The sequence below is a fragment of the Bifidobacterium sp. ESL1118 genome (assembly GCF_058505595.1).
In genome coordinates, this window is record NZ_CP196371.1 from 1,728,631 (window position 1) to 1,843,973 (window position 115,343).

General features: G+C 54.0%; 96 protein-coding genes, 1 tRNA gene and 4 pseudogenes (1 of these 101 running past the window's edge). 38 read left to right on the top strand and 63 right to left on the bottom strand.

Annotated features, from left to right (window positions below; translation table 11 throughout):
- Both rimM and ACSYSS_RS07010 read left to right on the top strand, forming a co-directional pair.
- A protein-coding gene (gene rimM / locus ACSYSS_RS07005; protein ID WP_491703307.1) for a ribosome maturation factor RimM crosses the window boundary here: on the top strand, nt 1-523 show its 3' portion. Its footprint begins 158 nt before the window's first position; only the last 523 of its 681 coding nucleotides appear in the window; the start codon falls outside the window, past its left edge; its stop codon occupies nt 521-523.
- A gap of 6 nt (nt 524-529) precedes the next feature.
- Nucleotides 530-1,567, top strand: coding sequence for a tRNA (guanine(37)-N(1))-methyltransferase (locus tag ACSYSS_RS07010; protein ID WP_491703308.1), 1,038 nt, complete (start codon nt 530-532; stop codon nt 1,565-1,567).
- A gap of 231 nt (nt 1,568-1,798) precedes the next feature.
- On the opposite strand, the gene ACSYSS_RS07015 is transcribed toward ACSYSS_RS07010, so the two are convergent.
- Together ACSYSS_RS07015 and ACSYSS_RS07020 are read right to left on the bottom strand one after the other, a co-directional pair.
- A complete protein-coding gene (locus ACSYSS_RS07015; protein WP_491703309.1) occupies nt 1,799-2,371 on the bottom strand; it encodes an RsmD family RNA methyltransferase in 573 nt (190 codons plus the stop codon).
- 511 nt (nt 2,372-2,882) lie between these two features.
- On the bottom strand, nt 2,883-5,729 hold the full coding sequence (locus tag ACSYSS_RS07020; protein ID WP_491703310.1) for an ATP-dependent DNA helicase RecG: 2,847 nt from the start codon (nt 5,727-5,729) through the stop codon (nt 2,883-2,885).
- A gap of 487 nt (nt 5,730-6,216) precedes the next feature.
- Between ACSYSS_RS07020 and ACSYSS_RS07025 the strand changes: the two genes are divergently transcribed.
- Nucleotides 6,217-7,161: an AEC family transporter gene (locus tag ACSYSS_RS07025; protein ID WP_491703311.1), complete on the top strand. Its 945-nt coding sequence runs from the start codon at nt 6,217-6,219 to the stop codon at nt 7,159-7,161.
- A 292-nt stretch (nt 7,162-7,453) separates the two neighbouring features.
- On the opposite strand, the gene ACSYSS_RS07030 is transcribed toward ACSYSS_RS07025, so the two are convergent.
- The 6 genes from ACSYSS_RS07030 to topA all read right to left on the bottom strand — a co-directional run bounded on the left by ACSYSS_RS07030 (nt 7,454) and on the right by topA (nt 18,675).
- Complete coding sequence (locus ACSYSS_RS07030) at nt 7,454-9,022, bottom strand: Maf family protein (RefSeq protein WP_491703312.1); 1,569 nt, start codon at nt 9,020-9,022, stop codon at nt 7,454-7,456.
- Between the two features lie 280 nt (nt 9,023-9,302).
- Entirely contained in the window at nt 9,303-10,406 is a 1,104-nt protein-coding gene (locus tag ACSYSS_RS07035) for a homoserine kinase (protein WP_491703313.1), read from the bottom strand.
- Entirely contained in the window at nt 10,403-11,755 is a 1,353-nt protein-coding gene (locus tag ACSYSS_RS07040) for a homoserine dehydrogenase (protein ID WP_491703314.1), read from the bottom strand. Before ACSYSS_RS07040 ends, ACSYSS_RS07035 begins: the two co-directional genes overlap by 4 nt.
- A gap of 77 nt (nt 11,756-11,832) precedes the next feature.
- Nucleotides 11,833-13,554, bottom strand: coding sequence for a diaminopimelate decarboxylase family protein (locus ACSYSS_RS07045; RefSeq protein ID WP_491703315.1), 1,722 nt, complete (start codon nt 13,552-13,554; stop codon nt 11,833-11,835).
- A gap of 190 nt (nt 13,555-13,744) precedes the next feature.
- A complete protein-coding gene (gene argS, locus ACSYSS_RS07050; RefSeq protein WP_491703316.1) occupies nt 13,745-15,598 on the bottom strand; it encodes an arginine--tRNA ligase in 1,854 nt (617 codons plus the stop codon).
- Nucleotides 15,599-15,705: 107 nt separating this feature from the next.
- Nucleotides 15,706-18,675 carry a type I DNA topoisomerase gene (topA, locus tag ACSYSS_RS07055; RefSeq protein ID WP_491703317.1) on the bottom strand — a complete coding sequence of 990 codons (2,970 nt, stop codon included), beginning with the start codon at nt 18,673-18,675 and terminating at the stop codon, nt 15,706-15,708.
- A gap of 78 nt (nt 18,676-18,753) precedes the next feature.
- Here topA and ACSYSS_RS07060 point away from each other — a divergent pair, with 78 nt between their 5' ends.
- Entirely contained in the window at nt 18,754-19,119 is a 366-nt protein-coding gene (locus ACSYSS_RS07060; protein ID WP_491703318.1) for a hypothetical protein, read from the top strand.
- A gap of 62 nt (nt 19,120-19,181) precedes the next feature.
- Entirely contained in the window at nt 19,182-19,706 is a 525-nt protein-coding gene (locus ACSYSS_RS07065) for a gluconokinase (RefSeq protein WP_491703319.1), read from the top strand.
- Here the strand turns inward: ACSYSS_RS07065 and ACSYSS_RS07070 are convergent.
- From ACSYSS_RS07070 to ACSYSS_RS07090, 5 genes are all read right to left on the bottom strand, one after another.
- Nucleotides 19,703-20,734 (bottom strand): alpha/beta hydrolase, encoded by a 1,032-nt coding sequence (locus tag ACSYSS_RS07070; protein WP_491703320.1) that lies wholly within the window; start codon nt 20,732-20,734, stop codon nt 19,703-19,705. The two genes, ACSYSS_RS07065 and ACSYSS_RS07070, sit on opposite strands and share 4 nt — an antisense overlap.
- 322 nt (nt 20,735-21,056) lie before the next feature.
- On the bottom strand, nt 21,057-22,844 hold the full coding sequence (gene spxB, locus ACSYSS_RS07075; RefSeq protein WP_491703321.1) for a pyruvate oxidase: 1,788 nt from the start codon (nt 22,842-22,844) through the stop codon (nt 21,057-21,059).
- 258 nt (nt 22,845-23,102) lie between these two features.
- The gene (locus ACSYSS_RS07080; protein WP_491703322.1) at nt 23,103-23,624 is read right to left on the bottom strand and encodes a YbaK/EbsC family protein; all 522 of its coding nucleotides are present in this window, start codon (nt 23,622-23,624) and stop codon (nt 23,103-23,105) included.
- Nucleotides 23,617-23,943 (bottom strand): carboxymuconolactone decarboxylase family protein, encoded by a 327-nt coding sequence (locus ACSYSS_RS07085; protein ID WP_491703323.1) that lies wholly within the window; start codon nt 23,941-23,943, stop codon nt 23,617-23,619. The genes ACSYSS_RS07080 and ACSYSS_RS07085 overlap by 8 nt, the downstream gene beginning before the upstream one ends.
- A 384-nt stretch (nt 23,944-24,327) precedes the next feature.
- Nucleotides 24,328-25,824 carry an MFS transporter gene (locus ACSYSS_RS07090; protein ID WP_491703324.1) on the bottom strand — a complete coding sequence of 499 codons (1,497 nt, stop codon included), beginning with the start codon at nt 25,822-25,824 and terminating at the stop codon, nt 24,328-24,330.
- 390 nt (nt 25,825-26,214) lie between these two features.
- Here ACSYSS_RS07090 and amaP point away from each other — a divergent pair, with 390 nt between their 5' ends.
- From amaP to ACSYSS_RS07105, 3 genes are all read left to right on the top strand, one after another.
- Nucleotides 26,215-26,766: an alkaline shock response membrane anchor protein AmaP gene (gene amaP / locus ACSYSS_RS07095; RefSeq protein ID WP_491703325.1), complete on the top strand. Its 552-nt coding sequence runs from the start codon at nt 26,215-26,217 to the stop codon at nt 26,764-26,766.
- Nucleotides 26,767-26,850: 84 nt separating this feature from the next.
- On the top strand, nt 26,851-27,045 hold the full coding sequence (locus ACSYSS_RS07100; RefSeq protein ID WP_491703326.1) for a DUF2273 domain-containing protein: 195 nt from the start codon (nt 26,851-26,853) through the stop codon (nt 27,043-27,045).
- 12 nt (nt 27,046-27,057) lie between these two features.
- The gene (locus tag ACSYSS_RS07105) at nt 27,058-27,468 is read left to right on the top strand and encodes an Asp23/Gls24 family envelope stress response protein (protein WP_491703327.1); all 411 of its coding nucleotides are present in this window, start codon (nt 27,058-27,060) and stop codon (nt 27,466-27,468) included.
- Nucleotides 27,469-27,696: 228 nt separating this feature from the next.
- On the opposite strand, the pseudogene ACSYSS_RS07110 reads toward ACSYSS_RS07105, so the two are convergent.
- Together ACSYSS_RS07110 and rpsR (ACSYSS_RS07115) are read right to left on the bottom strand one after the other, a co-directional pair.
- A pseudogene (locus ACSYSS_RS07110) lies at nt 27,697-27,877 on the bottom strand (50S ribosomal L9 C-terminal domain-containing protein); the annotation flags it as partial.
- Nucleotides 27,875-28,105, bottom strand: a pseudogene (rpsR, locus tag ACSYSS_RS07115) (30S ribosomal protein S18); the annotation flags it as partial. The pseudogenes ACSYSS_RS07110 and rpsR (ACSYSS_RS07115), both read right to left, overlap by 3 nt.
- Nucleotides 28,106-28,516: 411 nt before the next feature.
- Between rpsR (ACSYSS_RS07115) and ACSYSS_RS07120 the strand changes: the two are divergent.
- Complete coding sequence (locus ACSYSS_RS07120; protein WP_491703328.1) at nt 28,517-29,260, top strand: glucose 1-dehydrogenase; 744 nt, start codon at nt 28,517-28,519, stop codon at nt 29,258-29,260.
- A gap of 315 nt (nt 29,261-29,575) precedes the next feature.
- Here the strand turns inward: ACSYSS_RS07120 and rplI are convergent, their stop codons facing one another.
- From rplI to rpsF, 4 genes are all read right to left on the bottom strand, one after another.
- A complete protein-coding gene (gene rplI / locus ACSYSS_RS07125; RefSeq protein ID WP_491703329.1) occupies nt 29,576-30,022 on the bottom strand; it encodes a 50S ribosomal protein L9 in 447 nt (148 codons plus the stop codon).
- Between the two features lie 10 nt (nt 30,023-30,032).
- On the bottom strand, nt 30,033-30,281 hold the full coding sequence (rpsR, locus tag ACSYSS_RS07130; protein WP_491703330.1) for a 30S ribosomal protein S18: 249 nt from the start codon (nt 30,279-30,281) through the stop codon (nt 30,033-30,035).
- An 85-nt stretch (nt 30,282-30,366) separates the two neighbouring features.
- Nucleotides 30,367-31,005, bottom strand: coding sequence for a single-stranded DNA-binding protein (locus tag ACSYSS_RS07135; protein ID WP_491703331.1), 639 nt, complete (start codon nt 31,003-31,005; stop codon nt 30,367-30,369).
- A 40-nt stretch (nt 31,006-31,045) separates the two neighbouring features.
- Nucleotides 31,046-31,342: a 30S ribosomal protein S6 gene (gene rpsF / locus ACSYSS_RS07140; protein ID WP_491703332.1), complete on the bottom strand. Its 297-nt coding sequence runs from the start codon at nt 31,340-31,342 to the stop codon at nt 31,046-31,048.
- Nucleotides 31,343-31,627: 285 nt separating this feature from the next.
- Between rpsF and ACSYSS_RS07145 the strand changes: the two genes are divergently transcribed.
- On the top strand, nt 31,628-32,644 hold the full coding sequence (locus ACSYSS_RS07145; protein WP_491703333.1) for a ribose-phosphate diphosphokinase: 1,017 nt from the start codon (nt 31,628-31,630) through the stop codon (nt 32,642-32,644).
- 433 nt (nt 32,645-33,077) lie between these two features.
- Here the strand turns inward: ACSYSS_RS07145 and ACSYSS_RS07150 are convergent, their stop codons facing one another.
- From ACSYSS_RS07150 to ACSYSS_RS07160, 3 genes are all read right to left on the bottom strand, one after another.
- Nucleotides 33,078-33,431: a hypothetical protein gene (locus tag ACSYSS_RS07150; protein ID WP_491703334.1), complete on the bottom strand. Its 354-nt coding sequence runs from the start codon at nt 33,429-33,431 to the stop codon at nt 33,078-33,080.
- Nucleotides 33,432-33,562: 131 nt separating this feature from the next.
- Nucleotides 33,563-34,972: an MFS transporter gene (locus ACSYSS_RS07155; protein ID WP_491703335.1), complete on the bottom strand. Its 1,410-nt coding sequence runs from the start codon at nt 34,970-34,972 to the stop codon at nt 33,563-33,565.
- Nucleotides 34,973-35,027: 55 nt separating this feature from the next.
- Entirely contained in the window at nt 35,028-35,984 is a 957-nt protein-coding gene (locus ACSYSS_RS07160; RefSeq protein ID WP_491703336.1) for a nucleoside hydrolase, read from the bottom strand.
- Nucleotides 35,985-36,039: 55 nt separating this feature from the next.
- On the opposite strand from ACSYSS_RS07160, the gene ACSYSS_RS07165 reads away from it, so the two are divergent.
- The 3 genes from ACSYSS_RS07165 to ACSYSS_RS07175 all read left to right on the top strand — a co-directional run bounded on the left by ACSYSS_RS07165 (nt 36,040) and on the right by ACSYSS_RS07175 (nt 38,749).
- A complete protein-coding gene (locus ACSYSS_RS07165) occupies nt 36,040-36,234 on the top strand; it encodes a hypothetical protein (RefSeq protein ID WP_491703337.1) in 195 nt (64 codons plus the stop codon).
- A 69-nt stretch (nt 36,235-36,303) separates the two neighbouring features.
- Nucleotides 36,304-37,272, top strand: coding sequence for a ribokinase (locus tag ACSYSS_RS07170; RefSeq protein WP_491703338.1), 969 nt, complete (start codon nt 36,304-36,306; stop codon nt 37,270-37,272).
- Nucleotides 37,273-37,630: 358 nt separating this feature from the next.
- A complete protein-coding gene (locus ACSYSS_RS07175; RefSeq protein WP_491703339.1) occupies nt 37,631-38,749 on the top strand; it encodes a LacI family DNA-binding transcriptional regulator in 1,119 nt (372 codons plus the stop codon).
- A gap of 211 nt (nt 38,750-38,960) precedes the next feature.
- On the opposite strand, the gene rpmB is transcribed toward ACSYSS_RS07175, so the two are convergent.
- The gene (gene rpmB, locus ACSYSS_RS07180) at nt 38,961-39,155 is read right to left on the bottom strand and encodes a 50S ribosomal protein L28 (protein WP_491704271.1); all 195 of its coding nucleotides are present in this window, start codon (nt 39,153-39,155) and stop codon (nt 38,961-38,963) included.
- A 502-nt stretch (nt 39,156-39,657) separates the two neighbouring features.
- On the opposite strand from rpmB, the gene ACSYSS_RS07185 reads away from it, so the two are divergent.
- Nucleotides 39,658-40,584, top strand: coding sequence for a TetR/AcrR family transcriptional regulator (locus ACSYSS_RS07185; RefSeq protein WP_491703340.1), 927 nt, complete (start codon nt 39,658-39,660; stop codon nt 40,582-40,584).
- A 148-nt stretch (nt 40,585-40,732) separates the two neighbouring features.
- Here ACSYSS_RS07185 and ACSYSS_RS07190 read toward each other — a convergent pair whose 3' ends face one another.
- The 5 genes from ACSYSS_RS07190 to metG form a co-directional block, all read right to left on the bottom strand.
- Complete coding sequence (locus ACSYSS_RS07190; RefSeq protein ID WP_491703341.1) at nt 40,733-42,334, bottom strand: CPBP family intramembrane glutamic endopeptidase; 1,602 nt, start codon at nt 42,332-42,334, stop codon at nt 40,733-40,735.
- An 80-nt stretch (nt 42,335-42,414) separates the two neighbouring features.
- A complete protein-coding gene (locus tag ACSYSS_RS07195; protein ID WP_491703342.1) occupies nt 42,415-43,608 on the bottom strand; it encodes a D-alanine--D-alanine ligase family protein in 1,194 nt (397 codons plus the stop codon).
- Nucleotides 43,609-43,815: 207 nt separating this feature from the next.
- Nucleotides 43,816-44,817: an NAD(P)H-dependent glycerol-3-phosphate dehydrogenase gene (locus ACSYSS_RS07200; protein WP_491704272.1), complete on the bottom strand. Its 1,002-nt coding sequence runs from the start codon at nt 44,815-44,817 to the stop codon at nt 43,816-43,818.
- A gap of 103 nt (nt 44,818-44,920) precedes the next feature.
- Nucleotides 44,921-45,937: a lysophospholipid acyltransferase family protein gene (locus ACSYSS_RS07205; protein ID WP_491703343.1), complete on the bottom strand. Its 1,017-nt coding sequence runs from the start codon at nt 45,935-45,937 to the stop codon at nt 44,921-44,923.
- 142 nt (nt 45,938-46,079) lie between these two features.
- Nucleotides 46,080-47,942, bottom strand: coding sequence for a methionine--tRNA ligase (gene metG, locus ACSYSS_RS07210; protein WP_491703344.1), 1,863 nt, complete (start codon nt 47,940-47,942; stop codon nt 46,080-46,082).
- Nucleotides 47,943-48,535: 593 nt separating this feature from the next.
- Between metG and ACSYSS_RS07215 the strand changes: the two genes are divergently transcribed.
- On the top strand, nt 48,536-49,129 hold the full coding sequence (locus tag ACSYSS_RS07215; protein ID WP_491703345.1) for a hypothetical protein: 594 nt from the start codon (nt 48,536-48,538) through the stop codon (nt 49,127-49,129).
- Nucleotides 49,130-49,209: 80 nt separating this feature from the next.
- Here ACSYSS_RS07215 and rsmI read toward each other — a convergent pair whose 3' ends face one another.
- Together rsmI and ACSYSS_RS07225 are read right to left on the bottom strand one after the other, a co-directional pair.
- Nucleotides 49,210-50,187: a 16S rRNA (cytidine(1402)-2'-O)-methyltransferase gene (gene rsmI / locus ACSYSS_RS07220; protein WP_491703346.1), complete on the bottom strand. Its 978-nt coding sequence runs from the start codon at nt 50,185-50,187 to the stop codon at nt 49,210-49,212.
- Nucleotides 50,188-50,229: 42 nt separating this feature from the next.
- On the bottom strand, nt 50,230-51,438 hold the full coding sequence (locus tag ACSYSS_RS07225) for a glycoside hydrolase family 172 protein (protein ID WP_491703347.1): 1,209 nt from the start codon (nt 51,436-51,438) through the stop codon (nt 50,230-50,232).
- Between the two features lie 374 nt (nt 51,439-51,812).
- On the opposite strand from ACSYSS_RS07225, the gene ACSYSS_RS07230 reads away from it, so the two are divergent.
- The 4 genes from ACSYSS_RS07230 (at nt 51,813) to ACSYSS_RS07245 (ending at nt 56,124) form a co-directional block, all read left to right on the top strand.
- Complete coding sequence (locus tag ACSYSS_RS07230; protein ID WP_491703348.1) at nt 51,813-52,490, top strand: DedA family protein; 678 nt, start codon at nt 51,813-51,815, stop codon at nt 52,488-52,490.
- A gap of 270 nt (nt 52,491-52,760) precedes the next feature.
- Complete coding sequence (locus ACSYSS_RS07235; protein ID WP_491703349.1) at nt 52,761-53,579, top strand: (Fe-S)-binding protein; 819 nt, start codon at nt 52,761-52,763, stop codon at nt 53,577-53,579.
- Nucleotides 53,576-55,426, top strand: coding sequence for a LutB/LldF family L-lactate oxidation iron-sulfur protein (locus ACSYSS_RS07240; RefSeq protein ID WP_491703350.1), 1,851 nt, complete (start codon nt 53,576-53,578; stop codon nt 55,424-55,426). The genes ACSYSS_RS07235 and ACSYSS_RS07240 overlap by 4 nt, the downstream gene beginning before the upstream one ends.
- Complete coding sequence (locus tag ACSYSS_RS07245; RefSeq protein ID WP_491703351.1) at nt 55,423-56,124, top strand: LutC/YkgG family protein; 702 nt, start codon at nt 55,423-55,425, stop codon at nt 56,122-56,124. The genes ACSYSS_RS07240 and ACSYSS_RS07245 overlap by 4 nt, the downstream gene beginning before the upstream one ends.
- Before the next feature lie 156 nt (nt 56,125-56,280).
- Here ACSYSS_RS07245 and ACSYSS_RS07250 read toward each other — a convergent pair whose 3' ends face one another.
- The 3 genes from ACSYSS_RS07250 to ACSYSS_RS07260 all read right to left on the bottom strand — a co-directional run bounded on the left by ACSYSS_RS07250 (nt 56,281) and on the right by ACSYSS_RS07260 (nt 57,215).
- Nucleotides 56,281-56,553: a type II toxin-antitoxin system YafQ family toxin gene (locus ACSYSS_RS07250; protein ID WP_491703352.1), complete on the bottom strand. Its 273-nt coding sequence runs from the start codon at nt 56,551-56,553 to the stop codon at nt 56,281-56,283.
- Nucleotides 56,546-56,800, bottom strand: a complete 255-nt coding sequence (locus ACSYSS_RS07255) for a type II toxin-antitoxin system RelB/DinJ family antitoxin (protein WP_491703353.1) — start codon at nt 56,798-56,800, stop codon at nt 56,546-56,548. The genes ACSYSS_RS07250 and ACSYSS_RS07255 overlap by 8 nt, the downstream gene beginning before the upstream one ends.
- Before the next feature lie 76 nt (nt 56,801-56,876).
- A complete protein-coding gene (locus ACSYSS_RS07260; RefSeq protein ID WP_491703354.1) occupies nt 56,877-57,215 on the bottom strand; it encodes a winged helix-turn-helix transcriptional regulator in 339 nt (112 codons plus the stop codon).
- A gap of 198 nt (nt 57,216-57,413) precedes the next feature.
- Between ACSYSS_RS07260 and ACSYSS_RS07265 the strand changes: the two genes are divergently transcribed.
- Nucleotides 57,414-57,992, top strand: coding sequence for an NADPH-dependent F420 reductase (locus ACSYSS_RS07265; protein ID WP_491703355.1), 579 nt, complete (start codon nt 57,414-57,416; stop codon nt 57,990-57,992).
- 335 nt (nt 57,993-58,327) lie between these two features.
- Here ACSYSS_RS07265 and ACSYSS_RS07270 read toward each other — a convergent pair whose 3' ends face one another.
- A complete protein-coding gene (locus tag ACSYSS_RS07270; protein WP_491703356.1) occupies nt 58,328-59,020 on the bottom strand; it encodes an L-ribulose-5-phosphate 4-epimerase in 693 nt (230 codons plus the stop codon).
- Nucleotides 59,021-59,170: 150 nt separating this feature from the next.
- Between ACSYSS_RS07270 and ACSYSS_RS07275 the strand changes: the two genes are divergently transcribed.
- From ACSYSS_RS07275 to ACSYSS_RS07285, 3 genes are all read left to right on the top strand, one after another.
- Nucleotides 59,171-59,243, top strand: a tRNA-Ala gene (locus ACSYSS_RS07275).
- A 158-nt stretch (nt 59,244-59,401) separates the two neighbouring features.
- Entirely contained in the window at nt 59,402-59,635 is a 234-nt protein-coding gene (locus tag ACSYSS_RS07280; protein WP_491703357.1) for a hypothetical protein, read from the top strand.
- Between the two features lie 69 nt (nt 59,636-59,704).
- Nucleotides 59,705-60,007: a BrnT family toxin gene (locus ACSYSS_RS07285; RefSeq protein ID WP_491703358.1), complete on the top strand. Its 303-nt coding sequence runs from the start codon at nt 59,705-59,707 to the stop codon at nt 60,005-60,007.
- Nucleotides 60,008-60,756: 749 nt separating this feature from the next.
- Here the strand turns inward: ACSYSS_RS07285 and ACSYSS_RS07290 are convergent.
- The 9 genes from ACSYSS_RS07290 to ACSYSS_RS07330 form a co-directional block, all read right to left on the bottom strand.
- On the bottom strand, nt 60,757-61,095 hold the full coding sequence (locus tag ACSYSS_RS07290) for a hypothetical protein (protein ID WP_491703359.1): 339 nt from the start codon (nt 61,093-61,095) through the stop codon (nt 60,757-60,759).
- A 27-nt stretch (nt 61,096-61,122) separates the two neighbouring features.
- Nucleotides 61,123-61,392, bottom strand: coding sequence for a type II toxin-antitoxin system RelE family toxin (locus ACSYSS_RS07295; protein ID WP_491703360.1), 270 nt, complete (start codon nt 61,390-61,392; stop codon nt 61,123-61,125).
- Nucleotides 61,376-61,612, bottom strand: coding sequence for a type II toxin-antitoxin system RelB family antitoxin (relB, locus tag ACSYSS_RS07300; RefSeq protein ID WP_491703361.1), 237 nt, complete (start codon nt 61,610-61,612; stop codon nt 61,376-61,378). Before relB ends, ACSYSS_RS07295 begins: the two co-directional genes overlap by 17 nt.
- 268 nt (nt 61,613-61,880) lie before the next feature.
- Nucleotides 61,881-62,531 carry a hypothetical protein gene (locus tag ACSYSS_RS07305; RefSeq protein ID WP_491703362.1) on the bottom strand — a complete coding sequence of 217 codons (651 nt, stop codon included), beginning with the start codon at nt 62,529-62,531 and terminating at the stop codon, nt 61,881-61,883.
- Nucleotides 62,532-62,657: 126 nt separating this feature from the next.
- Nucleotides 62,658-63,506, bottom strand: a complete 849-nt coding sequence (locus ACSYSS_RS07310) for an MBL fold metallo-hydrolase (RefSeq protein ID WP_491703363.1) — start codon at nt 63,504-63,506, stop codon at nt 62,658-62,660.
- A gap of 201 nt (nt 63,507-63,707) precedes the next feature.
- Nucleotides 63,708-64,100, bottom strand: a complete 393-nt coding sequence (locus ACSYSS_RS07315; RefSeq protein WP_491703364.1) for a thiamine-binding protein — start codon at nt 64,098-64,100, stop codon at nt 63,708-63,710.
- A gap of 316 nt (nt 64,101-64,416) precedes the next feature.
- On the bottom strand, nt 64,417-65,451 hold the full coding sequence (locus ACSYSS_RS07320) for a zinc-dependent alcohol dehydrogenase family protein (protein ID WP_491704273.1): 1,035 nt from the start codon (nt 65,449-65,451) through the stop codon (nt 64,417-64,419).
- A 121-nt stretch (nt 65,452-65,572) separates the two neighbouring features.
- Nucleotides 65,573-66,451 carry an SDR family oxidoreductase gene (locus tag ACSYSS_RS07325; RefSeq protein ID WP_491703365.1) on the bottom strand — a complete coding sequence of 293 codons (879 nt, stop codon included), beginning with the start codon at nt 66,449-66,451 and terminating at the stop codon, nt 65,573-65,575.
- 131 nt (nt 66,452-66,582) lie between these two features.
- Complete coding sequence (locus ACSYSS_RS07330; RefSeq protein WP_491703366.1) at nt 66,583-67,203, bottom strand: MerR family transcriptional regulator; 621 nt, start codon at nt 67,201-67,203, stop codon at nt 66,583-66,585.
- Between the two features lie 93 nt (nt 67,204-67,296).
- Between ACSYSS_RS07330 and ACSYSS_RS07335 the strand changes: the two genes are divergently transcribed.
- Nucleotides 67,297-67,899, top strand: a complete 603-nt coding sequence (locus ACSYSS_RS07335; protein ID WP_491703367.1) for an NAD(P)H-binding protein — start codon at nt 67,297-67,299, stop codon at nt 67,897-67,899.
- Nucleotides 67,900-68,009: 110 nt separating this feature from the next.
- Here the strand turns inward: ACSYSS_RS07335 and ACSYSS_RS07340 are convergent, their stop codons facing one another.
- From ACSYSS_RS07340 to ACSYSS_RS07360, 5 genes are all read right to left on the bottom strand, one after another.
- Nucleotides 68,010-68,909: an aldo/keto reductase gene (locus tag ACSYSS_RS07340; protein ID WP_491703368.1), complete on the bottom strand. Its 900-nt coding sequence runs from the start codon at nt 68,907-68,909 to the stop codon at nt 68,010-68,012.
- 147 nt (nt 68,910-69,056) lie between these two features.
- A complete protein-coding gene (locus ACSYSS_RS07345) occupies nt 69,057-69,542 on the bottom strand; it encodes a hypothetical protein (protein ID WP_491703369.1) in 486 nt (161 codons plus the stop codon).
- A gap of 248 nt (nt 69,543-69,790) precedes the next feature.
- A complete protein-coding gene (locus tag ACSYSS_RS07350) occupies nt 69,791-72,862 on the bottom strand; it encodes a beta-phosphoglucomutase family hydrolase (RefSeq protein WP_491703370.1) in 3,072 nt (1,023 codons plus the stop codon).
- 224 nt (nt 72,863-73,086) lie between these two features.
- A complete protein-coding gene (locus ACSYSS_RS07355) occupies nt 73,087-73,938 on the bottom strand; it encodes an MBL fold metallo-hydrolase (protein ID WP_491703371.1) in 852 nt (283 codons plus the stop codon).
- A gap of 151 nt (nt 73,939-74,089) precedes the next feature.
- Nucleotides 74,090-75,415 carry an MFS transporter gene (locus tag ACSYSS_RS07360; RefSeq protein ID WP_491703372.1) on the bottom strand — a complete coding sequence of 442 codons (1,326 nt, stop codon included), beginning with the start codon at nt 75,413-75,415 and terminating at the stop codon, nt 74,090-74,092.
- A gap of 359 nt (nt 75,416-75,774) precedes the next feature.
- On the opposite strand from ACSYSS_RS07360, the gene ACSYSS_RS07365 reads away from it, so the two are divergent.
- Together ACSYSS_RS07365 and eutH are read left to right on the top strand one after the other, a co-directional pair.
- Nucleotides 75,775-77,643 carry an NTP transferase domain-containing protein gene (locus ACSYSS_RS07365; protein WP_491703373.1) on the top strand — a complete coding sequence of 623 codons (1,869 nt, stop codon included), beginning with the start codon at nt 75,775-75,777 and terminating at the stop codon, nt 77,641-77,643.
- 5 nt (nt 77,644-77,648) lie between these two features.
- On the top strand, nt 77,649-78,872 hold the full coding sequence (gene eutH / locus ACSYSS_RS07370) for an ethanolamine utilization protein EutH (RefSeq protein WP_491703374.1): 1,224 nt from the start codon (nt 77,649-77,651) through the stop codon (nt 78,870-78,872).
- 168 nt (nt 78,873-79,040) lie between these two features.
- On the opposite strand, the gene ACSYSS_RS07375 is transcribed toward eutH, so the two are convergent.
- The 6 genes from ACSYSS_RS07375 to ACSYSS_RS07400 form a co-directional block, all read right to left on the bottom strand.
- Nucleotides 79,041-79,439, bottom strand: a complete 399-nt coding sequence (locus ACSYSS_RS07375; RefSeq protein WP_491704274.1) for a very short patch repair endonuclease — start codon at nt 79,437-79,439, stop codon at nt 79,041-79,043.
- Nucleotides 79,440-79,556: 117 nt separating this feature from the next.
- Entirely contained in the window at nt 79,557-80,450 is an 894-nt protein-coding gene (locus ACSYSS_RS07380) for a siderophore-interacting protein (RefSeq protein ID WP_491703375.1), read from the bottom strand.
- 102 nt (nt 80,451-80,552) lie between these two features.
- On the bottom strand, nt 80,553-81,461 hold the full coding sequence (locus ACSYSS_RS07385; RefSeq protein ID WP_491703376.1) for an ABC transporter ATP-binding protein: 909 nt from the start codon (nt 81,459-81,461) through the stop codon (nt 80,553-80,555).
- Nucleotides 81,462-81,614: 153 nt separating this feature from the next.
- A complete protein-coding gene (locus ACSYSS_RS07390) occupies nt 81,615-82,820 on the bottom strand; it encodes a FecCD family ABC transporter permease (protein ID WP_491703377.1) in 1,206 nt (401 codons plus the stop codon).
- 1 nt (nt 82,821) lies between these two features.
- A complete protein-coding gene (locus ACSYSS_RS07395) occupies nt 82,822-83,922 on the bottom strand; it encodes a FecCD family ABC transporter permease (RefSeq protein WP_491703378.1) in 1,101 nt (366 codons plus the stop codon).
- A gap of 240 nt (nt 83,923-84,162) precedes the next feature.
- On the bottom strand, nt 84,163-85,266 hold the full coding sequence (locus ACSYSS_RS07400; RefSeq protein ID WP_491703379.1) for an iron-siderophore ABC transporter substrate-binding protein: 1,104 nt from the start codon (nt 85,264-85,266) through the stop codon (nt 84,163-84,165).
- Between the two features lie 252 nt (nt 85,267-85,518).
- On the opposite strand from ACSYSS_RS07400, the pseudogene ACSYSS_RS07405 reads away from it, so the two are divergent.
- Nucleotides 85,519-90,198 (top strand): annotated as a pseudogene (locus tag ACSYSS_RS07405) (DEAD/DEAH box helicase); the annotation flags it as partial.
- A gap of 869 nt (nt 90,199-91,067) precedes the next feature.
- On the opposite strand, the gene ACSYSS_RS07410 reads toward ACSYSS_RS07405, so the two are convergent.
- The 5 genes from ACSYSS_RS07410 to ACSYSS_RS07430 all read right to left on the bottom strand — a co-directional run bounded on the left by ACSYSS_RS07410 (nt 91,068) and on the right by ACSYSS_RS07430 (nt 93,863).
- Complete coding sequence (locus ACSYSS_RS07410; protein ID WP_491703380.1) at nt 91,068-92,006, bottom strand: lactate/malate family dehydrogenase; 939 nt, start codon at nt 92,004-92,006, stop codon at nt 91,068-91,070.
- 229 nt (nt 92,007-92,235) lie between these two features.
- Nucleotides 92,236-92,541 (bottom strand): DUF2442 domain-containing protein, encoded by a 306-nt coding sequence (locus ACSYSS_RS07415; protein WP_491703381.1) that lies wholly within the window; start codon nt 92,539-92,541, stop codon nt 92,236-92,238.
- Nucleotides 92,542-92,643: 102 nt separating this feature from the next.
- Entirely contained in the window at nt 92,644-92,982 is a 339-nt protein-coding gene (locus ACSYSS_RS07420; protein ID WP_491703382.1) for a nucleotide pyrophosphohydrolase, read from the bottom strand.
- Nucleotides 92,983-93,246: 264 nt separating this feature from the next.
- Nucleotides 93,247-93,570 carry an addiction module antidote protein gene (locus ACSYSS_RS07425; protein WP_491703383.1) on the bottom strand — a complete coding sequence of 108 codons (324 nt, stop codon included), beginning with the start codon at nt 93,568-93,570 and terminating at the stop codon, nt 93,247-93,249.
- On the bottom strand, nt 93,567-93,863 hold the full coding sequence (locus ACSYSS_RS07430) for a type II toxin-antitoxin system RelE/ParE family toxin (RefSeq protein WP_491703384.1): 297 nt from the start codon (nt 93,861-93,863) through the stop codon (nt 93,567-93,569). The genes ACSYSS_RS07425 and ACSYSS_RS07430 overlap by 4 nt, the downstream gene beginning before the upstream one ends.
- Before the next feature lie 119 nt (nt 93,864-93,982).
- Between ACSYSS_RS07430 and ACSYSS_RS07435 the strand changes: the two genes are divergently transcribed.
- From ACSYSS_RS07435 to ACSYSS_RS07465, 7 genes are all read left to right on the top strand, one after another.
- Nucleotides 93,983-94,612 carry a GrpB family protein gene (locus ACSYSS_RS07435; protein ID WP_491703385.1) on the top strand — a complete coding sequence of 210 codons (630 nt, stop codon included), beginning with the start codon at nt 93,983-93,985 and terminating at the stop codon, nt 94,610-94,612.
- Between the two features lie 248 nt (nt 94,613-94,860).
- Entirely contained in the window at nt 94,861-98,370 is a 3,510-nt protein-coding gene (locus ACSYSS_RS07440) for an SIR2 family protein (protein WP_491703386.1), read from the top strand.
- An 80-nt stretch (nt 98,371-98,450) separates the two neighbouring features.
- Entirely contained in the window at nt 98,451-98,831 is a 381-nt protein-coding gene (locus ACSYSS_RS07445) for a hypothetical protein (protein WP_491703387.1), read from the top strand.
- A complete protein-coding gene (locus tag ACSYSS_RS07450) occupies nt 98,740-99,582 on the top strand; it encodes an ATP-binding protein (protein WP_491703388.1) in 843 nt (280 codons plus the stop codon). The genes ACSYSS_RS07445 and ACSYSS_RS07450 overlap by 92 nt, the downstream gene beginning before the upstream one ends.
- A gap of 438 nt (nt 99,583-100,020) precedes the next feature.
- The gene (locus tag ACSYSS_RS07455) at nt 100,021-100,860 is read left to right on the top strand and encodes a DUF2130 domain-containing protein (protein ID WP_491703389.1); all 840 of its coding nucleotides are present in this window, start codon (nt 100,021-100,023) and stop codon (nt 100,858-100,860) included.
- A 61-nt stretch (nt 100,861-100,921) separates the two neighbouring features.
- A complete protein-coding gene (locus ACSYSS_RS07460; RefSeq protein WP_491703390.1) occupies nt 100,922-101,899 on the top strand; it encodes a 5'-nucleotidase in 978 nt (325 codons plus the stop codon).
- A gap of 732 nt (nt 101,900-102,631) precedes the next feature.
- Complete coding sequence (locus ACSYSS_RS07465) at nt 102,632-103,915, top strand: hypothetical protein (RefSeq protein WP_491703391.1); 1,284 nt, start codon at nt 102,632-102,634, stop codon at nt 103,913-103,915.
- Nucleotides 103,916-104,017: 102 nt separating this feature from the next.
- Here the strand turns inward: ACSYSS_RS07465 and ACSYSS_RS07470 are convergent, their stop codons facing one another.
- A complete protein-coding gene (locus ACSYSS_RS07470) occupies nt 104,018-105,127 on the bottom strand; it encodes a hypothetical protein (RefSeq protein WP_491703392.1) in 1,110 nt (369 codons plus the stop codon).
- A gap of 82 nt (nt 105,128-105,209) precedes the next feature.
- Here ACSYSS_RS07470 and ACSYSS_RS07475 point away from each other — a divergent pair, with 82 nt between their 5' ends.
- The 4 genes and pseudogenes from ACSYSS_RS07475 to ACSYSS_RS07490 form a co-directional block, all read left to right on the top strand.
- The gene (locus tag ACSYSS_RS07475) at nt 105,210-110,126 is read left to right on the top strand and encodes a type ISP restriction/modification enzyme (protein ID WP_491703393.1); all 4,917 of its coding nucleotides are present in this window, start codon (nt 105,210-105,212) and stop codon (nt 110,124-110,126) included.
- Between the two features lie 67 nt (nt 110,127-110,193).
- On the top strand, nt 110,194-111,510 hold the full coding sequence (locus tag ACSYSS_RS07480) for an AbiH family protein (RefSeq protein WP_491703394.1): 1,317 nt from the start codon (nt 110,194-110,196) through the stop codon (nt 111,508-111,510).
- Between the two features lie 21 nt (nt 111,511-111,531).
- Nucleotides 111,532-112,728 carry a hypothetical protein gene (locus tag ACSYSS_RS07485; RefSeq protein WP_491703395.1) on the top strand — a complete coding sequence of 399 codons (1,197 nt, stop codon included), beginning with the start codon at nt 111,532-111,534 and terminating at the stop codon, nt 112,726-112,728.
- Nucleotides 112,729-112,767: 39 nt separating this feature from the next.
- Nucleotides 112,768-113,067 (top strand): annotated as a pseudogene (locus ACSYSS_RS07490) (DNA/RNA helicase domain-containing protein); the annotation flags it as partial.
- A 63-nt stretch (nt 113,068-113,130) separates the two neighbouring features.
- Here the strand turns inward: ACSYSS_RS07490 and ACSYSS_RS07495 are convergent.
- From ACSYSS_RS07495 to ACSYSS_RS07505, 3 genes are all read right to left on the bottom strand, one after another.
- The gene (locus tag ACSYSS_RS07495; RefSeq protein ID WP_491703396.1) at nt 113,131-113,796 is read right to left on the bottom strand and encodes a hypothetical protein; all 666 of its coding nucleotides are present in this window, start codon (nt 113,794-113,796) and stop codon (nt 113,131-113,133) included.
- A 77-nt stretch (nt 113,797-113,873) separates the two neighbouring features.
- Nucleotides 113,874-114,662 (bottom strand): hypothetical protein, encoded by a 789-nt coding sequence (locus ACSYSS_RS07500; protein ID WP_491703397.1) that lies wholly within the window; start codon nt 114,660-114,662, stop codon nt 113,874-113,876.
- Nucleotides 114,631-115,329, bottom strand: a complete 699-nt coding sequence (locus ACSYSS_RS07505; protein WP_491703398.1) for an SIR2 family protein — start codon at nt 115,327-115,329, stop codon at nt 114,631-114,633. The genes ACSYSS_RS07500 and ACSYSS_RS07505 overlap by 32 nt, the downstream gene beginning before the upstream one ends.
- Nucleotides 115,330-115,343 lie beyond the last annotated feature (14 nt).

Below are 115,343 nucleotides of genomic sequence, written 5' to 3' on the forward strand. Positions count from 1 at the left end.
GGTGGCGCAGGCGGCCACCGCAGGTGGAACCGGCAACATCGATACTAGCAATTTTGCCAACACTACCCGCACCACACATACGTCCAACTCGGACGCCGTTCCCGTTCAATACACTGTGCAGTCGGCCAGGTTCCAGAAGAACCGCTGGGTCTTGAAACTGCGGGGCGTGGACGACCGAACCGCGGCAGAGGCACTGAACGGCACCGACCTGTATGTGCAGGCCGATGACGCCGAGGAAATGGCCGAAGAGAATGCCTGGTATCCCAAGGACCTCATAGGGCTCACGGCAGTGCTGGACGATCAAAACGAGTTGGGTGGGCCGGCAGGTCAAGCAGTGGGAACAGTCGTCGATGTCACTGATACAGGCGCTCAGTGGCTTCTCAAGATCCGCCTTTCCAATCCGCCTGCCGATGCAGAGCCAACAGCGCTGGTGCCATTTGTGGACGCCATTGTGCCAACAGTCGATTTGGATGCCGGAACGCTGACGCTCAACCCACCTGGTGGGCTTATACCAGGACTGTGAGAATCGATGAAAACAGACATTGTAACCGTATTCCCTGAGTATTTCGGGGCACTGAACGTCGGGTTGTTCGGCAAGGCGCAGGAACACGGGCTCATTGAGATCGCCACGCACAATCTGCGCGACTGGACCCACGACGTGCACCATTCCGTGGACGATACGCCGGTGGGCGGCGGCGCTGGAATGGTGATGAAACCCGAAATCTGGGCCGCATGCCTGGATGATTTGTTGGGACTGAAACCTACGGAAGTCCTGTCAAGCCGTAATGGCGACTCCGGCAGTGATGCCAATGAAGGCGCCGATTCCCTCAGCACCAACATTTCCCACAAGTTCGGCAGTTCTGACATATCCGTGGCCTTCAGCGAGTCCGGCAATGACAGCCACGGAGCAGGCGCTTCTGACATTCGCACTGCAAGCCTTACCACAGCCGATGACACGAGCGGCAATGTTGAAGTAGGCGCATCGACGACTCCAGCAGCACCAAGCGAGGACTCCCCCGTGCTCATTTTCCCGAATCCCTCCGCTCCACTGTTTACGCAGCATAACGCTACCGAACTTTCACACGCCGGGCATCTTATCTTCGGATGCGGCCGATACGAGGGCTACGATGCGAGGATCCCTCGGTATTACGAAGCGCAAGGTGTAGATGTGCGTGAGTATTCCATCGGCGACTATGTGCTCAATGGCGGAGAGGTTGCGGTTTTGGTGATGCTGGAGGCCATCACGAGGCTCATCCCCGGGTTCATGGGCAACCCCGACTCCATCGTGGAGGAATCGTACACCGGAGCGAACGCGCTGCTCGAGTACCACCAGTACACCCGCCCCACCACGTGGCGTGGCATGGCGGTACCTGCAATCCTTACGAGCGGCGACCATGGCAAAGTCGACCGATTCCGCAGGGACGAAGCGCTAAAGCGCACCAGTACGATTCGCCCTGACCTCATTGAAGCACTCGACTGCTCACTGCTCGACAAATCCGATCGCAAGACGCTGATGGCCTTGGGTTGGGAGGTCTCGGGGATGCACCCCAGGCGGTTTGCGGTCTGAATCCGTCCCAAATCTGTGCCCTGCAGATGTCTTTACGTTCAGAGGGGACTTTTTTGGAGAACATAATCAAAGACAGAACATACAAACGTTGGAATTCCGCCGATAAAGATTTCCGCCTCTGCAGCAATCCGGGTAAAAATCCCCTCTGAAGAATTTCAATGGCGATTTTGGGTGGATTTGGCCTGAAACATCACGTCGAGAACCCGGGTGAAAAACAGAATTAGTCGAAGTTCACTCGGCAGAGAAGGTGAACACCGCGGTCTCGCCGTAGTCGCGCTGATCGGCCAGCTGCCAGCCTTTCGGCGCGATGAGCGAATCGGAGCGCACAGAACGCTCGATAAGTATAGTGGTTTCAACGTTCGTAGTCGCACTGGCAGCCAACGAGGCAAGCAGAGCGTTGCATTCTTCGGTGGAGTAGGCATATGGCGGATCGGCAAAAACCACACCAAATGCGGGACCATGATAGCCGGAAACCATGCGTTCGGCTGGTTTACGGAGTGCACGAGCATGCATAGACGGGTTCCAGGAACGCTGACGCTGCAACGACCTGAGCGTGCCAGCAAGCACCGCCTCAGCTGGGCCTGCGGATTCCACCGCTACGAGCTCATCGGCACCGCGCGAGAGGGCCTCGATGCCAAGAGCACCGGTACCGGCGAACAAATCGAGCACACGCGCGCCAGCCAGGATGCCAAGCGAATCGAGCCGTGAGAAAATGGCCTCCTTCGTGCGGTCGGTGGTAGGCCGTGTGCCTGACTTGGCCTGCGGAAGCTGGAAGCCTTTGAATCTGCCGGAAATAACACGCATACTGCCATGGTAGCGGGCAGTCCCGTCGAATTGGCGGCACAATGCATTGCGCGATACGAGCCACCACACGAGACGAGCCACCGCTACCCATAGTATGGCACTATTTACCGCGTAAATGCTCAATGCCGACATATCGTGCCATAGCATGACACTAAGTGTCACACAATTATTCAATGACTACAGATTGTGACGCCTTACGGCACTATTTACCACACGAATATCTGACACCGACATATAGTGCCATAATCCGGCACTATTTACCGCGGAATCATCCAACCACTACACATAGTGCCGTCTAACGGCAATACTTACCGCATAAATATATGACACCGACACATTGTGACGTTTAAAGGCACTATATGCTACACGAACATCCATTGCCGACACATCGTGCCATAGAATGACACTATAAGTCACATCATTATTCAATGACTACGGATTATGACGCTTAACGGCACTATTTACCGCGGAGTTTACCATCTATGACACATTGTGCCAGCAATTGGTTGAGTCAGCTACTGAAAATTTGGGTTTCACTGCCACGGGTGAAGTCAAGCACGGCACCGGCGAGTTCAGGCTCTCCATCCAACGTAGGATTTGCTGCCAGCAACGACTCGGCACTTTCGCGTGCCTGAGCAATGAGCTTCTTGTCTTTGACCACGCGCAGGAGCTTCAGGCCAGACTTACCGCCCGACTGGGCGTCACCCGTCACGTCTCCTGCCCCGCGCAGCTCAAGGTCTGCCTCCGCAATCTCGGCGCCGTCAGTGGACCGACGAATCACATCAAGCCGCTGCTCGGCAATGCTGCCAGGCTCTGCACGCGAGACGAGGAACGCCCACGCATCGGTCCCACCACGCCCCACACGGCCACGCAACTGATGCAACTGCGAAAGGCCAAACCGGTCAGCATCAAAGATGACGATGCAACTGGCTTCAGGCACGTCCACACCTACTTCGATGACGGTGGTGGCCACAAGCACAGGCGTTTTGCCGGACTGGAAATCGGCCATCACCCGCTGTTTGGTCTCATCGTCGTCGCGACCGGTGAGCGTGGCGAAAGCGATACCACGGAACTGTGGCAAGGAGGAGAGGCGCGCCGCTATCTCGCTGACTGCATGTAACGGCGGCTTCTCAGCAGTCTCGCCACCGCTGGTCTCATCCTCGTTCAGACCTTCATCGGTGAACTCCACGAAACCGGATTCCGCATCATCCGCGGCCGAACCACCATGCCTGCCACGAACCAATCGGCCTCCGGAGACGCTACTGCGTACCGCAGCGTTTCCAACACGTACCGCGCTCATGCGCCCAGCACCGCCCAAGCCGCGCATAGAATCGGCGATGGCATCAGTTGCCTTCCCGGACACCTTGCCGACGGCGCCGGCACCACTCTCGACATCGGCAGCGTCAAGTGCCGCTTCCTCATCGGTTTCAATTCGAGGGCAGACGATGTAGGCCCGCTCCCCTGCGTCGACGCGACGACGCAAGTGGACGAACATCTGCGCCATAGTGCGGCTATCGGCCTCCGGCACCACCACGGTCTTGATCGGTTTGCGCCCACCCGGAAGCTCGGTGAGCTCGGAAATCTCCAGATCGCCAAACCACGTCATCGCCGCCGAACGCGGAATGGGCGTGGCGGTCATGACCAGCAGGTGCGGAGTCTTTCCACCCTCAATCGGCTTGCCATCGGCGTTCAGCGTGTTCATGTTCTTCAACACCTGACGCTGTTCCACGCCGAACCGATGCTGCTCGTCGATGACGGCGAGCGCCAGGTTCGGCATCTGCACCTTTTTGGAAAACGCGGCGTGTGTGGCGATGACAATGCCAGGTTCGCCGCTGGCCAGCTGTGCCAGGGCACGACGACGTTCGGCCAGCTTCATACCACCCGTCAGCAGCGTGACCGGAATGGGTGCGGATTTAGACCTGGCGTTGGCATTGCCATTCTTAGCACCATCACCACGTTCGACATCGCCGACACGACCATTCGCCTCGTCCAGCTTGCCCGCCATGCCGGTGATGGTGTGGAGATGCTGCTCGGCAAGCACCTGCGTCGGCGCCACAAGCACAGCCTGCCCGCCTGAACCGACCGCCTGGAGCATGGCCGCCAGCGCCACCACTGTCTTGCCGCTGCCCACCTCGCCCTGCAGCAGCCGTTGCATGGGGTAGTCGCGCTGCATGTCTTCGCCGATGGTGTTCACCACGGCGCGTTGGCCAGCGGTCAAGCTGAATGGCAGTGAATCGATGAAGCGGTCCCTCAACCCCGTTTTCCCACACACTATGGAATCAGCCTTGCGTGAGGTTTGTCGAGCCTGCAACACCGCGGTTTGCGAAACGTACGCCTCCTCGTAGCGCAGCGCCTGCAGGCCGCGCTTGAACTGCTCGACGGACTGCGGATTGTGGATGGCGGCGAACGCCTCGGCGCGGTGCGGCAAATGAAGCCGTTCAATCTCGGATGCCGGCAGAATATCGGGGATGGCACTTGAAACGGAAGGTGCCACGCCGCCTGCAGGATCTTCTCCATTGACTGTATTGGAATCACGTTCAACGCCGCTGCTTGGGCTGTTCGTCGCAGTTCCTACGCCATTCGCAGCTTCGCCATAGTTCGTCAGCGGCACGCCAAGGGCTGCGAGCACAGTCAATATGCTCTCATGAATGTGATCGCTTGAAATGCGCGAATTGGCATGGTAGACGGGGCGCGGGCGGCATACATGCCGGAGTGCCTCGGCCTCACTGTTGGCATCGAATCTCAACCCACGCATTGCCACAGATGATTGATACGCTGGGAACACCCTGCCAGCAGAACCAGCGGCTTGCACACCACTAGGGGCATTGGCACCGTCAACTCCCGCCTCCTGAGCGGAGGTGCCGCTCCCATTCGAACGCCCACTGGAAGCACCTTCTTGGTTCGGCGCAACCGTCAGCACCTCAGGGTGGGTGAACTGCAGCTGGCCGTTGAACGTATCGAGCACGCCGGCCACCACGACCTGCGCCCCGGACCTCAACCGATTGCCCATCCAGTCCATATATGGCTTTTTATGCGAGAAGAACGTGAGCCTTATATCGGAAGGTGCCACATGCCGGCCTGCCGCAAAAGCGCTGTCATCCACACTGGCCTCAAGCCTGAAACCAGCGCTGCGACCCATGGGAATCACGCGTGAGACGCGCACCACACCGGCGAATGCCATCGGCTCTCCAATCCTCGCCTCCCGCACCGAGCGCACTGGAACCGGCTCGGTGACGCGGAACGGGTAATAGGTCAACGCGTCGCCTACGCTCACCACACCGAGCTTCTTCAGCGCGCTGACCCGCCGTTTGTTGGCGATCAGCGAGGAAATCGGGGTGAGAAGCGTTACGTTGTTCATATCTCCATTGTATAAATTTGCGCTAACCTCGACGGTGAGGGCTCAGTGGCCCAGCCTCTGCTGAATCGGCATCGGCGCATGCCCCACATATCAGTCGCCACGCATCACTTGTCCCATAACCGAAACATACCCACTTCCAACGCCAAACATCGAAGCGTGTACAATCCAGTCGCGAATCAGCCGTTGACCGACCGAAATGTACCCGATTCTCCCGCAGCCCATCAAAATCGGGTACGATTCGGTCGCAAACCCGCGCCTTCATATCCGAACTGTACTCGGTTCGCAAACCACTGTGCCCCAGCGCGCACGATTCCGACTCACATCTCGGCTGAACACGACAGCTCCGACCACATGATGGCGTATCGCGCACCAATCTCTATGGGGCGAGAGAGTATGGGTTGGTTCAATACATTCAACCGATAAAACGGAATACGTCACTTGTCAATGGCACGTACAACGCGGCCACCAACAAGGGAAGAGGAGGAGCATGACCGGGTTGCTCAGCGCGATGCAGGGGTTCTTCGTCATCGCTGTCATCATCATCGTGGGCTACGTGGCGGCCCGTATGCGCATCGGGGGACCAAGCGCACAGATGGTGCTGAACAAGGTGAGCTTCTTCGTCACCAACCCTTGCCTCATGTTCGCCATCCTCTCCAAGGAGCCGCTCACCGAGATCTTCCATTCGTCCATCTTCGTGGCGTTCTTCTCGGCGTTGGCAGTGGGCGTGGTCTTCCTCATCCTCAACCAGCTGTTCTTCCACATGGGTCCGGCGGATGCCACGGTGGGCGCGCTCAACTCGCTGTACCTCAACTCCAACAACATCGGCCTGCCCATCGCCACATACATCCTTGGCAACGGCGCGCTCGTGGCACCAATCCTCGTCATGCAGCAGGCCATCTTCACGCCCATCGCCCTGACGGCGCTCGACATCACCACCACCGGTAAGGTCTCAGCGAAGAAGATTCTGGCCCAGCCGCTGCACCAACCACTCCTCATCGGCTCTCTCGGCGGCATCCTCGTCTCGGCCATCGCCATCAAGGTGGGCTACTACCCCATCCCCAAGTTCATCTACGACCCCATCAACATCATCGGCCAGGCGGCGGTGCCCATGATATTGATGGCCTTTGGCATGTCCATCTACGGCACCAAGCCGCTGCAGAACAAGTCCGCGCGCCCAGCTGTCTACACCGTCACCGTCTTGAAGAACATTGTGATGCCGATCATCGCGTTCCTGCTGGCAAAGTACGTCATGGGATTTTCGGGCAAAGTGCTTTACGCCTGCGTGGTGCTGGCGGCATTGCCCGCCGGTCAGAACGTCTACAACTACGCCGCCCGATACAACGTCGGCATGACCTTCGCACGCGATGGCATCCTGCTCTCCACCGTCACCAGTCCCATCTTCATCGCCATCATCGCCGCACTGCTGAGCTAGCGCTGCAAGGCGAAACGGTATCAAATCGCCAACGTCAGCCGCAACTCAACAGCCGAAATAGTCTCATCCACCAGCCTCGCCACAACAACACGGACAGCAACCGTAACTCAGCGAACGTTCCGCACGAGTTCGAGGTTGCAGCCGCACGAAACACTCGATGAAGACGCACCAGCGGACGTTTCATCCGAATGAAACGAACAACCCGCACCAAACATCCGGTGAGCGTCAATCCCAGTGCGTCTGGTACGGCTGCCGTAACGATGTTTCGACGTTGTCGGCTAGCTCCGACTCACTATCGACCGATATGACTGGCTGCGAGCGCGTCGAGCCGCTTTACGAAACCAGGCCAGTCGGCGCGGAAGGCGGTGAGCAGATTCCGATCCGCCACCTCACTCACCGGCACCCAGCCAATCGTAAGGCTTTCATCATCATTAGGATGCGGGTCGACACTGTGCCCCGGCTTCTCGAAGGCGATCACCGTGGTATAGGCCCACGGGCCGTGCTCTTCGCGATGAGTGCCAACGACTTCAATGTCTTCCGGGGTGATATTGGCCTCTTCGTATGACTCCCGCAGAGCACCTTCGATTGGAGTCTCCACCGCGGTGATGGCCCCACCAGGCACACCCCACGTGCCGCCTTCCGCGCTCCACACGGCGCGATGCTGCATCACGATGTCAGTGACCTTGCCCGTTGTTTCGTCACGCCGCGCAAGTAACACGCCAGCCGCACCGCACCGCCCCCAGTGGCGCCGGCCGCAGGCACAATCAACCCAACCGTCCCCCGGCTGACGGATGCGACCCTGCGGCGAAGTCACCGCAGCCAGCCGAGACTCAAGGCTCGATGCATCCTCCGGGGGTTTGAGTCCAAAATCGGCGCCTCTCCTGGCCGCACTCGAGGCGGCACCCGTCGTTGCGTTCACCTTCGATTCGCCTGTTTGCGGCACGTCAACGCCATCAATGCCTGCAGCGCCCTTCCAATTCCAAAGCTCAGTCCAGTCAACGCCCAAGCTCCCCACCATACGCCGCAACAATGGCAGACTGATGCCGAGCACGCCGCTCGGGTCTCCCTCGACGCTCTCGATAAAGGCGCCTCCCAAGCCTTCCAGCGTGAAGCATCCAGCCACCTCCAGCGGCTCTCCAGTGGCGACATATGCTTCAATCTGTCTATCCGTATAATCGGCAAACTTTACCTTGGCATGGCTGGTGGCCGTGCTTTCGCGGCCTGTGGCAAAGTCGACGACGCAATGGCCAGTCCAAAGCTCGCCGAACTTGCCACACATTGCCTTGAGCCGCTCCAGCGCCACCTGCGGCGTATGCGGCTTGCCGAGCGCCTCGCCGTCGAAGAGAAACATGGAGTCACACCCCACAATCAACGGACCCTTCGCCAAGCGTTCAAACCCCTGGAACCCAGCCATGGCCTTCTGCAGAGGTTCGGTCTCCATGGGTACGTCCACGCCTGAAAAATCTCGTGTCAGCGTCGAATCAAAGTTACTGACGACGGCATTGCCTGTTTCAGTTCCTTCGTCATGCCCTTGCGGCCCCTTGATTCCTGATTCTCCGGAGCCCTCTTCGCCAGCAACGCGCAACGGGTAAGCAGTGACCTGATCACCTTGTGCGTCCGAGACCAGCGACGCCACAGCGCGGTAGCTCCTGGCCACCGTTCGGGCCTTGGCCTTGGCCAGGATCTCAACGCGCTGTTTGACGCTGAGATCAGCCATGCTGGCCCCATGCCTCCGGGCGGTGTCATCAAGTGCCACAGACTCATCCACATGCGAAACGCTGACATTGGGATTGATGCCGGCCTGCAGCAGCACACGCCGGCGCGACGGAGAACTGGAAGCAAGAATCAAAGGAACGGTCATAACACTCCAAACTCTGTAATCATGCGGCCTGTGCAAGCCGCATGCTCAATCCATACATACCTTGTTTCCTCATGATATATCACTAAACAGGCCATATATAGGCGCATTTATTTTATTTAGGGAGATTCCTGAAGTATCACAGGGATGCAGAACATCAAGAATGTTGGAATTCCGCCATTTCTTATGTTCGGTTACAGCGTCGTGCAGCAACAATCTCCCTGAACAAACGAAATTCGTGGAAATTCCGAACACCATAAGACCAAAATGGACGAAAATGAACTCACTGTGCCTCAACTTGGATGCCGGAAGCGTTGATGGCTAGATGGAGCACCTTCCAATGGCCGCTCTGCAGCCAATCAGCGGCGAGCGTATCGAGCTGCTCGGCAACGTCGCCATAGTGCAACACCAATATGCACGGGCCGGCCCCAGAGACCGCAGCCGCAAAGCCCTGCGAGCGTAGACGCTCGATCAACGCCCAAGCCGAGGCCATCAAAGACCTACGGTAAGGCTGATGCAGCGAATCCTGTGTGGCGGCGAACAGAAGCTGATTGCCTCGGGCCCGATTGCCACAATTCATGGCAGCCGGGAGCAATGCCGCCCGTGAGACGTTGTACACAGCGGAATCGTAGGGCACCTTGGACGGCAAGGCACGACGCGCCCGTTCGGTTGAGAGTTCGAAGTCAGGCACGAACACGGTGGCACGCACAGCGCCACTGACCGGGTATTGCACCGAGTGGAAGCCGGTCTGCAAGGGTTGCGCATCGGCAACCTTGAACGAGCCGACGCCTTCCACGGCCTCCTGCCTCCAAGAAGCGGTGAGGCCGCCATACACGGCAGGCGCCACATTATCGGGATGCCCCTCGGCCTGAGCCGCCAACGCAAATATGGAGTCCCTATCTAAGGAAACGGGCTGCGAGCCAGTGGCGCCTCTACCCGCGTCTGCAGTGGCGAATGCAGCAGCGGCGGCGATACCGGCAACAATGGCTTCTGCGGAGGAACCCATGCCACGTGCCTGAGGAATGCGGTTATTGGCCTCCAGCGTGAACCCGAACAGAGGCAAGCCAAACGTACGGCAGGCCCTGCGGAATGTGGAGACCACCAGATGGGTTTCGTCTCGGGGAAGCGTATCCTCGCCTTCGCCATGAATGATGACGTGTGCGGACATGTCTTCAGCTCCGGCAGCGCCTGCAACATCCCTCACCTTGCCACCGGCAAAGCCGCCATCCTCATCCGCGCCCATCGTGGCGGTGCCGGTGCAACCGTCATCACCGTTGCGCGTAAACACCAACTCGTCGCAATAATCCAAAGCCAGGCCAACGGCATCAAAACCGGAGCCAAGATTCGCCGTGGTGGCTGGGACCAGTATGCGCACCTGGCGAATCATCGTTCCATCACCCGCAGAATCGAGGGCTCGCCCACCACAAAACTGAAATCGCAAATATCCTTGATGCACTGCCTCAGCGTGACCTCATTGCAACGATGGGTCACCAAACGCAGTGTCTGAATCTCACCGGAATACCCCGGGTCGTGCGGCGTGGGTGTGATGTCTTGGTTGATGCCATTGATGGAAAGACCATAGTCGCCGAACTTCTGCGAAATCTTCGCCAGGATGCCGGGCCTGTCGCAAATCTGGAAGCGCACGGCAAACACGCCTTCCGAAGCATTCAGCGTGGCTTTGGGCAGATCTTGGTATAGATCGATGGCCTGACCTGTGGAACCTTGCGCAATGTGGCGCGCCACAGTCACCACGTCTCCGACCACCGCCGAGGCCGTAGGGGCGCCTCCCGCCCCGCGCCCGTAGAACATGAGGTCGTCGGCGGCCTCAGCGTGCACGAACGCCGCATTGAAACTGCCGTGCACCGAAGCCAGAGGATGGTCCTGCGGAATCAACGCGGGGTAGACGCGAGCCGATACGCCATCCTCACCATTGCCCACCACGGCAAGCAACTTGATCACCCTACCTTCGGCAGTGGCGGCGGCAATATCGTCCGCAGTGATTGTTGTGATGCCTTCAACCGACACATCGTCTATGCCGATCGGCGTGTGAAACGCAAGGGAAGCCACGATGGCGGCTTTGTTGGCGGCATCGACACCTTCGATGTCACCGGTCGGGTCCGCCTCGGCATATCCTTTCGCCTGTGCATCCTTCAGTGCCACATCGAAATCGAGGCCTTTGGTGGTCATCTCGTCAAGAATGTAATTCGTGGTGCCGTTCAAAATGCCCAGCACGCTGTCGACCGTATCTCCGGAAAGTGACTCGCGCAGCGGCCGGATGAGGGGAATCGCCCCTCCCACCGCGGCTTCGAAATAGATGTCGGCATGGTGCTTGGCGGCGGCATGGTAGAGTTCGGGGCCGAATTTCGCAAGCAACGCCTTGTTGGCAGTCACCACCGACGTGCCCACATTGAGCGCCTGCAACACCAGCGTTCGCGCCGGCTCCAAGCCGCCGATGAGCTCGACGACAATGTCCGCTCCACGCACGACGGACTGCGTGTCTGCGGTCAGCAGAGCCTTGTCGATCCATGGAACATCGACTGTTTCGGGATGTCTGCAGGCCACGCCGCTCAATGTGATCGGCGAGCCAATGCGGTTTTCCAGCTCAACGCGCTGCTCCACCAATAACCGTGCCGTTTGGGAGCCCACAGTGCCGGCCCCCAGCAACCCTATGCGGATGGGGTCCGCATCCGCACGTCCACCCACAGCGCCGACCTTGGACGCATCCTGATTCGCCATACTCTTCCCCCACAGTCAGAAATCATGAATATGGCTTTATCTTACGGAACGAAACCGACAGGCTCCCGCTCCAGGAATCAGCGGCTCACGTCAAGGCCGAGCAAGTCGTCGATGGTCTGACGGCGAATCATCACATGGACATCGTTCTCGCTGACCGACACCACTGCTGGAATCAAAGCCTGGTTGTAGTTGCTTGCCATCGTACGGCCGTAGGCTCCGGTGACGGGAACGGCGAGGATGTCGCCCCGACTGAGATCTGCAGGCAAGCGACACTCATGTACAATGATGTCGCCGGACTCGCAATGCATGCCGACCACACGTGCAAGCATTGTTGCACCGCCGGCGTGAGACGCTTGGCCTGCAGCCCTTCCGGCCACGACTGCCGTGTAATCTGCACCATAGAGCGCCGGACGAATGTTGTCGCTCATACCACCGTCGACCGATACATAGGTGCGCTCATGGATTTCGTTGCCAGCACTGTCTTTCGTCCCAGCGGGCAAAGCGATCCGCTTGATGGTGCCCACCGTATAGAGCGTCACACCGCAGGGGCCGGCAATCGAGCGGCCCGGTTCAAAGGAGATGGTGGGCGCCGGCATGCCGAGTGCCTTGTTGACCCGGCTTACGGCCTCGGAGAGCCTGCCGAGCTCATGTGGCACGTCCATGGCATCTTCACTGTCGGTGTAGGCCACGGAATAGCCGCCGCCAAGGTCAACTTCGGGCAGGAAATAGGCATCGGTTGCGTAGAAGGTGCGGCGTAGGAGCATCATGCGCTCGCCCGCCTCGATGAAGGCGTTGGCATTGTGGATCTGCGAACCGATGTGGGAATGGATGCCCACCAATTCAAGGTCGTCACTGTGGGACTCGATGTCTTTCAAGACAGCGATGGCAGGCCCTTCGGCTATTGCATCCATGGCGCGTGCCAAAGCTAGGTCATTGTCGGAAAGTGCCGTATGCTGACCGGTGTCGTACGGGTAGCGGATGCTGTAGTCCAGTTTGTCGGCGTTGGCCAGATTGGCATGAATCGGGCTCTCAGAACTCTGACCATTCCCGGAATCCACAGCTTCGGCACCATTTTGCACCGCCTGCACCTGTGATGCGTTGCCGGCCGCACCGCCGTATGTCTGTGTGGGCGTGCCTGACATATCAGCATAGGATTTGCCGCCACGCCCATCCGGCTGGTCCACACCGAGCTTATCGAGTACATCAAAGATTTCCGGACCCACTCCTGCCGGTAGTAAGGCAACCCCGAACTTCTGATCCTCGTGGGCAGTTGAGATATATTCATGGCCGCCGGCGTGGATGCCGCAGGTGACGCGCAACATGACACGCGCCCGCTTGCCGAGTCTGTGGGCAATGGCGGCGATGCGAGCCGGTTCGTCGGGCGAATCCACCACGATCTTGCTGAAATTCTGAGCGATCGCCAGCTCCAGCTCGGCATCCGACTTGTTGTTGCCATGCAGCACCAGGCGGCGCCCAGGCACGCCGGCCGCAAGGGCAATGCGCATCTCGCCCATCGAGCAGGTGTCCACGGACATGCCTTCCTCGGTGACGATGCGGCAGACTTCCTTGGAAAGAAACGTCTTGCCGGCGTAGCTGACATGGGTGGTTGAGGTGGGGAATGCAGCCTCGGCGGCACGCACGAATCCGCGGGCACGTGCCCTCAGTTCGTCGATGTCCATGACGTAGAGCGGAGAACCAAAATCATCTAGCAATGAGGCAGCCGAATGCCCATGAAACGTCAGCTCGCCGCAGTCATCCCATGCCGCGGTTACCGGCCAAATCTTGCTGATGCCTGCCATATGACCCTCCTGTGTACCTTTTGAGACAACTTTATTCATCATATTTCCTTCAGTGGGTACTTTTCGTGGGCAAATCGCCGGATGAGCACATTGTATAACTAAGAAAATGGCGGAAAATAGCCATTCTTAATAACTCAGTTCCATGCCTCTCACAAGAAAAATACCCACTGAACGAAAACAACCGGATATTTCACATCTTGCTGGGCGCGCTGACACCGAGCAGGTCGAGGCCGGAGGCAATGACCAAGCGCACAGCGTCGTTGAGCTTCAGGCGTGCCGCAGCGCGGGCGGGTTCCGGATCTTTGGCGATGCGCAACGCTTCGCGCTCGACCTCATCCTTGCGCTCCTCGGGCTCAGTGAGTGCCATAGGCACCACGCGCTCCAGGTTGTACCACTTGTGGTATGCACCAGCGAGCGTCTCCAAATAGTGAGCCACCTTGTGTGGAGCGCGCAGATTGCCAGCCTCAGACACGATGGACGGCCATTGGGCCAACGCCGCCAGCACTTCGCCGTCGGCGGCCGTGTCCAGTAGGCCCAGCTCGGCCTGGGCTGCGTCGATTCCCGCATCGGCGGCATTGCGGTCCACGTTGCAGCTGCGGGCGTGGGCGTACTGCACGTAGTAGACCGGGTTCTCGTTGGTGTGCGAGGCCAGCACATTGAGGTCGATGTCGACGCTCGTGTTGTAGTCGGTGCGGGCCAGCGAGTAGCGCGAGGCATCCACGCCGATGGCATCCACCAGGTCGTCGATGGTGACGACGTTGCCGGCTCGCTTCGACATGCGCACGGCCTTGCCGTCCTTCATCACGTTGACCATCTGCCCGATGAGAATCTGCATGTTCTCGCCCGGCTTGTCACCAAACGCAGCGCACATGGCTATCATACGGCCAATGTACCCGTGATGATCCGCGCCGAGCATGTAGATGGCCACGTCAGCAGGATCGACCGACCGGTGGCGCTTGTCCCAGTAATAGGCGATGTCGGCGGCGAAGTAGGCGTACTCACCGTTGGACTTGATGATGACGCGGTCCTTGTCGTCGCCGTGCTTGGTGGAGGCGAACCAGGTGGCGCCGTCCTTCTCGTAGATGTCGCCCTTGCCCCGCAGGTAGTCGATGGCCTTGTCGGCGGCACCGGACTCATAGAGGCTGTTCTCATGGAACCACACGTCATAGTCCACGCGGAAGTCCTTCATGGACTGCTGAATTTCGGCAAACATCATCGGCACGGCGCGGGCGCGGAACTCCTCACGCTGGGGCGAGTCACCCTCACCCAAGGCCTTGCCATCCTTATCCACACCGCCGTCGACGCGAGGCAGCGAAAGGATATCGACGCCATCCGCTTTGGCCTGGGCAATCACACGATCGACTATCTCCTTGATATACGCACCCTTGTAGCCATCGGCGGGCGTCTGTTCGCCATGGGCAGCAGCCACCAACGATTTGGCGAAGCGATTGATCTGCTCGCCGTGGTCGTTGAAGTAATATTCACGCACCACCTTGGCACCGTTGGCCTCTAGCACGCGCGCCATCGAGTCGCCCGTGGCCGCCCAACGCACGCCGCCAATGTGAATCGGACCAGTGGGGTTGGCGGAGACGAACTCCAGATTGAGCGTTCTGCCGCTCAGACTCTCATTGCGGCCGAAGGACGTGCCCTCTTCATTCAGCGCCTCACCGCCCTCAGACTTGTACACGTCGCCAATCGGCTCACGGCCCGCCAGCACAGCATCGACCACTGCGGCAGCAGAGGCGGAGTCAAGCGTGATGTTGATGAATCCGGGGCCAGCCACCTCCACGGATGCAATCCCATCGGCATCCCTCAACTCCGCGGCAAACAGCTCCGCCAAATCCCGTGGCTTCATTCCGGCTTTCTTAGCCAGCTGCATGGCAACATTGCTCGCCCAGTCGCCATGCGAACGATCCTTTGGGCGCATCACGGCAAACTTGCCCACCGGCGGCACGAGCTCATCGGTCAGTTGCCCGGCTTTGCCACCAGATGCCAAACCGTGCGCAATGTTGGAAATCAGTTCACTTAAGGATTCAGGACTCATTCCATCAATATTACTGTGTTTGCCTGACGTGTGCGGTGCCGATGCCCAATATGTTCGGTGCGATGCGAAGACGCACTAGGAACCAATTTGCAGTGCGTTGGCTGAATTCACTGCTGAGTAGACGCACGCTTTGTGACCGTTTTTTTGGCTGTGGCCTTTTTCGCTGGCGTGCGCTTGGTTGAACCCGCAGTCTTCTTGACCGACTTCTTACGAGTGGCGGTGCGACGGCGGCGCTTGGTAGGGCCAGCCGCACGCTTCTCGGCAAGCAACCGGAACGCATCGACGGGGTCGATGGACTCAGGAGTGTACTGCTTGGGCAGCGTACGGTTGGTTTCGCCATCGGTGATGTAGGCTCCATAGAACCCGTCCTTGATGGTGACGTTCTTACCGTTCTCCGGATCGGCACCGAGCTCGCGCAGCGGCGGCTTTGCAGCGCCACGTCCGCGGCCCCGGCCATACTTTGGCTGTGCAAACAGTTCCTTGGCGTGCTCGATGGTGACGCTGAAAATCTCATCCTCACCCGAAAGCGAGCGCGTCTCCGACTTGCCGTCGGCACTGGTCTTGGTCAGATACGGACCATACCGCCCGTTGTTGGCCACCACCGTGGCCTCGGAGACCTCACCGGTTTCGGCGTTCGTCTCCTCCACCTTGCCCACCTCACGCGGCAGACTGAGCAGCTTCAATGCGTCTTCAAGCGTGACGGTCTCAGGAGTCATGGTCTTGAAGAGCGAGGCCATCTTGGGCTTGGGTGCCGCAACTTTCTTTGACTTCGAACGCGACGAGGACTTGGCAGTCGACTTCGACGCTGCAGACGCGCCAGAACCCTTCGTTGCAGTGCCCTTGGCGCCCCTGGCATTACGCGTCTTCACACCTTCGGTTGTTGCCTCGCCCGTCGCAGGTTGGTCTGCCACACTGGGAGCCACCAGTGCTACATACGGGCCGAACCTGCCGGTGCGCACCTCTACTGTGCCGCCGGTCACGGGGTCCTTGCCCAACTCGCGCGGGCCGCCGGCATTGGTGCGAATCAGCTCATGACCGGCCTGGACGGTGAGCTCATCAGGAGCCATGGTCTCGGGAATCGAGGCATGCTTGGGATTGCCCTCGGCATCCAGGTTCTTGGTGTCCTCCAGATACGGGCCATACCGGCCCACGCGCACCTGCAGGCCATCGCCGATCTCGATGGTGTTGATGGCGCGGGCATCAATGTCACCCAGCTGCGCCACTTGCTGCGCCAAGCCCTCGTGCGCCTCATCACTGGATTTCGCCGCTCCGTCGCCAGACCCGAAATAGAACCGTGTGAGCCATTCCTTGCTTGTCTCATCGCCACGGGCTATCTTGTCGAGGCCGTTTTCCATATCCGCAGTGAACCGGTAGTCCACGTACTTCGGGAAGTTCTGCTCCAACAGCTTGGTGACGGCAAAGGCCAACCAAGAGGGGATCAAGGCACGGCCACGCTCGTAGACATAGCCGCGATCGATGATGGTGGAGATGATGCTGGCGTACGTGGACGGGCGGCCAATCTCCTTGGCCTCCAACGTCTTGACCAGCGAGGCTTCCGTGTAGCGAGCGGGTGGCTGCGTCTCATGGCCATCGGCACCCACCGCCGAGGCGGTCAGCGCGTCGCCTGTTTTCATCGGCGGCAACGCCACATCGGATTCGCCGCCATCGCGACGCGGCCACCCAGATACCTTGAGGAATCCTGGGAACTCGATGACCGTACCCGAAGCCTGAAACTCGGTCTCGCCCGAACCACTACCGGCAGCAGGGACATCCACCCCTTCAACGGGAGCCGTAAGACGCACCGTCGCAGTGACCCCGGTGGCATCGGCCATCTGGGAAGCGAGCGTACGTTGCCAAATCAAGGTATACAACTTCAACTGATCGGGTGGAACCTTGGTGGCGAGTTCATCAGGATCGCGGAACTTCGAACCGGCAGGACGAATACATTCGTGCGCCTCCTGGGCTCCCGCGGTCTTCGTGACGTACTGCTTGGACTTCTCCGACAGATATTCCTTGCCAAAATGCTTCGTCACCGACTGCCGTGCGGCCTGGATGGCTTCCTGGGAAAGCGTGACCGAATCGGTACGCATATAGGTAATGTAACCGTTCTCGTACAGCCCCTGGGCTGCCCGCATGGTCTGGCGCGAACTCATGGAAAGCCTATTGCCGGCAGCCTGCTGCATGGTGGAGGTGGTGAATGGCGGAACCGGCCGGCGACGATACGGCTTGGTCTCCATGGAGCTCACGGTGAACGTGGAGTGTTCCAGGGCCTTGGCAAGCTTTTGCGCCAAGTCCTCGTCGATACGCGTTACACCATCCTTTTGGCTGGAGGCAGTCAGCGTTCCATCGCTGTTGAAGTCCTTGGAACCTGCAAGGCGACTGCCGTTCATCGCGATCATGCGCGCCTCGAAGCTTGAGCCGCCTTCGCCAGCGCTCTCGCCAGACTTGGCCAACGTGGCCGTGACGTCCCAATACGGAGCCCGTACGAACGCCATGCGCTCACGCTCGCGCTCTACAATGAGCTTGGTGGCCACCGACTGCACGCGGCCGGCGGAAAGACCAGGGCCGACCTTGCGCCAAAGCACCGGTGAAAGTTCATAGCCGTAAAGGCGGTCGAGCACACGGCGGGTCTCCTGCGCATCCACCATATTGGCATCCACCTGGCGCGTATGATTGAGGGAATCCTTGATGGCCTCGGGCGTGATCTCGTGGAACACCATGCGCTTGACGGGCACCTTCGGTTTCAGCGTCTGCACCAAGTGCCAGGCGATGGCCTCGCCCTCGCGATCCTCATCAGTGGCGAGGTAGAGTTCATCGGCGTTCTTGAGCGCGCTTTTGAGCTCGGCCACCGTTTTCTTTTTCTGCGGCCCGACGATGTAGTACGGCTCGAAACCATCGTTCACGTCCACACCGAAGCGCCCGAACTTCTCTTTCTTGGACGCAGGCACCTCACTGGGCTGCGCCAGATCGCGGATGTGACCCACCGATGCCCTGACCGTGTAGTCTTTGCCCAAATAGCCTCCGATTTTCTTGGCTTTGGTGGGAGATTCCACGATGACAAGCTTCGTACCAGCCATAACCGCTCCTTTTAACTTGAGATGCTGCCGTTGTGCGCTATGCAACGAACCTCTATGTACAATGACATCATAACTCGCATGTTTATCAAACTTTGCGGAGAAATACAGCATCAACCACAAAACCTGCCATATACCGCCATTTTGTGGCACCCGTTTCGCCGTTCCGCTCGTCAGTATTGCACAATAGCCCTACCTAACCTTCAGGAATCGCACGGACATGCATTCAGCATCACATTGAGTAGGCACAACAAAACATATCAGGCGAAACGGATTTCCGGTTACCTTTGGGTTTGGGCAAACCCCAGATCTGAACAAACCTATAACTCTCAAATCGACGCGGAATCATCAAGAGTCACCAAGAATCGCCAAGGCAAGGCTCAACGTTGGCAAAAAATGACAACTCGCATCATCCCAATCCTTTCTTGTGCAAATAATGTAGCATAAGACTCGGGCGCGATGCTATTGGCACTCCCGATGCGAGGTTCGAACGTGGAGGCAACAAGAACATGAATGTACACATAATAGTGATGGGCGTTTCCGGCTGTGGGAAAACGACGGTTGCACAGGCCATCAGCAACCAGTTTGGCTATGAGATGGCCGAAGGCGACGATCTGCATCCGCAAGCCAATATCGACAAGATGAGCGCCGGAATCCCACTCACCGATGACGACCGCCGGCCTTGGCTCGCGCGAATCGCACAATGGATCCAGCGGAAAGACAGCGAAGGCATTCCCACCGTCGTCTCCTGCTCGGCGCTCAAACGCTCGTATAGGGATGCGCTGCGGAAGACGTGCCCCGTCTACCTCGTCCATCTCAAAGGCTCGTTCGATGTCATCGCTTCACGCATGAGCTCACGAAAAGGCCATTTCATGCCCACCTCTCTGCTTGAAAGCCAATTCGAAACGTTGGAGGACCTGCATGACGACGAGGACGGCTACACCATCTGCGTGGACGGGGACATTGAAGAAGTGGAATCGGAAGCACTGGACGCGGTTCGCGCGTACGCCGGGCAAGTGCAGCCCAACCATTAAATCCGACTGTAGGAAAACTCACGAATCTGCTCGAACACGGTCTGGCTTTCAGGCAGCCAGCTCATGCCGACGGGGTAGACATGCCCCAGCGCCTGACCCTTCGGCGCGTACACATCGTGCAACTCGAAGTCGCGCCCATTGCGGCTCAACGCTGCAGCGAGACGTAGCGTATGGAACTCGATGAAGTCGTCGTTGCTTGTGTTGAGAAAAAGGGAGGGCAGGTTCACTTCATGAGTCATTGCATTCAAGTCAACGTAACGCTCAGGAGCTCCTGCCAATCCGGTGAACATGGCGGGGGCGAGCAAATCCCAGCCCTGGATGATGTCCTCACCGTCACGCGGCGATCTTCCTACCGCAACATCCACATAGGAGGTCAAGTCAAAGAGCCCTGAAATCAGAGCCGCACCTTTCCATTTGATTCCAGACCGTTCAATACCGAAAGTCCGAGCCACAGCCTCCGAACCATCAATCGCCAAAGAATACAGTCCAAGCGTTCCTCCAGCCGAGTCACCGGTGATGAACAACGAATTTGGACCCACTGGATAGTCCTGCAAATGTTGCCTTATCCATGCAAAAGCATGAAAAACATCGTGCAATTGCCCTAAGAAATCAGTCTGTGGCACTGGCCTGTAACTCAGTGAAAACACCGCAAACCCTTGCGCTGCAAGATTGACGTTGAAATTACGATTCAGCTCCTTGTATCCGTACGTAAAACCACCGCCATGAATGTCAACGTAAGCTGGCAATACGGCACCACCACGCTCGCGCGCCTCATGCGGCAAGTAGACATCCAGCTTGTGGCCGCGCAAACCATCGTCCATATAGGGAATATCGTTGAAGCAATCGATGCCTTCCGGCACTTTCCAATGCTCAGACCGCAACCTGTCGCTTCGAGCCGTCACTATACGACTGGTACGTATGTACTGTGCCAGTTGCGACTCCACGCCGTCCAAATCACCGTCAATCTCGGTCCACCGTTCGAACAGATTTCGCTCTTCATCGCTCAACTCACCATCAGCCGAACCCATCCCGGGTCTCTCCTTCCAAAGCATCGCTGCCAATCATTGTCACCGCATCATATACACGGCTCCATAATGAGTCAGTATAGAACGACTCTATGCATATCGCCGTTACGGGAAGAGGGACCGGCCTAAAGAGACGAAATGTACAGATCCGACACTAGCGGATACATTTCGTCCGTTGAACAGACATAAGTAGACGAGATGCCGCCTCACCTCGCCAGGCTGGAGACAAAACGCTCATGACAGGCAGTCAACGGGCGAAATGTCACCAACCCTCCGATATGCGGCAAAGCGCCTCCCAACAATACAAACCTCTCCCCAGCAGGCTCTATGCTTCAAACTTCGCAAGAATCCGGCTAATCGGAATCAACCCGTCGGTGCGATAGGTGGCCGTAAACTGATTCACATACTCTTGCGGGAACCTGTCACTGGCCTCCAGCGCAAGCTGCTCGACGGGCAACGGGCGGTCGTTGGCAATCTTCACGTCGATCACCACCGGGCCGCGGCCCTGAGCCGTGTAATCCGCGGCTTCGCTGAACGCCTGCCGAAGCTCGGCGAGCGTACGTACCTCGTAGCCCTTGGCCCCCAGACCCGCTGCAGCCTCACCGAAGTTGCCATCGATTAGGTCCACCCCGGAGTGCGGCTGGCGGTTGTCATCCTGCTCCGCCTCGATGAATCCAAGCGATTTGTTCGTCAGCACCACGTTGATAATCGGTTCGCGGTACTTGACTTGGGTCATGATGTCCTGCATGTTCATGGCAAATCCACCGTCGCCGCTGATGGAGAACACCTGACGGCCCGGATAGCTCTCCTGCGCGCCGATGGCTGCGGGAACGGCAAAGCCCATGGTGGCGTACCAAGCGGAGGTGGCGAACTTCTGCGTCGGCACCATGTTCAGCAACCGCACTGAATCTATGGTCACGTTGCCCACATCCACAGAGAATATGGCATCGGGCTTGGCAATCCGGTTGATCTGGGTGAAGACGGCATCCACGTCGAGCGGGGTCTTGTCAATCTCCGAGCGGCCAGCAAGCCACTCGTTCCAATTCTTCTTGTCGGCAATCATCGCGTCGTAGAACGGCCGCGATTCCACAGGCTTCGCCACTTTGAGCATGGCTTCAAGCGTGGCCTTGGCATCGGCGATGATGCCCAAATCGACCCTATGGCGCTTGCCGATGTCGCTGGGCTTCGTGTTGACTTGGATGAATTTGGCATCCGGCTTGATAAAGAGACCGGCAAACGGCATATTGGTGCCGATGAAGAGCACCACATCAGCACTCGAGGCAGCATCCACGCCCGGCTTGGAGGCCACGCGGCCAGCCGAAAGCATATATGCCGGATCGCTGTCGGGAATCAGACCTTTGCACAGTGCGCTCGACATCAGCGGGGCCTTGATTCGCTCGGAGAGCTCCTTGAGCTCCTTCACCGCGCCCTTAGCGCCAACGCCAAAATAAATCAGCGGACGTTTGGCGTTCGTCAGCATATCCACGGCCCGGCGCACCAAGTCAGAGTCGGGAAGCGGATGGTTTTGCGTGAACGTGAAATCATTCACGGTGGCGTGGAAGTCGTCATCGATCTTGGTCCAGCCCAAGTCCTTGGGAATGATTACCACAGCCACACCTGAATGCTCATAGGCCTGGCGGATGGCCTGGTCCACCACCGCCGGCAGCTGCTCGGCGGTCATCACCGTACGGTCGTAGGAGGCCACATCCGCGAAGATCGGTTCCTCGGGCAACTCCTGGAAGTAGTCGGTGTTGATGGTGTCCGTGGGCACCTGGGCCACCAGCGCCAGCACCGGCACATGGTCGTGTTTGGCATCGTAGAGCCCGTTGAGCAGATGGACCGCACCGGGCCCTGCCGAGCCGAAGCACACACCGATCCTGCTGGTGAACTTGGCCTCGCCCGCTGCGGCGAGCGCACCTGCCTCCTCGTGACGCACCTGGATGTATTTCATGGTGCTGGATCGGGCGTGCAGGGCATCCATTGTCGAATCGAATGAGCCACCCGGCAACCCGAAGATGTGCCTCACTCCCCACGCCTCAAGAACCTTAATCATCGCCTGAGAAGCCGGAATCTTACCCCGCGCACCTTGTTTCTCATCTGGTTGCTCACTCATCATTCGCTCCTTTCGCGGATGGAACCGACAAAAATATTATCCGCCGGCTTGCGCATGAAGCGTCTCTGCTTTGCCTGAGCCGGCCACATGCGTCTACCTGAGTCCAAGTATATGGAAATTTCACCGGTGAACAAAGTTTTACAGCTTGCAGCGCAGAAACGCGAAAGCTAAGCTACCGATGCTAGCCGACGCTGACATACACCACATGGAGCCAACCGGTACAATGAACCGGCCCCCTTAAGAATTGCCTGAAATACCTTAGGCTTTGGCGACTTGAGCGATGCCGGCTACTTGCGCTTCATGACCGGTCGCCTGAATTGTTCGAAGCAAATCGTCAAACGCCATCAGCACTGTAGACGTGTTGACATTCGGATGAACGCCGACTTTATCCAGCTCCTGCAACCTGACATCAAGCAGAACCCGAATGCGGCAATCCGCATTGTGCGGCAACGCCAGCGGAGTCACCGTACCGGGCGCAACTCCGAGCAGTCTTGACAAGTCGTTGGCCTGTGCAAACGATACCTTGCTTTTGCTCACGCCCAGCAACCCGGCCACGGCATGAATGTCAAGACTGTCAGCACCAAGAAGCACACACATGCAGTAGCTCCCTGTCCTTTTGATGTGCAGCAGCAACGTTTTGACCACTGGAAAATCCAGGTTTGCATCTGAGACATCTCCGACATGGAACACAGCGCCGTGATGCACCTCCCGATAGGAAACCCCTGCCCTTTCCAGTAGTTGCAGTGCCTGCGAATGAGTGGCAGGGTCCGCTTCACTCACCGTCGGTCCACACCTGCTTGGCTCGGTTGAAGGCGGACCACGCCTTGGGCCAACCGACGTAGAAGGCGAGATGGGTGATCATCTCACTGATTTCCTGCTTGGTGATGCCATTTTGCTTGCCAATGTTCAGATGCGCGTCGAGCTGCTCGGTGGCGCCCATGGCGATGATGGCGGAGATGGTAATCATGGAGCGGTCATGAGCGGAAAGCTTGTCTTCCCGGCTCCATACCTCTCCGAAGAGCACATCGTCGTTCAGATGTGCAAACTCCGGCGCGAACTCACCCAACTGCTTATGCCCTGCCGTCTGCTTGATAGCCATAATTGTACCTTTCTTCCAATGCTCCAGCATCCGTAAACGCAAGCGAACACCTCATGCCGTCCATAGGCCACATGACGCCCATGTTCGCAGGCGTCCACAAACAGCCGCAAGCACACTCAAATGCCTGACGCGCCTCTGCAAAGGGCACGTTCGAGCTAATCCAACTTCACTAGGTTAACTCTTCAAGCCATCTTGAAGTCAAATTCGGCCCAAAATCAGCCTCATAACCATTCAGTGCGTACTTTCGCCACGAAAATAATCAAGATTGAATCCTAAAATGTTGAGGTTCCAACGGTTTGATTCCCAAGCCGTTCAAAAAAATTCAGAAAAAGCACCCACTGAACGGAAACCCGGCGAAGTCAGCACACATCAGCTGCAAAACCACTACTTCCCTGCGGCGAATTTGGAAGCAGAACGAACTTTGATGGATACGAGAGTCAGGGCGAGCGCCACCACGCCGATGGCCATAACCAACAGGAAGGCGTTACGCGCGCCGACCAGATTGGCCAACGCCACCTTGCCGGGCATGCGGATCGTGCTGACGGAAAGGAACATGGAGAACACCGTGGTGCCGAGCGACCCGGCATATTGCTGGAGCACATTGAACAACGGGTTGAAGTCGGTCTGGCGGGCCGGTTCCACAAACTTGCTCGCGTCCGACATGGTGTTGCCATAACCCATGTTGAAGCCCAACCGCAAAAAGGCATAGAGGAAACCGACGAACACCACCCCCATATTGCCCAGCAGGAAGTACATGGCCACCGCACCCGCCAGTACGCAGGCGTTCGAAAACGAAAGCACCCATGAAGGTCCGTGCCTGTCGTAAAGATGGCCGGCAATCGGCGCCACCACCGCTCCAAGCAGGGAGCCAGGCAGCAGCATGAGGCCGGCGGCCATGGAGCTGGCATGAAGGAAGTTCTCAGCAAACACTGGCAACATGAACGAACAGCCGATGTTGACGAACTGAAGAATGAAATAATTGCAGCCGCGCAGTGTAATGATTGGTTTCCTGAGAATACGCAAATCAAGCAATGGCGAGCTGGAAGTCAGGCAGCGCCAGATAAAGAGTGCCAGAGCCACCAACGCCGCCATGACGGCAAGACCGACGCGGACCGACCAGCCGCCTGCCACACTGATCTGGTCGAAGATCTGCGTGATGCCAAGCATGACAAAGCACAGAAGCACCAGCCCCAGACCGTCGAACGACTTGGAATCGGCATTGTCGCCGCCGCCTGCCGCCTCAAGGCGCACGTTGAACTCGCCGATGACCCAGGCGATGATGATGAGCGGGATAAGACCGGCGAAGATGACACGCCATGAGAAGTAGTTGTTCACCGTGCCGCCGTACGTGGGTCCGAGGGCCGGCGCAAACGAGGTGATCATGTTGGCGATGCCCATGTAGGCGCCACGACGGCTGATGGGCACCAACGCAATGATGATTCGAATCAACAGCGGCGTGGAGATGCCGGTGGCCATGGCCTGCAGCAAACGGCCCGCAAACAACACCCAGAAATTCCCTGGCACAAGGCACAGCAGGATGCCCGAAAGGCTCAGCACCGCAGCCGTGCGAAACAGCGTGCGGGCGCTGAAGCGCTTCATAAGGTAGGCCGAAGCGCTCATCATGAGCGTAACCATCAGCAAATAGCCGGAAGTGAGCAGCTGCACCGTGGAAAGCGGCTCGCCAAACTCCTTCTGCAGCCGAGGAAACGTGACATTGAGTGACGTCTCCGTAAGGATGCCGATAAACGAAAGCATCCCCACCCCGGCGATGGAAAGTTTGGTGTCCAATGGCACGTGATTGTCAGAGCAATGCAAAACATCGCCAACGCCGCTCTTTTCAACGTTTGCCGCCGTACCCTGCTCATTGTGAATATTGCTCAATTCGTGCCTCAATGACCTCGGCCGAACCGAAGCCGCTAGAAGATCAGAAGCGCCCAAAACAGGCGTAGGAATCCAGTATATAACTGCATTCATCCAAAACCTAAGAGAGCCGAACCATTCTGCCACACGTGGAAAACCATCGACGAAGCCGTTCGGATGCTACACTGCATCGCGATACAGTACATTACATCAAACGGAATATTCCTTCACAGCACGCGAAGAGAAACAAACGATACATCTATTATAAATTTATAGATATCCATTTTATCTAAGAAATATCAGAAAACACACATACCATTGCTGAGAGCTGACAAATCCTCCTCGCGCCATTGATCAACGCTATGGTTAGGAAGTGAGCAATGAAGTGTTCATTCATGGAAGAAGGCGCATATGTCTCGCATTGGCAAGCGTACTATCGGATGGCTATCGGTGATTCAGCTAGTGCTGTCCTTGGTCATGCTTGACTCACTGTTTCTGAGTCACATATGGCCGGGAAACATCATCCTGCCGTGGCTCTCCACCAACGCCGGATTCTGGTTCGTCGCCGGAACATTTATCTTCACTGGAGTGCTGGCGCTAGTCTGCGGCTTCATCATTCTGTTCCTGCCAACCACCACCAAGACGCTGACCTTAAGTCGGGAAGGCAGCTATAGGCTCACCATCAGCAAGGCCGGAGTCGAACACAGCCTCGACGGCATGGTCTCGCGCGAATACCCTCAACTGGCCAACGCCGAATCACGGGTGCACATCAACCGACGCACGAACAAGGCCAAGGCCTTGGTGGAGGCCACGGTGGTGGAGCCCAATGACGTCAAGGAACTTGAACGGCAGGTTAGCCAGGATGCCGAACGAAATCTGACCAGCATCCTAGGCATCGACGTGGCACATATCACCGTGCGGCTCAACCCCTATCAGCCCGGTGAATCCATTGAGGTGATCTGACATGTTGCAACCCAGGAGCACTATGCGCCCTTATGAACATCCTGAACGTACCACCGAGCTCGGAGAGCCCAAGGAGGCAATCGCATGAACACAACCATGGTCGGAGCGGTGATCGGTTTTCTCATTTCCACGGTATGGATCGCTTTCGGATTCATACCCATGCTCATCGTCCTTGCGTCGACACTCATCGGAGCCGCCGTGGGTCATTGGCTCACTGGCAGGGGGCTTGGCTCCCCACGTAAGGTGGCCACCGCGATTTTGAACAAAATATCAGATTAGGAGGTACCTATCATGGCAACAGCAAACAGCGAACAAGGGACCGGCGAGGTTCAGGGCAAGCTGACATTCGACGATGACGTGATTCGCAAGATAGTTGGCATCACCGCCCAACAGGTGGACGGCATCGTCTCGTTGAACGGGAGCGCACTGGGCGAACTGGCCGACTCCGTGACCAGCGGCACCGATCCGAAGAAGGGCATCAGCGCCAATGTCGGCGAGGAACAGGTTTCGCTGCAAATCAACGCGACCATCCGCTACGGCACCGATGCCAATGCCCTCTTCAAAGAGGTCACCAAGAAGTGCGCCCAGGCCCTCAAACAGATGACAGGCCTCAACCTGGTTCAGTTGGAAATGAACATCGACGACGTGAAGACCAAAGAGGAACTGGAGAAGGCCAATTCCGGCAAGAAGAGCGAGAATTGACGCACATGGCATTGGCATAACGTTACCAGATGCAGAAGTCCCGCAGTTACCGAACTATTTCGTCGGTCACTGCGGGACTTCGCACACTTAACCCATTACTCCCGCACTAACCGACACAATACGCCCATAACAGCGGGGCTTTCACTTAACCCATACCGTAAAACGCAACAAGGGTGTTTCCCACTGCTCATTACAGCAGGAAATACCCTCTTGTTAACTTAAAGCACCTTACTCAGGCACAACCTTCACGGTGAAGGATGCGGAAATCTCCGGATGTAGGGCCACGGTGACGGCGAAGTCGCCGGCGGCCTTGATTGGGGCGACCGTGATGGTCTTGGGATCCACCGCAGCCTTCGATGCCAGAGCCCCGGCGATATCGGCAGGAAACACCACCGAACAGCTTGCCGGAATAGGGCAGCAGAGCCATCTCACGTGCGTTCTTAATGGCACGGGAGATCTCACGCTGCTGCTGGATGTTCACGCCGGTAATGCGACGGGAACGAATCTTGCCGCGATCGGAGACGAACTTGCGAAGCAACGCAACGTCCTTATAATCAATCTCATGGACCTTCGCCGCACTCAGCGGAAACACGACATTGAGCGACGTCTCCGTGAGGATGCCGATAAACGAAAGCATCCCCACCCCGGCGCTGGAGAGCTTGGTCGAAGTGGGGATGCGATTATCCTGAAACTGCGCAAATTCTCCATTCATAGCTGAACCCTGATCATTCTGGCGACGTATTTCGTTCAGTTCTTCCCTTCATGACTTCGGACTGGCCTACGCTGAACTCAGCAACAATAAAAAATTACCCTGAAAATACGCACAGATACCACGTATAAGCCGCACTCGTCCAATGAAATCATATTCTGCACACAACTGAACAGATTATTCAATGGTCCAATCGACGAGGAAGCCGGCAGTCTTTTTCATCCTTTAACTTCTGGCACATTTAGTATAATTGACACCGGTAAGCGTCTCATATTCATTGGAATATGAGACTCATTATCAGAAACGTCAAAATTTGACATTGCCAATCAAGGAGGAATTATGACAGGTCGTTTGGACGGCAAAGTTGCACTCATCACGGGAGCTTCTTCAGGTATTGGGCTTGCTATCGCCAAGCGTTTTGCACAAGAAGGCGCAAAGGTGGCGTTGGCTGATATCAACGAGACCGATGGCGAGAAGGCAGCACAGGAGATCGGCGGCAACGCCATCTTCATCAAGCTCAACGTCACAGAAGAGGATCAGTGGGAAGCGGCCTACAAGCAGGTCATCGAACACTTTGGCAAGGTCAACGTAGCGGTCAACAACGCTGGCATCGGTGACGGCTACAGCGTGGAAGACCTGCCGCTTGACGTTTGGAACAAGGTCATTGGCATCAACGGCACCGGCGTGTTCCTCGGCATCAAGCATGCCGTACGCAACATAAAGAATTATGGAGGCGGCTCCATCATCAACATGAGCTCAATTGAAGGCTTTGTGGGAGCGCCTATGGGCCCGGCCTACAACTTCACCAAGGGCGGCGTGCGCATCCTCACCAAGTCTTCCGCACTCTACTGCGCCGACAACAAGCTGAACATCAGGGTCAACTCCATCCACCCTGGATTCATCCACACTCCGCTGGTTGATGTTTCGCCTGAACTTGTGGCTCAAGAGCAGAAGAAGACCCCACTCGGCCGTCTCGGCCAGCCTGAGGAGATTGCGAACATGGCCGTGTTCCTGGCTTCCGATGAGTCAAGCTACTGCACGGGTGCCGAGTACCTTGTTGATGGCGGCTACACCGCTCAGTGAGCGAAATAGGAAGCGGGATTCCGCACCCCGCGCTTCATGTTGAAGAATCCTGTGGCTTTTGCGATGGACAAGCACAAGCCACAGGATTCTTCCGCTGTGCAGCAGTGTTGAGCAGAATCGTTCGGCATTGCGTAGAAAACCATAGTCAGTTGAACCGTTTCAACCGTGGACGTGGGCATGCCAAATCGACGATGACAGCACTGACATACTCCCACACACACAAAGCGGGAATCCACAAACCAAGGGCGAAAATAAGAAGGTGCCTTCCACCCAGGCAAATGGGTGGAAGGCACCTTACCGAAAGCCCTCGTGAGCTTACTCGGCCACAACCTTCACGGTGAAGGATGCGGAAATCTCCGGATGCAGAGCCACGGTGGCAGCAAAGTCACCGGTGGTCTTGATTGGATCGACCGTGATGGTCTTGGGATCCACGGCAGCCTTCGATGCCAAAGCCTTGGCAATATCGACAGTGGAGACACCGCCGAACAGCTTGCCGGACTCAGAAACCTTGGCACTGATCTCAACGGTGGTACCCTCGATGGCAGCCTTGGCAGCCACGGCGTCTTCACGAGTGGCCACAGCCTTGGCCAGATGTGCACGCTTGATGGCGTCGATCTGAGCTGCCGCACCCTTGCTGTAGGCAAAGCCCAAGCCCTGCGGAATCAGGAAGTTACGGGCGTAGCCAGCCTTGACGTCTACGACATCGCCGGGTTCTCCGAGGTTCGATACGCTTTTGGTGAGAATGATCTTGGTGTTAGCCATGCTTCCCCCCTCAGCGGCCGTTGCCGGAATAGGGCAGCAGAGCCATCTCACGTGCGTTCTTGATGGCACGGGAGATCTCACGCTGCTGCTGGATGTTCACGCCGGTAATGCGACGGGAACGAATCTTGCCGCGATCGGAGACGAACTTGCGAAGCAACGCAACGTCCTTATAATCGATTTCGTGGACCTTTGCCGCACTCAGCGGATTCGGCTTTTTCTTGAATGGTTTGACCGGTGGTTGCGGCCTTTTACGTGACATTTCTTATGTACTCCTTAATAAAACTGATACAACCTGCAGCTATTGAGGCTGCCTGACATCGAGAACCCTAGAATTCACAAATCACCTAGAACTCAGGCTCGTCACTGTCTCCGCCGAATTCAGAGCTTGACCCAAACGAGCCAAAGCCCTCTCCAGACGAAGTGGAAGAGCCCCAAGGATCACTGGCGGGAGCGGCACTCTGACCGCCACCCTGAGCACCTTGTGTAGCTGCTGAAGCGCCTCCCTGGTAGCCGGCTCCTCCTTGGTAGCCGCCGCCGGCGGCGGCTCCGCCCTGGTAGCCTCCGCCCGCATTGCCGTTCTGGAAGCCGCCCCGCGAACCGCCCGAAAAGCCGTTCGACGAGGGCTGGCGCTGCACCTGCGCCGTGGCATACCGCAGACTCGGGCCGATCTCGTCGACCGTCATCTCCACCACCGTCCGGTTCGTGCCGTCGTTCGCCTGGTAGGAGCGCTGCTGCAGCCGCCCGCTGGCGATCACACGCATGCCCTTCGACAGGCTGGACGCGCAGTGGTCCGCCAGATCGCGCCAGGCCGAGCAGCGCATGAACAGCGCGTTGCCGTCCTCCCACTGGCCCGAATTGCGGTTGTACGTCCTCGGGGTCGAGGCGATCGTGAAACTCGCCACGCTCGCCCCGCTGCCGATGGTACGCAACTCCGGATCCGCAGTCAGATTACCGATGATCGTAACCGTCGTCTCACCTGCCATGACCGGCCTCCTTAACAACTTGGAATTCTAAGTAATTTAATTACTTCGCGTCCTTGCGCAGAATCTTGGTGCGCATCACGGAATCATTGAGATTGAGCAAGCGATCAAGCTCGGCGCTGGCAGCCGGCTCACAGCTGTAGTTGACCACGACGTAATTGCCCTCGCTCTTATGATCAATCTCATAGGCGAGCTTGCGACGACCCCAGATATCGGGTTCCTCTACTTTGCCCCCGTCTTTAGTGACGGTTTCCATATACTGATCGGTCAGCTTCTTCAGTGCTCGTTCGTCAAGCTCCGGATCGGCAATGAACATCAGTTCATATTTGTGTGCAGACATCACCCACCTCCTTTGGACTCAAGTCGGCCACGGCATTTCCGCGGCAGGAGTGTGTATGCATGCCACTCAATGCTCCACGTAGTTGCGCGGGCACAAAATGACTTATTAAGTATACCCCGACCTCTGACTGAAGTAGCATACTATTATGCACGCCGGGAAGGATTGCAAATGCGTGTGTTGCCTGCCCGACACGTTGTGAACGGCCTCGAGTATCCTTGAAGACAGAGATATTGGTCAGTATCTTTCCGAATGCGACTGACCTCATGATGTGGAGGAAGGCAGGATATGTCGGCGATTTTGGACGGGACACCTAAAAAACGCATGGCCGTGGTAACTGGTAGGGCCTACCCAGAGCTGGCTGAAGCCACTGCCGAATACCTGGGTTGCGACTTGCTGAAGACCACTGCCTACGACTTCGCCAACGGTGAGATGTACGTTCGGTTCACCCAACCAGTGCGTGGCGCGGATGTGTTCGTGCTGCAAAGCCACACCGACCCCATCAACAAATGGATCATGGAGCAGCTGCTCATGATCGACGCCCTGAAGCGCGCCTCAGCTCGTTCCATCACCGTCGTCGCGCCGTTCCTCGGCTATTCCCGCCAAGACAAGAAGGGCCAGGGCCGAGAACCCATTACCGCACGATTGATATTCGACCTCTTCTACACAGCCGGCGCCGACCGCATCATGACGGTAGACCTGCACGCCTCCCAGGAGCAGGGTTTCTTCAACGGGCCGGTGGACCACCTCACGGCCATGCCTATATTGCTCGATTACGTCCGCGGCTCAATGCCGCTGGACAACACAACCATCGTCTCCCCCGACGCCGGCCGTATCAAGGTCTCTGAACGCTGGGCGGCCAAGCTCGGCGGGCTGCCATTGGCCTTCATCCACAAGACCCGTGATGTGACGCGCCCCAACCACGCCGAGGCCCATGGCATCATCGGTGATGTCGACGGCCGTGACTGCGTGGTTGTAGACGACATGATCGACACTGCCGGAACCATCTGCGAGGCGGTACGCACGCTCAATGAGGCCGGGGCAAAATCCGTCACCCTCGTAGCCACCCACGGCCTGCTTTCCGGCCCAGCCGTCGAACGGCTCAAAGGCTGCGGGGCCCGCGAGATCGTACTCATGGACACCGTGCCGGTACCTGAATCCAAGCGACTTCCGAACATGACTGTGCTTTCCTGCGCACCGCTGCTGGCGGCGGGCATACGCTCGGTCTTCGAATCCGGCTCGGTAAGCGGGCTCATGGACGGTCTGCCCGAAGACATGAAACCGCGCAGCATGTACGCACGGTAAACATACCTTCATAGCATATTTCACGATTTAGGCATGCCGCTTTATCCAAGTATACTTTTTCTAAACAGCATTATGCACTTTGCTTGATGTTTTGCAATTTATAAAAGTTATCCTGTGAAAATGGCCCTATCTGATATAAGTATGCCCAGATATCCCTTATTAACAGAGCCATATCTAATATGTACGCGGGAACGGGATAAAGCGCAGAAGCGAGTACGTTTCGGACACAAATCTTCGCGCTGGCGACCAAAACATACATAGTTTAATGAATCGTCATCCATACTGTGTACAATCCTGCCACAACGTCCATCCTGCTCAGAAAGTACATATAACGAGAGCGGAGAACGGTGCCATCATCTCAACGAAAAATCGGATCTTCGACGATAATGAAGCCGTCTAAGATCCGATTGCTTTTGTCAATCCTCTACGAGATTCACGCACCCATAAGCAGGAAGATGACCATGGAGAGGATGAAGGTAACAACCACACCTGCGAGCATAGGCACGCCGGTACAACGCACGAGATAGAGAGGAGCATTTTTGGTGGTGCCCAAGACAATCACGATGACCGCCGAAACCGAGGAGACAGCGCACAACAGATTTCCACACAGACCCATCGGAATCAAAACAGCAAGCATGTTGATGCCAGCAGCTGCAGCCAACAGCTCGACAGCACCGTACGCCACCCGCACATCTTCGCCCAAATAGGTCAGAGGCTCCAATGCCTTCGCTGTGGCCACCTCGATGCCCACGTTGCCTGAAACAGGGTCGCGCCTGGCTCTGTACACAGAGAACTGAGGAAAACATAAAAGTGTGTACGCTTTCGGACGCAAATCACATCGATTCCGTTCGAAAGCGTACACACTTCATGGAAATCAAGCCTCAAGTACGCACATCGTGAGGCCCAATGGACCTTACATCACTCGGAAACCTCTTGCACGCTCTGCTTGGAATTGAAGTTCTTGCGCAGCAGAATGAACAACACGAATGAAACCAGAGCAGCAGCGGCCATGATCCAGAACATGTTCGAAGTCGTTGCCTCGATGCCCTTCTTGGCACCGAACAGACCGGCCTTGCCCATGGAAGGGTTGACCATCAACGCCGAATAAACGGCCATACCGATGGAAGCCGAGGTGTTCATGACCAGGTCGAGGATGCCGATTCCACGGCCGTTCTCCTCAACAGGGAGCACATTGGCGGCTGCGTCGTAGATTGGCGTATATACAGCGGTGATGCCAGCGATGAAGATGCATGCGAGCACCGTGAGCAGCCAGAAGCCGGACTTGATGAAGATGGCGGAACCAGCGAAGCCGATGATCATCATCAGTGAGGCGATGGTCATGGTGGCCTTATGACCAATCTTGTTGATGACCGGACCGGAGAATATGCCGACGCAGGTGGCGACAATGTAGACCACCGTCAGGCACAACGAAACCGTGGTAAGCGAAACATGGTAGATCTGATCGCCGATGACGTTGTAGATCGGCACACAGGCGAAGTTGAAGAGGTAGTACACCAACTGCAGCAGAACCATGCCCATGAACTTGCCATTCATGATGAACTTCTTGCTTAGGAACGGATGGCTGGAGAACATGACCCACAGCGCGAAGACGATGACCGCCACGACGATGCCGACGATGAACCAGACGTTCGGGAAGGAGAAGTAGATGGCAATCAGAGCGGCGAAGATGGCGAAGATGGCAATGCCTATATAGTCCATCTTCTCACCCTTGGAGCTGATATCAGGAGTGTTCTTGACAATCAGCGGGATGAAGAAGATAGAAAGGGCAGGGACGAGGAAGAGGTACTTCCAGTCGAAGGACGTGATGAAGCCGCCGGCGAAGACGCCGATTGCCGCGGCAAGGTAATAGACCGCATTGAACAGGCCAAGATACACGGCCTTCTCGCTGTCTTTGAGGTACTTCACCGTCATCACGAGGAAGACCGAACCCTCAACCTGGGCACCCGCCACCTGAATGATACGGGCCGCAAGCACAACCCAGAAGTTGGATGCACCAAAGAAACCGAGTAAGCTGCCGATGACAAGCGCGCTCACACCGAAGATGGTGATGCGCTTGGGCGAGATGAAATCACAGAGGGTGCCATAGAGCATGCAGACCACGCCGAGCACGATGCCTGGAAGCGTGCTGATGAGCGATGCACTCTGAGACATGCCCAAGGAATCACCAATGTTCTGATAGACGAGGTTGAACGCCTGAATCATCAGGGTGCCCAGCGTAAACACGATAAGCAGCGCAGGCAGCGCCTTCTTGGTCTTGGCGCGGTTGACTTCGAAATCCGAGTCCTCCGCAGTGGTTGAATTACCCATGTTGAGTGGTTCCTTTTCTCCTATGTTAAATGTCTAGTTTATATATGAAGGCGAATCAGCCGACCGTCTTCACGAGCTTGAGCAGCCGATTCATGAAACGCTCAGTGAAGCGCTCAGCGTCAACGGCAAGGGCCACCTTAGTGTTCTTCGTGCTGCTAATCAGACGAGTCGGATCGCCAATGGTGCGGCCGATGCTCGGACCTTCCGTCTCCACCTGCAGGTTGCAGGGGAAGGTGGTGACCAAGCTCGGATCGATGGCCACTGCCGCAGCAAGCGGATCATGGAGATTGCACAGGCCCGGGTTCGCCGGATCGTCCTTCTCGCTCACGCCAATGTAGTAGTCGGTCATATCAGCAAGGAACTTGCCGCTCACCGTGCCGGTAGCACGCAGTTTGGCGGTGTCTTCGCGACTCATACGCGCCTGCATCGTCACATCGAGACCCACCATGGTGATATCCGCATCGGAGGAGAACATCTTGTTGGAGGCGATCGGGTCCTGGCCCATGTTCGCTTCCTGCCACGGATTGCAGTTACCCGGTTGGGTCAGACTGCCGCCCATGAGCACGATGTGGATCTTGGAGATGACGTCCGGAGCCTTTTCGAAGACAGCCGCGATGGTGGTAGAAGCGCCTGTGGGAACCACAACCAAGTCATCACCGTACTTACGCACGGAATCGATGATGAAATCAACCGCTGAAACATCGCTGGCCTCGCGATCGGTCTGCGCAGGAATCTCAATGTTGCCGGTGCCATTCTCTCCGTGGTAGACCATCCACTCCGGTTTGAATGAATCCTTACCAGTCGGGAAAGCGACACCCTTGAAGACCGGTATGTCTTCCCTATTGAACATCTTCAACAGACGCAGATCGTTGCTGACGCCTTGTTCCAGAACCACGTTTCCATAAGTGCCAGTCACACCAATAAGCTCGGCATCGTCAGATCCAAGAACGTAGGACATTGCAAGCGTGTCATCGATGCCTGTGTCAAGATCCAGAATGATTTTCTTCGCCATTGCAAGCTCCTTCTGCTCCTAATTACGGCCAGTGACTCCAGAAAACAAATTCTTGATGCAGCATGACAACTTGCAACAGCAAAAAACAGCTCTCCGGACCAGTGATGATAAAACGTTAAATCATCACATTGGCATAAATGATAAAGCGTTATATCAACTTTGTCAAATGGCCATCCACTCCAAAGATGCTGCCACTCATGACGACACGCCGCAGAAGAGCTATAAAGACAACGTTTGGCAGAAATTGTGATAAAACGCTTTATCATAGGTAAGCTTATCATATCTGAAGGTAATTTAGCATGTGAAGAAGGTGCAATCAATGAACAATTCCCTTTCGCTGCTCGGCGGCATCAACGGAACCGTCAGCATTGTCGGTTCGATGAATGCTGACTACACCGTCACCACGCCTCGTCTTCCCGATCCGGGAGAAACCATCACCGGCGGTCAACTAGTGATTCTGCCAGGCGGCAAGTCCGGCAATCAGGCCGCCGCGGCCGCACGCATCGGCGCCAAAGTGACCATGTTCGGCGCGGTGGGCAGTGATGCCAACGCGGATTTCCTGCTGAGCAAGCTGGCCGACGCCAGTGTGGACACCACCCACGTGCTCCACGCCGAAGGTGCCAGCGGCACCACTGTGATCACTGTCGACGACAACGGTGAGAACACCATCGTCTATTCGCCGGGTTCCAACTCTCTGGTGAGCATGGATTACATCAACTCCCAGCGCGCAGCATTGCTGGAGTCCTCGGTGCTCGGTCTGTGCTTGGAAAGCCCGATGGAGACGGTGACCGAAACCGCCAAGATGTGCCACGAAGCCGGAGTGAAGGTGCTGCTCAACGATTCTCCCTTCAAGGCCACGCTGCCTCAGGAACTCATCGACTACTGCGACATCCTGTTGGTCAACGAACACGAAATGGCACAGCTGCTTGGCATCGACCGACCCTTGGATGGAGACTGGCTGAATGCCGACTGGAAGGCCATTGCCTCGCAGATGAAGCGGTTCGGCTTCGAAGAATCGATCGTGACGCTCGGAGGAGAAGGGTCCATGGTGCTGGGTACGGGCGGCACTTACGAGCACATCCCCTCGGCAAAGATCCAAGCCAAAGACACCACTGGCTGCGGCGATGCCTTCATGGGCACCGTATTGGCAGGGCTCGCATCCGGCTACGCCTTGGAAGACAGCGCATCCTTGGGCTCCTACGTTGCCGGATACGCTGCCACCGGCTACGGCGCCCAGGCCTCATACGGCTCGGCTGAGCAAATCCGCAAGTTCTTCGACGCGCGGTAATTCATACTTCTCCTGTGTAACATTGCAAATGAAAACGGCCTGCGGCAACGTGGGTCATTTTCGTTTCTACGGCCCCAACCTATCCAACTTGACCCATCTGACTGACTCAGATGTACGCAATTCGCACTGTTCATAAGCCAAGTGAGTACGATTCGGCCATATTTCAGCCTTATCATGACTGAAACGTACACAGTAAGATCCTCTCCTGAGATCAATGGGTACGATTCGGTCACAACCGGGCGAGGCGTATGATTGTTTTGTCGGGCAGTCGATTTGAACCCCGGACCACAGTTGCACGTCGATGAACACGCAGCAGCACGAATGCGCGATCGCACACACAGCGAGGACGAATTAACAGATGAAACATAGGACAACGCTGAAAGACATAGCACGCGAGGCAAAGGTCTCAGTCACGTCCGTTTCACTTGTGCTGAATAATCGCCCGACCCGTATTACGGCTGAAAAGCGCCAACTGATAATCGACACGGCAAGGCGTCTCCATTATGTTGCCAACCAGACCGCACGAAGTCTTGTGACGAATCAATCGATGCTGTTGGCCCTCTTGGTGCCTGACATCGAGAACATGTTTTTCGCCTCGTTCTCTAAAGCACTTGAGGACGTGAGCCGCAGCGAAGGGTACTCGCTGATTGTGGCGAATTCAGACGATTCCCAATCCAACGAATTAACGCTGTTGCACCAGTTCGAGGCTCGCGGAGTAGACGGTCTGTACCTCATTCCCTCGGCGCAGTCCGTGCAACAACCACAGCAACTGCGCAATACGGTAGAATCGCTGGGGTTCCCCACCATCATTGCAGACCGCAAAGTGGGCAATCAGTGGTGCGATTCGGTGCGCTCTGACAATTTCGCCGGAGGAAGAATTGCGGCTCAGACGTTGGTTGCCAACGGGCACACACGACTTGCGTGTATCTGCCAAAACAACGAAAATACCGCCGCAAGGGCCAATCCAGATGCCAGTGATCTTCTTTCATCGACCGAGAACGGCAGAACGCCCAAACCTATGAACATACGCAGCTTCGACGCTCGACATGCCGGTTTCCTTGCCGGGCTAGACGAAGCCGGACTTGCACTCAGACCTGAATTGGACTGCTCAGGGAACTACAGATTCTCAGGTGGTTACAACGCGGCAGATCACATCATTGACTCAGATGCCACTGCTGTGTTCTGTGCCAACGATCTTATGGCTTTGGGCTTCATACAACGAATGAGGGAACGCGGGCTGGAATGCCCCAATGACTGCTCCGTAATCGGTTACGATAATGTATTGAGTCGATACGGACTGGCTGTACAGCTCACCACGTTGGATCAGAATATCGGCTCATTGGCATCAACCTGCCATACGCTGATGATGGACAGATTGAGTAGTTCCGCCTCTTCGCAGGAATGGCTTTCACACCCAAAAGAGCACCTCATCAAACCAAAGCTGGTGAAGCTTGGAACTGTGGCATCAATCCGCTGAGGCAAACAGCTTCATTCGATACAGCCAATTTCTACTAGGGCCAGTAAATTGCAATCGGCACGTAGCCGCCAGGGTGAGAAGTGTTAGCCGATGCCGCAATGCAATAAACACTGGCCTATATCAGAAGACTCTCGGCGACACCTACATATCAAAAATCTCCACCGACATTCAAATCGATGGAGACTTTATAAACCGTTTACAGTATTACGTTTCACGCAGCTACTCGCTGAATCTTACCTGCCTTAAGGCATTTGACGCACACGCGGACACGACGATTCTCACCGTTGATCGTGGTATGGACGGTCTGAAGATTCGGAGCAAACGTACGCTTATTGCGAATATGTGAATGCGAAACTGTGAAACCGGTACGCGGTCCCTTGCCGCACACTGCGCAACGAGCTGTCATCATGACTCCCTAATCTATCTTAGCTATTGACTTGCAAGTCTAGTCTCATCATGGCGCGAGGTACATTCCGAGACGCAACTATTAATTATACAACTTCAGTTCGCCTGACACTCCGACAGCTAAAAGTTCCACAGCGATTTCGCCGATAGCATCTTATTTCAACTGACGCAAAACGACACGCCGATGAAAAAACTAGAGCATTTTGCGAATATGGTGCAGATTTGTTCTCTGGGCTCAAACTTTTTAAATTTATTTGCATAAAGATGCTATACGGTTAGTCATACATTGTGAAATTGACCGATATTGTATACACACAATAGGTTTGACTATCTAATAGCAATCGTTCGAAAAGAACCACCACCTCTATCTTTTCGCTCGACTATCACATTCTTCAGGTAAAATATGTATCATTGTTAGGTTAAGGCGGTGTCATTTACGGGGGAAGAGAGCAGACATGTCGAGACCAAGACAAAACTCGAACCAGCTGTCAGCGGTCAATCGTATGGAGGATGCCTTCTGGGAGCTTCTTGCGGCAAACAGCTATATCAGAATGACAGTTACCGATATTGTTGACAAGGCATCGGTCAATCGAAACTCATTTTATTATCATTATGACAAGCTTTCCGATCTGGCTAGAACCGCTATCGAGGATGCTGTAGAAGGCGTGGCCAAAGCCATGCCTGAATTGGTCGACGATCCGACTGAATCATGGCGACACATAGTGGCGCAGGTGTTGGGAACACCTGAAAATAGTATTCATATCGATCATTTAGCATTGGTTGTCAGCCCAAACGGCAATCCTGATCTGTTACGGTACCTGCGCGACGCAATCCGCAATTCCTTCATCAAAGGTCAGCATCTGGACTCGCATAATCTTTCGCTGACGTCTGACATGCTTCTGGAATTTTCAACTGGTGGTTTAATTTCCCTCATCAGCATTTGGCCACGAATCTCGAAGACCGTACCTTTGGATCAACTGGTGACCATCGATGCCGCTGTGCTCGCACGAACGTTGTATCTCTCAATCTCAAATAAAAGCATGCCTGACTTTTGGATCAATCTGTTCAAATCCACGATGCAGAATCATGAACATCGTCAAACTAATTACACCCTGGCTGACGGCAGTGATGAAGATTTTCGAAACCAGGTTCAGGCTTTGCTGGATAGGACAAACGCGAACCGCAAACAATCCAGCCAACCCAACCCCTACAGCCCCTCTCCATACCATGAGTCCGATCACTATTGGAACAACAACTACCATATGGATTCGGGTGGGCCGGACAGATATGAACCGTCCGGTTCCCGGCACAACGATGCCGGGAACCCCTCGACCCATTCCGATGGCGGCAACGACAAAACCGGACGCGATGTGCACAACAATCCGAATATATGGCCTCAGCATGATGGCGATGAATCGTACAGCCAATAGGACCTGCAACAAATAACGTCTAGTATTTTATAGGCACGGCACATGGTCGCCAATCTTGTGGTTGCCAGCGCTTCACGGTGCAATTCCTGTGCTGCCATGAAGATATTTGCCTGGTGGCAGCACAGATTCACATTCTGGCTTCATTCCATCAATGCATGAATACGGCAGCGATTGTCATGATGCCGAGTACTGCCACTGCGACCACGACACCAGAGTTCCCCAACACAATCTTGGCCCTGCTTCCACGGGGAAGTTCATTTGGAGTCTTGTAGAATTTCAATTTTTTGTAATTGACCATGCAGAGAATGATTCCTGCAAAGAACATCACAATATTGAACACACCCAGCAACAAGTAGCCGAACACCACGGGCCCACCCGTAGCCAGCGCGGTCTGCATCCGGGAGAACTGGCCACTGTCGATATCGTTCATGATTGTTTGGCTCATACCTGCAGTAAACAACTCCGGAAGCGCGCCGCCAAAGACGTTGAAGAGCATATGCAAGGCGACTGTGTAGCGTAACTTGCCGGTGCGCACATAGATATAGCCCAGCATCATCCCCAGCACAGTGGCATAGAAGAACTGATAGAGATTGGTGTGGTACAGCCCGAACGCCAAGGAAGAAAACAGGATGGCCGTCACCTCGCCATACTGCTGCGTATGGTCGATGATGAGCTTTCTGAAGAACAACTCTTCAAATATCGGAGCGAGGACGACCGTGAACAATATGCTCACCCACAGGCTGCTGCTAGTGAGAGAATCATCCAATCGGTTGGTGGCCTGGCCGCCGGAAAGCATGGACGAAAGGAACGAGCCCACAAAGGATCCGATTTGGGCCACAGGGAAGATGATGACGAAGAACTGCAAAAACTCTGTGGGCCTCATGCCCGACTGATGCCGTTTTACTTTGGGCAGGTCTCGGAACAGCAACAGAGCAAGCGGCATGGCCACCAAATAGAGGCACAGGCTGCTCAACACCGTTTCCATATCACCCTCTTTCATCCCCAGCCCCACCAGCCCCTGGCCAAAGCCGCGAATGAGTTCGGATGCAAGGATGTTCCACAGGAGTATGGTGATGACCAGAGCCCAGCCGATCCTGGAGAACAGGGCTCGGTGCTTTTTCAGAAATCGCACGTAAGCAGGCGTCTTGACCTTGTATACCCGAGAGGCACCAGGTGCCGGATAAGGCTGCGGAGCGTAAGGCATAGGTTGGTACCCCTGCGGTTGGTAGGGCTGCGGTGGGTACTGCTGAGCATATGGCATAGGGCTCTGCGTATAACCTGGCTGAACATAGGGAGGCTGGGGATATTGCCCGGCCCAAGGGCTGTAATTCCCTTGCGGGCCATATGGCTGGCCATAATACATCTGCTGATTTGGATAGCTTTGACCATAGGAATTCGGGCCCGCCGGATACGATCGATCAGCACCGACAGCAGTGGGCGGAACCGGGTTCACCCGCTCAGACGAATTTGGCGCACCCTGGTCTACAGGCCGATTGTGAGTGAGTGGCTCCGTGAGTGGCCTAGGCTGCAAAGGCAACCCAGCAGATGCCGGCTCCTGCTTATTCCTATGCTCCTCTGGACGCGACGAACCGGCAAACAGCCAATCATTCTTCTCGTCATATGGAGCATCCAGCGGAAGGCCCGAATGCTGCGGATAAGAATCGCCCCCAGAAGCCTCGGCACCCTTCGATGCCATTGGCCGCTCTTGGCTCCCCGGCTCCGTTTGGCCACGATGCATGTCATCGTCCATATCAGTCCTCCACCTTCACAACGAATCACACGTCATTGCGAGCGCATGACCAGCACCAACCGTCAATTTGCTACAGTGCTCTACTGTATTACACCATCCAACAACTTGCCAATGAGCTCACTATAGCTCACACCGCTGGCCTCCCAAGCCTTGGGATACATGGAAATGGGAGTAAATCCAGGCATCGTGTTGATTTCGTTGACAATGACCTGCCCACTCTTGGTAACAAACGTATCGACGCGGCTCAAGCCGGCACCATCCACCGCTTTGAACGCCTTCACAGCGACTTGCTGGACCTTGTCCAACACCACGTCAGGCAAATCAGCGGGAACCTGCACATGCGAGGCCTTGGAGTCGGTGTATTTGCTGTTGAAGTCATAGAACTGATCTTCACCGTCATCTTTAAGGTCGAGCACAATCTCGCCAGGAAGCGCGGATTTCGGCTCACTCTCAGCGTTCGGCGCCAACACAGCGCATTCGATTTCGCGGGCATCCACACCCTCTTCCACCAGCACCTTCCAGTCATGCTTGGATGCCTCCAGCAGCGCGGCGGCGAGCTCGTGCACATCGCCATCATGCTCAATCTTGGAAACGCCGAAACTCGAACCTGCCCGAGAAGGCTTGACAAACAGGGGGTACTTCAGACGAGCCCTGCGGATCCGACGCACCACCGCCTGCGCATCGCCCCGGAAACCGTCATCAGCATTGAACGCGCGCGTATCCACGGTGATCCATGGCGCCACAGGAATGCCAGCAGCCTCAAGCAACGTCTTGGTGAAGTGCTTATCCATGCAGGCAGACGAAGCAAACACACCGCAACCGACATAAGGCAAGCCCATCATCTCAAGCAGCCCCTGAACGGTGCCATCCTCACCATAAGGGCCATGCAGCACGGGAAACACGGCGTCAATATAACCCAAGGATGTGAGCGTACCATCGTCTTCACGCACATAGAAACCATTGGGCCCCTGGGCCATGTCAAGCACCACCGAGCGTGAATCTTCCGCCGTGACCTCGGGCATTGTGGTGGCCGACGAACCGTTCTCGCCCATGCCTTGAACATTCGCATTGCCGGCGTCAGCGCCAACACCGAGCGAGTAGGTGCGCGGATCGACCGGGCTCATCACCCATTCCCCCGCCTTGGTGATTCCTATGGGCACCGGCTCAAAACGGTCCGTATCCATCGCGCTCAAGACACCGGCAACAGACACACATGATATTGAATGCTCGTCTGCTTTTCCCCCATACAAGACCACAACACGTTTCCTACGCATACCGCTCCTCCGCCATCGTACCGGCGGATTCATGCGGCACAATGGAAATCAATGCTTCAAAGTATTCAGGCACTGCCGAACAATATCGGAAGGCTAAACACCCGGTTCTGTACACAAACATACCAAGATGCATCTTCAATTCGCGTTTGGGCGGGTCAGACTCATGGATGACTGCCATTCCGACCGCATGTTCAGGGTCAGTTGGGCCTACTCCTCATCGACTTGCGCGCCATCACCCAACAAATCAGACAACATCTGTCTGCAACTGCGACCCTCATGCAGCACTCGGCTCATGGCAGCCGCCAAAGGCGTGGGAACATGGAGCCTCCGGCCCATCTCAACCACGGCATCGGTGGTTGGCACACCCTCAGCCACACCGTTGCTGGCCTCGGTGGCCTCCTCGACACTCATGCCCTTGCCAAGGTTGGAGCCAAACGTATAGTTCCTGCTCAGCGGCGAGCCACACGTGGCAATCAAATCGCCAACGCCTGCCAAACCGCAAAACGTCTTCGCACTGGCCCCGGACGCCACACCCAAGGCCGTCAGCTCGGCAAGCCCACGCGTCTCAACCGTGGCAGCGGTGTTTTCCCCATAACCTGCGCCATGCACCATGCCCACAGCGAGCGCAACGACGTTCTTGAGCGATCCGCACATCTCCACGCCCACCACATCGGTGGAAACAAAAGCGCGGAAATATGGGGTGGCGCAGGCCCTGGCCACCATACGAGCCACTGCGAGATCTGCACAGGCCACCACAGTGGCGCTCGGCTCGCGAGCGGCCACCTCACGGCTCAGGTTCGGGCCGGAAACGGCAACGAACCGATTTTGTGGGAGTCCAAGAGCCTCGCAGACCGCCTCGTCCATACGCTTGCCGGTGGTGCGCTCAATGCCTTTCATCAAGGAGACCACAACCGCATTCTTGGCGATGATGTCCCTGAACGGTGCCAATGCCTCACGCGCATGCTGGGCAGCAATGGCGACAACCACTATCTGGGCGCCCTTCACAGCCTCTTCCCGGTCCCCTGCGGCCAACATGTTATCTGGCAGATGCTCCACGCTGGGCAGGCGCACGTCGTTACGATGCTCCTCCTTAATGCACCGAACGATTTCCGGTTCTCTGGCCCACATCATGACGTTGTTGCCGGCATCAGCCAGCACCTGGCCAAACGCGGTGCCCCAAGCCCCGGCTCCCAGGACGGTTACTTTCATCTTCTTGGCATTTTCGGCTGCTTCGACCATCGTTCCTCCAAATTTCCAAGCTGCGTTGCTCAACACTGTACCAATACTCTACCTGCGCAACACCGATCGCGAATCACACGCCTGATTCAACCATGCTATCTCTAGATACGTCAAAACCATGATCGCCGACAACGTCATGGTTGCTGCCAGCAAGGGCGTGTTCACCATCAAGGCCGCCATTCCGGTCCAAAATCCGTAAATCCGTGCGCCGAGGTTTGCGACTCATCGTGGGATAATCCCAATACCCCTCCGCCGGCGGCTGTTCACCGCGAATCTCAGCCATCAACGCCTCCAACCGTTCACGGATGCGCGTGATGAGTTCCTTCACGAGTTCCATCGGAGGCTCCGCACCCCACTGGTCGATTCCGGTCAACAAATCGGAATAGTCCAATGGCTCATCAAAGCACATCACAACATTATTGCGGGGCCAGGGGAACCATTGGTTGATGCTTGCAGCCCCCCACGTCGCCGAGCAGAACAGAGGTACCTGGTAGCCCAGTCTGCGGGAAGACTCCAACGCAATGATGCCTATGCCGTCTTTAAGGCTCATCGGCCATTTGAGTGGGTCTCGGGTCAGTGTACCTTCTGGCCAGATAGTGAGGGGCCGGCCCGATGTGAGAATATGAATCGACTCTTCCTCAATGCTTTTGGCCTCGCCCGAAGAGCGCGGAACCGACTGCATGCCTACCAGTTGAAACCACTTGCCGATGATGGGCCAATGGGCCATCTCTGCCTTGGCCATGTACCTTGGGCGACGGCCCATATGGAACAATGCGGACATCGGCACGAACACGTCGTACATCGTCACATGTGTGGATGCCGTAATGAACGGCCCCATCCTAGGCACCCGATCGAGTCCCCAGGCACGCACCTTGCTACGGGTACGAAGCATGATAGAAATGGCCTCAAGCAAGCGACCCGTAGCCTTGGGGTTCTGTGCATCAATCTCGGCCTGGTTGGGACGCACCTCACCGGTTGGGTAATACCTGGTGGAATCCACGAGGTGATGCCGCTTTGCCAAATAGGCGACTTGCTCGTCACTGAGTGGGTTTACAGCGCTGCCGGGAGAAGGTTTTCCTTTGGAAGTCATGTGTCCATTGTGCCGCGGGGCTTGGAAGAGTGCCATCAACTACCCACCAAGCCCTTGAAGCCTGCGACTATGGCAATGAACCATAGTGCCGACTCTTTGGCCACGTTCGGCAGCTCAGCGCCGAACCCGGCCGACAAGGGGCTCAGTGCTGAATTTTCGCCTTCTCTGTTTCCAATCGCGCGTTCTCCGCAGCCTTCCTTTTTGCCAAGTCCTTCTCGAACCGTGCCAATTCCTCTGCCACAGCCTCGTCGGGAATCTTCTGGAATATGGGAGACGGCTTGGGCACCGGGGTGCCGGTAACCAACGTTTCGCTGGACCAAGGATGCACATTGCGGCCAAGCTCATAGTCACCTGTGATGATGGGATACCTGAAGCCAGGCTTGTCCAGGTCCTCCACCTCTTCGATGCGCGGCAATGGGGAGAACGTACCAGTGCCACCGAGCGCCTCCCACACCTTTTGTGCGGAATGCGGCAGGAACGGGGCGAGCAGATGGTTGGCATCCGAAACCGCCTGTGCACATGTGTGGAGCACTGTGCCCAGGCGTGCATCGTCGTCCTTGATTTTCCAAGGTTCGACAGCCGAAATGTACTTGTTGATGTCTCCCACCAGGCGCATGGCCTCGTTCAGGGCGTTCTTCTGATGGTGGCGCTCGATGAGCCCACCCACCGTATCGAAGGCATTGGCACTCTCCTCAAGCAGACCGCGATCTTCAGATGTCATTGAATCCTCATCCAACGGAGGAATCTCACCGAACTTGTTGTGAATGAGGCTGGCCACACGATTGACGAGGTTGCCCCAGCTGGCGGCGAGCTCCTCGTTATTGTGACGTACAAATTCAGACCATGTGAAGTCGGCATCGCTGGTCTCTGGGCCGGCCACGGAAATGTAGTAGCGCACGGCATCCACGGGGTACCGTGCCAGAATGTCCTTGACATAGATGACGATGCCGCGCGAGGAGCTGAACTTCTTGCCCTCCATGGTCATGAATTCGCTGGCCACCACTTGCTCAGGCAGGTTGAGACGGCCGAATTCTCCCGGTTCACCGCCCTTGGAACCTTCGCCATTATAGGCGAGAATCTCAGATGGCCAGATCTGGGAGTGGAACGTGATGTTGTCCTTACCCATGAAGTAGTAGCCAGGCGACTTCGGATCGTTCCACCAGTCGCGCCACGCCTCGGGCTTTCCTTTACGGCGTGCCCACTCTATGGACGCAGACAAGTAGCCGATGACTGCATCGAACCAGACGTACAGTTTCTTGTTGGGGTTGTCGACCCAGCCCTCCACCGGCACCGGAATGCCCCAGTCGATGTCGCGCGTGATGGCGCGGGGCTTGACCTCTTTGAACAGGCCGATCGAGAAGTTGATGACGTTGGTGCGCCAACCTTTGCGGCTCTTGAGCCATTTGAGGTTGGCATCGGCAAGCGCCGGCAGGTCGAGGAAGAAATGCTCCGTCTCCTCGAAGCGAGGCGTCTCGCCGTTGATCTTCGAAACCGGGTTGATGAGCTCGTCAGGGTCGAGCTCGTTGCCACAGTTGTCGCACTGGTCTCCGCGGGCGCCATCCGCCCCGCAGATGGGGCACGTGCCCTCGATGTAGCGGTCGGGCAGCGTGCGCCCGGTCGAGGGCGAGATGGCGACCTTTTGCTTGCCCTTATAGATATAGCCGTTCTTGAGACACTGCTTGAACATCTCTTGCACCACATGCTCGTGGTTGCCGGTGGTGGTGCGGGTGAAGAGGTCGTAGCTCAAGCCCAGGTCGCACAAGTCTTTGACGATGACGCGATTGTAGCGGTTGGCCAGTTCCTGGGCACTCATGCCCTCTTTGTCTGCTTCGACGAGGATGGGGGTGCCGTGTTCGTCCGTGCCGGAGACCATGAGCACATCATTGCCTTTCATGCGCTCATAGCGGGCATATACATCAGAGGGCACGCCAAAACCGGCAACGTGGCCGATATGACGGGGACCATTGGCATACGGCCAGGCGACATTAACCAAAATATGAGTCATAGCTTCGATTATCGGGCTCAGCGGGGACAGGACATGCGTTCCCTAGCACGCACAGCCCAAGCATCGCAGGTCCGTTAAGCCGTTGAAGCGTAGGTGCACATATAATTCGTCTTCAACGCTTCTCAATATCATCCACGGTGCCATCCACAACGACGTACGACACCTGCACGGTTACACACATATCCACTTTTTACACATGCCGATTCGACCTTACCGACCGACTTACATAGGATTCGAGCTACAACCGGGACGAATCTGTTCGCATTAAGGCGGTACAGCCCGAAAGAACACCAGATGAAGGAGGCAATATGCAGGAACCGAGTCAACCGACTTCGGTGATATCGAGACCGAAGGGCATGCGCCAAGAGTCGGCAAACAGAAGACCTCCCGATACACGTCCGGCCAGCGCACCTCCCCCACCGCACCGACCGCGAGTGAATGGTGAAGTAATATCGCCGACCAGACGCCATGCCACCCCACCCACACCCAGCAGGCATCACAGCACAACACCGATCCGCCGCGGTTACAGCCAAGCAACGGCAACGCCCACAACCTCGTCCATCTTGCTGAGCACAGGGAATCTTCCTGGACCGATGAGCGTGAGACTTCTGCACAATCAGAACATATTGATTCCTTTGGACGGAGCCTTCGGGTATTTGTCGCAATATTCACAGACGCTGTTCGGCAGAGGCATCATCATGACGAATCTCGTGCCTGCCCGCGCAACGGCATGCGCACTCAGTGCCGCATGGGTCTGGCTTGGCGGCAAATTGCCCGATCGCATTGACGTGCTCTCACACTCACACTACCGTTCAATGGTGCATGGCCGTAAAATCCGCACATACGACCGCAAGGCACCAGCGGCCCAGATCAGGCATATAGGCAGACTCGCCATCACATCACCCGCGCGAACAGCATGCGACATCATGCTGCTGACCGAGACCTTGACCGCCAACAACGAAGAAGCGGAACCAGAGATCCAGGAATCGGCCGAAATGACATATGAATCATGTCTGTCAGAGCCGTGCCGTGAATATAACAGCATGGCACGCGAGGCCGCCTGCGCGTTGATTTCCGACTATCACTTCAGCCCACAGGAATGCCTTGACATCATCAATGCCAACAAGTTCTGGCCCAATACGTCGCAGGCGCGTAAATTCTTCGAATCGATCAAATACTGTTTTTAGGCGAATTCAGCAATCCACCTTGTGTCCGCCGTCATCAGGTGGTCGATGTCCAGAAGACAACGCCATTCAAGGCACCGACTTCATGGTTTCAACTTCAGCACCTGCTCGTAAATATCCTTGCGGCTGGGCAGCGAGCCGTCGGCAAGCGGATGGTTCTTCGCCACTTGTTTGATGGCATCCTTGATGCGAATGCCCTGCTCCTGAGACTGCTGAATGGCCAGCTTGGCCAGCTGCGCGGTGCCAAGCATGGCGGCACCGCCATCCTGCACACCGGCCACGGAGCTACCCACATCGTCCTGGCCAGCCCGCACAGCGGAAAGCGCTAGCAATTCCTCGTCGCTGACTCCCGCAACCACAAGCACAATTTCACCACGAGGAGGGTCATCGACCACGGACTTGCGGATTTCGGCGACGCTGCCGCGACGGATCTGCTCATGGTCCTTGGTGAGCTCGCGGGCCATCGCCATCTGCCGATCAGGGCCAAAGACAGCAAGCAGGTCGGCCATAGACTCATCGATGCGGTGCAAGGTTTCGTACCACACAATGGTGCGACGCTCGAAGCGCATGGTGCGCAGGTAGCGCACACGTTCGGAATGGCGGCGAGGGAGGAAGCCCTCATAACAGAACTTATCGGTAGGCAGCCCAGAAAGGGCGAGCGCATCAAGCACCGCACTGGGACCGGGGGCGCAGGTGACCGGAATCCCACGGTCGATGGCATGGCGCACCAAGGTCATGCCTGGGTCGTTGATCGTGGGCATGCCGGCATCGCTCACCTGCAGCACGGTGGCGCCGCGCTCCACCTCGTCCAGCAACGAATCGGCCTTGCTGTGCTCGTTGTGGTCGTGATAGGCAATCACTCTACCGCCCACGCGCACACCGAGACGATTGGCCAGATCGTACAGCCTACGGGTATCCTCAGCCGCCACGATGTCGGCATGCTCAAGCAATGCAACCAAGCGGGCCGAGGCATCGCCCATGTTGCCGATTGGCGTGGCCGCCAACACCACTGTGCCCTTAGGAATGGCAACCTGCAACGATTCATCATCTTCCTGCGTCATACCTCCAGTATGGCGCAGGATGTGTATGAACCTGAACCATAATCATCGCGGCTGGCGGAAATGCCGGTCACCAATCGGCTCAAATGGGCTGTGCGGCTCGGCCTGATACCAATAGGCCACGGAAGCCACATCGTCACTACGCTCAAAGAGTCCGTTTTCGTCGGTGCCGATCTGTTGCAATGTGACCCGCAAATCATTCTGGAAGTAAATAGGGTCAGGCAGGTGCCATCGGTACAGGCCCCGCATCACCGGAGTTGCCTGGTCCCAATAGTCGCTTCCCCGCCCCACCAAGGTCTGCGAGTAGAAGGGGAATCCAACGAAGGGGCTGCAATAGGTTTGCTCGGTCATCTCACCGGGCGCCGAGGCATGCGCCCCGCGAAGCCCTTCGGCGCCAAAGTGGGGGTCGCTGGTAGCTGAGGCGGCATCAAACGGCCCAAAGCTCCAAGCACCGCCAAAATAGTCCTCGGTGCCGGTGCTGGTCCACGTGGGGTAATCGCTATCGCCGTCGATATACATCTTGACCTCACCCTCGCCCCACCAGCGGCTTTCGAGCGCAGTGAGCGCGAGATACGTGCCCACGTAGGTGCCCCGGCCATGCACGCCGTCGAGGATGGTGTAATCCTGACCCTCCTGCGTCACACGCTCACGCCGCCACTGCGCGTGGAAGCGCATGGCATCCGCCGGCAGCGCGTCGTACTCGGTGTAGTCAATCTGGTAGAAGAAGGCGGGCACATCCTCGTTGTGGTCATTGCGCAGCACAATCCTGGCATGCTCGAACGGCATGGAGAAATAGGAGTTGAACCCTCTATTGGGCGCCACCATGATCGGCATCGAATTGACACGGCAGGCCTGGGCATGCCCGCAGCAGAAGAAATCGCCTATGGGGCAGACCACGGACGGACTCTCCTCACCATCCCAGTAGAACTCAAGGATCAGATTACGCAGCACATTCGGACCGGTCGGCGAAGTCTTGTCCGTCACGGTCATCCAAATATGGCGGATCACCCCTGGTCCGTCCACATCCATCAGCGTGACCGACTCGCCTGCCGGAACCGTACCCAAACATGGCGTACCCTTGCGGCCTGGCCCAAGGCGACTGGCCGTCATGGCTGCCTTGCCTTTTTCGCCGTGGGGGTTCTCAGCGTTGATGCACCGCGAGCGGCCTGACGAGGGTACGGCGAACGAATCAAGCATGCCGGAGCCAAAATCTCTAGGAATTTCATGCGGCGGTATTATCTGAGTACGAGTCATCAGTGTCTTTCTCTATATTTATCCATGCCAGTTGTAGCAGTGGCTTTAATAGCCATACTATGACAAATCACATACGATGAAGCTCCGTTTCTCCTCTCGCCCGGTATCCATCCATCGTTATCCCAAACTTTGCGCTCGACAATATTCAGAGGGGACTTTTCTTGGAAACTGTTTTGTAACCAACATCAAGAATGGCGGAATTCCAACGTTTCCATCTTGAGCATATCTCGATTAGGTATAGATAGGCCTAGAAAAGTCCCCTCTGAATGAATATCCAATCATTTTGGCAATTCATACGCCGGATACACCAACTGATACGGTTGTGATGTCACTTTTGCAACCAGACCAACGATTGGAACAACAGGACACACCATATGGGCTTTATCAAATTCCTCATTGAACTTCTGAAAGACCCCCGCACCATCATTGCGGGTTGGATCTCCATGGGGGTGGCTCCCACACTGGGTTTTATTTTCTTGATTATCTTCATTGAGACCGGTGTGGTGATTTTCCCATTCCTTCCGGGCGACTCGTTACTGTTTGCAGCCGGTTTCTTTGCCGCTCCGGACGCAGTGACCGGTAAAGCCGCTCTGCCCATTTTCGTTTTGCTGCCGGTGGTCATCCTTGCGCCGATTATCGGCGATCAGTGCAATTATTTCATCGGACACTTCTTCGGTCGGCGCATCATGGACTCCGGTAAAATTAAGGCCATGACCCCCGAACGCATCGCCAAGACAGAGAACATGATTGAAAAGTGGGGTCCGCTGGCCGTGTTCCTTGGTCGTTTCTTTCCCTTCATCCGCACATTCATGCCATTCATCTCCGGACTTTCAGGCATGCGCTGGAGCCGCTTCATACCGTTTTCCGCACTTGGCGGGATCGTCTGGTCCATGCTGTTCACGCTGCTGGGCTACTTCTTCGGTGGCATTCCAGTTGTGCAGGACAACTTTGAATTCGTCATCGTTGCGATTCTGCTGATTTCATTGCTCCCGACCATCATCGGCCTACTCAAGGCAAAATTAGGACACAAGTCCACAACTCCCAAAAACTGATCTGCGCCATACAACCAATGATCGAAACACTAGACGCATAATCCTAACTGCGCAAATCTTCCACATCGGTTTAAACAACATCAGGACAATTCACCTAATTATCAGACAGAAATCGCAAAACTCCCAATCGATTCTACATCCAGCTTGCATCGTTATACAATAGCATTTAGCGGATAGCATGTGAAACGAAGCGGTTATGTGGGTGTACGTTGTGCCGCGCACACCTTGACATCATTTGCCGGACGAGGCACGACAACGAAAAGAGGCAGCATGAAAGTGACTATATTCTCCACGTGTCTGGTCGATTTGGTGTTTCCAAATGTCGGCAAAGCCATGGTTGAGGTGCTCGAAAGGTTCGGCTGCGAGACTTACATGCCCAAGCAGCAGATCTGCTGCGGGCAAATCACCTATAACAGCGGATATGTCAAAGAGTCGAAGGCCACCATGGAGAACGAGGTCGACGCGCTCATGAGCGAGGACACCGACTACATCGTGGGACCCGCCGGTTCGTGCGTCAACATGCTCAAGGAACTGCAGTTCCATCTGGAAGACCCGGAATACAAGGCCAAGGCACGTACTCTGGCCGACAAGACCTATGAGTTCTCGCAGTTCATGTACCGTGTGCTCGGTGTGCTCGACGCCGGAGCCGAGCTTGACGCACACGCCACCTATCACCGCTCCTGCCACATGACGCGGCTGCTGGGGGAACGCGAAAGCCCGTTCATCCTCATGGAACATGTCAAAGGTTTGAATGTAACTCCTCTGCCCCACATTGAGAACTGCTGTGGATTCGGCGGCATGTTTTCCATGAAGGTGCCTGAGGTGTCGCGTCAGATGGTCAATGAGAAGGTGGCGGACGTGCAAAGCACCGGCGCCGACGTACTCATCTCCTGTGACCCGGGGTGCCTCATGAACATCGGTGGACGCTTCAACCGCGAAGGCAGGAAAATCACAATCATGCACCTGGCGGAGGTGCTCAACAGCAATGTCGACATGAGTCGTGTCCGTTATGTAGACGCTGAGGAGCGGGCCGAGCTCGACCGCCAATATCTGGAGGAATCCAACAAGCAAGAGGAGGCGCTGGTATGAGCAAGACAGCTTTCGTCGGCGACACGATGTTCCAACGCACCGGCAAAAAGACCGGCACCATGATCCGCGATCAAAAACCTGATTTCGATGAGCGTGTGGCCAACTCCGAAAAGGACACCTTCGCACGCCGGGCCGTGGCCAAGGCGCAGGACGCGCAGTGGGTCAAGCGCGAGACCGCACGCGCCGAGCTGGGCAACTGGGAGGGCTGGCGCGACCTTGGCGAGCAGATTCGCCAACACGTGATCCGCTACCTGCCCGACTACCTTGAAGAGTTCAGCGACAACGTGGAGAAACGCGGCGGGCATGTGTTCTTTGCACAGACCGACGTTGAGGCACGCGATTTCATTGTTAACCTGGCGAAGAAGAAACAGGCCAGGCACATCGTCAAGCCCAAGTCTATGGTCACCTCTGAAATCGGCCTGGACCCGGCGCTCCTGAAGATTCCCGGGGTGGAAGTCACCGAGACCGACTTGGCGGAGTTCATCCTTGAAGAGGACAACTGGGACGAGCCCACGCACCTCGTCTTCCCCGCCATCGACAAGGACCGCGACCGCGTGCAGAAGGTGTTCCACGAGAAGCTCGGCTACGAGGGCAGCAACGACCCCCAGGAGGAGGCACGCTTCAGCCGCAAGGTGCTGCGCCAGCGCTTCCTTGAGGCCGACATGTCAATCACCGGATGCAACTTCGCCGTGGCAGACACCGGCATGGTCAACATCGTGACCAACGAGGGCAACGCCGACCTCTCCATGGCCATCGCGAAGACCCAAGTGGTGGTGATGGGCATGGAACGCATGGTGCCGACCCTCAAAGAGGCCGAGACGATGGACAACATGCTTGTCCGCAGCGCCGTGGGCACCAAACTCACCTCATATTGCACATTCACCTCGCCACAACAGCCGGGAGAATCCGACGGACCCGAGGATTTCTACGTGGTCATCGTCGACAACGGGCGTAGCAACGCGTTGGGCACCGACTTCGAGCCGATTCTGCAATGCATCCGCTGTGGTTCCTGCCTCAACGTATGCCCCATCTACCGCCACATCGGTGGCAAGGGCTACGGCTCCGTCTACCCCGGCCCCATCGGTGCCGTGCTCTCCCCCATTCTGCAGGGCGACTACGAGGACTTCCATGATCTGCCATACGCGTGCAGCCTTTGCTCGGCATGCACAGCCACATGCCCAGTGAAGATTCCTTTGCACGAGTTGCTGCTCAAACACCGCGAAATCGAGATGAACGACGACCATATGGGTGCCGCCATCGCCGACATGACCATGAAGGTAATCGGCATAGGCACCGGTCACTCCTCGCTCTTCCGCACCGCCTTGGCCTTCGACCATGTGGTGACGGATCCCATCGCCAAGAAGGGCGTGAAGGTCAAGGGGCAGGATGGCGAAACCAAGCGAGAGCCGGACACCGCCGCCAACCTCAACACCACAGGCAGGCATGAGGAGTGGATGCCGCTCGTATTCGGCGGCTGGACCAAGGTTCGTGACCTTCCCCAGCCACCCAAGCATTCCGAAAACTTCCGCAGCTGGTACTTCAAGCGCAAGAAGGCCCAAGGGTCTGCTTCGCAGTTCGCGCAGACGCAGGCGGCACAACTGGCCAAGAACCCGAACGACGCGGACGACGCATTCGGCAAGTTCGACAACTCGGTCTCCAAGCGCAGGGAGGGCCACGTGAAGCCAACCCCATTAAGCGCGGACACTGTGCCGGTTTCACTCGGCTCCATCGAGGAGGAGACCTATGGACAGCGCGTGCCCGATTTGGTACGTGAAGCTAACGCCGGGCAGCAGAAGCAGGGCAAGGTGCCTGCATGGTCTGAGACTGGAAAGGTGCAGAAGCAATGACCGATCGCGAAACATTCCTTGACTATCTCGCTGAGAAAAGCGGCAGGCCACGGCACCAGCTGAAAGACAACCCATTGGTGCCGGTCAACGATTTGCCTGAAAGCACGATGTCCGGGCATTCCCAGGACGAACTACTTGAGATCGCACGCAAAAACGCGCCTGCGGTGCACGTGGACTTTCAGACCTGCACCAAAGCCGATCTTGCCGGTTCACTTGATAAGTTCGTTGCCGCCAATGCGAGCGGGCCGCTGATGCTGCCCACCGATGATGAGGATTTCGCCGAGTTCGGACTCGAAAGCTGGCGCGACGGGCTTAGTCCAAAACCCACGTTCTGGGTTCCCGGCGCCGGGCGTGAAGCCAACATCAAGACGGCATCCGAAGCACAGGCAGCCATCGGATTCGCGGACTTCCTCTGCGCCGAAAGCTGCACCATCACGGCTCCGACCACACCGGGCCAAGGCCGCGCATTCCACTTCCTGCCGGTACACTATCTTTCGATCATCCACAAATCGAAGATCGTGCCGCGCACCAGGCAAGCCATGGATTATTACGACCCGGCCATCAAATCCGGCGAGCTCAAGACCTCCAACATCAACTTCATCACCGGCACCTCTTCAACTGGAGACATCGAAATGGTGCTTGTAGTCGGCGTGCACGGGCCGCTGGAAATGACGTATTTGGTCGTCACAGACATGTAGGTGATTTCCCTTCTAGGCACGCCGCGGTTATCCACAGATAGGTGTTGCGCTGGACGCTCCGGGCCGCTCGGCCAAGTCTTACGCCAGCGCAACACCTATCTGTGGATAACCGCTTTCTGCAGGGATGGGGCTCGTTTCTAGCGCAAGTGCTGAGGATTACAATAGACCGTCGTGAGTGCCTGTACGCACAAGTGTCAGCTGATCACCCTCCACGAGATAGACAACCAGCCAATCATCTTGAACATGAAGCTCACGGAATCTCCTGAGACTCCCCTTCAGCTGATGATCACGATACCGACCAACGAGTATTTGCCTGTCATTCGTACGCAGTGCAACCTGAACTGCCGAAAGCAACCGCATATCATAGTGCTTTTGTTTAAGCCGTTTTACATCACGAAGAAACGCAGGTTCCACATATACACTACGCATCCGCAATCATCTCATCAAACGCTGCATCATCCTTCACTGGAATCGAAGGCTCATCTATCGCTGAGAGTACAGCGGACTCAAATGAGGAAGCCTCAGGCTGGAAGGGGAACTCACGTTTATTAACAATCTGCCTCAAAAACATGTTCACCGCAGTAGTCAGATCAAGGCCCATATTCTCAAGCAAAACAGATGCCTCATTCTTAAGCTCCTTATTGCTTCGAACCTGCACCCTAGTATTCATTTCCATAATTACTTCCCATCTATATAAATCCAATGTACTTACATTGTACTCATTATATTGATTATGCCAAACACAAAGCAACCTATTCGGCCATCTGACCCAAGGCAGCGTAGAGGGACTGGAACATGTCCTGGGCCTTGCATGCAATGGTGCGGCCGGCATCGGTCAAGGAATAGACGGAGGCATGGCCTTCGGATTTGTTCACGATGAGCTTGTCCTCGCTAAGCAGATTCAGGGTGTAGGAAAGCATACGGTCACTGATGCCCTCCACCTTGCGTCGAATCTGCGAGAACCTGGCATCGCCTTCCCGCAGAGCGGCAAGCACAAGGATGCTCCATCTGCTTGTCACATCGTTGAGCAAACCTCGCGAAGGGCACTTCGCCGAAAACACGTTGTAACCCATGTGCGCCGCCTGACTCATGACCAACTCCCCTAAAAATCTACGATATTATACATAGCTATCCACGGTCAGTCCGACAATCTATAGCCATACCCTCTGAACCTGACCGGTGAATGCCCGATTATTTCCAGGCTTCCATGATACACGATTTTTCGATTTGGCACTAACATTATTTTAGTGCTAACATAATGTTAGCAGTAAACAACAAAGGAGACTAATATGGCAACAGCAACAATCTTCGGCACCGGCAACATGGGAACCGCCATCAAAGGCGTATTCGAAGGCGCCGGTTGGCAGGTGCAAGCACTCGACAGCAAGTCCGGCTCCGACACCGCCATCGAAGGCAACATCGTCGTGCTCGCCGTGCCCTACCCAGCCCTCGCCACCATTGCCGAAACCTTCGGAAGCCAATTCAAAGGCCGCACCGTGGTCGACATCACCAACCCCGTGGACTTCAGCACCATGGATTCGCTGCTTCCCGCCCCCGATAGCTCAGCGGCAGCGGAACTCCAGGCCAAGCTACCTGATTCTCACGTCTTGAAAGCGTTCAACACAACCTTCGCGGGTAGCCTGAATTCCAAAAAAGTCGGACCAAATCAAACTACTGTGCTTGTAGCTGGCGACGACGAAGGTGCCAAGTCTGAGCTTGTCGACGTCGTGAAGAAGGCCGGATTGAACGCCATCGATGCCGGGAGCCTCAAGCGTGCGCGCGAGCTGGAGGCCACGGGATTCTTGCAGCTGGCAATGGGCATGGCCGGTAAAATCGGCTTCGACGGCGGCTTCGCGGTACTGCAGTGACCAGCAGCAATAATCCGAAAAGAAATGCCGCTCCCCTGACACTCAATCAACCAGAAAAGAGACAAAAACCAAGTGGTGTTCATTCCGTGAGCACTTTTATGAAGAATTAGTCGATACCTAAAAATCCTGATTCAGCGAAACGGTGGAAACAAGCCATTCCCAAAATCAGAACTGACGAAACAACTCAGAAAAGTGCTCATGGAACGTTTTCCTTGGCCCTACGACATGAAGAATGCGCCAAAATCTGAAGATTTTGGCGCATTCTTCCGCTTTCAATGAGATAGTTCGATGTGTTTTACCCACGAATCATCGCTCAGCATTCAGTGCAGACAAACTCAGTGCTGGCCGTAGACGTTGGTGTAGCGATCGTTGAGCTTGGCAATGTCCTCGGGGGCAATCGGCTTGGCACCGCCCAGCTGCTCAGCGGCCCACATGGTGTGCGCCACTTCCTCGGTCATGGCGGCGGCCTTCACCGCAGCTTCCGCATCCTTGCCAATGGTGAAGGGACCGTGGTTCTGCATGATGACGGCGGGCGAATGCGGGTATTTCTTCAGCGTCTCCACCACGCCCTTGCCGATTTCCTCACTGCCGATAAGCTTGAACGGGCCGACCGGCACCGGGCCGCCGAATTCGTCGCCCATCATGGTCAGACCGCAGGGGATGTCGCGGCCGGCAGCGGCCCAAGCCGTGGCATACGTGGAATGCGTGTGCACCACACCGTAGACCCCAGGCATATTGCGGTAGATGTACGCGTGCGACTTCGTATCGGAGCTCGGGGCCTCGATGCCATCCACCACGTTGCCCTCAAGATCAGTGACCACCATCGAAGCCGGGGTGAGATACTCATAACGCACGCCCGAGGGCTTGATCACCATGAGATCGGCGGTATGCAGGCGCTGAGAGACGTTGCCTGCGGTCCAAACCACCAGATTCCACTTGATCAGCTGCTCATGAAGCGTGGCCACCTGCTCACGCACCTGCTTGACCTCAGCCTGCACTTCCGGACCATAATCCGCCAACGTTGCCATATTCGTTCCTTTCACTCCGTGCACATTTCGTCGTGCACAACCATCACTATGTTAACGCGCACATAGAACTGGCCCAACCTGCAACCCGCGAAAATTGCACTTGTACCACAGCCATACTAAGATATGTAATGTTGTCTTGAAAAAGACACTGGGGCTGTAGCTCAGTTGGTAGAGCGCTTCGTTCGCATCGAAGAGGTCGTGGTTTCGATTACCATCAGCTCCACTGACGTGTTTTCGCAGGTTCTGCTATGCTCTCTTTTTCCTTCAGTTTCCTTGATTTTCCAACGTTTTCGTGACTTTTCCGTTTTCCACAGATGTCCACCAGCGTCCGCTGATTCCCACTTTATAGGGGTACATCCTGTGAGATGATGATTGCATGAAATGAAGGAAGGTTGGGGCAGCGTGGTCTGGGGCCGCCGACATTCATGGCGGGCGCGCTATCAGAATCCACATAAGCCAGGCGCCACAGTGGAGCGTCTGTTTCCGGACAGACTCACTGCTCAAGGGTGGCTCGCCAAGGAACGCCAGCTTGTTGAGGCGGACAATCGGTCGTTGTGGCACTGCATCGCGCCAACCGCTGTAGACTTCACTTTCTCGACTCTGATAATGCCGTAGTCCAGCACATGCCTCCAGTCGCGGCTTCACCGTCTTGAGATATATTTACAATGTATGTATAGTATAAATATGGTGAAAAGTGAAGACATACGCTTTGAGTGGGATGACACCAAGGCCGAGATAAACAAACGCAAGCACAACATTACGTTTGAAGAAGCTTCCGAAGCATTCTCAGACCAGTGTGCACGCCTTATCGATGACCCCGACCACTCGGATGACGAGCAGCGCTTCATCTTGTTAGGGATGAGCCTATCGGCTCGCGTGCTCACGGTTTGCCATTGTTTGAGAGATGGCGGATCAACAATCAGAATCATCTCAGCAAGGCGAGCAACTAAAAACGAGGAACGTCAGTATTGGGGGTACAGAAAATGAGAAAAGAATATGACTTCACGCATAGCGTCAAAAACCCGTATGCAAACCGGGTTCGTAAGCCAGTGACTATGAACATTGATACGGAAAACATTAACTACTTCAAGAACGAATCTCGTCGTACCGGCGTTCCCTATCAAACGATTATCAATATGTTTTTAACTGAGTGCCGGCAGCAAAAGAAACACCTTACATTTAACTAGGCTGATGCGAGCTACGGCTCTCCTACTTTCGCTGTATGGCAAAACGAAAGCACGTCAAGCGATTTCCACGGTGAAGCCACCATGGAAATTGCGACCTCGTGCGGGTTTTTGCTACAGAATCGTCCTTAAGCCACGACATGGACTTTGCTGGCGCTCATAGCGCTTCAGGTTTTATTTTTTGATTTTTAGCTTTTCAATGCCCCTACGTCTAATGGCGCCTTCACTGCTCCGTATCCTTGCTTGTTCTACCGGGGCGCGCAGGAGGCGCAGAGGAATCACATAAATGCATCTGGACTATTCGAATTTCACGGCAATGAGGGTATACTCTAAGACGTGGCTCAGAAAGACCTTTGAATGTGTCGGCATTCGAATGGTTCAGACCTTGTCTGGGGCTTGCAGGACCCCACAAGACCGTCGAGCAACTTAAGTATAGCTCGCAAAGTAGGGCTGCTGTGCATAAAAAGGCAATCGACTTTTTATAAGCTGGTTGCCTTTTTCTTTACATCAAGCGATTTTGTCGGTCGAGCTCCATTGCGCGACACTCCGATTCTAATCATAGATGAGCGTCGGACGCATCCTGCGGACAGCAGCAAGGTAGTCCTCGCCATCAGGTTCGTTCATATCCTCGTAGGTTCTGAACGACTTGATGTTCATCATCACCCAAGGCTGCTTCGAGAGCATCGTGACCACAGGACACAATGCGCCGAACTGCACCTTGCGGTTCTTGGCCTGCCAAGAGCCGCGGCCTGTGCGGATATTGCCGTATGGGGTCACGTTCTTGTCTACGCAGTCATAGAGTTCTTCAATGTCATAACCATTCCTTGCGGTCTTCTCCTCATCGAATTCGATGTCGAAGTGCCAAGGCTGTTGCTCGCCAACCTGTCCCATCGTTGCCTCCATCATCTGCGTAAGTTGTCAGTGGCGTTTGTAGACCTTGCTCCTGTGCGCGACGTCAATAACGAGCACCACCAGAACGTCGTCCTCGATGTCGCACACGATGCGGTAGTCTCCCACCCGATAGCGCCACAGACCGGCCAGGTTACCGACAAGAGCCTTTCCCATGCTCCTCGGGTCTTCAAGCTGTGAGATTTCCCGCAACTTGGACGTAATCCTCTTCGCTATCTGCCTGTCCAGCTTCTTCATCGACCGCTGGACGTCCTTGTCAACGTCAATCCTCCAAGCCAAGGCTTTCCTCCAGCTCGTCCAAGCTCACGGTCTTGAGCCTTCCGGCACGGTAGTCCTCGACCTTCTGCAGGATGCCGTACTCGTACTCGAGCTTGTCTATGGCATCAGAGAGCGCCTCGTTCACGTAAAACGACCTCGTTCTCCCTGTCGCCTTGGCCAATCTGTCATATCGACTGGCCAGCTCATCTGGCACCCTGACCGGCATCGCAGCCATCGCCATAACGTACCTCCTTAAGTACAATCATGTATTCATCGTATTCATATTATCACGACGAATACGCACCTATGCTCTCAGCCATTTTCATTCAAATAGATATAGGTATAGGGGTACATACAGGGGTACATTTTTATAGTGCATCTTGTTTTTGCTGGAATAGCGCGCATTATGCCAATTACCATCAGCTCCACCGGGGTTGTCGTGCGGTGTTTCCAGGTTCCAACGAGATAATTTTGGATGCTCCGTAGCACCAACATATGCTATTTTGATACTAATACAGCTTGTTCAGTCTCTTTTTTCGGATGCTTTTTGACCAATCTACAATTGTATCCTCGGGATGAATCAAATGCCATATCCACGAAATACTGAGAGTATGTCTGCGAAAATCACGAACCCAGGCACGCCCGGAAGCATCAACGAATCTTAACGTCCACACCGTCCATTGATCCGAATTGAGAATCGGACGAATCTTGCTACCTTTAAAATACTTTTCATCTTCCGGAAACGCCCACTCCCGCTTCCGCTCTTTTGAATCCTTCGCAGGATTAATTCGCATAGCTATATAACTGCCCTGCGGCAAGACACTCATCGTAATATCAGGCACTTCTATAACAGCAGAATCACAGCCTTTTACCCGTTTGCCGTTTTTCATCCTTAGCGCAGTGCTTTCGACCAACACATTTGAGACAGGCGCGTCGGATGAATTCTGCAGTAGCATTCCAACACGATATCGCTTCGGATCATCTACCGGAGTATCGAATTTCCCGTCTTGCATTTTCACTTTATGCTTATCTAAATCTACGCGAACCCACCAAGCAGATATTTCCTCAGCCTGCGAACGGACTTTCCTACGATACTCCCGGTAAAACACCAATATCGAAAGAATCAAAGAAACGACTGCAACCGCGTTTCCCCAGTCCATACTTCTTCTCCCTTTCACCACCAATTGTAGAAATCAATTGTATATACGTTTTTTATTTGCAGATTTTATATAATTCACATTTTGGGAAATGTGCACAGTGCACGGTTCCCCAAAATATGAAGCTCACTAGAATTCGGCGACCATGCCGTCGTAGGAACTCAAGAACTCCTCCTTCTGCGCGGCCTCCTGCATCTGTTCATACATGGTCAAGCCGTTGTGCAAGAAGTGGTTTGAGACGAAAATCGTGCTCGAATCCGCCAAGCCCATTTGCGTGAGGCGACTGCGCACCTCAAGGTTCTGCGCAAAATTCATGTGAACGCTCGAATGGTCCGTGCAGAGGGCATGCGTGCAATCCAATGAAACATAACCATATTTGAGGCCAGCCTTGGCGAGGTCGGCCCACGTGGAATCCTTGAAATAGGCGGTATCGTGGGCGTAAAGCAGGGAGGAACGGCCATCGGTGATGCCGTAGAAGAGACAGTCGCCGAAATCGTGGCCATGCTTCGCCTCGAACGCGTACACGGTGTATTCCTTGCCGTTCGGAGTCTTTACCTGGACGTGCTCACCCGGATGCATGGCGTGATAGGTCAATCGGCTGTCATCATGCCGCTCTTCAAGGAAGAAGGCGCGCTCATAGAAACCGCCCACCGTTTCAGAGCCGTACACATCCATGTGCGTCGGGTTGTCATTCACGTATTCGTGCATGCGGTAGGCCAGGTCCTCACCGTAGAAATGGTCGGAATGCCAGTGCGTGACGAACAGCGCAGTGATGGACGGCAGGTCGAAATCGTTACGGATGTAGTGGAAATAGGTGTCGCCGGGAAAGTCGAGCAGCAGCGCATCGTCCACAAGCGCCTGGGACTGGGTGCGAATCTCCTTTCTGCCCACTACCCTGGCGTATCTGCATATCTCACACTTGCAGAACAGCGCCGGAATGCGTTCCGCTGCCGCCGTGCCCAAGTGCTGTAACTTCATCGTTTACCTCGTTGACTACATAACCTATCGATGCCCGTGCTACAACAGCGCTGATATCTGACCCAAACGGTCACATTCCACTACCAAACCAACCGTTTGCGTCAGACCAAACCTTTTAGCTGACCCAAACGGTCATTCACAACCAGCAAAGCAACCGTTTGCGTCAGTTGATTGGCAAGTGCTCAACCAACCAATTCAACTTTAATCTTGCTGCTTCTCCAGAATCCTATCGACCAGCTGCTGCTTTTCGTGGATCTGGCCCGCAAATCCGGGACGAATATCGAGTTTGAGGGTGACTCCGGTACGGTAACCCTGGCCCGCGAGTTTCATCGTGGCATCGCGGACCACCTTGAGCACCGCGTCCAGATCGCCCTCGATGTTGGTGAACATGGCGTTGGTCTCGTTGGGCAGCCCGGACTCGCGAATCACTTCGATGGCTTGGGAGACCGGCTCGCTCAGCTCCGCGCCGGTGCCGGATGGGGCGATGGCCACCGCCGCAACTGTGTTGATGTATGGCTTGCCCGTCTTTGGGTCGATCGGCACTTTCTGCTTGATTGCACTACGGTCGATGTTGCTGTTCTCAGTCTCTGCCATGATCTCCCCCTATTGATTTCATTGCATATCTTACGCAGATATGTGCCCCAAGGCGAAGGCAACGACGACAGAAACGAAAGCAATTCCGTTACTATAGTGAAGCTCAATAGCTTTGTTGGCTCAAAAGAACGAAAGCGAGCTCGAAACCGTTCTTTTGGGCCAACTTATGCGTCCTACGCACCCGATGGACACCTCATGCACCGATACCCTGCATCATCCTGGCATTCTACACACCAACTTCTGCACATAGACACACGCGACACACCGTTGCCACCATGCCGCTGTAAATCACCGTAGCGGCAATGTCAATGCTCTTTTACAGCACCACGAGCGACTTGATGGCCTCACGCTTATCCATGGCGGCATAGGCGTCGGCGATGTGCTCCAAGTCGAAGCGCTTGGTGAATACCTTGCCAGGGTCGATTTCGCCCTTGAGCACTGCATCGAGCAACAACTCGCGATCGTAGGTGGTCACGTTGGCGATGCCGCCTCGGATGCCGATGTTCTTCCAGAAGAGCTCGGTGGTGTTGGTCTGCAAACCCTGAGGTACTCCGACACGACCGACGACGGCGCCCGGACGCACTACCTTGAGCGCGGTTTCGAACGACTGCTCCGTGCCGACGCACTCCTGCGCCGCATCAGCGCCTTCACCACCCAGCAAATCTCGCACCGCCTTCACGGCCTCGTCCCCGCGCTCCGGCACGATGTCCGTTGCACCGAACTCACGGGCGAGCGCCTGACGGTCTGCATGCCGACTCATGGCGATGATGCGGCTGGCCCCACGCAGCTTGGCGGAGATGACGCCGCAGAGCCCCACGGCCCCGTCGCCCATCACCACCACGGTGTCGCCCTTACCCACCTCGGCGCTGGCGGCGGAATGGTAACCGGTAGCCATCACGTCGGAAAGCGCGAGCAACGAGTTGAGCTGGCTGTCGCTGTAGTCTTCAGGCTTGCCCGGCACCTTCACCAAGCCCCAGTCGGCATGCGGGTAGCGCACATATTGCGCCTGGTACCCGCCGGCACCCTCGGCGTCGGGGTTCTCGCAGTTGCCGTCGAACCCGGCACGGCAGGCGGCGCAATGGCCGCAGCCATGGGTGAATGGAACCACAACGAAGTCGCCAGGCTTGACCTGCTTCACCTCGCTGCCGACCTCCTCGACGATGCCGATGGCCTCATGGCCCGTGGTCTTGCCGGTCTCACGCGGGGAGATACCGCGATACCACCACAGATCGGACCCACACACGCAGGCACGCACCACACGCACCACCGCATCGGTCGGCAGCTCAACCACCGGCACCGGCACGTCCTGGACCTCCATCTTGCCCGGCCCCATGAAGACCGCAGCCCGCATGGTCTTGCCTTTAGTTGTGTTCACATGCTCACTCATTGTTATTTGCACTCCTTGTATTCAATTGACCGACAGATCAAGTCCGGAATCAGACTCCGAAAACCTCGTACAATGTGGTTTCACCTCACTCACCGTCCGGAATGTCCGTCGAGGCGGCTAGTTCGGTCTCACCCTTGTACTCGTCGATGCGGCTCTGCAGCCGGTCGATGGTCTTCTTCAGCGCGTCCGAGCCGAGCACCATGTGCAGCGGGGCAGGGTCGGTATCCACACTCTCGATGATGCGCGCGGCCATCTTCGCCGGATCGCCTGGAGCCAGGCCGTTTGCCGGGTCAAGCATGGATTCGAACGAGCGGGCGGGGTTGCCCTTATAGGCATCCATGGCATCGGCCACCTGCGCGCTGCCGTAACGGAACTCAGTGCGCGCGCCGCCCGGCTCCACGATGGTCATGCCGATGCCGAAGGGCTTGACCTCCTGAGCCACGGCCTCGACGAAGCCCTCGATGCCGAACTTCGAGGCGTGGTACATCGAGTTGCCGGCGTAGGCCACCTGGCCGCCGTACGAGGAAATCTGGATGATGCGGCCCGAATGCTGGGCGCGCATGACGGGCAGCACGGAGCGGATCATCTGGATGGAACCGGTAAGGTCGGTGGCCAGGATGTGGTCGATCTGCTCGTCGGTCAGCTCTTCGGCCGCGCCGAACAGTCCGTAGCCCGCGTTGTTGACGAGCACGTCGATGCGGCCGCACTCCTTGGCCACTTCGGCGACCGTTCTGTGGATGGCAGGCACATCGGTGACATCAAGCATCTTGTAGCTGAACGTGTCTGGATACTTGGCGATGAAGTCGCCGATGGTCCTGGTGCTGCGCACCGTGCCGACCACACGCTCGCCGCGTTCAAGCAGCTGGCGGGTCAACTCATAGCCGAAGCCGCTGCTGATGCCTGTGATGAGCCAGGTGCGCGCCGCACCGGCCGTCGCCGATGGTTCCTTTGCATTGTCTGTCATTTGTCTTGCCTTTCACTAAGTCTCACCCCGCATACCGGACTGCACTGCATATGCGTTGCGGTAGGTCATTTCTTGGATGTTGCAGATCTTGATGCATCCAACATGGGAAAGACTAAGACATTACACTTGCTCTAAGGCAAATCGGCACCGGCACCAACAGCATCGTCTTGAAGAATGGTCGCAGCATCGACGGCACCGGCCGCAGACGCGGAGCGGACACCACCCTCCCCCACACCTGACGGCACATAGCTGTCGGTGCCATGATTGATGAGAATTTCGGCGTAGTGCGCCACCTTCTTGTTGATGGTCTCCAGATGCCGGTTGAGCTCCTCAAGCTCCTGGAGCGTACGCCGCTGCTGCGCGAGCATGATCTGATAACGCTCGGGCACCGTGGACTCGCCCTGCAGCACTAGTTTGAAGTAGTACTTGATGTCCTCGATGGGCATGCCGGTCTGCCGCAGGCACGTGATCAGATGCACCCACTCCAGGTCGCGGTCGTCGAAGACGCGATTGTTGTTGCCGTCGCGCTTGGCGAAGGGGATGAGCCCGTGGTTGTCATAGTAGCGCACTGCGTATGAGGATATGCCCTCCTTCGCCGCCACCTGACGCACCGTATACATCCTGGCATCCCGATCGGCATTCCGCGGCCGAGAATCCACAGGCTGAGCTACCACGGAATCAGTTCGGAAGGCGCCGGTCCCGCCTCGCGTGCTCCGTGCCGTTTCCGATTCCGCCGATGTTGAACGCCTCATGATGCACTTCCCTTCCACTTGCTGTAACGATTTACACTTACCTTAACTATGGACACATCAACCATAGACATATCATCGAATGAAAGGCCAATCATGCATATCGCAATCATCGGAGCCACAGGATCGATCGGCGGCGTGGCCCGCCGCTACTTCCTCGAGAACGGCGACGATTTCCTCACCCTCGTGGCCCGCCACACCTCAACATTGGAACCGGCGGATGCCAGCCGCGAGCGCATCGTGGCGGCGGACGTGAACGACAGAACCGCGCTGCAGCGGGTCCTTGAAGGCCAGGATGCGGTCTTCGCCGCACTCACCGGAAACCTGACCGCCATGGCACACTCCCTGGTGCAAGGCATGGACGAGGCCGGGGTGAGCCGCCTGCTCTTCATCAGCTCGATGGGCATCTACGACGAGATCCCCGCATCGGTCGGCGCCGAAGGCAACCTCTCGCGCAACCCGATATTGCGCGACTACCGCGGAGCGGCGGACGCGGTGGAGGCCTCGGACCTCAACTACACCGTCATCCGCCCCGGCTGGTTCGACAACGACCCGGACACCGACTACCAGGTGACACGCAAAGGCGAGCCGTTCGGCGGGCATGACGTGGCAAGGCGCTCCATCGCCGACCTCGTCTTTCGCCTGGCCCATGACCCGACGCTCGGCAGCCGCGACAGCCTCGGCATCAACCGCCGATAGTCCGGGCAGTCCGCACACCCACGCCCTGCTCGCGCCGGCGCAACGCATCAGCGGTCGCACCGGCAGCGCCGCCACCTGCAACAACCCCGCCCACGCGCCGACGCAAGGCATCAGTCGTACTGCAGCAGCATCTCCAGCATCTTCGGGTCCTGATGGGTCAGCCCGCCGAGCGGCTTGCCGGTGTCCATCGCATCGATCTGCGCCATCTGGGCGGGTGTGAGCTTGAAGTCGAAGATGTCGATGTTCTCCTTCAGTCTGTTCTCATGCGTGCTCTTGGCCACCATCGGGATGCCGCGCTGGAAGAGCCAGCGGAGCATGACCTGCGCCACGGACTTGCCGTGCGTTTTGGCGATGGCTCCGAGCACCGGGCTGTTCATGGCGTCGGCATTGCCCTGCGCAAGCGGCGCCCACGCCTGCACGAGCGTGCCGTGCTCGCGGGCGAGTTCGACCATCTGCCGCTGCTGGTTGAGCGGATGGGTCTCACGCTGATCGATGGCGGGCACAATGCGGTTATGCGTCACCAAGTCCAGATAACGGTCCGGATAGAAGTTGGAGACGCCGATGGCCCGGATCAGTCCTTCGTCGTAAAGGTCCTCCATGGCGCGCCAGGCGGCGTAGTAGTCGCCGAAGGGCTGATGGATGAGGTAGAGGTCGAGGTAGTCGAGCCCCAGCTTGTCGAGCGTGACCTGGAACGCCTTCTTCGTGGCCTCGGCACCGTGGTCCTTGAACCAGAGCTTGCTGGTGACGAAGAGCTGATCGCGCGGGATGCCGGACTCCTTGATGGCCTTGCCCACGGCCTCCTCGTTGTAGTAGCGCGAGGCGGTGTCAATCATGCGGTAACCGGCGTCGAGCGCCATCGGCACCGTGTTGCGCACCTCGTCGTTACTCATCAGGAAGACGCCGAGGCCCAGGGCCGGCATCTCCACGCCGTTGTTCAGTTTCACCGTCGGAGCCTTCGCCCCGGAGGCCTGCTTTTGCTGCGGAACAGCCATGATTCTGCTTCCTTTCATAAACGGATAGACAATATCCACTTATAGAACAGGATAGCAAATCCCAGCCTCAACTTGCGTTACGCCTTGAGGCTAAACCACGCTTCAAGCCGCAGCCTACAACCGCACCCCGGCCCACGGCCACAACCTGTTTACCGCTCCTCGCCTTTACTGCTCATCGCCGAAGAGCTCCTTGTACATTTGCTCGTGGCGCTTGTCACTCAGGCGGTAGCGCACCTGCGCCAGGCAGAAGAGGACCAGCACCACCACAATCAGGATGAACACCACCCAGTTGACTTCGATGTGCAGCGCCTCAAAGAGCTCGTAGAGCGAATGGATGCCGCCGAGCTCGCCACCCAGGGCGACGTACCACCACGCCGTCGCCTTGTTGAGGAAGCCGAACGACTCGTCGAACTCGTGACGCGAGTGAACCGTCTGCTTGAGAATGCCGACGGCGCGCTCCTTCTCCTTGCTGATCTTATAGAACGGCGCAATCCACCAAAGCCATGAGACGTCCTTGGTCTTTGCTGAGAGCTCACGGTACTGGCCTATGAACTGGCGGTACTCCTCCAACTCCAACTCCGCCTGGTAGACAGGGAACTCGAACAGCAGCCAGTCACCGATCAACGCCAAAATCGCCATGACGATATTCATAATGCACCAATCCTTTCACTCCACCAATCCACTATTCGCCACCCGCCTCACCTTCCCGCGTTGCCACAGGACACACAAAAATCTCAGTGTACACCCCCCCCCAATCCACGCATCAAAGCATCGCAAATCAACCAACATCAATGACAGCCTCGACGTGTGAAAGACCGAGTGCTTCGGACACAACACACCCACTGATGACCGCCACTGAGTAGAACTGGGACAAATGATTGCCAGTACGGGAACCGATATCACACCTCGCAGAATCTTCCCTTGACAGTGAGAGCCACTGGGTCACCTGAAAGGCGCTCCACCTTGACATCATCAGGAGAGACAATCACCTTGAGCAACGTCTCATCAATGCGCAGTTGATAGCTGAGACTCCTCCAACCCCGAGGAAGCCGCGGATCGATGACCATATGGTGGCCACCCGAATCACGGAATCCTCCGAATCCAGCTACAAGGGTCTCCCAGATGCCTCCGGCGCATGCCAGATGGAGCCCATCCTCGGTATTGCCGTGCAGATTCGCCACATCGGCAAAAAGCGCCTCACGGAAATACCTCATCGCCAAGTCACCATGACCGACCTCGGCGGCCATAATGGACTGCGAGGATGAGGAGAGACTCGAGTCACCGGTTGTAAGCGCATCATAGTAATCGAAATCGAGTCGTTTCGTCTCTTTGTCAAACTCGTCAGAAAGCAAATACGTTGCTAGGACCAGGTCTGATTGCTTCAGAACCTTATGGCGGTAGATATCGAGCGGATGATAGTGCAACAGCAATGGACGCTCAGTACGATGCTCGAAGTCCCAGGCCTCACGTTGCATGAAACCGTCGTCCTGAAGATCGACACCACTCTCGTGATCCTTGGGCAAGGTCATTGCATCCGCAGCCTCGCGCCAGCGTTCCCATTCATCATTGCCGCCGTGGATATCCGATGAAAGGAAATCACGACCGACGATAGCATCGAATGCAGCGGGATCGGAATCCCTGAAATATTCAATGGCAGTACATGCGGCACGCAAATTGAACCTAGCCATGATATTGGTGTAATAGTTGTCATTCACCATTGCGCTATATTCGTCCGGACCAGTCACACAGTTGATATGGAACTTCCTATCAGAGGAGAAATGACCCAGACCATACCACATACGCGCCGTTTCCACCAAAATGTCAATCCCCTGATCTCGAAGGAAATCGACATCCTTGGTAACCTGAACATATTGCGAAACCGCATAGGCGATGTCAGCATCGATATGATATTGCGCAGTGCCTGCTGCAAAGAACGCCGATGCCTCACGGCCATTGATGGTCCTCCAGGGGTACAACGCACCCGGAAGTCCAAGGGCATCAGCTCGGCTACGGGCTGCAGGCAACATTCTGTAACGGAATTCCAAAACCGCACGAGCCGCTTTAGGCTGCGTATACGTAAGAAACGGCAGAATGAAAATCTCCGTATCCCAGAAATAGTGACCCGAATATCCTGAGCCACTCAAGCCCTTGGCTCCCACGCCATTATTGACAAACGCAGTGCACTGAGCCAGATTGAAGAGTTCCCACCGAGTCAGCTGTTGGATACGTTCATCGCCATCGGACTCAATACGGATATCCGCCCTGGCCCAAAAATCATCGAGCCAAGCCTTCTGCCGCACCAACAGTTCATTGAATCCGACCTGTTGCGCCCAATGCACGGTCTCCTGACACTGCCGGGCCAAATCTTCCGGATCCTGCGTTTCGGCATCTACGACAGCCAAGCCGAAAGCACTCGCCGTGGGAACAACAGAATATGTGTTGTATGAAACATAACGTACCAACGTCCTGCTCTCACCGGCCTTGACATCAAGCACATAATCCGGAACGACCTCGACACCATCAAGATTCGTATCAGCAGCCACAGCCATGGTCATTTGAGAGTTATGGCAACGGTAGGCCTGGCAACTCACCCCATCAGCCGAAGCAGACGCACCAGAATCGGCCAAACGGCCGAGAACCAGCCGATCCAAACCGCCATTAGACGCACTATCGGATTTTCGAGGATCATTGGACTCAACCCGCTTGGGAACCTCGGCATTCACACCATTGCTGACACGTACTGAGACATCTTGGTTTTCCGCATGAACCGTAAGTGCGTAAACCACCAGATCCTTACGAAACAGGCAGGCCATGCGTTTGAGCTCGATATCAAGACCCCCGCCATTGTCCAGTGCATAACGAGCCTTCTGCAAAGTCACACCATTACGGAAATCAAGCGTTTGCTCGACAGAAGCGGGGTCTCCAAGCTCGTACCCTTTCACAGAGTAGCGGAAATCTGAAAAATCGGGCACACCCTGTATGGTCTGCCCAACCCTCGCGTAACCATAGGCATCTTCGGCATGCTTGATGGCAAACGTCTCATGAAAACCACTCAAAAACGTGCCATAACCCAGGCACCGCGAAGAATCCCCGCCACCGCGTACACCGACGTAGCCATTGGAAACGGAGAACATTGTGGCGCTGCTGGCATCAGGAATGCCAATCTGAGTGAAACGCCATGGGTCAATCGGATATTGGTCATTGGACAATGGATCGGCACCAAGACCAGTACTCGTCCGTTTGCTTCGCACACCATAGTCGCCATCCAGCATTTCAGCCAACTGGTCCACAACCACATCGGCACCGTGGGCGAGCAGGCTCTCACGCCCCGCGCCGCGATCGACGCCCACCACCAAGCCAAAGTTCCCAGCATGCCCAGCGGCAACTCCGGAAAGGGCATCCTCCACAACCACACAGTCCTTCGGAGCCTCGCCGATCAGTTTGGCGCCATGAAGGTAGGTATCCGGCTGAGGCTTACCCTTCAAGCCACCTTCCTCGCTCATGTGGCCATCCACGACCTTGTCGAAGAATCCAAGAATATGGGCGGAACGCAACACCTCCAACGCATTGCGAGAGCTGGAAACCACCGCAATCTTGATATGTGCAGCACGCAGATGCCTCAACACATCGACCACATCCGGATACGGAGCTATGCCCTTGCTATGAAGCAAATCCTCGAAAATCGCATTTTTCCTATTACCCAATCCACAGACCGTGCGCATGTCAGGCGAGTCAGAGCTTGACCCCCACGGCATCTCGATACCCCGACTTTTCAGGAGGGCGTAAACACCATCGTAACGAGGCTTGCCATCGACATGCAAGAGATAATCCTGAGGACCGTAAGCCTTGGCTTCCGAAGGAAGAACCTCGTCAAACAACGACTTCCATGCCTGCCGATGTAAGACGCTCGTAGGTGTGAGCACACCGTCAAGATCAAATAGAACGCCTCGATAATCATAAAGCGATTTCACTGATATTCCTTTTCATTGCGTATTGTTTTCGATATTGCCAATAGGCTATTGATTCTGTGTTTTTAATAAATTGAAGGATAAATAATTCTCTTACGTCTAGACAGAAATCGGAGTTCAGCCCGTTCGCCAAAAATGCAAGCCCTGCATCTTGCGGACACAAAAGAATCCGCTGCGGATGGATGCAACCAACTACAGCGGATTCCAGTCAGACCGCTCCTGCACTTTTAAAATTCAGTAGTCATACCATCATATGAACTAATGAAACCTTCTTTTACAGCAGCCGCCTGCATTTGCTCATATGTGGCGTTGCCATGATGGGAGAAGTGATTCGCCACGAAAATCGTATTTGAATCAGCCAGACCCATCTCAAGCATGCGATCACGAATCTTGAGGTTATCCATGAAACGCATGTGCACGGAAGTCTGAATTTTAGAGTCAAGACCATGCGTGCAGTCCAACGAGACATAGTCATACTTCAGGCCGGCCTTCTCGATATCCTTCCAAGTCGACTCCTTGAATACGCAAGTGTCATGCGCATAAAGGAGAGAGGACTTGCCGTCGGTAATGCCATAGAACAGGCAATCGCCAAAATCGTGACCATGCTGCGCCTCAAAGGCATAGACTGTATATTTTTTGCCATTTGATGCAGTCACTGTAACTGACTCACCTGGATGAATGGCATGATAAGTCAATTTACTGTAGTCGTAATGCTCCTCAAGGAACATGGCACGCTCGTAAAAGCCCTTGACGGTCTCTGAACCATACACATCCATATGCGTGGGATTGTCATCGGCATAGTCACCCATGCGATAGGCAAGATCCTCACCATAGAAGTGGTCCGAATGCCAGTGAGTGATGAACAATGTCGTGATTGATGGCAAATCGAACTTGTTACGGATGAAATGGAAGTAGGTGTCACCAGGAAAATCCAACAACAACGAATCATCAACAAGCGCCTGCGATTGAGTGCGAATCTCCTTTCCGCCAACTTCACGTGCGTGCTTGCACAAATCACACTTACAGAAAATGCCCGGGATACGCTCTGCGGCAGCAGTGCCCAAATGTTGTAATTTCATAAATTACCCCTTAGTCGATTAAGACCTTTACAGAATTGTCAGCCGGTACCATGCACATCAGCGGCACAATGCGCCTAGTATGACCCGGCCATATATGGATAGAACAAACTCTGTCGGCTCCCATACCACCTGTCTGGGAGCCGACAAGACATCAATCAGCGACAGCCGATGAAATGGCAGCGGCCTCACGAGAACGCTTGTTCATAATGACCTTGTGACCAATCAGGCAGATGACGACACCGACTACGCTCATTGCGGCAAGCATGACAAAGATGACACGGTATGCGGCCTGCGTAGCGAAGTGGTCGATGATCGCTCCAAACAGCATGTAGCCGAAGAACGAGGGGCAGTATCCAATGAACGACGCGATTGACATAGCCGTGGCTGAGATGTCGGAAGGCACGCCATATTCGCCGATTGGCGCATAGTAGACGGCACGCAGCGCAACACAGACAAAGGTCGCCAAGCAGCAGAGGATGACGACGGGGAACATCCATGTCGAAGTGTGTGGCACGACCACAATGGCTACGCAAATCACAGCGATGATGGCATAGAGCAGTGCCATCCACTGCGGAGAGGTTTTGAAGCTGATGGTGGAAAGTACACCGGAAAGCAGCGCGGCGATGACACCCATCAGACCAGAGTTCACAATGCCGAACAAACCCGCTGCCGAATCAGAAAGATGGAATGAGGCCTGCACGAAGGGCAGGAAGTACGTATTCGCCGCAACATTGATGAGATAAGCAACAAAAGCGCCAAAACCAGTCGTCCACACGACCGGAAGCTTCATGGCCTTGAAAACCATCTTCAGGCCATTCTTGTTTGGCTGCTGCTTCTTCTTGTCAGCAACCTTGGCATCATTCTCATGCATGAAGTCCTTGGGAATGAACTTGAGAACTACAAAGGAGAAGAGCATCATGCAGATTGGGTATACGACCATTGGAATGCGCGCATCCTGAGTCTTGGCGCCGGCAACGGTAAACATGGTCAGCGAGGCCCAGGAAAGGAACAGGCCGATGACGGAGCGAATAGCCTCCTGCGTGCTAAACGCAGCGGCCTGATGCTCATCAGACGCAAGCCACTTGGTCGCTTTCTGAATCATCGGCCAATAAATCGCATCGCCAAAGAAACCGAACGCCGCAAACGTAATGACCAGGTACCAATACGGAAGATGAGGAACAAGACCTGGAATAATGGCAAAGATGCCATAACCCCATAAATCGATGAAAATCAGCTTACGGAAGGAAATCAGATCCTGAACCCACCCAAGCAGCAGATAGCCGAAAATCTGAATGAAACCAATCAGCCCAAGCAAAAAGCCCAGCTGAGTGTTTGAAACACCAAGAGCCTTACGGAAAGGCTCATAAATGACGCTCTTAATCGATGACCACCAATAAATACACGTCGACAGCGTGACCACGAGAAACAAACCGAAGTTCCTCTTGGACATGCCCAGATACTTTAATAGCGCCTTCATTTATTTCTGTTTCCCTTCATTGTCCAGTTCTTTGACCGTCTTATGGAGAAAATCGTGCTGCCATACATCATTGTGCAATATTTCATCATATCAGTACTGACCCACTTCCCTCCCATGAGACAGTAGTACATAATACACTTAAATCAGCACAACCTGCAAAAGTGTCGAACAAAAGTGTAGAAAGATTCCCGCAGCAAGACATATTAAGTTATGATGTCCACGCATACTCTGAAAATACATAAATTATTGGTTTGGATGGTACGATCCGGCGCATACTCGACTGATTTAATACTGCTGGATGCTGATAACGGGAAGTGACGATGGGTATTTCAGAAAATCAATTCTCAATCATGCGATGCATGCAGACGACTCAAGAACAACGGATTCCCAACCAGCCCCAAACTCCTATTATATTGGAGAGTGAACTCGGCTCCATCAAGAATGCCAGAAATCTAGCAAATACCATGGTCAATGGAACGTCCTTGAGCCGCAGTGAGATAAAAACCGATGTCGCCCACCTGAGAGCGGCAGGGTTCATCGAAAATGGCCATCTCACGGAGAAAGGACAGAATGCCCTCCTCCCCTACAAAGTCGACAATGCGGTTATTCTGGCAGCGGGCAGCTCGTCACGCTGCGCACCATTGGCATATGAAACACCGAAGGGGTTGCTTAAAGTGCGTGGCGAAGTGCTCGTGGAACGGCAGATTCGCCAGCTACAAGAGGCGGGAGTCAATGACATCACGATCGTCACCGGATACATGAACGACTCATTCACCTATCTTGCAGGCAAATTCAACACACGACTCATCTTCAACCCAGATTTCACAGACCAAGATAATGGCGTCTCACTGCTGGCTGCAAGAAAATACTTAGGGAACACATACATCTGCTCCAGCGCGGACTACTTTGAAACCAACATATTTCAGCCATATGTCTACAAGCCATATCACACAGTCACACACTGCAGCGGTGTTGCAAATGAGGAATTCTTGACCATAGACAAAAATGGAATCATCACAGGCGCCAAACAATATAATTGTGGCACCGGTGGGGATCAATATACCTGGCGTATGACTGGCGAGGCATACATCGACAAGGCTTTTTCACAAGCATTCAGCACTGTGCTGCAGAAAGCCAGCAGCGAGACGGAAACAGGCAAACAAACCTGGGAAAAGGTCTATCTTGAACATCGCGGCACCCTACGCCTATCGGCACATCGCAACGAAACGAATACCTGTCATGAATTCAACACGATTGATGATTTCGCTCACTTCGACCCAAGCTTCCTTGACGAGACGCATTCCCCAATCCTCGACAACATCTGTTCCACGTTGTCCTGCAAGCGTACGGACATCCATGCCAGCACGCCGATAAAAGCCGGTCTCACCAACCAATCCTGCCGTTTCTGCGTTAAGGACAAGACATATGTGTACCGCCATCCCGGCAATGGAACGAACCAAATCATCAACAGGCAAGGTGAGGTCTATTCACAGCAAGTTGCGAAAAAACTGGGCATTGACAACACATTCATTTACGAAGATGTGGATCAAGGCTGGAAGATCTCCCGCTTTATGGACAGCTGCACGCCATTGGACTATCACAATCCCAAACAGGTGCATCAGGCTCTGGGCATTGCGCGCCGACTCCACAGCTGCGGCAAAGTATCACCTTGGTCATTCGATCCATTCCAAAAGGCAGAAGGCATCACCAGCCTGCTCATTGACATGCACAAATCCTTCCCGAAAGACTTCAATGCACTGCATACCTGTGCCAGCGTGCTTAATTCAGATGTACAACAAGATGAAGTCAAGCCGGTGCTGTGCCACAATGACTTCTACAACCAAAACTTCCTAGTGTCCGGCGACGAGATGTCGCTCATCGATTGGGAATATTCCGCCATGTCAGATTATGCCAGTGACCTAGGCACTTTCATCTGCTCATCCGATTACACGATTTCACAGGCGGATGACGTTTTCACTACCTACTTTGGCCGTCCCATCAGTGCGGCAGAACGCCGACACTGCTTCGCATACGTGAGTCTGGCCGGATACTACTGGTTCATGTGGTCGCTCTACAAGGAAGCCAATGGCGACTCAGTCGGAGAATGGTCAGACCGATACAGGCACTATGCCGAGGAATTCGGCGCATACGCCTACTCGCTCTATCATCCGTTGCAGCACATCGCAGTTTGTGGCACAAACCCAACAGCCGAGTCTCCAATCAAGTAGCAGATATGGCAATCATCGGCAATATCGTTGTCTACATCGTTATGACCTGTGCCCTTGTCGGAGCCATAGCCGCAATTGTGAAACCCGAAAGCGAACTTGGACAACAGTTCACGGCAGGTGTCGACTCCATTGGATCCATCTTCCTCTCGCAAGCGGGGGTCATGGCATCGGCACCGCTCCTGTCCAGATTCATTAGCTCAACGCTCTCCCCGTTGTATAGCTCCATAGGGGCGGACCCAGCCATGGCAGCCACAACGTTCATCGCCGATGACATGGGTGGTTACCAACTGGCTTACGCCCTTGCAAAAACCTATGAAGGCTGGATCGTGGCTATGATGACCGGCTATATGGCAGGTGCCACCATCGTTTTCATCATTCCCGTGGCACTGAAAATATTGGATAAGGACGACCGCAAATATCTGGCATTAGGCGTGATGAGCGGACTTATGGCGATACCAGTAGGCGTGCTGACCGCAAGCGCGATCATCGCGTTTTCACACCCAATCATCCGCACGCTTGTTTCCACCAACGCAGCCGCCACATACCGGCTGTCCCTCTCATTCATGCAAATCGTGCACGACCTCATTCCACTCATACTCATCTGTGCATTGTTGGCAATGGGTCTGAGGCTCAAGCCCGATGCCATGATCAAGATATTCGTGGCGTTTGGAAGACTGCTGGAATCGACATTATACATCGTATTCGTCTTGATTGTCATTGAATATTTCACAGGAATTTTTTCAAAAATCTTCGGATCGTTCATCTTCGACCCAATCATCGCCGACAAAAAAAATACGTTTCGCGCACTCGAAGTGGCGGGGGCCATTGGCATGATGCTGTGCGGAGCGTTCCCAATGGTCTACCTCATCCGACGATATCTTGCGAAGCCACTTACGAAAGTCGGAGGACTCTTTGGCTTGAGTCCGGACGCCACAGCCGGCATCGTCGCCGGATCCGCCAACGTGCTGGCACTGCTGTCGATGATCCACGATATGAAGGCGAAAGATAAAGTCGTTTGTCTAGCCTATTGTGTGTGCGCATCCTTTCTTTTCGGCGATCATCTTTCTTTCACTGCGAATTTCCAACCTTCGCTCATTGTTCCTGTCATGGCGGGAAAATTCGCTGGCGGAGTGTGCGCCATCGCATTCGCGAACTTTTTCGCCGTCAAACATGCAGAGAAACTCGAAACGATGGGGAAATGTCGCTCAACGCCAAACTCATCGAAATAAAACACGAATCAATCACACATCATTCAGAGAGACCTTGCTTTGGAATGCAAAAAACAAGAATAGCGGAATCTCAATGCTTCCTATTCTTATCTTCTCAATTAGTGTTTAAAAAATCCTTGCTGGATGAATAAACATGGGGAAACGATTGAATCAACCAAATTCTCATTCTCATTGGCCTTCCGCTACATTGGATTGCGTGATCTGACGATATAGTCGCTCAAGCCGGGCCTGACGCCTCGGTTTGGCAAGCTCGCACTCCCACACCACAATCACCTTCCAGCCTGCAGCCTCCAATTCGGCGTGCTGGCGGACATCACGGTCACGGTTGCGCAACAGTTTGGCCGTCCAGAACTCCACGTTGGACTTGGGCATTTTGAACTTCTCGCAGCCTTCGTGCATGTGCCAGAAGCAGCCGTTGACGAACACCATGGCATGCCATTTGGGCAGCACCACATCCGGGTGGCCTGGGTAGCGCCTGTCGTTCTTGCGAAACCGCAAGCCGCGCGAGAAGAGGTAACGGCGCACCAATACCTCGATGGATGTGTCCTTGCCACGGATGTGCGACATGGTATAGCTGCGCGTACCACGGGCATATTTCGATTCCACTTCTTTTTTGGCCACAATCTCACCATATCGCCTATTTTGTATATTTCTGAACGGCCAAGAACCACCACGGATCAGGACTCAGAGCTCGGCATGGCCCTCACGCCAATAGCTGTAGAAGGTGACGGCGGATTTCGCCATACCCAGCTCACCGGTCAGCATGCGGCGCAATGCGCGCGTGGTAGCAGCTTCGGCGGCGATCCAGGCATACTGCGGTGCCGGAGCCGACGGATTGCAGCAAGCGCCGACCGCACGTAGCAACTCATCGCCGCGCCTCTCACACCCACGCACCACCCAATGACATTGCAGATTCCATCCGGGGCGACGTTCGGAAACCGGAATCCCCAAAACGTCATCGGCTTCGGGCACCTCGATGAACGCACTGACCGTGCCTTGCCACCCGTCCCGCTCCAACGATTCCGCTATCGAACAGATGGCCGGCGCGGCGGTCTCGTCGCCGGCGAGCAGCACGGTTCGGGCACCCGCCGGGGCAAAGGTGAGACTGCCCGCCGACTGCGGCGACCTGGAGTTGGGGCCGATGAGCACCGCGGCGTCTCCCACCCGGGCCGAAAGCGCGAAGGAACCTGCAGGACCGGCACCAGGATGGACGACGAAATCGATGGCGACCTCACGGCGGCACTCGTCGACCGATCGAATGGTGTAGGTGCGCATTGCATTGCGACCGTCGACAGGCAGCGCGCGCCACTGGTCCCACCAGGCCGAACGCCCGATGGCATCGGGCTCAAGCAGCTCGGCGAAGAGGGCATCATCCTGCGGACGTTGTGAATATGAGGGGTCGAGCGGCAGAATCAGCTTGACGTGCTGACCGTAACCATGGTCGGCGAAATGGCCGAGTTCCGGACCTGTGAAGACGATACACATGAAATGCGGGGAAAGCCGCTCCTTTCGTGCCACCGTTACCAAAAACGGTTGGTAGGCAGGTTCTGCGCTTACGTCTAGTCGTTGTCGCTCCATCGTTTTCCTTTTATTGTTGGGTTGGCGCAAAGGAACGATTTTGGCTGCTTTTCCGTTCTGTTGAGCCAACTTGCGAGTCTGATATACACGTCCGGTGCGATGTCAGATATACGTGCCAGAGCGGAACGCGTCATCATGCGCCTGCCGCTGGGCGCTGAGCGAGTGCGCGGCAACAGGCACCATCGTGGGCAGTCCGGTCACCGGGTCAATCGTCACCGTGGAATCGAGGCCGAACACGTCGTGCACGAGCTTCTGGGTCACCACCTCCTGCGGCGTGCCGAGCGCAGCCTGCCCGCCGTCTTTCAATGCCAGCATCCAATCGGCATAGCGCGATGCGAGGTTGAGGTCGTGCAACACCATGACTATGGTCACCCCCTCATCGGCGTTGAGGTAGCTCAAGAGGTCAAGCACCTCGACCTGATAGGCGATGTCGAGGTAGGTGGTCGGCTCGTCGAGCAGCAGCACATCGGTCTCCTGCGCCAGAGCCAGGGCAATCCAGGCACGCTGACGCTGGCCGCCCGAAACCGAGTCCACTGGCCGGTCGGCTAAATCTGCCAGACCGGTGGCGTTCAACGCATGGGCCACGGCGGCGGCGTCATCGGCATTCCAACCGCCGCGCATGCCGTGATAGGGATAGCGCCCGCGGCAGATGAGGTCGGCGATGGTGATGCCTTCGGGCGCAATCGGCGTTTGCGGGAGCAGCCCCACTTTCGTAGCCACCTCGCGCGTGGGCAGGGTGTTGATGGATTTGCCGTCGAGCACAACAGATCCGGTGGTCGGCTTGAGCAGGCGCGCCAACGACTTGAGCAGGGTCGACTTGCCGCAGCCATTGGGACCGATGATGGCACCGACCTGGTGGGGCGGCACGTTTAGATCGAGATCGCGAATGACGGTATGGCTGGATTTGCCGCGACCGGACCCGCTCTCGTACCCGAGGCTGATGTCTTGCGCTTCAAGGCTGTGCGCCGGATGGTTGTGATCGGCGTCATGACTGGTGAATGTGGCGGTCAACGCGACCTCCTTGAGATGGGTGGGTAACCATTTGTGACGTTTTGACGAGGCATAGCAACCATTTGTGACGTTTTTCGGCCCAAAATGGGATAAATGGTTGCTGTGCGTCTGTGAAATGGGATAAATGGTTGCTTGGTTGGATTAGTTGTGCGGTTACGCGCCACGATGCACCATCCGGATCATGAGGATGACGAGGATCGGCCCGCCGATGAGACTGGTGACCGCGCCGACCGGCAGCTGGCCACCGGGCAGATGCTGCGCCACGATGTCGGAGGCCAACACGACCGACGCACCCACCAGACCGGCCTGTGCCACCGCGGGTTTTCCGGGCCCCGCAAGGCGCGAGGCGATGGGGCCGGCGAGGAAAGAGACAAACGAAATCGGTCCGCTGGTGGCGGTCGCCGCTGAAAGCAGAAGCACGGAAAGCAGCAGCACCGTGGCCTGCGTCGCCTCAACGCGCACACCCAAGCCGGTGGCGATACCGGTGCCGAATCTCAACACGTCGACCTGCCGGTTGAGTGCAATCAGCAAGGCACCAGCGACGACCACCACCAACGCGAGAGCTGGCACCGAAGCCCATTCGGCATCCGCGAGCGAACCGGTGAGCCAACGCTCGGCGGTCTGCATATCCCACTGGTCGGCACGTACTAGAATCCAAGATGTCACGGCGTTGAGCGCTGCGGCGAGGCCTATGCCCATAAGTATCAGCTTGCTCACGTTCGGGGATCCGTTCCACGAGAGCCAGAGCACGATCGCCGCGGTCAGGACGCCGCCAGCCACGGCAAGCAGCGAGAGACGCAGACCCGAGACGCCGAGGATGACGATGCCGAAGACTGCCGCCGTGTTCGCACCGGCGGTGATGCCGATGATGTCGGGACTGGCCATGAGGTTGCGCAGCATGTGCTGGAAGCTAGCGCCCGCCATGCCGAACGCGATGCCGGCCAGCGCGCCGACGATGACCCTCGGGAGGCGCAACTCTCCGATGGCGAAGCTCAGGCCCGGTGCGTCCTGGCCGGTGAGGACCGCGGCGATGTCGCCAAACGAATAGATTTCATGGCCGAATGCGAGGTCGGCGTAGAGCAGCGCAAGCAGCAGGATGAGCAACATCGCAAACACGACGACGGCACGAATTCCCGCACGACGGCGCGAGGTGTCGAGCCGGTCGGCGATGGCCTTCTCGGCTTCCAACTCCCGCGCCTGCCGGGCTGCGAGAGCGGAGGTCACCGCCTCGCAATCGCCTTCCTGCACAACACATTGACGGATTATGTCTGGTTTTCGCGGCAGCTGTGAATGCGGCTGCCGTTGCAGAGACGGCTGTGCTGACTTGTGTTCGTGAGTCGTCGTGTCCGAATATGCCATCTCACACCCCTACCATATTGCGTTTGCGAACCAGATAGAGGAAGATCGGCGCGCCGATGATGGCGGTGACGATGCCGACCTCCACGTCCTCGGGGCGGGTGACGACGCGGCCGACCACATCCGACGCGAGCAGGAGCAGCGGGCCCATGGCCATACACATCGGGATGATGCGCCGGTAGTCGGAGCCCACCACCATGCGCGCGGCGTGCGGCACGATGAGACCCACAAAACCGATGGGACCGGCCAGCGCAGTAGCGCCGGAGCACAGGAGCACCGCGGCGAACCAAACCACGACGCGGGTGCCGGTCAAGCGCAGTCCCAACCCGGCAGCCAGTTCGTCGCCAAGAGCCAGAGTGTTGAGCGACTGCGCACTCGCCAAAGCGAGCACGAGGCCGAGCACGAGCAGCGGGATGATGGGAAGCATGAGGTCGAAACGGGCACCGGAGACACCACCGACCTGCCAGAATCGGTAGTCGGACATGGTCTGCGTGCGGGGCAACAACACGGCACTGGTCAACGAACTCAACACTGAGCTCAGCACCGCTCCGGCGAGTGTCAGTTTCAGCGGGGTCGCGCCGCTTCGCCCCATCGAACCAATCGCCCAGACCAGCGCCGCGGCCGCCGCGGAACCAACAAGCGCCACCCATACGTAACTGGACGGTGTGCTCAGGTGGGAAAATGCGATGGAACAGACAATGGCGAAGGCCGCACCCGTGTTGAGCCCGAGCAGCGAGGGGTCGGCCAGCGGGTTGCGCGAGACACCCTGCATGAGCGCTCCCGCCACCGCCAGACTCGCCCCGACCGCAATGCCGAGCACCGTGCGTGGGATGCGCAGCCGCACCGCGGAGACCGCGATGGCTGAAGACGATGAACCGGCTGCAGCCGTGGAGCCGCCTGCCGAGACACCGGGTGTCAACGCCCGCACCACGTCGCCAAAACTCACCACGCGGGAGCCGAACGTCACCGAACACAACGCAACGATGACGATTCCGGCGAGAAGCAGAACATATATAGGGATCAGGGTGTGCTTCGTCCGTGCCGACGTGGATGCCGGCGACGGTTTCCCTGTTCGGCACGATGCCAAACGACGATCTATGCGCATTGACCCTGCGATTCCGTACGATGAATGGGATATATGGGCGGGTGATTTCATTCAGTGAGCACGTTTCCGGGCACTTGCCAGCACACCAGAATTTGTTTCATTTCCAAAACGTTGGTATTCCGCGGTTTTATGAACGAGCCATCATGGTGTCGTTGCAATGCAACCTCAAAAAGTGCACACTGAATGAAAAATGGGCGGCTAAGGCACAGTCGTGACCGCTATAGCACACCTTATACCGCCCTATTTCACTCTGTCGGCGGCCTTAGCGAGCATCTTCACATACTCTGCGTCGGTCTGCTGGATGGAGAGGGCGCTTGGGTCGAGGGCATTGGCCATTGCGGAGTCGTTGTCGATGACGACCACCGAGCCACGTTTGACCGCGGGGACTTGCGAGAGCAGCGGATCCTTCTGCATGGCCTTGAGCAGGCTGGAGGTGCCATAGGTGACGATGATGTCCGCATCATTGAATTGATCGGCGTTTTCGGCGGAGACATCCTTGTAGAACTGCGTCGTGCCCTTCGAGAGGCGCTTGACGGAGGCAGGGGTCTTGAAACCGAGGTCGTTCATGAGCTGGGGGCGCATGTCGGTTGTGGTGTAGACGCTGAATTTGGAGAGCTTGGAGGCATCGATCATCATGACCGCGGCGCTTTTGCCCTTAAGCTGCGGGTATTTGGCGGTGTCGGCCTTCATCTGCCGTTCGAGGCTGGCGATCAGCTTGTCGCCTCGGGACTGCTCACCGACGGCCTTGGCGGTGGTTCGGATCAGGCCGCGCCAGGGGTCGCCCCAAGGCAGCTTCTGGTAGGCGACGGTCGGCGCGATGCGGCTGAGCTGGTTGTATTGCTCCTGGGTCATGCCCGACTGCATGCCGAGGATGAGGTCGGGCTTGGAGGCCGCTATAGCCTCGATGTCAACGCCGTCCATCTCGTCGTGCAGCTGGGGCATGTCGGCCTGCTTGACGTTCATCCTCTTCAGAGCGTTGTAGGTCCAAGGCAGGAAACCGCCGCCTTCGGTCTTGCCGAAGGTGTTCTTCTGGATGCTCACCGGCACCACTCCCAAGGCAATGAGGTTGTCGAACGTGCCCCAGCCCACGGTCGCGATGCGCTTGGGCTTCGACTTGATGACGGTGGTGCCATAGTGGTGCTTGATGGATACGGGGAAATCCTGGTTCCCGGTCTGGACGGACGAAGCCGACGCGGCCGACCCACCGGAGCTCTGGGAACCGGCAGACTGCGACGTGCCACACGCGGCGACGACTGTGAGCGATGCGACGGCCACCAGCAATGCGGCGAAGCGCGTCAACGACCTGCGCGCCTTGCCCGGTACGAACGATGAAAACAATGACATGGAATCCTCTCTTTGGCCGGCTACGCAATGAGAACGGGCCGGCATAATTCGACAGCCTGGCACGTTGTGTGCAACGCACCACTCGGCTTGCGGCAACGTGCCTATTTAACTGCAAAACGGCACGAAAGAAAAGACTTTACTTCTGCCGGCGAATGTGGTATTCCGCCGCTGTTCCTGCGCAATGTGAGCAACATAACTCTTGTTTGTATATTCTGCGCGCATAGCGTCCCCGAGGGCGGCGATAATCGAGGTATGGATGAAGGGATGAGCGGGTTTTCCGAGCCGACGCGGCTCTGGTTCAACCGCGCCTTCGGTCGGCCCACTGCGGCGCAGCGTGAGGCCTGGCCCGCCATCCAGAGCGGCGAGAACGTGTTGGCGAGCGCGCCGACCGGGTCGGGCAAGACGCTCGCCGCGTTCCTCTGCGCCATCGACAGTCTGATGCAAGGCAAGGAGCCTAGCGCATCAACAATCGATACAGACGCCACCGTTGCAGCGAGCCAAGCAGGCAACAACGGTGAAGATATCAACACCAACATCACCAAGACAACCAGCACGGCGGCAAACGGAAGCACCAATACAGCAGTTCATAAAGAAACAGCGAAATCACGCAAGAATAATTCAGGCGTGAAAGTGCTCTATGTTTCGCCGCTCAAGGCGCTGGCGGTCGACGTGGCGAAGAATCTGGAGGCGCCGCTGGCCGGCATCGGCGAAGTGTGCCGCGAGCGCGGGCTTGCCGTTCCGCAGATTACCATCGCCACCCGCAGCGGCGACACCACGGCACGTGAACGCCGGCATATCAACGCTCATCCGCCCGACATCCTCGTCACCACGCCGGAATCGCTCTACCTCATGCTCACGCAGAAGGCGCGGAAGATTCTGCGCACTGTCGGCACGGTAATCCTCGACGAAGTGCACTCGGTCATCGGTTCCAAGCGCGGGGCGCACTTGGCAGTGAGCCTGGAACGACTTGACGAGCTGACCGCGCGGCCGGCCCAGCGCATCGGGCTTTCGGCCACGGTCCGCCCACTCGACGAGGCAGCACGATTCGTGGGTGGAGCGCAGCCGGTCACCATCATTGCACCGGACGATGCTCCGAAAATGGACTTGCGTGTAGTGGAGCCATTGGCACGTATGTCCGACACTGCACATGGCAATAAGCAGCCGGGAGTGGGAGCTGGAACAGGGGCAAAAGACATAGCTGCACAGCGCATCAGCGGAGTCACGCTGCAGATGGAGCGACTGGCGACCCGCAGCCGCAATACTGCCCCTGACAGCGATTTCAGCAATGCTTTTACCCAATCCGGTCAAGGCACAAGCGGCGGAAATTTCACAAGCACTCATGAACAACTCAACTTTGCGGATTCACAGAGCGCCGCATCCAGCGCATCGCCAGGAGCCATTTGGCCGGCAATCGAAAACGACGTGCTCGACCAGATCCTCAAGCACCACACCACGCTCGTCTTCGTCAACTCGCGCGGGCTGGCCGAGCGCTTCACCGCGCGGCTCAACGACCTCTACGCCGAACGGTATTTCGGCCACGAACCCATGCACGACTACGGGCCATCCCGTCACTACGACTCCGTGGTGGGCAGCACGCAGATGCTGGTGGAGGCCCACGATCCGAGCGAAACCATCGCCATGGCGCACCACGGATCGGTCTCCAAGGATCGCCGCGCCATGATCGAAAGCGATCTCAAGGCCGGGCGCCTACGCTGCGTGGTGGCCACCAGCAGCCTCGAACTCGGCATCGACATGGGCACCGTGGACCTGGTCATTCAGATTGCGCCGCCGCTTTCGGTCTCGTCCGGCCTGCAGCGCGTAGGTCGTGCGGACCACCAGGTGGGCGGGGTCTCGCACGCGCTCTTCTACCCACTCACGCGCGAGCAGCTCATCGGCATGGCGGCGAGCATCGAGAGCATGAAGAGCGGAAGCATCGAGCCGATCACCGTACTGCGCAACCCGCTGGACATCCTCGCCCAGCAGACCGTGGCTGCGGCGGCGATGGACAACCTCAACCCCGACCACTGGTACGAGGTGGTGCGGCGCAGCGCCCCGTTCGCCTCGCTCGACAGGGCCACGTTCGACTCCGTGATGGGCATGCTCACCGGTGCCTACAACACGGAGGAGTTCTCCGCGTTCCGGCCGCCGCTGGCGTGGAGTGATGACGAATCCAATAAACACAGGCTCATCGTGGCGCGCCCTGGAGCCCAGAGGCTCGCGGTGACCAGCGGCGGCACCATCCCCGACCGCGGCACCTACTCCGTGGTGCTGCCCGAAGGCGACGCGAACGGCGGGCGCAGGCGCGTGGGCGAGCTGGACGAGGAGATGGTGTACGAATCGCGCGTGGGCGACGTGATCACGCTCGGCACCTCTACGTGGAAGATCGAGGAGATCACCCATGACCGCGTGGTGGTGGCCCCTGCTCCCGGACGAACGGCGCGGCTTCCGTTCTGGCACGGCGAAGGACCGGGGCGAGACGTCGGCTTCGGCGTTGCCCGAGGAAGATTCATGCGCGAAATCAGCGCAGGACTGGCGAGTGCCGGAATGGGTAGCAATGGCGATATACAGACCGCTGGCCAAGCCGCCGCCGGTCCGCACTTCGACGCAAAGACCACAGAGCGGCTGCACCGCGACGGGTTGGACGAGAACGCCTACACCAATCTCGCAGGTCTGCTGGCGGAGCAGCGTGGCACGACCGGTGCCATTCCCAATGACAAAACCATCGTGGTGGAGCGCAACGAGGATGAGGAGGGTGACTGGCGCATCCTGGTGCATTCGCCATTTGGTCGCCGTGTGCACGAACCGTGGGCGATGGCCGTTTCGAACCGGCTCAAGGCGAAGTACGGATTCGACGGGCAATGCTACGCCGTGGACGATGGCATCGTGCTGCGCGTGCCTGAGAGCGAGGCCAGCATCCCCGCCGATGAACTGCTGCTCTTTGACGTGGACGAATTGCAGCGAGACATCGAGGAACAGGTGGGCGGCTCGGTGCTGTTCGCCGCACGGTTCCGCGAGTGCGCCGCCCGTTCGCTCTACCTGCCGCGCACTCAGCCCGGCAAGCGCGTGCCCCTGTGGCAGCAGCGGCTGAGGTCGGCACAGCTGTTGCAGGCCGCCAAATCACAGCACAATTTCCCACTCATGCTGGAGACCGCGCGTGAATGCCTCCAGGATGTGTACGACCTGCCGGCGCTTCGGCGCATCATGCAGGCGCTCAACGACGGCAGCATCGCCCTGGTGGACGTGACGACGGATACGCCGTCGCCGCTGGCGGAGAATCTGCTCTTCGGATTCGTGGGTTCGGTGATGTACCAGTACGACGTACCGCAGGCCGAAAGCAACGCCTCGCTGCTCTCGATGGACGTGGATACGCTCGAAAAACTCATCGGCAGCGGGCATATGACGGACATTCTTGACGATGACGTGATTGCTGCCGTGGAGCAGGAACTGAGCCACGTCAAATTCTGGAACGAGTTGGAACCGGGCGACGTGAGCGGGCGCATCACACGATTCGCCAAGACGCACGGGCCGTTCACCGCCGACGACGTGATTCATTCGCTCGGCATCGATGCCGTGAGTGCGGTGCGCGAGCTGGACGTCATGAAGCAACGCGGCGAGCTGCTCAGCGGTACGTTCACACTGAATGTGGATTACCCTGGCGACACCGGCGATAGCAACAAGAGCACCGGCTCCGTGTTGCAGTACCTGCACCGCGACGTGTTCAAGCGCATCCGCAACCGCTCGCTGGCCAAGGCGCGCAAGGCCATCAAGCCAGTTTCCGCCGCGACGTTCCAGTCATTCGTACTCAAGCGGCAGGGGCTGGTCTCAGCTGCTGAATCGGCCCAGACAACACCAAGTGACAGCGGACTCGACAGGTTGCTGCGCGTGGTGGAGCAGTTGGAAGGACTAAACCTGCCCGCCGAAGTATGGGAAAGCGCGGTGTTCCCGGCGCGAGTGCGCAGCTTCCAGCCCGGCATGCTCGATGAGCTGCTGGCTGCCGGCGAAATCGTGTGGGTCGGGCAGGCCACACCCGGCAGCGCCGAACTCGGCGGAGCGGGTCAAATCAGTTGGTATCCTGCCGATTCGCTGCTCCTTTCAGCAATGGCCACACCCACACATTCCAGTATTCAAACTTCAACTGTGTCATCGCAGTTACACTCCATTGGGCAAACGTCGGCAAAAGCTGTAGACACAGCAGGAACAGCAACAAAAACCACAATCTCAGGTCAATCCGCCAGTGTCTTTAGCCTTCTTGAACGCTCCATCCTCAAAGCTCTGGAAGCGGGAGGAGCCTACCGAGCCGAGCAGCTGATGGCACTCAGCCAACCGGAACCCGGCGCCGATACCGCCACGACGGTGGATGAGGTGACCGGCGAAATCACGGAAATCAACGCGCCTCATGACGCAGCATGGAATCAATCCGACTTCGAGCAGGCACTGTGGAATTTGGTGTGGCAGGGCAAAGTGACCAACAGCTCGTTCATGCCGATCCGGGAACTGATTCGCACGCGCGGCAATGGAAATGCAGGGCGAAGCGGGCGTAGAACCCCATCGCGCGCCATGATGCGAAGCCGCTCCCGCAGAATGCGAGTGGCGCCGTTGCATCAGCGTGCGAACCGACACGGCAGCGGCAACAGCCTGGCCACAATGGCCGGGCTTTGGGAGCTGGTGCGGGGCAACGGGCATGACATTCCCGCGGAAAACACCGACAACGGCACTTCCGGCAATAGGCCTTACACAACGCACAGCAGAGAGTGTGCCGCCATCGCGCTGGTTGAAGCGCTGCTCGATAGATACGGTGTGATCGCACCACCAGTGGTTGACATGGAATGCATTCCCGGCGGCTTCTCGGCGCTGTACCCCATCTTGCGCCGCATGGAAGAGGCCGGTGAGCTGGTGCGAGGCATGTTTGTAAGCGGCATGGGCGCCGCGCAATTCGCCAGTCGCGAGACCATCAACGCCCTGCGCCGCGAGCGCAAGCACAGTACAGCAACAGAGACAGAAGCTGCGCACATCGTAGTCGTGGATGCGCTCGACCCAGCGAATCTACAGGGAGCAGCCGTTGCCTGGCCAATGGCGCAATCGGAATCGGAAGGCAACGGCAGTACTAGCCGCACAACAAGCTCAGGCATCAAGCCCACACGGCGAACCGGCAGCCTGGTGGTCTTCGCCAACGGTCAGCCAGTATTGTACGCCACGCCAAACAGCCATCATCTGCTGGAATTCATGCCCGCTGCACACCAGAACGACGACAGCAAAGTCACCAGCAACCGTGAAAACAAACTCAATCGTAACGACTTAGCCACAGGTACACCAAGCGGCACCCAATATCCTCATGTTTCACATGAAACATTGGCACAGGCATTCCGTACTTTGACCTTATACCTTCGGCGGAACCAGACCTCGAGCATCAACTTCACCGACATCAACGGCCAGTCGCTGCTCAAACCCACGCCCTATTCTGCGGCCATGCGATCCGCTGGCTTCGCCCCAGGCCCACGCGGCATGACGCTGTATCGGTGAGTAGTCATCCGCTTTGGCTGCGCCTCACGAACTTTGCCAAATACAACATCAAGGAGCTGACAGATTGAATCCACTCGTTGTCGGCAATAACAGAAAACGTAATTTTTGTACATCGGATGTACAAAAAATTCAGCATCCGATGTACAAAAATTACGTTTTCAGGGTTCAACATGAGATTATCAAGCAACAAAAATCGTTTGAATCACGTAACTACGATTCAGACGATTGGCTAAAGCCGGACCAGTACAGTCAGATAGTCTGCGCACCGGCTTCAGGCGCGCTCAGTCCAGCGGAGCACCGAGCGACTCGACCACCTTGCTCTGGATGAAATCGGCCGAAGACTGCAATTTCTTCAGCTCCTCGTCGGTCAGGTCGAGCTGAAGCTGCTCGACCACGCCGTCGCGACCCACGATGGCCGGGTACGACAGATAGGTCTTGTATTCCTCGCGGTAGTTCGAACACGGCATTTCGGTACGGGCATCGTTGAAGATGGTCTCGGCCAGCTTGACGGCCGCAGCGGCGATGGCATAGTTCGTGTAGCCCTTGCCCCGCAGCGTGGTGAAGCCGCCTACGCGGGCCTCCTTGTCGATCTCGTCGAGGTCAAGACCGCGGGCTTCGGCAATGTCGGTGATGTGCTTGCCCAGCACGCGGACGGTGGACCACGCGGTGAACTGCGAGTTGCCGTGCTCACCCAGGTTGTAGCCCACGACGGAGCGCGGGTCGATGTTAAGCCGGGCGGCTACAGCGCGGCGCATACGGGCGGAGTCGAGCAGGGTGCCGGTGCCGATGACGTGGTTCTTGGGCAGGCCGGTGATCTTCTGGTAGATCGAGGTGATGACGTCCACAGGGTTCGAAATGCAGATGATGATGCCGTTGAAGCCGGAATCCTTGATCTTGTGTGCCACGTCGGTGGCGTTCTTGCGGTTGAACGGCAGCTCGATGAAGCGGTCATCCTCGTCGCCTCCATCGAGCAGCGAGATATTGCCGATGGCGGAGATGATGATATCGGTGTCCTTGAGCTGTGAGTAGTCGTTGGCAATCACGTTGGTGTGGTGCGGCAGGTTCGCCAGCGCGTCCGTGTAGTCGAGCACGTCGGACTCGGCCTTCTCCTTCTTCGCGTCGATGATCACGAAATCATCGGCCAAGCCTGAGACCATGATCTGGTGCGCCACTGCGCCGCCTACGTTGCCGTCCCCGATGAGTGCGATCTTCCTTGCCATTTGAATCCTTCCTTTCGTACTGCTTGTGTTGGTAATTTGACACTCTAGGACGGGAAGTTTCGACACGCTTCGTTTGTCTCATTTTGGACATCATTGTTTCACATAGTGGACACTGGCAAAGCATGAAGATAGACGGTCCGGCGCAGAGAAAGACGCAAAATTTGAATTAAGGAAAACAGCTCGTTCCAAAATCACGACACCACTGCAAGGTTAATCGTATGGAAAACAGCTAAACGGTAATCAAATCAGCCGTGTCGTACTCATAGCTCAAGTCATATAATGCTTGCGTGCCGATGTTAATTGCGCCACCATCCCACGTCAAAATACCGTGTTCAATGGAGAACGCATTAAAGATATCCAGATTCTGCAGAGGAGTGTATACCGGCTGATCGAAAAGACAGGTGCCGTCAAATACACGAGTCTCACCATTGGAAAATTCAATGAGCAAAATCCAATCGTTGGTAGCCCGCACTCTAACGACTCTCAGCTCATCGCTGGGCGTGGAAGCGTACACAATGCCATTGCGTTCATACATTTTCACCCCTCCCCTAATCAAGCGGCTTGATGCGTCCCAAGAGTGGACAATGACGTTGATTTGGAAACTTATCCAATTAATAACAGCAGAATCTGCTCATGTTTACTCACCGTGGATCGCACGGTACTTCGCAAAGTCGCCCTTGACCGCCTTCGCCGGGTAGCGCGCCTTGTTCTTGGCGAGCTTGGAGAGAATCACATCGTCCAGGTCCCAGCCAAACACATCCGCCATGTCGATGCAGTAGATGAGCACGTCCGCCAGCTCCTCCTTGACATGCTCCTTGTCCGGATTGGCGGCGTCCGGCCCCCACTGGAAGCATTCGAGCAACTCACCCGCCTCGATGCTCACTGACTTGGCGAGCGCCTCCGGCGTATTGTATTTGCCCCAACCGCGCTCAACGACGAAATCGCGTAGCGCCTGCAATGTGGATTCTCTGATCATGGTTGCGAGTTTACCTCGCCGCTCTGAGTGATTCCGTTACCCAGCAACGCCCATCACAACGTCACTAACCGAGCTCAACTGCAACATTGAACTCCATTCGCCCGCCCTGCCGAAATATAAGCAATAAACCGGGGACGCACCCCCGGTTCGAGTAGGACCAGCAAAAATCAAAACGATAACGCCAATTCCTGCAATCCTTGGTTGTATACTACCACGTTCGCAACCTTTACCCCAAGCACGTGTTCAGCAGTATGCACCACACCATCACGGTTGCACCGTAGGCATGATGCGCAACTGACCACCCAACTCGCGAACCGCACTCAACACCGTACGAAACGAGGGGTTGGAATCAGCTCGCAATGACTTGTACAGACTCTCACGCCCCACATCCGCACGGCTTGCAATGGCCGACATTTTCCGCTCGGCCCTCGCCGCATCTCCCAAGGCCGCAATGAAAAACGCAGAGGAATCCGCGTCGTCCTCCATGCTCTCAGCTTCCTGCAAAGCAGCATCGAGGTATGCCGTCACATCATCAGTTGTATCAAGATAATCAACCGGATCGAACTCCTTCATCTGTACTGCAGTCATACCAACCGCTCCTTAATCTGCTTAGCGTGCCTGATATCTTTGCTTTGCGTACTTTTGTCCCCTCCAATGAGCAGCAAGGTAATATCAGCACCGTTCAGCGAGAAATAAACTCTATATCCGGGTCCAAAATGAAATCTCATCTCGAACACACCATCACCCACCGGCTTAATATCACCCGTCAATTTACCTAACGTTGCAATACTTCTCCAACGCGCAAGAATCCTAGCTTTGGCCTGAACGTCACGTAAATGTTTCAGCCAAAGATCAAACTCCTTTGTACGTCGAACTTCCATATCAATAGTGTATCACAGAAGATACAAAGAGACAGGATAAAAAACATTTCTTGTTCAATGAACATACACGCCAACTTGTCGAAAATATAACATCTCATACCACAACTAGAATTTTCAATATGCAAGACTCTTGGAATTCCGCAGCTTTTCGCAAGGCGATAGTGACGTTTGACGACGGCGATATGCCAGCTGGTGAGACTCCATTTGTCGCCGGTGCGGAGACAAAACGCACAGTTTCAATCGAGCCATACGACCTCGCCTGGCCGAGCGCCTACCAAAAGCTTGAGACAGCGGTGCGCCAGGCCCTTGGCCCGAAGGCAATCGCCGTGGAACATGTCGGCTCCACGTCTGTGCCAAGACTTGCCGCCAAACCAATCATCGACATTGACCTGACCGTAGCCGACGCGAACAACGAATCTACGTACCTGCCTGCGCTGGAACGCAAGGGATTCACCTTGACCATCCGCGAACCATGGTGGTACGAACACCGCATGATGGTGGCGGATAGCCCAGATTGCCACCTTCACATTTGGAGCATCGGTTCGCACGAAGCGGTGCGCCACCTCATCTTCCGCAACTGGCTGCGCGAAAACGATGCTGACCGGCTACTGTACCAGCGCACGAAAACTGAAGCAGCCGAAGGCATGGGCCGTGAGCCCGGTATGGTGTCGGCATACAACGAGCGCAAGCAGACGGTCATTCGGCAAATCTACGCACGGGCGTTCACGGCGCTGGGGCTGAGTGAGTAAGCAAACGAGAAGGAATCGGATTGATTTATCTCGCCGATGTCTAGTTATCGCCGTTCTTTGACGCATCCGAATTATTATACTTCCAAGGGCCGCTTATGAAGGTGAAAATAGCAATTCAAACATATAATCCATATAAACATAACCTTGTCTGATTCATTGATTCAACCAACCGCTGAGATTAATTGAAACGACAAGACACAGATAAAATCAATATACAGTATAAGGATGAAACTATCTGGAGGAAAGAAATGCAACTTACGGACGAAGTCAGCATTCCACAGGAACTCATCGAGGCTATTAGAGAACAAAAAATCGTCTTTTTCGTTGGCGCTGGAGCTTCATTTGACGCACCAGCCAATTTCCCCTCTTTTGAAAAGTTAGCACAAGAACTCGCTTATCTAGCGGGAGTTGAATATCCAGAGAATCAGGACAACCTCGACGAGTTTATTGGTAAACTACCAATCGACTTTCCTTCTCAGGCACAAACAAGACAGATTTTTGCGCAGCAAGGACATAACCCAAATCGATTGCAGAAGGCAATAGTCAAACTCTCTTTAATCGGGAAGGACGAAGGATGCCAAACGCCCCGTATCGTTACAACAAATTATGATGATCTTCTTGAAAAAGCACTCGAACAGGAACGCCCATTCAGTCAGACCCCAATATATGTTGGGCCAGCGCTGCCACTAGGAGATGCATTCACCGGCATTGTCCATCTTCACGGGAAATACGATGAGTTCAACTCCTCACTTGTCATCTCCGACAAAGATTTTGCTCAGGCGTATATGACGCAATCTTGGGCCACACGATTCTTGACAGCAATGTTCCAAAAATTCACCGTTCTTTTTATCGGTTACAGTCATGACGATCTAATGATGCGATACTTAGCTTTAGGCCTGCCAAACGGGACACAGCGATACGCGTTCATCACTGATGAATATGACAGTACAGAAAAATGGACAAGACTTGGGATAACACCTATAACTTTCCCGATTCATGACAATAGTTATGCTGCACTACCAGAAGCTTTAGAAGCCCTACAAGACCTCGTTTCAACCAATCGCGTGACGGTAGAGTCAAGAATCTCTGAAATAATGCAGAAGAGTACTGAACTCAGTACTGCAGATAACGACTATGTACTTGAACGAATTCAGACACGTATAGGCGCAGAAGAATTTACTCATAATGCCGGGAAAAATATAAACTGGTTGAATTGGGGACTACGAAACAATTGTTTCCAGCAGCTTCTAGGTCCTACTAATCCCAAAAATGAAAGCGAATCCATATTGCTTTCATGGCTTGTCTCTTCTTTTATTGAAGAAGACAACAACTTTGAAAGAATGCTCGACATAATTCGCGAGTATCCGATATCCCACTCTCTGTACGGTTATTTATGCAACTCTGTCTATCGACTCAATCAAGCTGGTAGCAAAGACCATGCTGATAAGTTGTGCTTACTCCTAACACAAATTAAGACCAGACAAGACAGCAAAGACTCGGACTCCACACTTTTGTATAGTTACAATAAAGCAGCACTTTCAATGCCACTACCTGCATTGTTCAACATAATGCAATACTGCGTCGACCCTAGTTGTTATTCCTCAAGTAGGAATATCTCCTATGATGATTTATCAAATCAACTTCAGTGCCAAATGAAAGACGAAAACGTCAATCAAGAAGAACTCCTCAATATGTTGGAAAATTCTCTCTTGAACATTTATGAACAACGTCAAACTCTGCATACATTGCATGATGACTTTGACGTTTTATGCTTATACAGGGGCAAAATTGAGGAGTCCGATAATCTAGAGACTCCGTTCGACGCGTTAATTGATGCTCTATGTGAATTCGGAAAGACGTCAATAAACTCAGGTTTAATTACAGAACACTGGTGGACGCTTGATTATCCGATTTTCAAAAGATTATCCATTTTCCTATTAGACAGGAAAAATGAGCAAGTATCAGCCGATAAGAAAATAGAGTATCTTCTGGAACACAATATCCTCTACTCAATGACTCTGAAACATGAGGTTTATATGCTTCTCAAGCATCAATTACCGAACGCCAGCAAAGCAACAAAAGATCGGCTTCTTACAACAGTTTCAGAGGGGCCCAATCATGAGACCAGCGCAAGCGAGAGAGATGACGCTTATGAAAAATATAATCTTCTTGTATGGCTAACCAAATGTGAGGATAAATGGCGGAAGGCCGAAACCGAAAAAGAAGATCTCGCTCAATATTACAATTTCATGCCACGTGAGTATCCCGATTTGAATATCGTTTTCAGCGGAGGAGCCAAAATCGCTGATTCAGGGCTATCTGATTCTGAACTCACCAATAAGATTACTCATGAACCACAAAAACTCGTATCTTACTTAAATGCCTTGCCAAGACGCAGTAACAACGATCACGTTTATCATGAAAACTATTTTGAAGATGCGCTTCAACAAGTCTTAGCCTTGTGCTCCGAACACTATGAAACAGGAATTCAGCTTTGGAAGTCTACCTCAGAAACTAGCGACAAAAATCTAGAAATTCGAAAGTCCATCATTTACGGATGGGGCGGGCTCGATTCGGTTGATTCTCAAACCCAAGTCTTACCATATTTGCAATCAGTTTCCCAAGAATCGGACTATGCTGAGCCCCTCTCGCAATTCATCTCAAGCCAATATTCAAATTCTATGCCTACTGAGAATATTGCTCCACTTCAAAAAATTGCAGAACAAGTTTGGAATTCCTCAATCACTCAATACAAAGTTAAGAATCCTAAGCTTTCCCCCTCACTCCAAGCTTTAAATGAGTGGCCGGGACAAGTCGGCAATTTTTGGATAGCTTTAGGACTTCACAATACTCGTGAACTCGGGTCACTTACTAAACAAGACCTAGTTAATATTCACAGATTACTTGATAGGAATTCTCCAGCATTTTTTGTAACAGTACCTGCAATAACTTCGAACTTAGCTAAAGTTCATTCAATTGATCCCAAGGACACAGTTCGCGAAGTTTACCCTCTTTTTTCGAATTCAAACACCTCATACTTTGCTTGGGAAGCGTACTTGTCAAACCCAGAAATATCACAGGATCTAGTTCGCGACGGCTTTGCACAAATTCTGGATTCGGGTTTAAAGAATTCTAAAACTTGGAATAACGAGCAAAAAAGTATACTCAAGCAAGGTCAACACGAGTACAACTTTTATGACATCGCATATTTCGTAGTATCCTCACCATTGATCACGAAATCTTCCGATCGAATTTCCTTATTGTCTGACATCGTAATTGATGGCGATCCGGTACTTTTCTTAAAAGTCATCCTTTATAGACTTACCCAGAATCAGGATGTAGATGAGGAAGTTTGGGATACATGGCTGCATGAGTATTTGTTAAAGCGTCTTAACAATCTTCCACGTACAGCTTCTGACGAAGAACTTCAAGACCTATATCTAATAGCTTTCTGCCTTCCTATAAAGCAGTTTGACCAAATCAAACCAGGCCTGGCCAAGAATAACCCAGGTGTAACTAAGAATCTTCTCGCTGGCTTATATGATTATCGGGATTTAATTTACCCAACGATTTCAGAGAAGATCCAATTGTTTGCTTCTTGCATCGAATCTACTGAACCTGACACGATAACTATGTACAGCAGCTACGATCTCCAAGAAAGATTGAAGGACTTAAAACAGCTTATTCCAGACTATGACTACAAGGATTTGATAAACTTAGCATATGAAAAAGGGTTTGATGTGAAAAATAAACAATGAGGTATTCAATAACTTCTCTCTTCAATACACCCAAGTCGAACTAACATTATTCATTAGAGGTGAATTACACTTACTTCTTAGTGAAAATATTCCATAAGGCAGCTATCTTTAACGTAAATGGAGCAGACGGCATATTTGTACTTGCTACAGCCGCACTCACCCAGTGCAAGCCGACACCTCGGGTCACGCCGAAAAGGTTAAGTTGTATCAACACCAATGGCAACGACAATATCGTGCTGTTGCTCGATGTGGTGCCATCACCGGACCACATCATCGAAAAGCGCGTCGGAGGCGACATCTACCTGCGCGAAGGCGACAGCAGTGTCAAGCTCGACCGCAGCCGGAGTGCTGCTATTCACAAAATCACCGATGAAGTATTTCCCCGGAGCATGGGTGCGTGTGCTGCGGGTGGATGGCACCGCAATGCAGACCGGGGAACGGTTCAACATCACGAAAGATGAGGAGTTCACCGGTCCGCTCGTCACGCAGATACGGCAGGCATCCCAGCTTATCGAAGCGCTGCTGCGGGACTTCTACCCGCTCAACACCGAGGGCAGATTCGCAAAAATCCCGGAGTATCCGCACTTCTCGTGGTTCGAAGGCCTAATCAACGCCGTAGCGCACCGCGACTACTCGATTCAAGGCGACTACATACGAGTGACCATCTTCGACGACCGGCTCGAAATCTCAAGCCCAGGAACGCTGCCGAACCGCGTGACCCTAGAGAACATGCGAACCACGCGTCACGCACGCAACCCGCGCATCTGCCACATGCTCAACTCTGTGGAGCTGACCCGTGAGCTCAACGAGGGCGTGCACCGCATCTACGAGGAGATGGAGGCGCTCGGTCTGCCCGACCCCGAGTTTAGCGAGCCGAGCGGCATGGTCACCAAGATGGTGCTGCGCAACAACGTGGAGAAGAGAATACCGTATTTGCAAGGCGACAAGGGTGAGAGGGCAGACACCTCAAAAGCTGTAATAACAGAATCGAATCTGAAACAATCTGCGAACAATACTGAATTTTCTGATATTGAACAACTCGCGATTACAGTGGCTAAGCGAAATGGCAAAGTAACAACTGCCCTATTAGTAAACGAAAGTCATGCAAGCCGAAGCACCATTCAACGCGCATTGCGAAAGCTCACAAAGTTAGGCTTTCTGCACCAACATAGAAAGAATAGCCAAGATTCAACAACATATTATTCCATTTGACGCAGCATGACGCAGAGGGTGAAATCGGGAAACTGCATCCGATTCCACCCTCTGAATTAAGCAATTGCCAATCATTCCAAAACAAAATTAAGCAAGTAGATGATATCTACAAATCGGTTGCTCACCCTAGGTAAATTTATATTATATAGAATGCATGCTGGGTGCCGCCTGGGTACCAGGCTGCACCCACTACGACAAAATCAGCAAGTCGCATTATACAGTGCTTAAAATATCAATTTATATCTCATATTCTTCTTGATTTATTGGCAAAGCAATCGTCGGAATCCACATTTCCAGCGTAAAATTCATTAAAATTCTTTCTTCGCGAAGCAGCGGTATTCTTGTAGATAGAAGGCGCTTGCGCACAGAACCTCCGAAGCAGCATGGGAACCGGCGCGCGAACCGCAACGACCGAGCACCGACGCGAAGGACGGCAGCATGCATGAAATCAAATGCCCCAAATGCGGAGCGACGTTCAAGGTGGACGAATCCAGCTATGCCGACATCGTCAAGCAGGTGCACAACAAGGCATTCAACGAGCAACTGCACAAACGGCTTAAGGCCGCCGAACAAGACAAGCAGAAGGTTGCAGCGAGCAAGGACAGCGAGATTCAGGAGCTCAGGCACAGCTTGGACGAGGCGAAGCTCAAGACCGACCTAGAGGCCAAGTCGCTCAAGGAGCGCTACGAGACGCAGATTCAGGACCGCGACGACCAAATCGAGCGGCTGCGCGACTTGAAGTCGAAGCTCTCCACGAAGATGATCGGCGAATCGCTTGAGCAGCACTGCATGAACGAGTTCAACAAGATCCGCGCCACGGCCTTCCCCACCGCCTACTTCGAGAAGGACAGCGACCTCTACAACGCGGGCATTGTCGATGTCTCCTACAGATTCGAGAAGATGTACGCTATCCGCCCGCAGTTCTTCATCCCCATGATCACCGTGCTGCGCAATGCAGCGCTGAACTCTATGCAATACAAGAAGCAGCTGGCCGACGAACGCGCGCAGAACATCGACATCACCAACTTCGAGGACGAACTGAGCGAGTTCAAGGATGCGTTCGGTAAGAACGTGGACCTGGCCGCGCGCAAGTTTAACACCACCATCGAGGAAATCGACAAGTCCATCACCCACCTGAACAAGATCCGCGAGAACCTAGTCGGCTCCCAGCGCAACCTAGAGCTGGCGAGCAAAAAGGCCGATAACGTGACCATTCGCAAACTCACCAGGGGAAATGAGACTATGAAGAGGAAGTTTGAGAACGCTGAGAAATGGTAAACAGAGCAAAACTCAATACTTATTTCATACCTAGAAACATCATTTAGAGAAAGTTTCATCGATGGACAATATAGTAGAACCACAATTAAGTAAAAAAGATTTGGTAATCGGCATTGCATCCAGCGCTCTATTCGATTTAGCTGAAAGCGACGAAATCTATAACAAAGATGGAGTTAAGGCTTATGCAGACTACCAAAATCAGCATCTGACTGAACCGTTTAAAAAAGGACCGGCATTCCCATTTATTTCGAGATTACTAGATTTCAACAAGCTCTTTGCTGATTCTGAAAACCAAGGGGTCGAAGTCATAGTCTTATCACGGAATAGTCCGCAAACAGGTCTTCGCGTCATGAAAAGTATTGAACATTACAGACTCGGCATAACAAGATCAATATTTCGCAGCGGTAAAGCCTCGTATGATTTCATGAAAGTTTTGAACATGTCTTTATTCCTTTCAGGTAACCCAACTGATGTTCAGAATGCCATGCAAGAAGGCAATGCAGCCGGGTACGTACTTCCAAGGAAAAACTCGACGAAAAATAACAACGGCGAATTATGCATTGCTTTTGATTTTGATGGAGTATTGGCAGGATCATCGTCAGACGACTTTTATACGAATTCTAAAAAGAAAAATCCGCAAAAAGCTATGGAACTATATCAACGTCGTGAAAAGAAACTCGTGAACAAACCTCTTGAAAAAGGTCCTCTAGCTCCATTATTAGTAGGCCTCAACAAGTTACAACAGGCAGCGCGTAAACAAAAAAACAAAGGAATCGATCTACGAATCTCATTAGTCACCGCAAGAAACGGGTTCGCAAATGAAAGAGCAATACACACTCTAGAATCGTGGGGATTAACTGTGGATGACGCCTTTTTCCTTGGAGGACTGGATAAAGCGCCCATCCTCAATCAGCTCAAACCAGATATATTCTTTGACAATGAGATGAAAAATCTAGACAATACCGAATCTCATATACCAATGGTTTTTATACCATTTGGAAAAGAAGCAGAACAGCTTGAATTGTCAGACATTAAGTGAGTACACGTCATATTAAATTCTGTTTTTAACTAGATCACACAAAACGATTCCAACTATTCTAAATCTCGGACAATTGTTAAATCGATGCAGCAAATTAACACGTCAATAAGCTTCTTCTTGATATATCCAAATGAGTATTTATAATAGGTATCTGAAACTACTGATTACGTTCAAGCAGCTAATCAGAATGATACGCATGGGCCGACAGGCATCTTAACAGTTTCTTGGCAAGGACCAGAAGCATTCAAGAATAGAAAATTTCAAAATCATAACCACTAGTATGGAGGTTCCGACCAACTTATCGATGAAGGATACAGAAGTCCACTTACTCCAATACTTCGGTAGAATGCCCAAGATCCAACATCGAATTTAAAATACCGCTGCGAACGAGGGAAATGCTGAGCAAACCACCACTTCAGCCAATGGTCCCTCACTGCGTTTCTTGTCGACAAAAGCAAGAATGCTGGTCTAGCCGCAAGGAAATTTAATACCGTAATCGAGGAAATCGGCAACTACCTGACTCACCTGAACAAGACCAGTGAAAACTTAGTCGATTCCCAGTGCAACTTGAAGCTTCCGAGCAAAAAGACCGAAAACATCACGATACGCGAGCTCACGGGGAAGTAACGAGGCTTTAGTATGTGAGACAGATAACTCAAGAACTAGCTATTTAACAACACTCTCCAAGAAGACTAAACTTTGTATACAAGTTAGTTAAAGGCGGCTTCCCATATGACCAATGAAAATACAGCATACAATGATGCGAACGAGCTGCCCTCAGTCACAGATTTAAAATTTCAAATTCGTGGATGCAAAATGCTAAAACCCATAGTCTATCCTCTCGCATCGCATGATCAACGAAAAGAATTTAGTAGAACCCTAAAAGATACGGAAAATAAACTTAACTCCTTAACAAATATGATAAATAAATTTTATCAGTTACTAGGAGATCGACACTGGATATTCACAGATACTTTCCCGACAGATGATATGAAGAGAATTTTAGATACTGATAGCACTGATGTTGCAGAGCAACGATTAATCAATTGGTACCTAACTGACGACAATATTGGAGAACGACTCATTTATCTGAATAGACAAGCGGGATTTCGGTCTCGAATGCCGCTCATCCACAAAGCTTTGGAAGACTATAAAGCACAGAGATATTACAGCACAGTATATATTCTTCTTTCACAAGTAGACGGATTCGTAAATGATGAAGATCCACAACTACACCGCAGCCTAAGCGCTGAAGATGACCCAGATATGTCAGCATACGACAGCGCGGTGTCCGTGGCCAACGCACTGCCTCAAGTCGCTGACGTATATAAAAAGGGATTTAGTAAATTTTCTGATCAAAAAGTGACCGAAGTTTACCGCAATGGAATTTTGCATGGGCAACTGTCCAATTTCGATAATGAAATAGTTGCCACAAAAGCTTGGAATCTCTTATTTGCAATTCTTGACTGGGCAGAAGCTTCTGAAAAATATAAAAAACATCAGGAGGATCTAAAAGCACCACAACCCAGCTGGAAAGAGGTGCTCGAAAAAGCAGAACGAAATGATGAAGTCAACCAACTACTGGAGCAATGGAAACCTTACGAAACTGATATCTCAAATGATAGTGATGATCCTTCAGGAGTGAGGAAAGATTGTACAGATTTCTTTGAAGGCTGGCTCAAGAAAAACTATATGATAGTTGGACATCACTTGCCTAATATGAATCATAAAACTGCAGGTCAAATGGCTGCAGAGGCAAAACAGAATTATGCCGACCACCCTATCGAGAGCTACACTTTAAAGAGAATAGAAAATCTTGCAGCAGGATGGGTCTATACGACAGTCAATATAAAGCCAGCTAATGGATCCAGCTATATGACAAAACTCCACTGGACCAGAGTCAAATCACCCAGTGGCTTCGACACAGCATTTCCAGACGAAGACGGATTATGGGTAATCACCGGATACGGAGTTGATCCTTTCAGACCCAATTCAAATATGACTGAAACAAATTAATAATTACATAATAAATTTTTTAAAAAGATAAAATACTAGGTTAAGTAGCAAAAACACTCACCCTAGGATAGATATCAGAACTGCATTCATCTCATCTCTTCTCTAAGCTCGTAAATCCCATTGAAATTGGTAAGCCATAAGCGACGTCAAGCACAGAACCCCCTGAGCTGCATTCGTCTTGGAAAACTGCTGTCGGGGAATACTATGAGCAATTGCATGACGTGAAAAACTTTGAGGCATGGGGTCTCCTGGATAGTAAGTGACAAACACTGAGCACAATGGCATAAGAGCAAGATAAAAACGCAAATTCTGAAGGGGAATATCATTTACCGATTGTACGGATTCTCGGTTTTTTAATTTTATGAAATCTTGCATTGGATTACTTAGCTGAGTCCTCAGAATTTCGAGCATATTCGCAATAAGACTCTCTCCCGCTTCTAGATGTCCATCACGCAATACCTTTATTGCTTCTAATAAAAGTTGGGAAAACCATTGTTCTTTCTTTGAATAGTCTGGATCAAGTGGCAATTCTTGAGCATTCTTAACAGCTTTTTCACAGTCATCTAAGATATTTGAAAATTTCTTGCAAAGAATTGCTCTACGCTTCTGAGTTGTATCTGCTCTCAATAATTGGTCGATAATTGTTGAACGTAAAACAAAGAATAATGCTATTCCATCGGTTAATTCAATTTCTCGAAAATTAGGAAATTCGCACTTTTCTTTAGTCGCAAGAATGTTTCGCGGACATAAATTCGAATAAGTCCGCAAAGACTGAGATAAAGCTTCAAAAGCCTCTCCTAACCGTGGGCCTATCACTAATTGTTCTTGTTGCAGAACCCGAAATGTATTCGTTATATTTTGCAACCTGGAGGTAATATCACTTGTTACAGATTTTGCTATCGCTGCAGTCATCAGAGATAAATTCTGATTTAGCTCTTGCATAATTCCCGGAAAAACACTCGCTATCTTTGTCCAAGAGGCTTGTACTGATTGTAAACTTTTGACAACACTGTTTCCAAGTATTCCTTTATAATTAGGCATTACTATATTTATAGGAACTTTAACTGCTGGAACTAGGTCAATTAAATTTGCTACCCAAAAATTGTTTGCAAAGGCAGAAGACAAATTCAAATTCCCACCAGCAAATTTGTTCATGTTATTTTTGTTCATATTAGCTGATCTAGGAGTGTTGATTTCACCGTTGTTTTCCATAATCCTAGTTTAGTGCGTATCTCATCTAATGCACCCGCCTCACGGTATCCTTGAAACCATAACTGAGCGTAGGGAGTGCAACATGTCCATTGACGAAATCTTCGCCAAAATCGTGGCTGATTCGGCTGATAAGCGTGAGCAGGGCACAAGGTTCGAGCGAGCTGTCGAGTTCTTCCTGCGCAATGATCCAAGTTGGTCGAATCGCATTGAAGATGTATGGATGTGGGACGACGCTCCAACAAACCACGGCAAGCAAGATACCGGTATTGACCTCGTCGCTAAAGACGTTGACGGCTCGTACTGGGCCATTCAGGCAAAGTGTTACAACAAGACTCTGAGCGAGCACGACGTATCCACGTTCTTCATGAATGCAGGAACTGACAATATCTATGGTCACCTTATGCTGGCTGATACAGCACCTGCTTACACCATCAATCTTGAAGACTTCACCCGTAACTTTATGAATGCTTCGGGCAAGGAGTTCACTCGTCTCGACCTTGACACCATGCGTGAGTCCAATCTTGACTGGGACGCATTCATGCATGGTAATACAGTCAGTAACAACCGAACTGTGTTTGAACCACGCCCTCATCAGCGTGAAGCCATAGACGCGGCTACCAAAGAACTTTCCACAGCCGACCGCTGTTCACTGGTTATGGCGTGCGGCACTGGCAAGACGCTGACATCCCTGAGACTCACCGAAGAACTACTCAAAGGGAGCGGCACCGTTTTATATCTGGCTCCTTCTATCAGCCTTGTCTCACAGTCAATGCGTGATTGGGTCAACCAGGTGCACGGCAAAATTCATGTGTATGTCGTCTGCTCGGATCATCATGCCAGTGACATAAAACATGATGAGTCATACGGCCAGCTGACCGATATTCCTTTCCCTGCAACAACCAACGCGCATACCGTCGCCGAACGGTTCCATAAACAAGATGATGCCCTTAATGTCATCTTTTCCACTTACCAAAGCATCGATGTCATTCATGAGGCACAGCAGCAAGGACTCTTCGACTTTGATCTGACCATCTGCGATGAGGCTCATCGCACCACAGGCGTACTTGACAACGACACTTCCTTTACGAAAATCCATGACAAGGATTTCGTCCATTCAGCCAAACGCCTTTACATGACCGCAACCCCACGCATCTTCGACCAAAGCGCCAAGAACAAAGCCGTGCAAGGTGCTGTCGAAATCGCCAGCATGGATGATGAAAAGACTTATGGGAAAATAGCCTATCGTTTAAGCTTCGGCAAGGCCGTCGATCTGGGCTTACTCACTGACTACAAAATCGTTGTCATGCAGGTTACCGAAGACATGATGAGTTCGACGATGCAACAGCATTATGGCAAAGGCGCTGGTTCTGAATTGCAGCTCGATGACGCAATGAAATTTGTCGGTTGTTGGAAGGCTCTGTTCGACAGGCGTCACGCACAGGGAGTCAGCGACCTTATTGACAAGAGCAGTCAACCATACGAGCAAAATCACGATGACGCAAAGCGCGTTCTTCACCATGCCATAGCATTCGCCCCTTCTATTAAGGCATCCAAGGCATTGACCAACAAATTCCGTGCGGTCATCAACGACTATACAGGTTCATTGGAAAAGACCGCAGAGAACAAAGATATGATTGAGGCCGGGCAACAGGTCCAAGTTGAAATCGACCACGTTGACGGTGGTATGGATGCACAGACCCGCCGTACTAAGCTGAGTTGGCTAGCTGGAGACACCGCAGACAATGAATGTCATATCCTCTCCAATGCTCGTTGTCTCGCCGAAGGCATCGATGTACCTGACCTCGATGCAGTCATGTATCTTTCGGCTAGGAGAAGCCGAGTCGACATCATTCAGTCGGTCGGCCGCGTGATGCGCAAGTCACCAGGTAAAGAGTTTGGCTACATCATTATCCCTGTGGTAGTACCAGTTGGAGCCGACCCAGACACTGTGCTTTCCTCAGGAGCTTATGACACCGTATGGGAAGTGGTACGTGCTCTTCGAAGCCATGACGAACGCCTTGATGCCATTATCAATGCAGCCGCACTCGGAGACACTGACAGCCTTAAACGTATCGTCGAAGTTGAAGTGCTTGACAAGACCAAACTGCATCTGCACAAGAAGCGTCCGAACACCCCGACTCCTCCGATTGGAAGCAATGTTGACCCAGGCACTATTGACGGCGGCAGCGACGAATCAGAATTAACCGGATCTTCTGCTATGCAGCCGGAATTTGATTTAGTTTCCAGTGAGATGGCTCGAAACATCAACGCCGAAATCGTACGTCGTTGCGGCACTAAGATGTATTGGGGCGAGTGGACGGACGACATAGCCAGCATTGCCAAACACCGCATGGATGAAATCACTCATCTTGTCGATACAGGAGCAGCTAAGGAATCATTCTCCTTATTCGTACGTGGACTACAGGATTCACTCAATCCGACATATTCTGAAAAAGACGCTATCACAGTTCTTGCTCAGCATGAAATCACCAAGCCTATCTTCCAGACTCTGTTCACCAATAAAGAGGTCTTGGAAGGCAATCCGATTGTACGTGGCCTTGATCGTGCCCTTGATTCCCTCTATGCCGCAGGACTTCCACCGACCATTGATAACCCTACATTGAACGATTTGTACTCATCGGTCAGGCTTTCCGCAAGCCAAGTACAGAGCGATGCAGCCAAACAAAATCTCATCAAGGAAATCTACAACGAATTCTTCACGAAGGCGTTCAAAGACACCGCAGACAGCCTCGGCATCGTCTACACACCCGTCGAAGTGGCGGACGCTCAGCTCCACATGGTGCAACGAGCACTACAGAAAGAATTTGGACAATCTTTAGGTGATAGGAACATTCATATTCTCGATGGCTTCGCCGGAACAGGCACCTATATTTGCCGTCTTATCGAAGACAAAACACTAATCCCAGACGAAGCCCTACCCTACAAATACGAACATGACCTGCACTCCAACGAAATCGTGCCTCTAGCCGCAACCATCATGGATATCAACATCGAACAGTCATATCACAAACGCATGGGTGGCGAATACAAACCGTTCCCCGGCGCACTTCTGACCGATACCTTCCAAATGCATGAGGAAGGCGACACACTTGATGATGCCATGTTCACCGAAAACACCGAACGTGTTAGAAAACAAATAGATTTGCCGATTAAAATCATCATCGGCAATCCGCCCTACCGTGCTGGTGACAGTGACAACACCGGTAATCAGAACACCAAATATCCGTCACTCGACAGACGTATTGAAGAGACATACGTCAAGAACTCCGATGCTACTCTCAACAATTCACTGTACGACCACTATATTCGTGCGTTTCGATGGGCATCCGATCGTATTGGTAACTCCGGCATCGTCTGCTTCGTCTCAAACGGAGGCTGGCTCACTAGCGTTTCAGGAGCTGGAATCCGCAGATGCTTTACAAAAGAATTCAACAGTATCCATGTCTACAACCTTCGCGGTAATCAACGTACCCAAGGTGAGGAATCGCGGAGAGAAGGAGGCAAAATCTTTGCCTCAGGCTCTCGTGCCACCATCGCCATCACAATGCTGGTCAAGAATCCCAGCTCCAACGAACACGGCGCAATTTATTACCACGACATTGGCGACTATCTGGATCGTGAAACCAAACTCAGCATCCTAACCGATGCGAAAGCAGCCGACCCGGACTGGCATCAGCTTACTCAGGACAAGCATGGCGATTGGCTCAATCACCGAGACGATAGCTATCTTGATTTCATCCCCATGGGAGTTCAAGAAGGCAATAACAAACGCCCAACTGGCTTATTCTCCACATGGTCCGCCGGAATCAAAACCAATCGTGACCCATGGTGCTATAACTCGCAAAGAGATGAAGTCGCTAAGAACATGGAAGAGACAGCCAACACTTATAATTCAGAGCTCAAGCGCTGGCAGGATGCTGGAGAGCCCACTGATATCAACAACTTCCTGACATCCGACGAGACCTCAATCAAATGGACATTTGAAGTACTACAAGATATCAAGAGAGAACGTAAGGCTAAGTATTTTGAAAGTCATATATACCTAGCTGAATATCGTCCATTCTTCAAACAGTGGCAATATATGGATTCACAATTTAACAACCGTACATATCTACAACCACAGTTCTTCCCATATGCGGAAGCTCAAAATCTAGAAATCATCGTTGGTGAACGAGGACCTTTTATCAGCAAGAATGTACCTGATCTAGAAATTAACCATCATGGACAAGCATTCCCCATGTATTGGTACGACTTTACAAATCAAGACAGCGAACTTTTAAACACCGACAACAAAGACTCTGCCGATTCGCATAGTTATATTCGTCATGAAGCCATCACCGACACCGGCCTTCGCGTTTTCAGAGAAGCATACCCACATCAACGTATCAGCAAAGAAGATATCTTCTACTACGTTTACGGTATCCTGCACAGCCCTGAGTACCGCGAGCGCTTCGGTAACAACCTCAAGAAGGAGCTGCCGCGCATTCCACTCGCCAAGGATTTCAAGTCATTTATGAAAGCTGGACGTGAACTTGCTCATTTACATCTGGACTACGAGTCAATTGATAAGTGGCCAGTACATGAAATCGGCGACAGCACGAACCCCGGTCGTACAGAAAAAATGAAGTACCCGAACAAAATCAAAGATCCAAAGACAGGTAAGAAAGTTCCCGATAAAACGGTGCTTCAGGTAGCTGAGAATCTCACCATCGAAGGCATACCGATGCGGGCGTACGATTATGTGGTCAATGGCAAATCTGCCATCGGCTGGCTCATCGATCGCTACCGCGTCACCACCGATAAGAAGTCCGGCATCGTCAACAATCCGAATGCGTATTCCGACAATCCACGCTACATCGTGGACTTAGTCGAAAGTGTCATCACCGTAAGCATGAAAACTCTAGACATCGTTGACAGCCTTCCCGCCTTGGATGAACTTCCTCAGCCCGCCAACTGGCCCGCCGAATGGAGAAACTAATCACCAGTCTATTGCAAGTCTCAAAATCTGGGACACACAACCCATTTAAATCAAAAGAAGCTCAAACTTGAATATCAAAAATGTAACTGCAACACAGCCACCCTACTCGCCGATAAAGCATCAGCTCATTGTCCTAGGGAATGGATTTGACTTAGAATGTGGCTTAAAATCAAAATTCAAGGATTTTTTCGCCTCCGAACGTGAACCAAGACTGAATATCGACAATAATCGAATTCCTGATATATCTAAGAATGGCGGTTTAAATACCGCTTGGGGTGCTTATATTCAAAAAAATCTTACCGTTTGGGATTTAATTCTTGAGTACAGCGAAAATAACTATTGGTACGATGTTGAGAACGCAATTTGGCAATGGATAAAACCAGCAGAGCCAAAAAACAATAAGAACTATAAGAATCCAGATACTATCGACAAAAACGTTAATAATGAACCACTCACTGCTGTCATCAAACTTTTCAAAACTACCCGAACTGCTTCAGAAACAGGAATAAATGATTTACCACAACCTTTGAGAATTTTCAGCCCTGAATCTGTCAACGACTATCTGCTGGAGCCTTATGACAAAAGCACACGAAATATGTTATGGGCTGTAGCAAAATACATATATCAGACAAAACCTGTTTCAGAAATTTTAAACCCTAACACCAAATTACGGCCGTACTTATTAAATTTCCTCTACACTGAACTACATCGATTTGAATCAGCATTTTACGTTTACCTTAAACACGAATTAAAGCGCAATCGAGACTATCAAAAGCAGGCTACCCAAGTATTTAATGCATTAAGCAAAGATGAATTCCCATATAGAAATTCACGCAACACATCCGTATTGGATTTCAACTATACAAGACCAAACAGATTGTTAGGACTAGGGAAATACTGCATTAACATTCATGGAAGTATTCGTACTAAAAACATCGTTATTGGGGTTGACGGTACAGATTATATGTCCGATTCCGAAATAGTTCCTTTCACCAAAACATATCGTCTATTGGCATTAAAACATCCTCTCCCCGGCGTGCTCTTCCCTGAGAGCAATTCTCAATTAGAATCACTCGACTTAATCAAATTTTATGGTCATTCTTTAAATCAAGCTGATTATTCATACTTCCAATCAATTTTCGATAGTGTAAATCTATATCACAGTCGAACACGCCTCATTTTCTACTACAAACAGTATTTACAGGATGATGGCTCATTGTGTCCATTAGAAGTCGTACAGCAAGAAATGTTCCAAAATGTTACAAAACTACTGAATCATTACGGAGAAACTTTGGACAATAAAGACCATGGTAAAAACCTCATGCACAAGCTACTGCTCGAAGGCCGTCTTACTGTAAGAGAATTCAAATATTCGAACATGTGAAAGTGCTTTCAAAGGAGGAAAATGACAAATACCTACGGAACGCGACAACATTGGCTTCCAGCATGTGTAATCGGTCGTTTCGGAACCTCTACCAAAAGCAAGCAGGATAACGATGCACATCGAAATCGCATTGTAACCGTACGCCGTAGGGGAGCTAACAAACTGTTCCAGAATAAAGCGTCCAAGCTCTGCCTCAAAAAAGGAATGTACGACATCTCACCAGAAACTGCCAAACAGTACGGAATGTCGATCAAAACCACGATTGACGAATGGGACTATGAAAACGATATGCCATTCGTAATTAACGGCATATTGCAGGGCGGTACTCCTGATCTTGATTTATTTGTTCATGTGTTGGTTCCTTATGTAGCAGGACTATTCATGCGAGGACAAGACTATGCTGAACGACAAGATGCCATACCGGAAATTCAGTATCTTCGCAACCAGGGCAGTATTTCTCCAGACAATACAACGTTTTCACGGATTATTCACTTGCAACGAATCCTTTCAATTATCTTGACAGCAGAATGGACTTTTTACTCCCCCACAGAGAACAACAGCAACTTCATCATTAACGATATCGGCATGTGTCACGGACATGATGGAATTACACCATGTTGGCTTATCCCACTTGACCCTAAATTGATGGTGATTATGAAACTCCGCAAAAGCAGGGAAATTGCAAAATATGGGACAAAATTTAACCAGAACGGTGAGCCAATAATTCACTGGAATACGCTATTTTGCAAGCGCTTAGTTGATAAGCAAAAAGTTGATGACGCAAATCAAGCATTGCTAAACGACTCATTGTCGTTCTGCATGGGGGAAGAATTAAAGAATCTAACTAGTATTCCATTTCTTAAATTAAAATCAAATGAGTATTCTCAACATTTATCCTATAGTTTAGGTCTAGAAAACTATCTGACTGTTGGCGAACGTATTGAACACGAATTTGAATGGTATACAGTTTCACGAATTGCTGCAGAAAATCTACCTCCGAATAAAGTCCATTCTTTTACTTGGAATCGGCCTTATCAAGGAAACTATGTCGAACACTGGAAACCTTGGATGCCAATTATTCCCGCCAATATTATGTTGTCTCCTTCAGGCTTAAAAGTTAGGAAAAACATAATGACAATGGATCTGCACGAAACAACGCCTTTTAAACCTTTGCATGAAGATAATGTTCTTTCTGAAAATATGAGGGAAATACAGTAACTCCATTATCAAAAAAATCAAGCGCAAGTGTAGAAACTGCCATACACCATCGGCGAGGTCGGTTCCACGTTCACCATCCAGGGCTTCGACCTCAACTACGCCGGGGTCATCATCGGGCCATCAGTGAAATACCGCGACGGCAGAGTCGTCTTTGACCTCACGGCCAGCAAGAACGACAAGGCCACCAACACTCGCAAGGACCTAGGCAACTTCGCCGAAGAGAACCTCAAGAACGAACTCAACGTGCTACTCAAGCGCGGCGTCCACGGCCTCTACCTCTTCGCCGTAGACCCAGCGTTGCAGCAACGGCTCATGGACGTGTACCAGGGATCACATTAAGCTGAGCACTAATAGCTCCACAATAGCTACTTCTCAGGCAATAACTGTATCTTCAATACAGTCTTATTTACCACTGCTCTTCTTTTTCCTATCATTAGACAAATCTGACGATGACGATAAATCGTTAATCCGAATCCGCAGCTCCCCTGCTACTTTTCTTTGTTCTTCATGTAAATTCTTATGCCGTTTATAGTTCGAATACGCATTTTGGATACGTTCAAAATAGTTTAGCTTTTGAGGAACTGTACCAAACAAACTCAACTGCCGGTATTGACACTTATGCAAACGCGTTGGCGCGCACGACCAATGCACTCCGATTCCTGCTTCAGCAATACGACTAGCTGAATTAGGAAAGCGGATGGTCACGAAACAACGCATCGTTTCTCCTGTGAGTTCTGGCAAGTTCCGTACTTGAGCTTGAATCCACCTTGCATTTAGACTAGTCACTGGCGCTTCATTCAAACGACAATCCCACATCGTCGCTTCGCAACCAATTCCTTCCACGCTTACATTAAACGCCTTCCCATCACCAGCATTAACGAGAAAGCCCACAAATTGTGGCTTAGACTTTCCATCACTAAAATCAGGAAGAATGTTCTCGCCACCATACTGCAACAAAACCAATGGTTCGGCTTCTGGTTGTCGACGTGCGTTATAGAAGAAAGTAGCAACTGAAACAAGCAGTGCAAAAAACGACAGAATTATCGTCAGCCAATCCTTACTATCCACCGTAATACTTCTCCTACTATTCAACAGTATGAAACCACTCAAAAGAAAATTCATGCAACACAAGACATTTACTTAGCTCACGCTCCTTTAACGAAAACAGAGCCAGGAGTTTCATCTACTACGCTAAGCACGATATCATTCGGATTGTGAGGCTGCGCGCTATACGCAATTTGCGCATTAACCGCGGTAAACTCACGTATTGTTTCTCCAGCCTCATTCAGTTGAGCAATCTTTATTTTCCCTCGTTTTTTAAGGATTTCATCTAACTGTTCAACAGTTACAGGTTTCCCCAACTCTGAATTATTAATTTGCTGTGATAGATTCTTCGCACCTTCCCAAACAGAATTGTTGGCAATTTTACCCGGATCTTCCGGCGCCCTTAACACTATGTGTGACCCCTTAAGCTGCAAGCTCCAAAAATCCTGATACCCGTTTCCATTTTCCGTACGAGCCATTGCCAACGCACAAGAGCAAGAATTTTCATCAGACAATATATGCATTTTTAGATTCGCTGCCATTGTTTCGATATGATCAGCAACAAATCGCTCCAGACAGCTCTTACCACCCCATCGCCGGACATTCTTTTCCTCAATAGTCGTTGCATTCATTGCCCTTTTCGTCAATGATTTCCTGTCAATGCGTCCCGGGTAGTAATCAACAATATTAAGTGACGTATTATTCGCTTTAATTACATTACCTAGAAGTTCAGAGGTAACCCCATCCGTTTGTGGTAACGAATAACCCATTAACGTGATTGAAGAAGCATTACGAATAGCATTGTATGCATCTCTCCACAATGATCGAGTTAAATATGGGTGGTAGTACTTTGACTTTTCAGAAACAGGCGGAATAAGAAAATCTATCAAGACCCTGTATAGAGTGATCTTCGGCTTGCACAGAATCCCTTACTGGCACTCTTCTTAATGACGAACCCAGAGAGTCATCTGCAGCCCAGTACCAATTCAACGAACCATGCAATTTCATTATTTGCATACTTTCAAGAGATGGTACCCGAGTAGCAATATCCAAAACAGTATTACCTATCTCGGCACTGGGTCTAGGAAATACACATTGATCTGCATAAATAGACTCAGCTTGTGGGCCCTCGATAACAAGTGGCAACACCTTATTAATTGCTTGCTCTAGTAAAGTATCATAATTAAAGGTAATAATTTTCGCTTTTTCAATAATCCAGATTTCAATCAATTGCCGCAACCAAAAAGGAAACGTGGCGGAACCATTGTTTTGTATTATATTATCCAACTCATCTGCAATTAAAGAGACAAGTAGTTCCGCATCTGCTGCACGCTGTAGATTTTCGTAGCTCTTCTTAAACGGCATATCCTCTGATGCAAGTGAAAGCCACTGTTCAAAAGACTGGCCGTCATGGAAGCCAATGTCTCGATTGGTCTTTTGTTTAAATTTCTCTGTAACTGATAAACCCAATTCATCCATCAAAGGCATTTTCTTATTAATCGCCTTTGAAAAGCCCGCACCAAGAATATAGACTGGCCTAGTCTCTGGAATAGTCATACTGAAATAATATC

Excerpts from the sequence above, each read along its gene's own strand:
- ACSYSS_RS07010 (WP_491703308.1), top strand. The coding sequence starts at position 530 with ATGAAAACAGACATTGTAACCGTATTCCCTGAGTATTTCGGGGCACTG.
- ACSYSS_RS07015 (WP_491703309.1), bottom strand. The coding sequence starts at position 2,371 with ATGCGTGTTATTTCCGGCAGATTCAAAGGCTTCCAGCTTCCGCAGGCC.
- ACSYSS_RS07020 (WP_491703310.1), bottom strand. The coding sequence starts at position 5,729 with ATGAACAACGTAACGCTTCTCACCCCGATTTCCTCGCTGATCGCCAAC.
- ACSYSS_RS07025 (WP_491703311.1), top strand. The coding sequence starts at position 6,217 with ATGACCGGGTTGCTCAGCGCGATGCAGGGGTTCTTCGTCATCGCTGTC.
- ACSYSS_RS07030 (WP_491703312.1), bottom strand. The coding sequence starts at position 9,022 with ATGACCGTTCCTTTGATTCTTGCTTCCAGTTCTCCGTCGCGCCGGCGT.
- ACSYSS_RS07035 (WP_491703313.1), bottom strand. The coding sequence starts at position 10,406 with ATGATTCGCCAGGTGCGCATACTGGTCCCAGCCACCACGGCGAATCTT.
- ACSYSS_RS07040 (WP_491703314.1), bottom strand. The coding sequence starts at position 11,755 with ATGGCGAATCAGGATGCGTCCAAGGTCGGCGCTGTGGGTGGACGTGCG.
- ACSYSS_RS07045 (WP_491703315.1), bottom strand. The coding sequence starts at position 13,554 with ATGGCAGGCATCAGCAAGATTTGGCCGGTAACCGCGGCATGGGATGAC.
- argS (WP_491703316.1), bottom strand. The coding sequence starts at position 15,598 with ATGAGTCCTGAATCCTTAAGTGAACTGATTTCCAACATTGCGCACGGT.
- topA (WP_491703317.1), bottom strand. The coding sequence starts at position 18,675 with ATGGCTGGTACGAAGCTTGTCATCGTGGAATCTCCCACCAAAGCCAAG.
- ACSYSS_RS07060 (WP_491703318.1), top strand. The coding sequence starts at position 18,754 with ATGTTTATCAAACTTTGCGGAGAAATACAGCATCAACCACAAAACCTG.
- ACSYSS_RS07065 (WP_491703319.1), top strand. The coding sequence starts at position 19,182 with ATGAATGTACACATAATAGTGATGGGCGTTTCCGGCTGTGGGAAAACG.
- ACSYSS_RS07070 (WP_491703320.1), bottom strand. The coding sequence starts at position 20,734 with ATGGGTTCGGCTGATGGTGAGTTGAGCGATGAAGAGCGAAATCTGTTC.
- spxB (WP_491703321.1), bottom strand. The coding sequence starts at position 22,844 with ATGAGTGAGCAACCAGATGAGAAACAAGGTGCGCGGGGTAAGATTCCG.
- ACSYSS_RS07085 (WP_491703323.1), bottom strand. The coding sequence starts at position 23,943 with ATGGCTATCAAGCAGACGGCAGGGCATAAGCAGTTGGGTGAGTTCGCG.
- amaP (WP_491703325.1), top strand. The coding sequence starts at position 26,215 with ATGTCTCGCATTGGCAAGCGTACTATCGGATGGCTATCGGTGATTCAG.
- ACSYSS_RS07100 (WP_491703326.1), top strand. The coding sequence starts at position 26,851 with ATGAACACAACCATGGTCGGAGCGGTGATCGGTTTTCTCATTTCCACG.
- ACSYSS_RS07105 (WP_491703327.1), top strand. The coding sequence starts at position 27,058 with ATGGCAACAGCAAACAGCGAACAAGGGACCGGCGAGGTTCAGGGCAAG.
- ACSYSS_RS07120 (WP_491703328.1), top strand. The coding sequence starts at position 28,517 with ATGACAGGTCGTTTGGACGGCAAAGTTGCACTCATCACGGGAGCTTCT.
- rplI (WP_491703329.1), bottom strand. The coding sequence starts at position 30,022 with ATGGCTAACACCAAGATCATTCTCACCAAAAGCGTATCGAACCTCGGA.
- rpsR (WP_491703330.1), bottom strand. The coding sequence starts at position 30,281 with ATGTCACGTAAAAGGCCGCAACCACCGGTCAAACCATTCAAGAAAAAG.
- ACSYSS_RS07135 (WP_491703331.1), bottom strand. The coding sequence starts at position 31,005 with ATGGCAGGTGAGACGACGGTTACGATCATCGGTAATCTGACTGCGGAT.
- rpsF (WP_491703332.1), bottom strand. The coding sequence starts at position 31,342 with ATGTCTGCACACAAATATGAACTGATGTTCATTGCCGATCCGGAGCTT.
- ACSYSS_RS07145 (WP_491703333.1), top strand. The coding sequence starts at position 31,628 with ATGTCGGCGATTTTGGACGGGACACCTAAAAAACGCATGGCCGTGGTA.
- ACSYSS_RS07155 (WP_491703335.1), bottom strand. The coding sequence starts at position 34,972 with ATGGGTAATTCAACCACTGCGGAGGACTCGGATTTCGAAGTCAACCGC.
- ACSYSS_RS07160 (WP_491703336.1), bottom strand. The coding sequence starts at position 35,984 with ATGGCGAAGAAAATCATTCTGGATCTTGACACAGGCATCGATGACACG.
- ACSYSS_RS07165 (WP_491703337.1), top strand. The coding sequence starts at position 36,040 with ATGCAGCATGACAACTTGCAACAGCAAAAAACAGCTCTCCGGACCAGT.
- ACSYSS_RS07170 (WP_491703338.1), top strand. The coding sequence starts at position 36,304 with ATGAACAATTCCCTTTCGCTGCTCGGCGGCATCAACGGAACCGTCAGC.
- ACSYSS_RS07175 (WP_491703339.1), top strand. The coding sequence starts at position 37,631 with ATGAAACATAGGACAACGCTGAAAGACATAGCACGCGAGGCAAAGGTC.
- rpmB (WP_491704271.1), bottom strand. The coding sequence starts at position 39,155 with ATGACAGCTCGTTGCGCAGTGTGCGGCAAGGGACCGCGTACCGGTTTC.
- ACSYSS_RS07185 (WP_491703340.1), top strand. The coding sequence starts at position 39,658 with ATGGAGGATGCCTTCTGGGAGCTTCTTGCGGCAAACAGCTATATCAGA.
- ACSYSS_RS07190 (WP_491703341.1), bottom strand. The coding sequence starts at position 42,334 with ATGGACGATGACATGCATCGTGGCCAAACGGAGCCGGGGAGCCAAGAG.
- ACSYSS_RS07195 (WP_491703342.1), bottom strand. The coding sequence starts at position 43,608 with ATGCGTAGGAAACGTGTTGTGGTCTTGTATGGGGGAAAAGCAGACGAG.
- ACSYSS_RS07200 (WP_491704272.1), bottom strand. The coding sequence starts at position 44,817 with ATGAAAGTAACCGTCCTGGGAGCCGGGGCTTGGGGCACCGCGTTTGGC.
- ACSYSS_RS07205 (WP_491703343.1), bottom strand. The coding sequence starts at position 45,937 with ATGACTTCCAAAGGAAAACCTTCTCCCGGCAGCGCTGTAAACCCACTC.
- metG (WP_491703344.1), bottom strand. The coding sequence starts at position 47,942 with ATGACTCATATTTTGGTTAATGTCGCCTGGCCGTATGCCAATGGTCCC.
- ACSYSS_RS07215 (WP_491703345.1), top strand. The coding sequence starts at position 48,536 with ATGAGCGTGAGACTTCTGCACAATCAGAACATATTGATTCCTTTGGAC.
- rsmI (WP_491703346.1), bottom strand. The coding sequence starts at position 50,187 with ATGACGCAGGAAGATGATGAATCGTTGCAGGTTGCCATTCCTAAGGGC.
- ACSYSS_RS07225 (WP_491703347.1), bottom strand. The coding sequence starts at position 51,438 with ATGACTCGTACTCAGATAATACCGCCGCATGAAATTCCTAGAGATTTT.
- ACSYSS_RS07230 (WP_491703348.1), top strand. The coding sequence starts at position 51,813 with ATGGGCTTTATCAAATTCCTCATTGAACTTCTGAAAGACCCCCGCACC.
- ACSYSS_RS07235 (WP_491703349.1), top strand. The coding sequence starts at position 52,761 with ATGAAAGTGACTATATTCTCCACGTGTCTGGTCGATTTGGTGTTTCCA.
- ACSYSS_RS07240 (WP_491703350.1), top strand. The coding sequence starts at position 53,576 with ATGAGCAAGACAGCTTTCGTCGGCGACACGATGTTCCAACGCACCGGC.
- ACSYSS_RS07245 (WP_491703351.1), top strand. The coding sequence starts at position 55,423 with ATGACCGATCGCGAAACATTCCTTGACTATCTCGCTGAGAAAAGCGGC.
- ACSYSS_RS07250 (WP_491703352.1), bottom strand. The coding sequence starts at position 56,553 with ATGCGTAGTGTATATGTGGAACCTGCGTTTCTTCGTGATGTAAAACGG.
- ACSYSS_RS07255 (WP_491703353.1), bottom strand. The coding sequence starts at position 56,800 with ATGGAAATGAATACTAGGGTGCAGGTTCGAAGCAATAAGGAGCTTAAG.
- ACSYSS_RS07260 (WP_491703354.1), bottom strand. The coding sequence starts at position 57,215 with ATGAGTCAGGCGGCGCACATGGGTTACAACGTGTTTTCGGCGAAGTGC.
- ACSYSS_RS07265 (WP_491703355.1), top strand. The coding sequence starts at position 57,414 with ATGGCAACAGCAACAATCTTCGGCACCGGCAACATGGGAACCGCCATC.
- ACSYSS_RS07270 (WP_491703356.1), bottom strand. The coding sequence starts at position 59,020 with ATGGCAACGTTGGCGGATTATGGTCCGGAAGTGCAGGCTGAGGTCAAG.
- ACSYSS_RS07280 (WP_491703357.1), top strand. The coding sequence starts at position 59,402 with ATGAAGGAAGGTTGGGGCAGCGTGGTCTGGGGCCGCCGACATTCATGG.
- ACSYSS_RS07285 (WP_491703358.1), top strand. The coding sequence starts at position 59,705 with ATGGTGAAAAGTGAAGACATACGCTTTGAGTGGGATGACACCAAGGCC.
- ACSYSS_RS07290 (WP_491703359.1), bottom strand. The coding sequence starts at position 61,095 with ATGGGACAGGTTGGCGAGCAACAGCCTTGGCACTTCGACATCGAATTC.
- relB (WP_491703361.1), bottom strand. The coding sequence starts at position 61,612 with ATGGCGATGGCTGCGATGCCGGTCAGGGTGCCAGATGAGCTGGCCAGT.
- ACSYSS_RS07305 (WP_491703362.1), bottom strand. The coding sequence starts at position 62,531 with ATGGACTGGGGAAACGCGGTTGCAGTCGTTTCTTTGATTCTTTCGATA.
- ACSYSS_RS07310 (WP_491703363.1), bottom strand. The coding sequence starts at position 63,506 with ATGAAGTTACAGCACTTGGGCACGGCGGCAGCGGAACGCATTCCGGCG.
- ACSYSS_RS07315 (WP_491703364.1), bottom strand. The coding sequence starts at position 64,100 with ATGGCAGAGACTGAGAACAGCAACATCGACCGTAGTGCAATCAAGCAG.
- ACSYSS_RS07320 (WP_491704273.1), bottom strand. The coding sequence starts at position 65,451 with ATGCGGGCTGCGGTCTTCATGGGGCCGGGCAAGATGGAGGTCCAGGAC.
- ACSYSS_RS07325 (WP_491703365.1), bottom strand. The coding sequence starts at position 66,451 with ATGACAGACAATGCAAAGGAACCATCGGCGACGGCCGGTGCGGCGCGC.
- ACSYSS_RS07330 (WP_491703366.1), bottom strand. The coding sequence starts at position 67,203 with ATGAGGCGTTCAACATCGGCGGAATCGGAAACGGCACGGAGCACGCGA.
- ACSYSS_RS07335 (WP_491703367.1), top strand. The coding sequence starts at position 67,297 with ATGCATATCGCAATCATCGGAGCCACAGGATCGATCGGCGGCGTGGCC.
- ACSYSS_RS07340 (WP_491703368.1), bottom strand. The coding sequence starts at position 68,909 with ATGAAAGGAAGCAGAATCATGGCTGTTCCGCAGCAAAAGCAGGCCTCC.
- ACSYSS_RS07345 (WP_491703369.1), bottom strand. The coding sequence starts at position 69,542 with ATGAATATCGTCATGGCGATTTTGGCGTTGATCGGTGACTGGCTGCTG.
- ACSYSS_RS07355 (WP_491703371.1), bottom strand. The coding sequence starts at position 73,938 with ATGAAATTACAACATTTGGGCACTGCTGCCGCAGAGCGTATCCCGGGC.
- ACSYSS_RS07360 (WP_491703372.1), bottom strand. The coding sequence starts at position 75,415 with ATGAAGGCGCTATTAAAGTATCTGGGCATGTCCAAGAGGAACTTCGGT.
- ACSYSS_RS07365 (WP_491703373.1), top strand. The coding sequence starts at position 75,775 with ATGCAGACGACTCAAGAACAACGGATTCCCAACCAGCCCCAAACTCCT.
- eutH (WP_491703374.1), top strand. The coding sequence starts at position 77,649 with ATGGCAATCATCGGCAATATCGTTGTCTACATCGTTATGACCTGTGCC.
- ACSYSS_RS07375 (WP_491704274.1), bottom strand. The coding sequence starts at position 79,439 with ATGTCGCACATCCGTGGCAAGGACACATCCATCGAGGTATTGGTGCGC.
- ACSYSS_RS07380 (WP_491703375.1), bottom strand. The coding sequence starts at position 80,450 with ATGGAGCGACAACGACTAGACGTAAGCGCAGAACCTGCCTACCAACCG.
- ACSYSS_RS07390 (WP_491703377.1), bottom strand. The coding sequence starts at position 82,820 with ATGGCATATTCGGACACGACGACTCACGAACACAAGTCAGCACAGCCG.
- ACSYSS_RS07395 (WP_491703378.1), bottom strand. The coding sequence starts at position 83,922 with ATGCGCATAGATCGTCGTTTGGCATCGTGCCGAACAGGGAAACCGTCG.
- ACSYSS_RS07400 (WP_491703379.1), bottom strand. The coding sequence starts at position 85,266 with ATGTCATTGTTTTCATCGTTCGTACCGGGCAAGGCGCGCAGGTCGTTG.
- ACSYSS_RS07410 (WP_491703380.1), bottom strand. The coding sequence starts at position 92,006 with ATGGCAAGGAAGATCGCACTCATCGGGGACGGCAACGTAGGCGGCGCA.
- ACSYSS_RS07415 (WP_491703381.1), bottom strand. The coding sequence starts at position 92,541 with ATGTATGAACGCAATGGCATTGTGTACGCTTCCACGCCCAGCGATGAG.
- ACSYSS_RS07420 (WP_491703382.1), bottom strand. The coding sequence starts at position 92,982 with ATGATCAGAGAATCCACATTGCAGGCGCTACGCGATTTCGTCGTTGAG.
- ACSYSS_RS07425 (WP_491703383.1), bottom strand. The coding sequence starts at position 93,570 with ATGACTGCAGTACAGATGAAGGAGTTCGATCCGGTTGATTATCTTGAT.
- ACSYSS_RS07430 (WP_491703384.1), bottom strand. The coding sequence starts at position 93,863 with ATGGAAGTTCGACGTACAAAGGAGTTTGATCTTTGGCTGAAACATTTA.
- ACSYSS_RS07435 (WP_491703385.1), top strand. The coding sequence starts at position 93,983 with ATGCAAGACTCTTGGAATTCCGCAGCTTTTCGCAAGGCGATAGTGACG.
- ACSYSS_RS07440 (WP_491703386.1), top strand. The coding sequence starts at position 94,861 with ATGCAACTTACGGACGAAGTCAGCATTCCACAGGAACTCATCGAGGCT.
- ACSYSS_RS07450 (WP_491703388.1), top strand. The coding sequence starts at position 98,740 with ATGAAGTATTTCCCCGGAGCATGGGTGCGTGTGCTGCGGGTGGATGGC.
- ACSYSS_RS07455 (WP_491703389.1), top strand. The coding sequence starts at position 100,021 with ATGCATGAAATCAAATGCCCCAAATGCGGAGCGACGTTCAAGGTGGAC.
- ACSYSS_RS07460 (WP_491703390.1), top strand. The coding sequence starts at position 100,922 with ATGGACAATATAGTAGAACCACAATTAAGTAAAAAAGATTTGGTAATC.
- ACSYSS_RS07465 (WP_491703391.1), top strand. The coding sequence starts at position 102,632 with ATGACCAATGAAAATACAGCATACAATGATGCGAACGAGCTGCCCTCA.
- ACSYSS_RS07470 (WP_491703392.1), bottom strand. The coding sequence starts at position 105,127 with ATGGAAAACAACGGTGAAATCAACACTCCTAGATCAGCTAATATGAAC.
- ACSYSS_RS07475 (WP_491703393.1), top strand. The coding sequence starts at position 105,210 with ATGTCCATTGACGAAATCTTCGCCAAAATCGTGGCTGATTCGGCTGAT.
- ACSYSS_RS07485 (WP_491703395.1), top strand. The coding sequence starts at position 111,532 with ATGACAAATACCTACGGAACGCGACAACATTGGCTTCCAGCATGTGTA.
- ACSYSS_RS07505 (WP_491703398.1), bottom strand. The coding sequence starts at position 115,329 with ATGACTATTCCAGAGACTAGGCCAGTCTATATTCTTGGTGCGGGCTTT.